This is a genomic window from Nannocystis punicea, from assembly GCF_026965555.1.
Taxonomy (GTDB): domain Bacteria; phylum Myxococcota_A; class Polyangia; order Nannocystales; family Nannocystaceae; genus Nannocystis; species Nannocystis punicea.
In genome coordinates, this window is the sequence record NZ_CP114040.1 from 4,943,667 (window position 1) to 5,059,009 (window position 115,343).

The 115,343-nt window shown below is 71.7% G+C and carries 90 protein-coding genes (2 of these 90 cut by a window edge); 45 read left to right on the top strand and 45 right to left on the bottom strand.

Annotated elements, in window-relative coordinates:
* Positions 1–522 carry the 3' portion of an NAD-dependent epimerase/dehydratase family protein gene (locus tag O0S08_RS19140; protein WP_269040628.1) on the top strand. 504 nt of this gene lie to the left of the window's left edge, so the window shows 522 of its 1,026 coding nt (coding positions 505–1,026); its start codon lies beyond the left edge, outside the window; its stop codon occupies positions 520–522.
* A 327-nt stretch (positions 523–849) separates the two neighbouring features.
* Here O0S08_RS19140 and O0S08_RS19145 read toward each other — a convergent pair whose 3' ends face one another.
* Together O0S08_RS19145 and O0S08_RS19150 are read right to left on the bottom strand one after the other, a co-directional pair.
* Complete coding sequence (locus tag O0S08_RS19145; protein WP_269040629.1) at positions 850–1,137, bottom strand: hypothetical protein; 288 nt, start codon at positions 1,135–1,137, stop codon at positions 850–852.
* A gap of 127 nt (positions 1,138–1,264) precedes the next feature.
* Positions 1,265–2,050: a crotonase/enoyl-CoA hydratase family protein gene (locus O0S08_RS19150; RefSeq protein WP_269040630.1), complete on the bottom strand. Its 786-nt coding sequence runs from the start codon at positions 2,048–2,050 to the stop codon at positions 1,265–1,267.
* 348 nt (positions 2,051–2,398) lie between these two features.
* Between O0S08_RS19150 and O0S08_RS19155 the strand changes: the two genes are divergently transcribed.
* On the top strand, positions 2,399–3,160 hold the full coding sequence (locus O0S08_RS19155) for a methyltransferase domain-containing protein (RefSeq protein WP_269040631.1): 762 nt from the start codon (positions 2,399–2,401) through the stop codon (positions 3,158–3,160).
* 1,011 nt (positions 3,161–4,171) lie between these two features.
* Here O0S08_RS19155 and O0S08_RS19160 read toward each other — a convergent pair.
* Positions 4,172–5,806 carry a CehA/McbA family metallohydrolase gene (locus O0S08_RS19160; protein ID WP_269040632.1) on the bottom strand — a complete coding sequence of 545 codons (1,635 nt, stop codon included), beginning with the start codon at positions 5,804–5,806 and terminating at the stop codon, positions 4,172–4,174.
* Between the two features lie 80 nt (positions 5,807–5,886).
* On the opposite strand from O0S08_RS19160, the gene O0S08_RS19165 reads away from it, so the two are divergent.
* Entirely contained in the window at positions 5,887–6,993 is a 1,107-nt protein-coding gene (locus O0S08_RS19165) for a TFIIB-type zinc ribbon-containing protein (RefSeq protein WP_269040633.1), read from the top strand.
* Positions 6,994–7,078: 85 nt separating this feature from the next.
* Here the strand turns inward: O0S08_RS19165 and O0S08_RS19170 are convergent, their stop codons facing one another.
* Positions 7,079–7,945 carry a 3'(2'),5'-bisphosphate nucleotidase CysQ family protein gene (locus tag O0S08_RS19170; RefSeq protein WP_269040635.1) on the bottom strand — a complete coding sequence of 289 codons (867 nt, stop codon included), beginning with the start codon at positions 7,943–7,945 and terminating at the stop codon, positions 7,079–7,081.
* Between the two features lie 272 nt (positions 7,946–8,217).
* Between O0S08_RS19170 and O0S08_RS19175 the strand changes: the two genes are divergently transcribed.
* Positions 8,218–8,829, top strand: a complete 612-nt coding sequence (locus O0S08_RS19175; RefSeq protein WP_269040636.1) for a TetR/AcrR family transcriptional regulator — start codon at positions 8,218–8,220, stop codon at positions 8,827–8,829.
* Positions 8,830–8,835: 6 nt separating this feature from the next.
* Here O0S08_RS19175 and O0S08_RS19180 read toward each other — a convergent pair whose 3' ends face one another.
* The 8 genes from O0S08_RS19180 to O0S08_RS19215 all read right to left on the bottom strand — a co-directional run bounded on the left by O0S08_RS19180 (position 8,836) and on the right by O0S08_RS19215 (position 17,252).
* Positions 8,836–9,690, bottom strand: coding sequence for a hypothetical protein (locus O0S08_RS19180; protein ID WP_269040637.1), 855 nt, complete (start codon positions 9,688–9,690; stop codon positions 8,836–8,838).
* Between the two features lie 588 nt (positions 9,691–10,278).
* Positions 10,279–10,764, bottom strand: coding sequence for a hypothetical protein (locus O0S08_RS19185; protein ID WP_269040638.1), 486 nt, complete (start codon positions 10,762–10,764; stop codon positions 10,279–10,281).
* A complete protein-coding gene (locus O0S08_RS19190; protein ID WP_269040639.1) occupies positions 10,761–11,363 on the bottom strand; it encodes a hypothetical protein in 603 nt (200 codons plus the stop codon). The genes O0S08_RS19185 and O0S08_RS19190 overlap by 4 nt, the downstream gene beginning before the upstream one ends.
* Positions 11,360–11,848, bottom strand: coding sequence for a transcription elongation factor GreA (gene greA, locus O0S08_RS19195; RefSeq protein WP_269040640.1), 489 nt, complete (start codon positions 11,846–11,848; stop codon positions 11,360–11,362). The genes O0S08_RS19190 and greA overlap by 4 nt, the downstream gene beginning before the upstream one ends.
* Positions 11,845–15,099: a carbamoyl-phosphate synthase large subunit gene (gene carB, locus O0S08_RS19200; protein ID WP_269040641.1), complete on the bottom strand. Its 3,255-nt coding sequence runs from the start codon at positions 15,097–15,099 to the stop codon at positions 11,845–11,847. Before carB ends, greA begins: the two co-directional genes overlap by 4 nt.
* Before the next feature lie 6 nt (positions 15,100–15,105).
* Positions 15,106–15,834, bottom strand: a complete 729-nt coding sequence (locus O0S08_RS19205) for a HEAT repeat domain-containing protein (protein ID WP_269040642.1) — start codon at positions 15,832–15,834, stop codon at positions 15,106–15,108.
* A 275-nt stretch (positions 15,835–16,109) separates the two neighbouring features.
* Entirely contained in the window at positions 16,110–16,484 is a 375-nt protein-coding gene (locus O0S08_RS19210; protein ID WP_269040643.1) for a hypothetical protein, read from the bottom strand.
* Positions 16,485–16,505: 21 nt separating this feature from the next.
* Positions 16,506–17,252 carry a hypothetical protein gene (locus tag O0S08_RS19215; RefSeq protein ID WP_269040644.1) on the bottom strand — a complete coding sequence of 249 codons (747 nt, stop codon included), beginning with the start codon at positions 17,250–17,252 and terminating at the stop codon, positions 16,506–16,508.
* A gap of 146 nt (positions 17,253–17,398) precedes the next feature.
* Between O0S08_RS19215 and O0S08_RS19220 the strand changes: the two genes are divergently transcribed.
* Positions 17,399–17,923: a hypothetical protein gene (locus O0S08_RS19220; protein ID WP_269040645.1), complete on the top strand. Its 525-nt coding sequence runs from the start codon at positions 17,399–17,401 to the stop codon at positions 17,921–17,923.
* Between the two features lie 383 nt (positions 17,924–18,306).
* Here O0S08_RS19220 and O0S08_RS19225 read toward each other — a convergent pair whose 3' ends face one another.
* Positions 18,307–19,515, bottom strand: coding sequence for a DUF7064 domain-containing protein (locus O0S08_RS19225; RefSeq protein WP_269040646.1), 1,209 nt, complete (start codon positions 19,513–19,515; stop codon positions 18,307–18,309).
* Between the two features lie 224 nt (positions 19,516–19,739).
* On the opposite strand from O0S08_RS19225, the gene O0S08_RS19230 reads away from it, so the two are divergent.
* The gene (locus tag O0S08_RS19230) at positions 19,740–20,528 is read left to right on the top strand and encodes a tetratricopeptide repeat protein (protein ID WP_269040647.1); all 789 of its coding nucleotides are present in this window, start codon (positions 19,740–19,742) and stop codon (positions 20,526–20,528) included.
* 150 nt (positions 20,529–20,678) lie between these two features.
* On the opposite strand, the gene O0S08_RS19235 is transcribed toward O0S08_RS19230, so the two are convergent.
* Entirely contained in the window at positions 20,679–21,794 is a 1,116-nt protein-coding gene (locus O0S08_RS19235) for an arginase family protein (RefSeq protein WP_269040648.1), read from the bottom strand.
* A 369-nt stretch (positions 21,795–22,163) separates the two neighbouring features.
* On the opposite strand from O0S08_RS19235, the gene O0S08_RS19240 reads away from it, so the two are divergent.
* Positions 22,164–23,135: a GlxA family transcriptional regulator gene (locus O0S08_RS19240; protein WP_269040649.1), complete on the top strand. Its 972-nt coding sequence runs from the start codon at positions 22,164–22,166 to the stop codon at positions 23,133–23,135.
* A 473-nt stretch (positions 23,136–23,608) separates the two neighbouring features.
* Here the strand turns inward: O0S08_RS19240 and O0S08_RS19245 are convergent, their stop codons facing one another.
* Positions 23,609–25,072: an OmpP1/FadL family transporter gene (locus O0S08_RS19245; RefSeq protein WP_269040650.1), complete on the bottom strand. Its 1,464-nt coding sequence runs from the start codon at positions 25,070–25,072 to the stop codon at positions 23,609–23,611.
* 120 nt (positions 25,073–25,192) lie between these two features.
* On the opposite strand from O0S08_RS19245, the gene O0S08_RS19250 reads away from it, so the two are divergent.
* From O0S08_RS19250 to O0S08_RS19270, 5 genes are all read left to right on the top strand, one after another.
* Positions 25,193–25,846: a hypothetical protein gene (locus O0S08_RS19250; RefSeq protein WP_269040651.1), complete on the top strand. Its 654-nt coding sequence runs from the start codon at positions 25,193–25,195 to the stop codon at positions 25,844–25,846.
* An 87-nt stretch (positions 25,847–25,933) separates the two neighbouring features.
* Positions 25,934–26,914, top strand: coding sequence for an MFS transporter (locus O0S08_RS19255; RefSeq protein ID WP_269040652.1), 981 nt, complete (start codon positions 25,934–25,936; stop codon positions 26,912–26,914).
* On the top strand, positions 26,908–27,261 hold the full coding sequence (locus O0S08_RS19260; protein ID WP_269040653.1) for an MFS transporter: 354 nt from the start codon (positions 26,908–26,910) through the stop codon (positions 27,259–27,261). Before O0S08_RS19255 ends, O0S08_RS19260 begins: the two co-directional genes overlap by 7 nt.
* Positions 27,262–27,277: 16 nt before the next feature.
* A complete protein-coding gene (locus O0S08_RS19265; protein ID WP_269040654.1) occupies positions 27,278–28,324 on the top strand; it encodes a radical SAM protein in 1,047 nt (348 codons plus the stop codon).
* Entirely contained in the window at positions 28,321–29,649 is a 1,329-nt protein-coding gene (locus tag O0S08_RS19270) for a hypothetical protein (RefSeq protein ID WP_269040655.1), read from the top strand. The genes O0S08_RS19265 and O0S08_RS19270 overlap by 4 nt, the downstream gene beginning before the upstream one ends.
* 93 nt (positions 29,650–29,742) lie before the next feature.
* Here O0S08_RS19270 and purT read toward each other — a convergent pair whose 3' ends face one another.
* From purT to O0S08_RS19285, 3 genes are all read right to left on the bottom strand, one after another.
* Positions 29,743–30,939, bottom strand: a complete 1,197-nt coding sequence (gene purT / locus O0S08_RS19275) for a formate-dependent phosphoribosylglycinamide formyltransferase (protein WP_269040656.1) — start codon at positions 30,937–30,939, stop codon at positions 29,743–29,745.
* Between the two features lie 516 nt (positions 30,940–31,455).
* On the bottom strand, positions 31,456–35,142 hold the full coding sequence (locus O0S08_RS19280; RefSeq protein WP_269040657.1) for a serine/threonine-protein kinase: 3,687 nt from the start codon (positions 35,140–35,142) through the stop codon (positions 31,456–31,458).
* A gap of 13 nt (positions 35,143–35,155) precedes the next feature.
* A complete protein-coding gene (locus tag O0S08_RS19285; RefSeq protein WP_269040658.1) occupies positions 35,156–36,310 on the bottom strand; it encodes an enolase C-terminal domain-like protein in 1,155 nt (384 codons plus the stop codon).
* Positions 36,311–36,362: 52 nt separating this feature from the next.
* Here O0S08_RS19285 and O0S08_RS19290 point away from each other — a divergent pair, with 52 nt between their 5' ends.
* On the top strand, positions 36,363–37,877 hold the full coding sequence (locus O0S08_RS19290) for a protein kinase domain-containing protein (RefSeq protein WP_269040659.1): 1,515 nt from the start codon (positions 36,363–36,365) through the stop codon (positions 37,875–37,877).
* 157 nt (positions 37,878–38,034) lie between these two features.
* Here the strand turns inward: O0S08_RS19290 and O0S08_RS19295 are convergent, their stop codons facing one another.
* Genes O0S08_RS19295 through O0S08_RS19320 form a run of 6 tightly spaced genes read right to left on the bottom strand, consistent with a single transcriptional unit; the run spans position 38,035 to position 44,304 of the window.
* Positions 38,035–39,261 (bottom strand): adenylate/guanylate cyclase domain-containing protein, encoded by a 1,227-nt coding sequence (locus O0S08_RS19295; protein WP_269040660.1) that lies wholly within the window; start codon positions 39,259–39,261, stop codon positions 38,035–38,037.
* A gap of 13 nt (positions 39,262–39,274) precedes the next feature.
* Complete coding sequence (locus tag O0S08_RS19300) at positions 39,275–39,649, bottom strand: slr1659 superfamily regulator (RefSeq protein ID WP_269040661.1); 375 nt, start codon at positions 39,647–39,649, stop codon at positions 39,275–39,277.
* Positions 39,646–40,209, bottom strand: coding sequence for a slr1658 superfamily regulator (locus O0S08_RS19305; protein ID WP_269040662.1), 564 nt, complete (start codon positions 40,207–40,209; stop codon positions 39,646–39,648). The genes O0S08_RS19300 and O0S08_RS19305 overlap by 4 nt, the downstream gene beginning before the upstream one ends.
* 23 nt (positions 40,210–40,232) lie before the next feature.
* A complete protein-coding gene (locus O0S08_RS19310) occupies positions 40,233–42,593 on the bottom strand; it encodes a SpoIIE family protein phosphatase (protein ID WP_269040663.1) in 2,361 nt (786 codons plus the stop codon).
* Between the two features lie 19 nt (positions 42,594–42,612).
* Positions 42,613–43,785, bottom strand: a complete 1,173-nt coding sequence (locus O0S08_RS19315) for a methyltransferase domain-containing protein (RefSeq protein ID WP_269040664.1) — start codon at positions 43,783–43,785, stop codon at positions 42,613–42,615.
* 12 nt (positions 43,786–43,797) lie between these two features.
* Entirely contained in the window at positions 43,798–44,304 is a 507-nt protein-coding gene (locus O0S08_RS19320) for a hypothetical protein (RefSeq protein WP_269040665.1), read from the bottom strand.
* Positions 44,305–44,573: 269 nt separating this feature from the next.
* Here O0S08_RS19320 and O0S08_RS19325 point away from each other — a divergent pair, with 269 nt between their 5' ends.
* The 7 genes from O0S08_RS19325 to metG all read left to right on the top strand — a co-directional run bounded on the left by O0S08_RS19325 (position 44,574) and on the right by metG (position 59,925).
* A complete protein-coding gene (locus O0S08_RS19325) occupies positions 44,574–46,679 on the top strand; it encodes an AgmX/PglI C-terminal domain-containing protein (RefSeq protein WP_269040666.1) in 2,106 nt (701 codons plus the stop codon).
* Positions 46,680–47,783: 1,104 nt separating this feature from the next.
* Entirely contained in the window at positions 47,784–49,169 is a 1,386-nt protein-coding gene (locus tag O0S08_RS19330) for an APC family permease (RefSeq protein WP_269040667.1), read from the top strand.
* 427 nt (positions 49,170–49,596) lie between these two features.
* Positions 49,597–51,777 (top strand): M4 family metallopeptidase, encoded by a 2,181-nt coding sequence (locus O0S08_RS19335; RefSeq protein WP_269040668.1) that lies wholly within the window; start codon positions 49,597–49,599, stop codon positions 51,775–51,777.
* Between the two features lie 1,003 nt (positions 51,778–52,780).
* Positions 52,781–55,324, top strand: coding sequence for a lytic transglycosylase domain-containing protein (locus O0S08_RS19340; protein WP_269040669.1), 2,544 nt, complete (start codon positions 52,781–52,783; stop codon positions 55,322–55,324).
* A 10-nt stretch (positions 55,325–55,334) separates the two neighbouring features.
* Positions 55,335–57,095, top strand: a complete 1,761-nt coding sequence (locus O0S08_RS19345; RefSeq protein WP_269040670.1) for a hypothetical protein — start codon at positions 55,335–55,337, stop codon at positions 57,093–57,095.
* A 202-nt stretch (positions 57,096–57,297) separates the two neighbouring features.
* Positions 57,298–57,813, top strand: a complete 516-nt coding sequence (locus O0S08_RS19350; RefSeq protein WP_269040671.1) for a hypothetical protein — start codon at positions 57,298–57,300, stop codon at positions 57,811–57,813.
* A gap of 66 nt (positions 57,814–57,879) precedes the next feature.
* Positions 57,880–59,925: a methionine--tRNA ligase gene (gene metG, locus O0S08_RS19355; RefSeq protein WP_269040672.1), complete on the top strand. Its 2,046-nt coding sequence runs from the start codon at positions 57,880–57,882 to the stop codon at positions 59,923–59,925.
* A gap of 430 nt (positions 59,926–60,355) precedes the next feature.
* Here metG and O0S08_RS19360 read toward each other — a convergent pair whose 3' ends face one another.
* Together O0S08_RS19360 and O0S08_RS19365 are read right to left on the bottom strand one after the other, a co-directional pair.
* Positions 60,356–60,745: a hypothetical protein gene (locus O0S08_RS19360; protein ID WP_269040673.1), complete on the bottom strand. Its 390-nt coding sequence runs from the start codon at positions 60,743–60,745 to the stop codon at positions 60,356–60,358.
* Positions 60,746–60,901: 156 nt separating this feature from the next.
* Positions 60,902–61,708 carry a helix-turn-helix domain-containing protein gene (locus tag O0S08_RS19365; RefSeq protein WP_269040674.1) on the bottom strand — a complete coding sequence of 269 codons (807 nt, stop codon included), beginning with the start codon at positions 61,706–61,708 and terminating at the stop codon, positions 60,902–60,904.
* Between the two features lie 125 nt (positions 61,709–61,833).
* Between O0S08_RS19365 and O0S08_RS19370 the strand changes: the two genes are divergently transcribed.
* Both O0S08_RS19370 and O0S08_RS19375 read left to right on the top strand, forming a co-directional pair.
* A complete protein-coding gene (locus O0S08_RS19370) occupies positions 61,834–62,931 on the top strand; it encodes a helical backbone metal receptor (RefSeq protein WP_269040675.1) in 1,098 nt (365 codons plus the stop codon).
* Positions 62,932–62,985: 54 nt separating this feature from the next.
* A complete protein-coding gene (locus O0S08_RS19375; RefSeq protein ID WP_269040676.1) occupies positions 62,986–63,273 on the top strand; it encodes a hypothetical protein in 288 nt (95 codons plus the stop codon).
* A 1,093-nt stretch (positions 63,274–64,366) separates the two neighbouring features.
* Here the strand turns inward: O0S08_RS19375 and O0S08_RS19380 are convergent.
* Together O0S08_RS19380 and O0S08_RS19385 are read right to left on the bottom strand one after the other, a co-directional pair.
* On the bottom strand, positions 64,367–65,737 hold the full coding sequence (locus O0S08_RS19380) for an MYXO-CTERM sorting domain-containing protein (RefSeq protein WP_269040677.1): 1,371 nt from the start codon (positions 65,735–65,737) through the stop codon (positions 64,367–64,369).
* 81 nt (positions 65,738–65,818) lie between these two features.
* A complete protein-coding gene (locus O0S08_RS19385) occupies positions 65,819–67,738 on the bottom strand; it encodes an ABC-F family ATP-binding cassette domain-containing protein (RefSeq protein ID WP_269040678.1) in 1,920 nt (639 codons plus the stop codon).
* 428 nt (positions 67,739–68,166) lie between these two features.
* Here O0S08_RS19385 and O0S08_RS19390 point away from each other — a divergent pair, with 428 nt between their 5' ends.
* On the top strand, positions 68,167–68,688 hold the full coding sequence (locus tag O0S08_RS19390; protein WP_269040679.1) for an RNA recognition motif domain-containing protein: 522 nt from the start codon (positions 68,167–68,169) through the stop codon (positions 68,686–68,688).
* Positions 68,689–68,986: 298 nt separating this feature from the next.
* Here the strand turns inward: O0S08_RS19390 and O0S08_RS19395 are convergent, their stop codons facing one another.
* Positions 68,987–69,688, bottom strand: a complete 702-nt coding sequence (locus O0S08_RS19395; protein ID WP_269040680.1) for a PepSY-like domain-containing protein — start codon at positions 69,686–69,688, stop codon at positions 68,987–68,989.
* A gap of 35 nt (positions 69,689–69,723) precedes the next feature.
* Between O0S08_RS19395 and O0S08_RS19400 the strand changes: the two genes are divergently transcribed.
* The gene (locus O0S08_RS19400) at positions 69,724–70,191 is read left to right on the top strand and encodes a GNAT family N-acetyltransferase (RefSeq protein WP_269040681.1); all 468 of its coding nucleotides are present in this window, start codon (positions 69,724–69,726) and stop codon (positions 70,189–70,191) included.
* A gap of 831 nt (positions 70,192–71,022) precedes the next feature.
* A complete protein-coding gene (locus O0S08_RS19405; protein WP_269040682.1) occupies positions 71,023–71,577 on the top strand; it encodes a hypothetical protein in 555 nt (184 codons plus the stop codon).
* Positions 71,578–71,680: 103 nt separating this feature from the next.
* Here the strand turns inward: O0S08_RS19405 and O0S08_RS19410 are convergent, their stop codons facing one another.
* From O0S08_RS19410 to O0S08_RS19420, 3 genes are all read right to left on the bottom strand, one after another.
* Positions 71,681–72,496: a hypothetical protein gene (locus tag O0S08_RS19410; protein WP_269040683.1), complete on the bottom strand. Its 816-nt coding sequence runs from the start codon at positions 72,494–72,496 to the stop codon at positions 71,681–71,683.
* 1 nt (position 72,497) lies between these two features.
* Positions 72,498–72,893, bottom strand: coding sequence for a Co2+/Mg2+ efflux facilitator ApaG/CorD (apaG, locus tag O0S08_RS19415; RefSeq protein ID WP_245914005.1), 396 nt, complete (start codon positions 72,891–72,893; stop codon positions 72,498–72,500).
* Positions 72,894–73,003: 110 nt separating this feature from the next.
* The gene (locus O0S08_RS19420; RefSeq protein WP_269040684.1) at positions 73,004–73,522 is read right to left on the bottom strand and encodes a hypothetical protein; all 519 of its coding nucleotides are present in this window, start codon (positions 73,520–73,522) and stop codon (positions 73,004–73,006) included.
* A 108-nt stretch (positions 73,523–73,630) separates the two neighbouring features.
* Here O0S08_RS19420 and grxD point away from each other — a divergent pair, with 108 nt between their 5' ends.
* Complete coding sequence (grxD, locus tag O0S08_RS51080) at positions 73,631–74,551, top strand: Grx4 family monothiol glutaredoxin (protein WP_276082607.1); 921 nt, start codon at positions 73,631–73,633, stop codon at positions 74,549–74,551.
* Between the two features lie 131 nt (positions 74,552–74,682).
* The gene (locus tag O0S08_RS19435) at positions 74,683–75,060 is read left to right on the top strand and encodes a hypothetical protein (RefSeq protein WP_269040685.1); all 378 of its coding nucleotides are present in this window, start codon (positions 74,683–74,685) and stop codon (positions 75,058–75,060) included.
* A 162-nt stretch (positions 75,061–75,222) separates the two neighbouring features.
* On the opposite strand, the gene O0S08_RS19440 is transcribed toward O0S08_RS19435, so the two are convergent.
* Positions 75,223–75,714: a hypothetical protein gene (locus O0S08_RS19440; protein ID WP_269040686.1), complete on the bottom strand. Its 492-nt coding sequence runs from the start codon at positions 75,712–75,714 to the stop codon at positions 75,223–75,225.
* A 67-nt stretch (positions 75,715–75,781) separates the two neighbouring features.
* Between O0S08_RS19440 and O0S08_RS19445 the strand changes: the two genes are divergently transcribed.
* From O0S08_RS19445 to O0S08_RS19460, 4 genes are all read left to right on the top strand, one after another.
* The gene (locus O0S08_RS19445; protein WP_269040687.1) at positions 75,782–77,833 is read left to right on the top strand and encodes an ABC-F family ATP-binding cassette domain-containing protein; all 2,052 of its coding nucleotides are present in this window, start codon (positions 75,782–75,784) and stop codon (positions 77,831–77,833) included.
* A 182-nt stretch (positions 77,834–78,015) separates the two neighbouring features.
* Entirely contained in the window at positions 78,016–79,008 is a 993-nt protein-coding gene (locus tag O0S08_RS19450) for an ADYC domain-containing protein (RefSeq protein WP_269040688.1), read from the top strand.
* Positions 79,009–79,016: 8 nt separating this feature from the next.
* Complete coding sequence (locus O0S08_RS19455) at positions 79,017–81,764, top strand: serine/threonine-protein kinase (RefSeq protein ID WP_269040689.1); 2,748 nt, start codon at positions 79,017–79,019, stop codon at positions 81,762–81,764.
* 36 nt (positions 81,765–81,800) lie between these two features.
* Positions 81,801–84,452, top strand: coding sequence for a serine/threonine-protein kinase (locus tag O0S08_RS19460; protein ID WP_269040690.1), 2,652 nt, complete (start codon positions 81,801–81,803; stop codon positions 84,450–84,452).
* A 160-nt stretch (positions 84,453–84,612) separates the two neighbouring features.
* Here the strand turns inward: O0S08_RS19460 and O0S08_RS19465 are convergent, their stop codons facing one another.
* The gene (locus O0S08_RS19465; RefSeq protein ID WP_269040691.1) at positions 84,613–85,902 is read right to left on the bottom strand and encodes a tetratricopeptide repeat protein; all 1,290 of its coding nucleotides are present in this window, start codon (positions 85,900–85,902) and stop codon (positions 84,613–84,615) included.
* Positions 85,903–86,049: 147 nt separating this feature from the next.
* Here O0S08_RS19465 and O0S08_RS19470 point away from each other — a divergent pair, with 147 nt between their 5' ends.
* The 3 genes from O0S08_RS19470 (at position 86,050) to O0S08_RS19480 (ending at position 90,843) form a co-directional block, all read left to right on the top strand.
* Positions 86,050–87,156 (top strand): pyridoxal-phosphate dependent enzyme, encoded by a 1,107-nt coding sequence (locus O0S08_RS19470; RefSeq protein WP_269040692.1) that lies wholly within the window; start codon positions 86,050–86,052, stop codon positions 87,154–87,156.
* Between the two features lie 199 nt (positions 87,157–87,355).
* Entirely contained in the window at positions 87,356–89,551 is a 2,196-nt protein-coding gene (locus tag O0S08_RS19475; protein WP_269040693.1) for a 3-hydroxyacyl-CoA dehydrogenase NAD-binding domain-containing protein, read from the top strand.
* Positions 89,548–90,843: an acetyl-CoA C-acyltransferase gene (locus O0S08_RS19480; RefSeq protein ID WP_269040694.1), complete on the top strand. Its 1,296-nt coding sequence runs from the start codon at positions 89,548–89,550 to the stop codon at positions 90,841–90,843. Before O0S08_RS19475 ends, O0S08_RS19480 begins: the two co-directional genes overlap by 4 nt.
* 465 nt (positions 90,844–91,308) lie before the next feature.
* Here O0S08_RS19480 and O0S08_RS19485 read toward each other — a convergent pair whose 3' ends face one another.
* Positions 91,309–92,100, bottom strand: coding sequence for a hypothetical protein (locus O0S08_RS19485; RefSeq protein WP_269040695.1), 792 nt, complete (start codon positions 92,098–92,100; stop codon positions 91,309–91,311).
* Positions 92,101–92,118: 18 nt separating this feature from the next.
* Entirely contained in the window at positions 92,119–93,141 is a 1,023-nt protein-coding gene (locus O0S08_RS19490; RefSeq protein WP_269040696.1) for a hypothetical protein, read from the bottom strand.
* A 109-nt stretch (positions 93,142–93,250) separates the two neighbouring features.
* On the opposite strand from O0S08_RS19490, the gene O0S08_RS19495 reads away from it, so the two are divergent.
* Positions 93,251–94,189, top strand: a complete 939-nt coding sequence (locus O0S08_RS19495) for a CapA family protein (RefSeq protein WP_269040697.1) — start codon at positions 93,251–93,253, stop codon at positions 94,187–94,189.
* A gap of 174 nt (positions 94,190–94,363) precedes the next feature.
* On the opposite strand, the gene O0S08_RS19500 is transcribed toward O0S08_RS19495, so the two are convergent.
* The gene (locus O0S08_RS19500) at positions 94,364–94,495 is read right to left on the bottom strand and encodes a hypothetical protein (RefSeq protein ID WP_269040698.1); all 132 of its coding nucleotides are present in this window, start codon (positions 94,493–94,495) and stop codon (positions 94,364–94,366) included.
* A gap of 76 nt (positions 94,496–94,571) precedes the next feature.
* On the opposite strand from O0S08_RS19500, the gene O0S08_RS19505 reads away from it, so the two are divergent.
* Positions 94,572–94,826, top strand: coding sequence for a hypothetical protein (locus O0S08_RS19505; protein WP_269040699.1), 255 nt, complete (start codon positions 94,572–94,574; stop codon positions 94,824–94,826).
* A gap of 128 nt (positions 94,827–94,954) precedes the next feature.
* Here the strand turns inward: O0S08_RS19505 and O0S08_RS19510 are convergent, their stop codons facing one another.
* Positions 94,955–95,929, bottom strand: coding sequence for a YARHG domain-containing protein (locus O0S08_RS19510; protein WP_269040700.1), 975 nt, complete (start codon positions 95,927–95,929; stop codon positions 94,955–94,957).
* Between the two features lie 54 nt (positions 95,930–95,983).
* Here O0S08_RS19510 and O0S08_RS19515 point away from each other — a divergent pair, with 54 nt between their 5' ends.
* Entirely contained in the window at positions 95,984–97,456 is a 1,473-nt protein-coding gene (locus O0S08_RS19515; protein WP_269040701.1) for a lipase family protein, read from the top strand.
* Between the two features lie 83 nt (positions 97,457–97,539).
* On the opposite strand, the gene dacB is transcribed toward O0S08_RS19515, so the two are convergent.
* The gene (gene dacB, locus O0S08_RS19520) at positions 97,540–99,270 is read right to left on the bottom strand and encodes a D-alanyl-D-alanine carboxypeptidase/D-alanyl-D-alanine endopeptidase (RefSeq protein ID WP_269040702.1); all 1,731 of its coding nucleotides are present in this window, start codon (positions 99,268–99,270) and stop codon (positions 97,540–97,542) included.
* A gap of 314 nt (positions 99,271–99,584) precedes the next feature.
* Here dacB and O0S08_RS19525 point away from each other — a divergent pair, with 314 nt between their 5' ends.
* The gene (locus O0S08_RS19525) at positions 99,585–101,324 is read left to right on the top strand and encodes a hypothetical protein (RefSeq protein WP_269040703.1); all 1,740 of its coding nucleotides are present in this window, start codon (positions 99,585–99,587) and stop codon (positions 101,322–101,324) included.
* Between the two features lie 158 nt (positions 101,325–101,482).
* Positions 101,483–102,403 (top strand): hypothetical protein, encoded by a 921-nt coding sequence (locus O0S08_RS19530; RefSeq protein ID WP_269040704.1) that lies wholly within the window; start codon positions 101,483–101,485, stop codon positions 102,401–102,403.
* A 36-nt stretch (positions 102,404–102,439) separates the two neighbouring features.
* Here the strand turns inward: O0S08_RS19530 and O0S08_RS19535 are convergent, their stop codons facing one another.
* Together O0S08_RS19535 and O0S08_RS19540 are read right to left on the bottom strand one after the other, a co-directional pair.
* Positions 102,440–103,390: a hypothetical protein gene (locus O0S08_RS19535; RefSeq protein WP_269040705.1), complete on the bottom strand. Its 951-nt coding sequence runs from the start codon at positions 103,388–103,390 to the stop codon at positions 102,440–102,442.
* The gene (locus O0S08_RS19540) at positions 103,387–104,343 is read right to left on the bottom strand and encodes a Gfo/Idh/MocA family protein (RefSeq protein WP_269040706.1); all 957 of its coding nucleotides are present in this window, start codon (positions 104,341–104,343) and stop codon (positions 103,387–103,389) included. Before O0S08_RS19540 ends, O0S08_RS19535 begins: the two co-directional genes overlap by 4 nt.
* A gap of 284 nt (positions 104,344–104,627) precedes the next feature.
* Between O0S08_RS19540 and O0S08_RS19545 the strand changes: the two genes are divergently transcribed.
* Positions 104,628–106,064: a porin gene (locus O0S08_RS19545; RefSeq protein WP_269040707.1), complete on the top strand. Its 1,437-nt coding sequence runs from the start codon at positions 104,628–104,630 to the stop codon at positions 106,062–106,064.
* A 48-nt stretch (positions 106,065–106,112) separates the two neighbouring features.
* Here O0S08_RS19545 and O0S08_RS19550 read toward each other — a convergent pair whose 3' ends face one another.
* The 3 genes from O0S08_RS19550 to def form a co-directional block, all read right to left on the bottom strand.
* Entirely contained in the window at positions 106,113–106,814 is a 702-nt protein-coding gene (locus O0S08_RS19550) for a hypothetical protein (RefSeq protein ID WP_269040708.1), read from the bottom strand.
* A gap of 487 nt (positions 106,815–107,301) precedes the next feature.
* The gene (locus O0S08_RS19555; protein ID WP_269040709.1) at positions 107,302–107,721 is read right to left on the bottom strand and encodes a thioredoxin family protein; all 420 of its coding nucleotides are present in this window, start codon (positions 107,719–107,721) and stop codon (positions 107,302–107,304) included.
* Positions 107,722–107,815: 94 nt separating this feature from the next.
* Positions 107,816–108,505: a peptide deformylase gene (gene def / locus O0S08_RS19560; RefSeq protein WP_269040710.1), complete on the bottom strand. Its 690-nt coding sequence runs from the start codon at positions 108,503–108,505 to the stop codon at positions 107,816–107,818.
* 267 nt (positions 108,506–108,772) lie between these two features.
* Here def and O0S08_RS19565 point away from each other — a divergent pair, with 267 nt between their 5' ends.
* From O0S08_RS19565 to O0S08_RS19575, 3 genes are all read left to right on the top strand, one after another.
* Positions 108,773–109,312, top strand: coding sequence for a hypothetical protein (locus O0S08_RS19565; RefSeq protein ID WP_269040711.1), 540 nt, complete (start codon positions 108,773–108,775; stop codon positions 109,310–109,312).
* Positions 109,313–109,415: 103 nt separating this feature from the next.
* Complete coding sequence (locus O0S08_RS19570) at positions 109,416–109,928, top strand: hypothetical protein (protein WP_269040712.1); 513 nt, start codon at positions 109,416–109,418, stop codon at positions 109,926–109,928.
* A 49-nt stretch (positions 109,929–109,977) separates the two neighbouring features.
* The gene (locus tag O0S08_RS19575) at positions 109,978–110,706 is read left to right on the top strand and encodes a hypothetical protein (RefSeq protein ID WP_269040713.1); all 729 of its coding nucleotides are present in this window, start codon (positions 109,978–109,980) and stop codon (positions 110,704–110,706) included.
* A gap of 83 nt (positions 110,707–110,789) precedes the next feature.
* Here O0S08_RS19575 and O0S08_RS19580 read toward each other — a convergent pair whose 3' ends face one another.
* Positions 110,790–112,463, bottom strand: a complete 1,674-nt coding sequence (locus O0S08_RS19580) for an FG-GAP repeat domain-containing protein (protein WP_269040714.1) — start codon at positions 112,461–112,463, stop codon at positions 110,790–110,792.
* Positions 112,464–112,542: 79 nt separating this feature from the next.
* Here O0S08_RS19580 and O0S08_RS19585 point away from each other — a divergent pair, with 79 nt between their 5' ends.
* Together O0S08_RS19585 and O0S08_RS19590 are read left to right on the top strand one after the other, a co-directional pair.
* Entirely contained in the window at positions 112,543–113,889 is a 1,347-nt protein-coding gene (locus O0S08_RS19585; protein ID WP_269040715.1) for a hypothetical protein, read from the top strand.
* Between the two features lie 1,185 nt (positions 113,890–115,074).
* Positions 115,075–115,343, top strand: the 5' portion of a protein-coding gene (locus O0S08_RS19590; protein ID WP_269040716.1) for a hypothetical protein. It continues 268 nt past the right edge of the window; only the first 269 of its 537 coding nucleotides appear in the window; its start codon is at positions 115,075–115,077; its stop codon lies off the right edge, out of view.

A 115,343-nucleotide genomic window follows, 5' to 3' on the forward strand; every position in this document is an offset into this window, starting at 1 on the left:
CCGTCGGGCGTGATCGGGCCGTACGACTTCGGGCCGTCGCGGATGGGTCGGATGTTCCTGCAGCTGTACCGGCGATCGCTGCCGAGCCTGATCGACGGGGCGTTCGACTTCGTCGACGTGCGCGACGTGGTGGCCGGGATGCTGGCGGCCCAGGCCCGCGGCGAGAACGGCGAGAACTACCTGCTGACCGGGCACACGGTGCACGTGCGCGACATCGGGACGATCGCGGAGGCGATCACGGGGGTGAAGCCGCCGCGGCTGGTGGCGCCGATCTGGTTCGCCCGCCTCGGGGTGCCGCTGTTCGGGGCGGCCGGCGCCGTGATGCGGCAGGAGCCGCTCTACACCCACGAGTCGCTGTCGGTGCTGGGGACGCGCGCCCGCTTCGATCACGGCAAGGCCGGGCGCGCCCTCGGCTACACGGTCCGGCCGTTCGCCGACAGCGTGCGCGACATCTACGCGTGGTTCGACGCCGCCGGGATGCTCGGCAAGAAGCGCCTGGCGAGCGGCGAGACGCGGGCCTGAGTCGGCTGTCCCGCGGGACATGGTCCCGCGGGCAGGCGGTCGCGCGAGCCGAGGAGTGCCCGCTTCGTACTCCGCAGGCTCGCAGTGCGAGCGCAGCGAGGGAACGGCCTCGACGCGCCTGTCGTCGCCCGGAGCGGAAGCGCCGCTGTGGGCAGCGATGCGCGACGAGGCAGGACGCCCGGCGGCGCGGCTTCGAGGTGGCCGAATGTTCTCGGCGATCTCGAGGGGTTCAGGTTCGACGTGGGCTCCGAGAGGCCGGAGGTCTCTCGGGGCATGTCGTGAAGGGCAGGTCCGAAGGGGCATGTCCCGGGGGACATGCCCGGAAGGTCACCAGGAGGGCTTCTCTTCCTCGGGGCCCGGGTCGGGCTTGGCGGCGCCGGAGGGCTTGTCGCTGACGGGCGCCGGGGGCGGGGTCACCGGCGGGGCAGCCTCGGGCGCGGCGGGCGGGGTGGCGACCGGCGCGGGGGTCGGCTGCGGCTGAGCGGGCGGCGGGGCCGCGGTCTTGGTGTCGGCCTTGGTCTCGACTTTCTTGGCGTCCTTGCTGCCGCAGGCCGGGGTGGTCGCGGTGGCGAGCAGCATGGTGGCCGCGAGGAACTTCTCCAGATCGATCTTCATCGCCGTCTCCTTCGTGGCGCGGTCGCCGCGCCGTGCCGCGCGAGTATAACCCCGTCGGAGCGGGTCGCCATGGAACCGGCGCGGCCGATCGCCCTGCGCGGGCTCGCCGCGGGGGCTGGCCCAAAGGTCATGTGCCGGTGAACCGCGCGGCGCGGCGCTCGATGAACGACTGCATGCCCTCGCGCGCGTCGTCCGAGCCCATGATCGCGCGAACCTCCTCCATCATGGTAGCGAGGGCCGCCTCGGGGCCGCGCTCGACGGTGGTGCGGGCGCTCGAGAGGGTGGCGCGCACGCCGAGCGGGGCCTGGGCGGCGATCGTGGCCGCGATCTCGGCGGCGCGCTCGACCTGCTTGCCGGGCTCGACGACCTCCTGCACGAGGCCGATCCGCAGCGCCTCGGCGGCGTCGAAGGCGTCGCCGGTGAGGAGCCAGCGCATGGCGTTGCCCCACCCGGCGACCTGCGGCAGCCGCAAGGTCGCGCCGCCGAAGGGGAAGATCCCGCGCCGGATCTCGATCTGGCCGAAGCGCGCGTCGCCGGCGGCGATCCGGATGTCGGCGGCGAGCATCAACTCGATGCCGAGCGTCAGGCACCAGCCCTGGACAGCGAGCACGACCGGCTTGCTGCGCACGCGGCCGTGGAGGCCGAGCGGGTCGACGGCGCCGACGGGGAACAGCTGCTCGCCGCGGGCGACGGCCGGGCCGACCTCGGCGAGGTCGAGGCCCGCGGTGAAGTGGTCGCCGTGGGCGAACACGACGGCGCAACGCAGCTGCGGGTCGTCCTCGTAGTCGGTGAAGGCCTCGGCGAGCTGCCGCAGCATGGCGAGGTCGAAGGCGTTGCGCTTGGCGGCGCGATCGAGGCCGATCATCCGCACGTGGCCGTGTGTCTGGGTCGAGATCCGGCGGTCGGTGGACATGCCGGCGAGCATACACCGGACGGTGACGCTACCGCGCGGCGCCGCGGCGCGGGCCGAGGTGCGCGGGACACTGGGGGTCGGACCGTGATGTGGTGAAATAGACATGTTCCAAGGGACATGTGATGCCCTGAGGGGAATCGCCGTCGTTCGTGCTGGTCGGGGAGGAGCGTGGGCCCGGGGAGCGCGAGGCGAGGGGGATGGTTTCGCGGTGAGGCCGCAACTCGGGGTCGTGCGGTTGATCGTGCGGGAGCGCGGGCCCGGAGCGCGCGACGCGAGGACGAGGTTTCTCGGGCTCGGCGAGGCTGCACGGCGGTCGCAACCGGGGGGCGGCGGTAGTATCGTCGGTGCATGACCGTCGAGCCGTCGGAGGACGAGTTGTTGGCTGCGCTCATCGAGCTGCATCGCGGGCTCGAGCGCATGGGACCGGGCGATCCGGCGTTCAGCCGCGAGATTCTGGCGGGCTTGCCGGGGCTGCCCGAGGCGCCGCGAATCGCCGACCTGGGGTGCGGAGCGGGGGCAGGGGCGCTGCTGTTGGCAGAGACCTTCCGGGTGCCCGTCGTCGCGGTCGATCTGTTGCGGTCGTTCCTCGACCAGCTCGAGATCCGGGCGCGCGAGCGCGGGCTCGAGTCGCTGGTGCGCGCGGTGGAGGGCGACATCGGAGCGCTCGATTGGCCGGCGGGGTCCCTCGATCTGCTGTGGTCGGAGGGGGCGGCGTACCACCTGACGTTCGCGGGCGCAGTGCAGCGCTGGCGGCCGTTGCTGGCGGCGGGCGGGCTGGCGGTGATCTCGGAGGCGAGCTGGTTCACGGAGACGCCGGCGGCGGCGGCACGGGCGTTCTGGGCTGCGGCCTATCCGGCGATGGGCACGGAGGCGACGAACGCCGAGCGGGCCCGCGAGGCCGGGTTCGAGGTGCTGGGGGTGCATCGGCTGCCGGCGCGTGCGTGGTGGGACAACTACTACGGGCCGCGGCTGCGCCGGGTGGAGGAGGTGCGCGGGTCGGCGAGCGCGGCGATGCGAGCGGCCATCCGCGAGACGGAGGCGGAGGTGGCGATGTTTCGCGCGCATGCCGAGGACTATGGGTATGCGTTCTACGTATTGCGGGCGGGGTGAGGGGCGGGTCGTTCGGGGGTCGAAGGGACGCGCCCGGTCCTCGTGCATGGGTGGTGGACGGCGGTTCGTGAACTGCCGAGGCCGCCTCGCGGGCGGTCGGGGACGCGGGCCGGCGCCCAGTCCTCGCGGATGCACCCTCCTTCGTCGGGCGCATCTCGCTGCGGATGGGCGCCGGCCCGCGTCCCCGACCGCTGCACGGCCAGCCTCGTGGGTGGCCCGAAGCGCCGGTCGCGGGCTTCGCCGAAGGGGCTTTTCGTGCGCAGGTGTCCTCCGTGCGATGGACGGCCGGGGCCGGCCGCCCATCGCACGGACCTCTCGACGTCCTATCCGGCGCTCGCCTGTGGCGCGGCGATGGGCGGCGCGGCGGGGGCTTCTTGCGGCGTGCGGCGGCGGGCTCCACAGTACTGCGCAACGTCGTCGAGGCGGTGGCGAGTAAAACTGGCCGCGAGGACAGGTCGTGCGAAGGCCGCGGACGGAGTGGCGGGAACAGGCTGTCCGGGAGGACATGTCGTGCGGTTGCGGGCTCCACCGTACTGCGCAACGTCGTCGAGGCGGTGGCGAGTAAACTGGCCGCGAGGACAGGTCGTACGAAGGCCGCGGGCGCAACGTTGACGGAGTGGCGGGAACAGGCTGTCCGGGAGGACATGTCGTGCGGCGGCGGGCTCTACCGTATTGCGCAACGTCGTCGCGGCGGTGGGCGAGTAAAACTGGCCGCGAGGACAGGTCGTGCGAAGGCCGCGAGCGCGCAACGTTGACGGAGTTGCGGGAACAGGCTGTCCGCGAGGACATGTCGTGCGGCGGCGGGCTCCACCGTACTGCGCAACGTTGTCGAGGCGGCGGGCGAGTAAAACTGGCCTTAGGACATGTCGTGCGAAGACAGCGGGCGCCCAACGTTGACGGGGAGCGGCGGGAATAGGCTGTCCGCGAGGACATGTCGTGCGGCGCCGGGCTCCACCGTATTGCGCAACGTCGTCAGGACAGGTCGTACGGGGAGCGATACCCTTCTGTCGCTCATCGGCGGTGGCGGCGACGGCGGAGCGCGAGCAGGCTGGCCGCGAGGACAGGTGAGAACGGGGCGCCGGAGCGGCAGGCGCAGCCGCTGGCCGGCGGGCTTGCGCCGGCGGAGTCGCTGGCCGATCCGGTGTCGGCGCTGCTCGTGCCGGAGCTGGCGGAGGGGTCGGTGGTCGGGTCGCCGGTGGTCGGGGAATCGCTCGGGGCGGGGCCGATCCACAGGTGGTTGGTGACGGTGCGCGGCTTGCCGTCGACGAGGACCTCGGCGCGGACGCGCGAGTGGCCCGCGGCGGGGGGCTCGAGGAGGAAGTCGTGCGTGAACGGGTCGGCGGTGACTGCGACGGGCTCTTGCGGCTTGCGGTCGCGGACCAGGCGGACGCTGGCGCCCGCGGGGGCGCCGGTGACTCGCACGGTGAAGGTGGCGGGGCCGCTGTCGAAGCTGTCTCCGGGGACATGTGTCCCGGAGGACAGCTCGAGCATGGGATCGGCGGGGCCCTGCAGCTTGACGACGGTGCGGCCGGCGCGGAGGCCGGCGAGGATCGCGTCGACGCTCAGGGCGTCGGCGTACACGAGGGTGGTGGGGTCGCCGATCGGGCTGTCGAAGCCGCCGAGGTCGAGGCCCGCCTTGTGATCGTCGCTCCCGCCGATCGGGGCCGGGCGGTGGCCCCGATCGCACAGGTCGTCCCAGAAGCGCATGGCGTCGTCGGTGAAGAACATGCCGGCCTTGTCGAGGCCGCCGGTGGCGATCTCGACGGCGCCGAGGCGGGCCGGGTCGAGCTCCAGCTGCCAGGCGCAGCCGATGCACAGGTCGCCGAGAGCGAGCGCGGGGTGATTGGCGCTCAGGACGGCGCCCTGGAGGTCGTAGGCGTCGGCGGCGGCGGTGATGGTGACGCCGGGCTGGCCGAGCTTGTGGTCGACCCAGGCGGTCGCGCCGATGGCGTTCATGTGGCCGGCGTAGGTGGTGAACTCGCAGCCGGGGACGAACAGGAGGTCGGGGTGGCGAGCCTGAGCGTCGGCGAAGAAGTCGAGGTGCGAGGTGGTGTTGTGGTCGGTGACGACGACGAAGTCGAGGCCGCGGCCGCGCGCGAACTCGGCGATGGCCTCAAGGGTCGGCGAGGCGTCGCCGCTCTCGCGCGAGTGGACGTGAAAGTCGCCGGCGTACCAGCGCGGGCCGCCGCCGAGCGCAGCCGGCTGATAGGGGGCTCGCTCAGGCTGCGCGGGCAAGGTCGGGGTGTCACGCAGGGTGACGGTGATCAGGTATTCGCCGGGTGGCGCGGCCAGCTTGGCCTTGCCGACGACGACGCTCCACGTGCCCGCGGCGATCGGGCCGGGCACGTAGGAGCGCGAGGCGGCAGCTTCGCCGACAACGGCGTTCTCACCGTTGCCGCCGCCCCAGCCGCGGAACACACCCTGCGGGTCGACGAGGCCCCAGTCGAGGATGTTGTCGTCCGAGAGGTCGTCGTGGGCGATCTCGATCTCGCGGGTGCCGGCGGGGACGTCGAAGGCGACGAAGAAGTGGTCCAGGCTGTCCATCGGGACCTGTCCCTTGAGCTCCTGCGTGGTCTCGGCGGCACGCGCCGGGGTGAGCGGGACGAGCAGGGCGAGCGCGACGAGGGCCGGCCTGGGGCGCGACATGGAGGCACGATAGCGCACCGGCGAGCGGCGCGGTCCGGGCCGTCGCAAGCGACCCGGGCGCTCGGGTACACTCCCCGCCGATGGCCGAGCGCGACCCCGAAAACCCCGTGGCCCTCGGCGAGGGCAAGCTGACGTTCCCGTGCGAACAGTGCGGGTCGGCCCTCGAATACTCGCCCGGCTCCGACCAGCTGCGCTGCAACCACTGCGGTCATACGCAGGCGATCCGCGGCGAGAAGGCGATCCTGGAACATGACTTTCAGGACATGTTGCAGCGGCTCGCCCGCGCGCCGGCGTCGACGCTCGGGGGCCACAGCGTCCAGTGCGAGGGCTGCGGCGCCCAGGCGATGCTGGCCGGGCAGGCCGGCCGCTGCGCCTTCTGCGGCGCGCCGGTGGTGATGGACGTGAAGGAGCTCGGCGAGATCGTGCCGCCGGAGTCGCTGCTGCCGTTCGGCATCGACGGACCGAAGGCGCGCGAGGCGTTCCAGCAGTGGGTCCGCAAGCTGTGGTTCGCGCCGAACGACCTCAAGCGGCTGGCCCAGGTCCACGGCATCGACGGCGTGTACCTGCCGTACTGGACCTACGACTCGCAGACGACCACCCGCTACCAGGGGCTGCGCGGCGACCACTACTACGTGACCGAGTCGTACACCGACGCGCAGGGCAACCGGCAGACGCGGCAGGTGCAGAAGACCCGCTGGACCCCCGCGAGCGGGACGGTCAACGTCGGCTTCGACGACGTGCTGGTGTGCGCGTCGGGGTCGCTGCCGCGGCCGCTGATCGAGAAGCTCGAGCCGTGGGACCTCCACAACCTGCGCGGCTTCGAGGCCGGCTACCTCAGCGGCTTCATCGCCGAGCGCTACAAGATCGGGCTCGAGGACGGGTTCCAGATCGCCGACGAGCGCATGCAGCCGGAGATCCGCGCGGTCATCCGCCGCGGCATCGGCGGCGACGTGCAGCAGATCCTGTCGATGTCGGTGCGGCACGAGGACGTGAAGTGCAAGCACGTGCTGCTGCCGCTGTGGATCGCGAGCTTCCGCTACAAGGAGAAGGTCTTCCGCTTCATCGTCAACGCCCGCACCGGCGAGGTCGCGGGCGAGCGGCCGTGGAGCGTGGCCAAGATCGTGCTGACGGTCCTCGCGGTGGCCGCGGTGATCGCGGCGATCGTCATCCTCGCGAAGTCGCGCTGAGGTCAGCGCCTGCGGGCGCGTCCGCATGGACAGGACTCTGGACACATGTCCATTGGAGCATGTTCCAGGACACCTGTCCGCAGGGTCAGCCGTGAGGCGAGCGGTACCAGCGATCGACCAGCGGACGGATGGCCGCGAGGATGTCGGGGTGGTGCGCGCCGTGCGAGGCGACCAGGCCGTTGTCGTGGCCGAGCCGCCGCGGGTCGTAGACCAGCGGGCGTCCCCACAGATCGGTGATGACGCCGCCGACGGCTCGCAGCAGGGCCCACGGGGCGCAGGTGTCCCACAGCTTGGTGCCGCTGCGCGGGTGCACGTAGAGGTCGGCCTCGCCGCGGGCGATGGTGCCCACCTTCACACCGACGGAGCCGAGTTGAAGGTTGCGCTCGGGAGGGATGGCGAGCGCCTGCATGACCTCGAGGGTCTTCGGAGAGGCGTGACTCAGGCTGCTGACGAGGCGTAGCTCGGCGAGCGAGCGAGTGCTCGCGTGCAGCGGCGTGGCCGCGCCGCCGTCATCGAGGACGAACGCCTCGCGACGGTCGTGCGTGCAGACACCCCAGGACAGTCGTCCGGCGCCTGCCTCATACACGACGCCGAGGACGGGCTCGCCGCCGACGCAGAGGCCGATCTGGATCGCCCAGCAGGCAAGGCCGCGCGCGTACTCGGCGGTGCCGTCGATCGGGTCGACGTACCAGCAGCGCGTCACGTCAGCGGCTGCAGCGGCGTCGTCGGCGGACTCCTCGGCGACGACCGCGTCGCCCGGGAAGGCTGCACGCAGCGCAGCGACCAGGAGCGCGTTGATCTCCGTGTCCGCGCGCGTGACCGGACCGGCGTCGTCAGGTTTGTCCTGGGCCTGCATGACGTCGGCGCCACCTGTCTGATAAGCCAGGGCGATGGCGCCGGCCTCGCGAGCGAGCGAGACGACGACGCGGAGCTCAGGATCGAAATCGGCCACGGGCGAACTCTTTCCGGCGCCCCTCGGGCGCTCTCTGAAGGGGCTGGAGAGATCTCACTGATAGCCCGACAAGGACCAGGTTATCGGGTGGTGCCTGATGTGGGGGGCAATTTTGAATAACCTAGCGACAAAACAGCGGAAATCAGCCGTCACCCGAGGCTGGCATTTTTCTCGCTGAACGACATTTTTGGGGGTTACGAACCTTGTTCCAAGTTGCGCCCCCAGCGAAATCCAAGGTTCCGTCAGACAAAAAAACCTGCTAGTCATGAGGAATGTCACGTGTTCAGCGAGCAGGCCTACGACAGGGAATCATCCAAACCAGCCTCGAGATCGGGAGCGAACGCGGTGAAGAAGGGCTGACGATGCGCGGCATCGCGGCACGGCTCGGAGTCAGTGCCACGGCGCTTTATCAGCACTTCGAGAGTAAATCGAAGATCCTCCGCGAGATCCGGATCTACGGGGCCGAACTGCTGCAGAGCGAGGTATTGGAGCCCGCAGCATCGACCGAAGACCCGGCAGAGCGCCTCATCAACGCCGGCCGCAACTATGTGCAGTTCGCAAAGTCGCACAAGTGGCTGTACTCGGTGATGATGGGTAACGAGCAGATCGATTGGTCGCAGCACAACACCGAGGAGGTGGACCTGCTGCTGCGCCCGCTCAAGACGTTCCAGGGCTGGATGGAGGAGGGCGCGGCGCGCGGCTGTTGGCGCGGCGATGTCGACCTCTCGCTCGCCTCCTTCCGCATCTGGATGTCGCTGCACGGGCTCTGCACGATGCTGCTGTCGGGGCGCATCAGCGAGGCGCACCCGGCGTTCCCGCGCAAGGACGAGCAGAGCTTCGTCGACGAGTTCATCGGCTCGATGATCGCCTGTCTCAAGCCCTGAACGGGGCTACGCGGGCACGAAGCAGGCGCCGATGCTCTCGAATCCGGGCGCCGGGCTCGGGAACAGCGGCTCACACAGGGAGGGCGACGCGCACTGCGCGTCGCCCTCGTTGACGTCGCAGGTGGAGGTGCAGCAGCTGCTCGAGGCGCAATTCGGCACCAGCGCGCCGGGCATGCACACGTACGTGGGAGCGCAGCCGCGGCCGTTGAACTCCGAGCAGTTGGTGCCCTCGGTACCCATGTCGACGTCGAGCAGCATCTCGCAGACGAAGCGATCCTTGCCCTGACGACAGCCGAGGCCGGACGGACAGATGGCCACGAGAGGGTCACACGTGTCCGCGCAGTAGGTCGTGCCGCTGTATGGACTGGTGGTGCAGAGGCCCGGCTCGCAGTCGACGTCGTTGCGGCAGATCGGGAAGCAGATGCCGGCGGTCGGATCGTCCTGGTTGAGCGAGAGGCACACGGTGCCGGCGCCGCACCCGTCCTGGCCGCTGTCCGGCGCGGGCACGCACGCGTCGAGCGGCAGGAGCATGCCGTCGTCGGGCACGCACTTGAAGTGGTTCTGCAGGCCGCCCTCGCTGATCGCGGTGCACTTCTGTCCTTCGGGACATGCGGGAGTGCCGGACGGTTCACAGTCGTAGACGGGGTTGAAGTCCGGCGGCGGCTCCGGCGCTCCCGTGGTCGGCTCGGTGGCAGCCTCGCCCTCGCTGTCGGTCTCACCCTCGCTGTCGCCCTGGTGGGCGGCCGTGTCGTCGTCGTCGACAGGGACGCGCTGACATGCCCCCAGGGACATGAACGCAAGGACAGTTGCGAGGCCGGCGGCGGCGACACCGGCGCCGCGGCGAAGGTAAGCGTCGAGCATGGCCTCACAGTAGCAGGTGAGGGCGCGCGCGGCCCGAGGCGCGCAGGGACGGGAGGGTCGCGTCCGATCGCGGACCGATGTCGCCGAGTCGAGGTCGCTGCGTTGCGGACTGTTGTCCGCTCGTGCATGACGCTGCTGAAAGTTCGCAGGGTTCGCGCGTGGTGAGGTGCTCGGATGTCGTGTTGCGGCCGGGGCCGGCGGACTGATGTCCGCTCGTGCATGAGGCCCGCTCGACGTCGGTGCTCGAGCGGCGAGATGCAGAGGACGGCGGCATCGTCCTGCCGACCGCGTGCTGCAGGTCGATGGACTGCAGCCGGATCCAGCGAACGGATGTGCGCTCGGTCGCCGAGCCACACATGGGCTCGTCGGACTTGTGTCCGTGATGGTCTGGGCGAGCGGAGTGACTCGGACGTCGGCGCGGAGCGGCTCATCGAGGCGCGACTGGCAAGGTCATCGGCGCGAGCGCGAGGCAGCGAACGCAGACCACAGACGGTCGCTCGAACGATCGCCGACGATGAGTTCGCGGATCGCTGCGCCGGTCGCGAATCAGAACGCGTCGTCGTCGCAGGACACCGCCGCGCTCGGCTGTCACAGGGCGGCGGTGCGCAGGTCGGCGATGGCGGTCGTGCAGGCGTGGACGACCGCGCGCGCGTGGTCGAGGCCCTGCTGGGCGGCGTGGTTGGGGCCGCGCTGCAGCTGCACGAGGACCTCGGCGCCGGCCGAGCCGGCGGTGATGGCGACGGGGATGGCCATGAGCGCGCGGGCGGCCTCGGCGGCGCGGGCCCCGAGCGGGACCTGATTCTCGGGGCCGCTGTCGCCGAGCAAGCGCAGGTGGTCGATGTAGCTGCGGCCCCAGCGCGTCTCGGCGGCGGCGAGGGCGTCAGGGGTGCCCTGGGCCCGGGCCCACGCGACCAGGACGGCGTTGAGGGCCATCCCGGCGGCGCGGCGGGCGTGGGTGAGGGCGGTGCGGCGGACGGCCACGTGGTCCGCTCCGGCCTCGAGCTCGGTCAGCGCGGAGCGCATCCACGCGTCCGCATCGAGGCGCCACAGCCAGTGGGCCTCGGCCTCCGTCATCCCGACGAGCTCCCGGAGCTGGTCGAGCTGGTCGAGTCGGTGGTCGAGCCCGTGGTGGTCGTGGTCGAGTCGGTCGAGGTGCTCGTGGTGCTCGTGTCGGTGGTCGACGTGCTCGACGTGGTGGTCGTGTCGGTGGTCGACGTGGTGTCGGTGGTCGACGTGGTGTCGGTGGTCGACGTGGTCGACGTGGTGGTCGTCGTGCCGTCGGTGGCGGTGCCGTCGGTGGTGCCGGTCATCGACGAGGCGGTGGCCGAGCCGTCGGTCGGGCCGGTGGCGCTCTCGCTGATGCTGTTGCTGCCGGGGCCGGCGATGTCGCGCTTGGACGGGAGGTCGTCGCGGATCGGCATGTCGGGCAGGCCGGGGCCGGCCGAGTCGCTGTCGACGCTCTCGGACACGACGCAGCTGCCGATGATGCCCGGCTTGAAGCAGGCGTCGCCCGACAGGATCTTCTCGCCCTCGGCGTAGCACTCGAGGCCGGCCCCGCAGTCGCTGGCGCAGCGGCACGGGTCGCCGGCCTTGGGCCGACACCCCGTGAGCGCGAACAGCAGGGCCAGGGCGACGCCGGAGGTGAAGGTCTGGCGCGGGCGGGGCGGCGTCATGAAATCGCCTTGTACTCGACGCGGACGACCTCGTACTCGCGGTCGCCCTTGGGCAGCTTGACCAGGACCTCGTCGCCGACGCGCTTGCCGAGCATCGCGCGGGCGATCGGGGCGCCGAGCGAGATCTTGCCCTTGTCGGCGTCGGACTCGTCCTCGCCGACGATGCGGTAGACGACCTTCTGGTCGTTCTCGACGTCGTGCATCGTCACCGTGGCGCCGAAGGTGACCTTGTCTTCCTTGACGGTCTCGGGGTCGATCACCTGGGCCATGCCGATGCGGGACTCGAGGTACCGCATGCGGGCGTCGAGCTGGGCCTGGCGCTCCTTGGCGGCGTGGTACTCGGCGTTCTCGCGCAGGTCACCGTGGCCGAGCGCAGTCTCGATGTCGCGGACGTTCTCGGGCCGATCGACTTCCTTGATCTGCTTGAGCTCGGCGCGCAGCCTGCTGTACCCGGCGGGGGTCATCGGGATCTTCTGCTCGGTCATGGCGTGTCCTGAGGTGCGGACGGAGGCGCGGTCTCCCGATGATAGTCCTGGAGGGTGCGCGCGACGAGGGTTTTTTCGCCGCTGCGCACCGCCTGGATCGCGCGCGCCGCGGCCATGGCGGCGGAGATCGTCGTAAAGTGCGGGATCTTCTGCATCAGGGAGGTGCGGCGGATGCTGAAGCTGTCGCGGATGGACTGCGCACCGACGGTGGTGTTGATGACCATGGCGATGGTGCCGTTGACCAGCGCGTCGACGATGTGCGGGCGGCCTTCCTTGACCTTGTTGATGAGCTCGCAGTCGAGGCCGGCCGCGCGAATGGCGACGGCGGTGCCGCGGGTGGCGACGATGCCGAAGCCGAGGTCGACGAGGTGGCGGACGACCGGCATGACGAGGTCCTTGTCGTCGTCGCGGACGCTGACGAAGACCCGGCCGGACTGCGGCAGGGCCACGCCGGCCGCCAGGAGGCCCTTGTAGAACGCCGCCCCGAAGTCGGCGGCGACGCCCATGACCTCGCCGGTGCTGCGCATCTCCGGGCCGAGGATGGTGTCGACGCCGGGGAACTTGTGGAAGGGGAACACCGACACCTTGACGCTGACCTGGGCCGGCATGCGCTCCTGCAGGCCCATCGGCGCCAGGGGCTCGCCGGCGGCCACGCGCGCGGCGATCTTGGCGAACGGGACGCCGGTGGCCTTGGCGACGAACGGGACGGTCCGGCTGGCGCGGGGGTTGACCTCGAGCACGTAGACCTCGTCGCCCTGGCGGGCGAACTGGACGTTCATCAGGCCGACCACGCCGAGCTCGCGGGCGAGCGCGACGGTGGTGCGCCGGATCTCCGCGAGCACGCCCGGCGGGGCCAACACCGGCGGCAGCGAGCAGCCGGAGTCGCCCGAGTGCACGCCGGCCTCCTCGATGTGCTCCATCACCCCGGCGATGACGACGTCCTTGCCGTCGGCGACGGCGTCGACGTCGAACTCGGCGGCGTTGTGGAGGAACTCGTCGACCAGCACCGGGTGGTCCGGCGAGGCCAGCACGGCGGTGCGCATGTACTCGTCGAGCTCGGCGCGGTCGTAGACGACGCGCATGGCCCGGCCGCCGAGGACGTAGCTCGGGCGCACCAGCACCGGGAAGCCGATCCGCTCGGCGATCCCGCGCGCCTCGTCGGGCGAGCGGGCGACGCCCCAGCGCGGGCAGCGGACGCCCAGGCGCTGCAGCAGCTCGCCGAAGCGGCCGCGGTCCTCGGCGAGGTCGATCGCCTCGGCCGAGGTGCCGAGCAGCTTGTAGCCGGCCCGCTCGATCTCGGCCGCCAGGCGCAGCGGGGTCTGGCCGCCGAACTGCACCAGCACGCCGACGACCTCGCCGCGGGCTGACTCATGGGCCAGGACCTCGAGGACATGTTCCGCGGTCAATGGCTCGAAGTACAGGCGGTCGCTGGTGTCGTAGTCGGTCGAGACCGTCTCCGGGTTGCAGTTGACCATGATGGTCTCGTAGCCGGCCTCGCGCAGGGCGAAGCTGGCGTGGACGCAGCAGTAGTCGAACTCGATGCCCTGGCCGATGCGGTTGGGGCCGCCGCCGAGGATGACGACCTTCTTGCGGCCGGTGACCTCGGCCTCGTCCTCCTCCTCGTAGCTCGAGTACATGTAGGGCGTGCCGGCGGCGAACTCGGCGGCGCAGGTGTCGATGCGCTTGTAGACCGGGCGCAGGCCGGCGGCCTCGCGCTCGCTCCGGATCTCCCGCTCGGGCACGCCGCGCACCTGGGCCAGGCGACGGTCCGACAGGCCGGAGCGCTTGGCCCGGGCGAGCAGCGCGGCGGGGAGCGGGCCGGGGGCGGCGTCGCGGACCTCGGCCTCGACCCCGAGGATGGCCTCGACCTGGGCGAGGAACCACGGGTCGATGCGCGTCAGCTCGTGCACGCGCTCGAGCGAGACGCCGGCGCGCAGGGCGTTGCCGACGTGCCACAGCCGCTGCGGGTGCGGGCGGCCGAGCGGGGCCTCGGCGGCGGCCAGGCCCTCGCCCTCGAGCGGGAGGTCGAAGCCGTAGGTGCCGGTCTCGAGGCCGCACATGGCCTTGCCGAGCGACTCGCGGAAGGTGCGGCCGATCGCCATGACCTCGCCGACCGACTTCATCTGGATCGTCAGGGTCTCGTCGGTGCCGGCGAACTTCTCGAAGGCGAAGCGCGGGATCTTGGTGACGACGTAGTCGATGCTCGGCTCGAAGCTGGCCGGGGTGGCGCGCGTGATGTCGTTCTGCAGCTCGTCGAGGGTGTAGCCGACGGCCAGCTTGGCGGCGAACTTGGCGATCGGGAAGCCGGTGGCCTTCGACGCCAGCGCCGACGAGCGCGACACGCGGGGGTTCATCTCGATGACGATCTGGCGCCCGGTCTTCGGGTCGACCGCGAACTGGATGTTGCAGCCGCCGGTCGACACGCCGATCTCGGTGACGACCGCGCGCGCCGCGTCGCGCATGCGCTGGTACTCCTTGTCGGTCAGCGTCTGCGCCGGGGCGATCGTGATGCTGTCGCCGGTGTGCACGCCCATCGGGTCGAGGTTCTCGATCGAGCAGATGACGACGAAGTTGTCCTTCGCGTCGCGCATGACCTCGAGCTCGTACTCCTTCCAGCCGAGCACCGACTCCTCGACCAGGATCTCGCCGCGCATGCTCTCGGCCAGCGCGTGCTGGACGTGAGCCTCGAACTCGTCGCGGTTGTAGGAGATGGCGGCCCCGCTGCCGCCGAGGGTGAAGCTGGCGCGGATGATCGTGGGGAAGCCGATCTGCTCGAGCGCCGCCCAGGCCTCCGCCACCGAGTGGCAGTAGTAGCTGCGCGGGACGTCGAGGCCGATCTTCTTCATCGACGCCTTGAACTTGTCACGGTCCTCGGCCCGCTCGATCGCGTCGAGGTCGGCGCCGATCAGCTCGACGCCGTACTTGGCCAGGATCCCGCGCTTGCCGGCCTCGATGGCGAGGTTCAGCGCGGTCTGGCCGCCGACCGTCGGCAGCACCGCCTGCGGCCGCTCGGCCTTGAGCACGCGCTCGAGGAACTCCGGGGTCAGCGGCTCGACGTAGGTCCGATCGGCGAGATCGGGGTCGGTCATGATCGTCGCCGGGTTCGAGTTGATGAGGACGACCTCGTAGCCCTCCTCGCGCAGGGCCTTGGTCGCCTGGGTGCCCGAGTAGTCGAACTCGCAGGCCTGACCGATGACGATCGGGCCCGAGCCGAGGACGACGATCCGACGCAAGTCGTTGCGACGCGGCATGGCTTATCAGCGCTCCTTGATGTGGGTGCCGTCGAAGGTGTGGTCGTTGCCGATGGCCTTGTTGATCACGTCGCGGTGGGCGCTCACGTCCCAGCCGAGGCGCGCGAGGCCGGTGAGGATCCGGGTGCGCAGGCGCAGCGAGTCCTCGGCGGGGTTGCCGAGGCGGGCGACCAGCGGCTCTAGCGACCGCTTCTCGCCGATGTCGAGCAGCGCCTCGACCGCGAAGTAGCGCACGCCCTCGTCCGGATCCTCGACGTAGCCGGCGAGGATGTCGGGCACCCGCGGGTCGTCGATCTCCTGCAAGTGCGTGAGCAGCTGCAGCTTGGCGCTCGGGTCGCGCTCGTAGCCCGGCGGGTGGTGGGCCAGCAGGGCGTTCAGGATGTCCCACTCCTGCTGCTTGCTCGCCAGCTCCTCGACCACCCGCAGGACCCAGGCGATGTTGTCGCTCTGGAGGCAGAACTCCTTGGCCGCCGGCAGCACCGTGTCGAGCGGGAGGCCGAGCAGGCGCTTGTACAGCCAGCCCTTCTCCTCCTCGTCCTCGATGCTCTTGCTGGCGTTCATCGTGAACCGCTTCATCAGGCCGACGATCGCGGGGATCTCGCCCATCTCCAGCAGCTGCTCCATCGCGTAGTAGCGGTCGGCCGACTGCGCGTACTGGTTCTGGACGGTCTTGATGTGCTTGTCGAGCTTGCTCTTGCTGCGACCCGCGCTGCTGAAGAGGTCCTTGAATCCCACGATCGTCCCCGTGTCGCTGCGGGCCGCGAGCCCGCGGTTCTCGGCCCGGTGGGCCGCGTAGCAAGAGCCCCGGGAAGGGGCTCCATGAGATCGGGCCAGAGGAGCCCGCGTGCAAGTGGCCCGGTGGGCCGTGAAGCAAAGTTAAGGGCCCGTGGGCCGTGAGGCAGGTTCGGGCGCGGAGCGCCGTGAGGCTGGTTCGGGCCCTGTGGGCCGTGAGGCAGGTTCAGGTCCTTGAGACCGGACAGGACGGCGGCGGGCGTCGGGGGCCGCGCCGTTCATGAGGTGGTGTCGCCGCTGGAAGTTGGGCCCGTCGAGGCGGTCGCGCCCGCGGCGTCGGTCGCGTCGGTGGCGCCGCCGGTGCTGTCGCCGTCCGTGGTCGTGCCCGTGGTGGTGGGCTCGGGCGGGGGCGGGGGCCCGCCGGCGCTCGCGGCGGGGGCGCCGAGCTTGCACGCGCCGACGGAGTCGTCGTCCGGCGTGTCCTCGCGGTGGCAGCAGCCGTCGATCCGGCACTCGTAGCCGTCCGGACACTCGGCCGCGTCGTCGGGGTCGCAGGAGAACTGCACCGCGTCGCTCGGGGCGTTGAAGCAGGCCAGCAGCGCGGCCGACCCGAACAACAGGCCGCCCAACATGGCGTTCGCGACATGGCGCATGGGTCCTGTTCCTTCGGCCATCTAGAAACGCACCTGCAGGCCGCCGAGGCCGGCTTGCACCCGAGCCGGCCGGCGCTTGACGCGGTCGGCGATGAACAGGCCGATGCCGACGGCCAGCACGACGCCGCCGGCGGCGAGGAAGCTGCGGGCGAGGATCGCGTCGCGGCGGCCGCGGCCGAGGATGTCGTCGTACTCGCCCTTGACGTCGGCGTACTGCAACGAGGCGCCCGTCTCGGGGTCGATCTGGGCGATGAGCCGCGCCGCCTTGTCCTCCTCGGTCTCGGCCAGGCCGGCGAACACGCCGCCGGTCGAGGCGAGGGCGAACGCGCCGAACATGCACCACCAGCCGCCGCGCTGCAGCGGGGGCAGCCGCTCGGGCACGCCCTCGACCGGCTTGTCCCGCAGAGCCGTGCCCTCGAGCTCCGCCTTGGCCCGCTTGGCCTCGGGATCGGTGGTGGCGACGGTGCTGCCGAGACCTGCGCTTTGGGACACGTTGTTCGGCGGAGCGACCAGCTCGGCCGGCGCAGTCGCCGGAGGCGCGGTGACCGGCTGGGTCGGCGGGGCGGGCTCCTTGCTGCCCTCGGCCGCGGGGGGATCTTGCTTACCCGCGTCCTGCGCAGGCGCGGGCGTGGGCTCGGGCGTCGGCCCAGGCGCAGGCGCGGGTGCAGGCGGGGCCTGGGCGCTGACGGGCAGCGAGGCGCCGACGACGGCGACGCCGACGACGAAGCCCAGGGCCCGCGCGGACATCGTGGTGAATCGTGCGGCCATCGCCGGGGGGGATTGTAGTCAGGTCGTCGGCGCGACGCTCGTGCGTTTCCGGCGCCACTGCGCGGCCACAACGTGTGACTTTTGCCACCGGCGCGGCCGCGCCGAACTACGTCGGATCGGGCGGCGTGCTATCCACGATCCTTCCCATGGCTCGCCTCCTTCGCGTCGCGCTCCTGCTCGCGCTCGCCGGTGGTTGCAAGCCCGGCGGGGCGCTGGCGACGGACGTGGTCGACGTGGTGCCGCCGGCGGGCGAGGTCTATCCCGAGGGGGCGAGCGACTTCTCCGGCGAGTGGGTCGGCGAGAGCGCAGGCGTCTTCGGCACGCTGACCATTCAGCGGCTGGCGAGCGATCGCTACTACGGCCGCTTCACCAGCGAGGACGGGCTCGTCCGCTTCGTCTGTAACTTGCGCCAGATCCGGGCCACGCCGCAGGAGGGCGGGGCGATGCTGCCGAGCAACCTGGTGACGTTCAACTGGCAGGACGGTCGCGGCGGCCGCGGCGGCGGCTATGTGCTGATCAACCGCGAGAGCTCGGCGCTGACCGGCGAGATCCGCTACGGCGGGCTCGGTGCTCTGGACTTCGTCCGCACCGACGCGCCCGACGTCGAGACGCCCGCCGACGCCGAGGCGGCCGGGACGTTCACCGACGAGCTCGACGCGCAGGCCAGCTGAGGCCGCTGGAGGCGCCGGCGACGGGGCGGAGGCGGGCCGGGGCGCTCGCCGCGGGGTCAGGGAGTTGGAGGATCTCTGGATATGTCCTCGAGGACGTGTTCTAATAGACATGTCTATTTGGGCATTGGCAAATGGACATGCGCGAGCGGCCAGGCTCGGGAGGACGCGGGGCGGGCGGCGCTGCGGCGGGCGGGTGAGGTCTCGGGCATATCCTGTGAGACATGTTCAAATGGATATGTGCGGGCGGCCAGGCCCACGCGGGGTGGGGCGCGGGAGTGGGCGGCGCTGCGGCGGGCCGGGCGCGGGCCCGCGAGGCTCGGGACATGCTCGAAGCAACATGCCCGCGAGGACATGTGCTCACGGACATGCGCGAACGGCCAGGTTCAGGCGAGGCGCGGGGTGGGGCGCGGGAGCAGGCGGCGCTGGGTGAAGCAGAGGCCCCAGCCGTCCTCGGGCGGGCGCGCGGGGCCGCCGACCAGGCGCGGGCCCTCGACGCCGGCGCGAACGGGCGGGCGCTCGCCGGCGGCGTGGACGCGGACGAGGGCGATGTCGAGGTGGCCGCGGCCGTCCATGTCGAGCGGGAGCTCGGCGACGGTCTCGGCCTCGAGCGCGAGCGGGCCGCCGGGGGCCTCGACGGACAGGCCCGTGCGGGCGGGCGCGCGGCCGGGGCGGCGCTCCTGGGTGACGCCGAGGTCGCGGATCGGGACGACGCCGCCGGGCCGCTGGACGAAGCCGCCGGACAGGCTCACCCACGGGAAGCGGGCGGTGTGCACCCACGTCCGCAGCGGGCCGAGAGTGGCGAAGCACTGCATCGCGGCGTCGCTGGCGCCCCAGTCGCGCACGCCCCAGGTGTGGACGCGCAGGGCGGCGCCGCCGAAAGCCCGCAGGTCGCCGCCGAGGGTGATGGTGCCGTGGAGGTCGCCGGCCTGGACGTAGCCGCGGAGCGGATGGCGCCGCACCGTGCGGAGCAGGCGAGTGTCCCAGGCGGCGGCGCCGAGCTGGCGCGCGAGCAGGTCGGGGTCGTCGTCGGTGCCGGGGACGAACGGCAGGAGACCGGCGAGGAAGGTGAGGTCGAGGCGCGCCTCGATCGACTCGGCGGGGGCGTCGCTGGCGGGGCGCAGGGGACGACCGCGTGGATCGTGCACGTCGAGGGCGCCGCGGTAGCGCAGGGTCCAGGTGCGCAGCGGCTCGACGCAGTCGAAGCCGAGGCCGCCGACCGACCAGCCGCGCTCGCCGTCGCCGCGCAGCAGGGCCTGGCCGCCGGGGAGGCTGTAGATCGCGGTGGGGGTGAAGAGGGTGAGCCAGACGCGGTGGGCGTCGCGACCCGGCAACCACTCGAGCCGCGCGACCACGCCGAGCTCGGACTGCACGCCGACGAACACGAACTCCTCGGCGAAGTGCGGGCGGCCGTCCCAGGCGTGGCGGGCCTCGTCCTGCGGGCGCGGCCACTCGGCGGGCGGCCGGCGCAGCACGGCCCAGCGCGCGATCGCGGCCTTGACCCCGCGGCGCAGGAGGCCCGAGAGGCCGGGATCGGCGACCGCGGCGCCGAGCTCGAGGCCGCTGTCCTGGTCGTGGGCCGGCTCCGCGGGCACGGCGCGCGGGCGCAGCGGCCGTGGACCGCGAGGGCCTTCGGAGTGGGAGTCGCGTCCGGACATCGGCCTCGGAAGGCGGCCAGCGTATCATCCGCGCGCCAAAACGGCCACCGGCGAGAAAGCCCGGCGGCGCGCCGGGGGAGGCCACGGGCGAGCGCCGGCACGCGGGCCGCCCTTGTGCCGGCGGGCCGCCGCGTGATAACGAGGTCGGCGGAGGTCTCTCTGTGGTTCGTTTCGCCGCCTGCGCCCTGACCGTCGTCCTGACCGCTGCTTCGGCCTTCGCGCCCGGGTGCAACTCCACGCCGGCGGTCGACCCCGCCGAGCAGGCGGCCCAGATCAAGAAGGACCTCGCCAACGCGGCCGCGCGCGTCAACGACGAGAAGTGGAAGGAAGCCGAGGCCATGCTGACGCGCGTGCTCGAGGCCGAACCGAGCAACCCGGAGGCGCTGGCGCTGATGGCGAAGGTGCGCCTGTACGGCGACAAGGACGCCGCGAAGGCGCTCGAGCTGATCGACAAGGCGCTGGCCAGCAAGGGCGACGTGGCCGACTACCACGCGACCCGCGCCTCGGCGCTCGAGAAGTCGGGCAAGGACGCCGACGCCGCCGCGTCGTGGGGCAAGGCCTCGCAGCTCGACCCCGACAACGGCAACTGGGGGCTCCACCAGGGCCAGGCGCTGCGCCGCGCCAAGCAGTACGAGCAGGCCGAGGCGGTGTTCCGCGAGGTCATCAAGAACGACGAGGCGGTCAAGTTCGTGTACAGCGAGCTCGGCGACGTGCTCCGCGAGCAGGGCAAGCTCGACGAGGCGCTGACGACCTACGCCAAGGCGATGATCAAGTACCAGGGCGACAAGACCGCCCACGCCGGCGCCGCCCAGGTCTATGAGGCCAAGGGCGAGACGCAGAAGGCGATCGACGAGTGGTCCACCTACATCCGCATGGACTGCTGCTCGGAGTTCAGCAACAACGTCGCCAAGAAGCGGATCGCCGAGCTGCAGCAGGGCCGCGCGGGGTGAGTCTGTCCTGAGGGACAGGCTGTCCTCACGGACAGGTGATAATCGCGAGGTGCTGTCCTCGCGACCATGTCCGCGGGTGCGAAGACAGGAAGCGCCCGCATGTCCTTCCGGACATGCTGCGCGTGGCTGTCCTCGCGGACAGGTGATGCCTCAGGGCGCGAGGCTCGGGCCGGCGATGGCGGCCAGGCTCTCGCGCAGGTAGCGGACCGCGAGCTCGACGGTCTGCTTGCCGCCGTCGCGGGCGAGGGGAGGGGCGACCTCGACGACGTCGGCGGCGCACAGGCCGACCTCGCGGCCGAGGGCGCGGATCAGGTCGACCACGAAGTCGGGCTCGAGGCCGTCGGGTTCGGGCGTGCCGGCGGCGTCGGCCCAGTGCGAGTCGGTGCCGTCGATGTCGTTGGAGAAGTAGACCGAGCCGACGCCGAGGCCCTTGAGGTGGGCGACGATCGCCGCGATCGTGCCGGCCGGGTCGGCCTTGACCTCCTCGGCCCAGAACTGGCGCACGCCGAGGCCCCGCTCCCAGTGGCCGCGGTCGTGCCTCGACGCGCGCACGCCGACCTGGACCAGCCGGCCGTCGCGCCCGAGCAGCTCGTTGGCGTGGTAGGACCAGGTGGCGAAGCAGATCTTGATGCCGAGCCGCTCGGCCAGCAGGTCGGTGTGCGCGTCGGGCTGGACGATCGCCCAGCGATCGCGGCGGTGGCGGGCCAGGTTGGCGGCGACCGGCCAGGCGTTGGAGTGGTCGCCGCCGAGGATGACCGGGACGATGTCGGGGTTGAGCTGGTAGACGAGGTCGAGCGCGCGCTCGGCGATCGACAGCGGCGAGACCGGCAAGGTGGCGGCTGTCTCTTCGGGCAGGTGCCCGTAGAGCGCGCGGCGGCTGGCCGCGAGCTGGCCGGCGCTGAGCATGTCGTCGTGGAGCAGCTGCGGGATGACGAACACGTCGCCGATGTCGAGCACCCCGGCCGCGGCGGCCCGCGCCGGCCAGTCGGGGTCGCTCGCCAGCAGGGCGGTGCGGATCGCCTGCGGGCCGACGTTGGCCCCGCGCAGGAAGCCGGCGCCCACGTCCGAGGGGCAGCCGAGGATGACGACGCGCGCGTCGGCGATCGCCGCGAGGTTGCGGCGAAACCCCGCGTCGACGCCGGCCTCGTCGGTGACGCCGTAGATCCGGCGCTGCATGGCCAGCTGCTCGGCCCGCCCGGTCGACACGAGGAAGAGCCCGCCGCCGGCAGGACGCAGCAGCGCCGCGAGTTCGTCGAGTGGGGTCATGCGCCAAGGCTAGTCCCGCGCGCGGCGAAACGCGAGGGCGACGCGCGCGTGGGCGAAGCGACGAGCGCCCGCTCCGTCCGCTGGAGCCCCGTCGGCGATGTCGAGGTCGGCCGAGGCCGCGGTCGGTGACCTTCGTCTCGCGCGTGTGAAGGGCCTCTCCGGCGAACGGCCGGCCGGAGGGTGCTTGGCGTCGGCGTGCGCGGTCGCCGGCAACTGGCCGAGGTCCGCGCTTACTACATGTCCAAAAGACCATGTTGTCCCGCGCTCGGTCATCGCGGGACGCTGGCGAGAAGTGAGCACTCTTTGGCGTTTTCGCCACTTGTCGCGCTGTGGCGCGGGTGCGATCGTGATGGCATGCAGGGTCGCGGGATGACGACGCGTCCGCACGTGGTCGCGGTGCTCGCGTTGCCGGGGGTGGTCGCGTTCGACCTGACGATGCCGTGCGAGGTGTTCGGGCGCGCGAAGGTGCCGGGGTTGCGGCGGCCGTACGAGGTGCGGGTGTGCGCCGAGACGAGGCGCGTCGACGCCGGATCGTTCGACATGGCGCTGCGCTGGGGGCTGGCCGACGTGGCGCGGGCGCACACGGTCATCGTGCCGGGCGTGAAGGACCCGACGCGAGCGGTCTCGCCGGCGGTGCTCGAGGCGCTGCGGGCCGCTGCGCGCCGACGGGCCCGGATCGCCTCGATCTGCAGCGGCGCGTTCGTGCTGGCGGAGGCCGGGTTGCTCGACGGCTTGCGGGTGACGACGCACTGGATCGCCGCCGGCCTGCTCGCCGAGCGCTTCCCCTCGCTCACCGTCGATCCGAACGTCCTGTTCGTCGACAACGGGCGGATCTTGACCTCGGCGGGCGGGGCGGCCGGCATGGATCTGTGCCTGCACATGCTGCGCAGCGATCACGGCGCCGCGGTCGCTGCTCACGCCTCGCGCATCGCCGTCGTCCCGCTCGAGCGCAGCGGCGGTCAGGCGCAGTACATCGTCCACGAGCCGCCGACCTCGACCAGCAGCCTCGCGCCGCTGCTCGACTGGATGACCCGCCATCTGCGCGACGACCTGACCCTGCCCACGCTCGCACGCCGGGCCCGCATGAGCACGCGGACGCTCAGCCGGCGGTTCCGCGCGCAGACCGGCACGACCCCGCTCAAGTGGGTCCTCACCGCCCGCATCGCCCGCGCGCAGCAGCTGCTCGAGTCGACCTCTCTGTCGCTCGAGGAGATCGCCGGAGACGTCGGCTTCGCCGCCGCGTCGACCCTGCGCAACCGCTTCGCCCAGGTCATGGGCACCTCGCCGATGACGTATCGCAAGCTGTTTCGTCGCGGCGGCGAAGCTTCCGCGCAGCACTGAGCGCCGACCGATGTGTTGAGCGACAGCCTCGATTCGTCGTTTCGCGGGAGAGCTCGTTGCGGAGAGCTCGTCGCAGGAGAGGACACGCCGTGAAAGACGTCAGAAAGCGTCTGTTCGGCGGCCAGCCCTGGCCGTCGAACAGGCGCTCCGTACCTGGTTCAGGGGACAGGCTGCATCGGAGCCCACGACGGCGGGTCGGCCTCTCACGGCTGCAGCCGTGCCAGGGGTTCGGGGAAGGGGCGGCCGCGAATACGAGGCAGGATGGGCCCGAAGAATGAGGGTCCATCCAGACGCTGAACTCGCGGCCGACCCTTCCCCGGACCCCCCGCGAGGCGCAGTCGGCAATTCGCGAAGCGCCACACCCGGCTCGGCGAGGTCTCGACCGTCGCGCTGCCCTCGAAGCCGAGGCGCCTCGACGGGCATGCCCCAAGGGACAGCTCTACAAAACTGTCCGCGGGGACATGTCGCCGGCCTCAGAAGTTCACGTCGAGGTACAGGTTGGTCAGGAAGATGTTCTGCTTGTAGATGCCGTCCGCGCTCGGCTGGCGCGTCGGCGCCTGGAACTTGTTGAGCACGTTCGTCCCCTTGGTATCGACCTTGAAGTAAGCGATGTCGGTGAAGGTCAAGCCGAGGTGGAGCCGCTGGTGGAGGCGGAACCGGCCGCCGATCGAGAACGTCATCTTGTTCGAGTCGAGCAGGGCCGGCTCGATCGTCTTGACCGGCACCGCGCTCGAGTCGAAGCCCACGCCCGCGTACAGCTCGACCGCCTCGATGACCCAGTAGCTCGCGCCGAAGCGGACCCCGCCGGCCGGCTTCCAGAAGCGCGGGATGTGCTGCGTCACGCCCTTCGTGCCCTCGCCCTCGGCGCCGAATGTCTCCGGGTTGTCGAGGGCCGTCTCGCCGCCGGCGAAGTCGCACTTGCGGCCCTCGATGGTGGCGAGCAGGACGCACTGCTTGTCCATCACCTTCCAGTTGGTGAAGTCGCCGAACAGGCGCAGCTCGAGCTTGGGGACCGGGCGGACGCGGAAGCCGAAGCGGACGATGTCGGGCAGGCGCTGGGTAAACTCGATGGGGGTCGTGTCGGGCGCCGACATGGTGAACGCGTTGGTGAGTTCACCCTTGAGGGTCATGTTGCCGGTGATGTTGGGCCGGCTGGTGTACGAGGCGCCGATCCACAGCTTGTCGCGCCAGTTCCAGATCGCGCCGATGCCGAAGCTGCCCTGCCAGCCCGAGGCCGTGATCCAGCTGCGACCTTCCTTGAGGTCACCGTTGGACTGCACCAGGTCGTCGGTGCCGTCGGAGTTGCGGGCGCGGATGGTGTCGATCTCGCTGCGGATGGCGCTGCCGGACAGACCGATCGACAGGCCGATCTTGGCGATGTTGAAGGCGACCGCGCCGGTGATGTACATCGAGCGCAACTTGCCGTCGATGGTGTGCCAGCGCTGCACGCCGTCGACCGCGCCCGGGTAGTCCTGGCTGCCGCGGTACTTCTCGTTGGGCTTCCACGTCGACTGGCCGCCGAACGGGAAGTAGACCGCGGCGCCGGCCGAGAAGAACTTGGTGCCGAAGTCGGAGCTGGCGCCGGCGAACGGGCCGGCGATGAAGTTGGACAGCTTGGCGACGCCCGCGTTGGCGTCGGTGGCCCCCTCGGGCGTGCCGGTCATGCTGCTGATGGCCGACTCCGGTCGGTCGTAGCTGACCCAGCGGGCCGCGAAGCTGCCGTCGACGAAGATCCGCGTGCCCGGTTTGAGCGCGATACCCGCGGGGTTGTAGTAGATCGCGGTGGGGTTGTCGGTGGTCACGTGGCCGTGCTCGCCGCCGAATCGCGCGGTGCTGAGGCCGGATGCCTGGGCCTCGCGTGCGCCGACGAGGGCGGCGGTCAGCAGGCCACAGGCGAAGAGGGTGCGCGAGCGAGACGCATGACGAGCGAGCGACATGAAGTGGACCTCGTACGACGACAAACCGCCGCCACTTTACACCGAGGTCACTGCTTTACGGCGGACAAAATGCACGGCACAGTGCTGCGCAGGATGTCCCGATCGTTTTCTGTCCGCCGCGTGCTCGGCCCTCGGGGCCCCGGCTCGGTGCTCGGTCTGTCGCTGCTGGTCCCGCTGCTCGGGGGGTGCCCCGACTCCGAGGCCAAGTTCAACGAATTCCTCGACAACACCAAGGACGACCGCGATTTCATGCCGCCGCCGCCTCCGGACGTGATGCCGGCCGAGGCCGACATCAGCGGCGATTTCCTGCTGGCAGTTTCGACGGTCATCGCGCCCGACCTGCCGATGCAGTTCGTCGCCACCAATACGCTGACCACCGACGAGATGGGCAACACCTTCCTCGCGGCCTGCCTGCAGCCGCTCAGCCTCATGCAGGGCAAGGTCAACGTGCCGCGCCAGCCGATCGGCGACCCGCTCTGTTACAAGGACATCCCGATCGCCGAGGGCAAGTTCGACATCGACGCCGGGCTCGTGACGGTCACCGGCATGGCCAACCCGGTCACCGGCGGCGACATCGAGGCGACCCTCAAGATGATCGGCACCATCATCGACGAGAACTTCTACTGCGGCGAGATCGAGGGCGACGTGACGACCCCGCTCATGGCCAACCTGAAGGGTTCCACCTTCGCCGCCGTGCGCCTCGAAGATCCCGCGATGTTGCCCCTCGACGTGACAAAGAACTGCAACGGCGACACGATCCGTGACATGGAATGAGCGCGAAGCCGCGCAGAATCACGCTGGGTCACGCGTGAGGGGACTGGTTTTTCGCGCGACCGAAGCCGATCATCGCGGCCCCCCACGATGACGACGACGGTCTCGCCCCCGACGCCCGCCGGGCAGTGGTCCAAGGTCCGCAACGAGCTGCAACAGCTCTGGCACACCGAGCTCCGCGATTCGAACATCCGCACGGCGTACGTGGTGTGCGGGATGACTGGAACGGCGTACGGGATGGTGACCGCGGTCGTCGCGGTCTATCTCAACAACGTTCGCGGCATCGACGAGCTCACGATCGGCGAGCTGGCGATCTTCTTCTCGCTCGGCATCGCGGCGTTCAGCGTGCCGATGGGGCTGCTGATCAAGAAGCTGTCGCCGCGGACGATGTTGTCGGTGGCGCTGCTGGTGTACGCGGCGGCGACGGCGATCTTCCCGTTCTTGCTCAGCTTCGGCGGCCTGGCCGCTGCGCGTGGCGTCGACGGGGCGTTCTCGGTCGGCGTGTGGGTCAGCCTCGAGACGATCCTGCTGATGCGCACGACCACTGCGCACCGCGGGCTCATCACCAGCCTCTACACGATCTCGATGGCGACGGGTTACGGCCTCGGGGCGGTGTTCGGCTGGACGGTGATGCAGCTCTACCCGATGCAGATGGTGTTCGTGGCCGCGGGGCTGTTCGCGTCGCTGGCGGCGCTCATCGCCTACGTGTTCCTCGACCGCGACATCCATCCGATCGCCGGCAGCGATCACGGCGGCGATCACAGCCACGAGTCCGGTGCGCAGCCCGTCAAGCCGGCGGACGACGTCCGGCCGCCGATCCTTTCGCTCTACTGGAAGATCAAGACGGCCTGCATCCCGACGTTCTGTTACGGCTACTTCCAGGCGTCGCTGGTGCTGTTCCTGCCGCTGTTCCTCATCAAGGTTCGAGAGGTGCCGAAGGAGGACACCAGCCTGCTGGTGGCGAGCTTCTCGATCGGCATGGCCGCCAGCGTGGTGTTCGTCGGCCGCCTCGGCGATCGCTACGGCCACCTCAAGACGGTGCGCTCGCTGGTCGCGCTCGGGTGGTGTTGACGGCGTCGCTGGTCTATCTGCCGACGCTCGCGCTGGTGGCGGTGGCGGTGCTGCTCGCGGGCGCCTCGCTGGCGCCGATCTGGCCGATGAGCCTGGCGCTGCAGAGCCTCATCGTCGACCCGCGCGACTTCAGCCGCAGCAACGCGCTGCTGAACGGCTCCTACGGGCTCGGCACGCTCGCGGGGCCGCTGGTGTCGGGCTACCTGTTCAAGCACTACGGCGGCGAGACCATGTTCCTCCACATCGCGGTGCTATGGGCGGTGGCGCTCTTCGCCACGCTGGCGTTCCGCCGCGACGACCCGAGCTTCCGCGCCCTGGCCCACGCACGCGCGCGCGCGGCGGGGTGAGGCTATCCTCGCAGGCATGGGCCTGCTTCACCGCCTGTACGCCCGCGCCGCGCCCGAGGTGTGGGAGACCGAGACGCGCCTCCTGCACGCGCTTCGCCTGGTCCGCCGGCCGGTCGCGGTGCAGTGGATCGCCACGGCGATGTGCGACCTCCGCTGTCCGCACTGCTACTCGGGCGCGGGCAAGCGAGCCGAGGCCGAGCTGACCACCGAGGAGGCGCTCCGCCTGGTGGTCGACGAGCTGGTGGCGCTCGGCAAGCCGACCTTCGTGATCGCCGGCGGCGAGCTGCTGCTGCGCCGCGACATCGCCGAGATCGTCGCGTACGTGCGGGCGCAGGGGCTCGAGTGGGCCATGCACACGCACGGAGGACATGTCCCGAAGTTCAGGGCGCTGTTCGACCGTCACCCGCCGACGCTCGCGGCCATCAGCCTCGACGGCGAGCAGCGCCAGCACGACCTGTTCCGCGGGCGCCAGGGCAGCCACGCGGCGGCGCTGGCGGCCATTCGCACGCTCAAGGAGTGCGGCTGCCCCGAGGTCGTGGCGGGGACGACCGTGACCCGCGAGAACGCCGATCGCCTGGCCGACCTGTTCCCGATCGTGGCGGCGTCGGGCGCCGACTCGTGGGGACTGCACCTGTTCGCGCCCGAGGGCCGCGGAGCCGAGCATGCCGCGCTGTGTCCGACGCCCGAGCAGCTGCGGCGCGTGGCGGCCTTCGCCCGGCGCAAGCGCGGGCTGTTCCACGTCGAGCTGTGCAACGAGTGGGGCAGCGCGGGCGCCGACGATCGCTTCTACCGCGACCAGCCGTTCCTGTGCGGGGCCGGCCGGATCTCCTGCGTCGTCGGGGCCACCGGCGAGGTCCTGCCGTGCACCACCACCGACCTGCGCGAGTCGGAGGGCAACGTGCGCGACCGGCCGCTCCGCGAGATCTGGACCCGCGGCTTCAAGCGCTTCCGCTCAAGCGGCCACCGCGAGTGCTCCGACGGGCACGAGTGCTGGCTGCAGGCCCGCAACGGCAACCCGTGCCGCGAGCAGGCGTTCGGCGCCTGCCGCGAGGAGGCGGTGTGAGGCGCTGGTGGCTCGACCTCGGCTCGTTCGTGGTCGCGCTGGCGCTGGCCGCGGCGGTGGTCGTTCGCTGGCGGAGTGGCCAGGTGGCGCTGCTGTCGAGCACGGCGGCGCCGGCGATCCGGCTGCTCGCGCTGCTGATCGTGTTCGTCCAGGGCTGCGCCGATCGCCTGCGCGGGCGCGAGGAGCCGGACGGGCAGGGGGCGCCGCCGGGGGCAGGGGATTCACATGTCCCTGAGGATATGTCTGAAGGGGCAGGTCCTTCGCAGCAGGGCGATGAGGACATGTCCACCGGGACAGAGCCGGCGGCGAGCCAGGGGCCGGCGCTCGGGCCCGACGTGTTCCCGCTGGCCGACGAGGCCGCGCTCGGCCGGTACGCGCGGCTGGTCGCCGACGACGCGTTCCATCCCGGCCCCGTGAAGCGGTTCGCGCTGGCGCTGGTGCTGGTGCCGGAGGCGACGCCGGTGCAAGATCCGCGGTGGCAGCAGGTCGCGGACGCCCTCGGCGCGCTGGCCGACGCGGCCGGCGGCCCGGAGGCCCAGGCGTTCCGCAGCCGCTGGCAGGCGCACCTCGAGGCGCGCAAGGCGGGCGGCAGCGAGACGGTCGCGGACGTCCAGGCGCTGCTCACGAGCATGGAGGCGCTGCCGCTCTACCACGCGGGGCTCGCGGGGTACGTGTGGCGCCGCGGGGCGCCGCTTGTCGCGGGCGCGCCTGCGCGGGCGGAACTGCTGGCGCGGATCGATCGGCACCTGCGGGCCTGCGAGGCGCTGCTGAAGGCCGAGTCCGAGACCGGGCCGATCGAGTTCACCGCGTGGCGCAGCAAGGCGGCCCCGCCGGTCGGCCACTCGGGGCTGCGCGTGGCGAAGGGCCTGCACGCGGCGGCGAAGGGCCACTACCCGCAGGTCGACGCCGGCACCTGGGCGACGGAGGCGACGCTGGCGCTGACCGCCGTCGATGGCGGCGTGACGCTGCTGCGGGCCGGGCGGGCCGAGCCGTTGCAGCCGGGGCAGCGGTTCGCCCTGCGCCGGCTGGACGTGCTGTCGGCCGCGCGGCCGGCGAAGCTGCGTCATGATGAACTCGGGGACATGTCCCTGGGGGCAGACTCGGCGGTGACCGCGTGGGACGTCGGCTCGCGACTCGCGGCGCCCGGGCGCGAGCTGGTGCGCGCCCGGGTGACCGCGGCCCAGGGCGGCGACGCGCAGGCGCTGAAGCAGCTCGAGGCGCTCCTGCCGGCGGCGCACCTCGAGATCCGCCGCGCCCTGGTCGAGCGGCCGCAGGCGCCCGGGTCGCCGGGGTTGCGCACGCTGCTCGAGCTGTTCGACCTGTGAGGACGAGGTGGCCCTCAGGGAATGTCCAATAGGACATGCAAGAATGGACATGTCTTGCGTGACATGTCCCTTCGTGCAGCGGAACTGCGCGGGTCAACCGGCGTCGACGACCACGCGGATCTCGGCGGCGGCGGCCTCGGCGCGGGCCCGGCACTCGGCGACGTCGTCGCCGTAGGCCAGCACGACGCCCATGCGCCGGTACTTGCGGGTGTCGGGCTTGCTGAACAGGCGGACCTTGGTGCGTGCGTCGGCGAGCGCCTTGCCGACGCCGGTAAAGCGCGGGTTGGTGCCGGGCCGATCGGCCAGGACCACCGCCGAGGCTCCGGGCGCGCGGAGGATGACCTCGCCGATCGGGAGGCCGAGGATCGCGCGCACGTGCAGCTCGAACTCGCTCTGGTCCTGCGTGATCATGGTGACCATGCCGGTGTCGTGCGGGCGCGGGCTGACCTCGCTGAAGATGACGTCGTCGCCGACGATGAACAGCTCGACGCCGAACAGACCGGCGCCGCCGAGCGCCTCGGTGACTGCGGCGGCGATCTCCTGCGCCCGCGCGAGGGCCCTCGGCGCCATCGCGTGCGGCTGCCACGACTCCATGTAGTCGCCGCGCTCCTGCCGGTGGCCGATCGGCGGGCAGAACAGGGTGCCCTCGTGTCGCGTGCGGATCGTGAGCAGGGTGATCTCGTAGTCGAACGGGACGAAGCCCTCGACGATGACGCGGGCCGAGCGGCCGCGGGCGCCTGACAGCGCGTACTCCCACGCGGTCGCGACGTCGGCGGCGGTGCGCACGGTGCTCTGACCCTTGCCCGAGCTCGACATGACGGGCTTGATCACGCACGGCAGACCGAGGCGCTGGACCGCGGCCTCGACCTCCTCGAGGGTGTCGGCGAAGGCGTAGGGGCTGGTCGGCAGGCCGAGCTGCTCGGCGGCGAGGCGACGGATGCCCTCGCGGTCCATGGTCAGCCGGGCCGCGCGCGCGGTCGGGATGACTGTCCAGCCCTCGCTCTCGAGCTCGACGAGGGCGTCGGTGGCGATGGCCTCGATCTCGGGGACGATGTAGTGCGGCTTCTCGCGGGCGACGACGGCCCGCACTGCGTCGCGGTCCTGCATGTCGAACACGTGGCTTCGGTGCGCGACCTGCATCGCCGGCGCGTTGGCGTAGCGATCGCAAGCGATGACCTCGACGCCGAGGCGCATGGCTTCGATCGCGACCTCGCGGCCGAGTTCGCCCGAGCCGAGCAAGAGCAGCCGCGTGGACGAGGGAGACAGAGGAGTGCCGAGCGTGAGATCCATGGCGAGCGCGCGCAGGATAGTGGCGCACTGTCGCGCGCGGCAAGGCGGGCGCCGCGGGCGCGAGGTCACACTTGTCGGCCGGGCCGCGCACCGGCCGATGAGGCGACGATGCGGGGCTCACGCCGGTCGGCCTGCGGTGCTCACGCCGGTCGGCGCGCGGCTGCCGAACGGCCGGCCCTGGAGCACCGACCCGTGGTCGCGGGCAGGCGATCGGCGAAGCGAGGGGCGGAGGCGCCGGTTGGCGGCGAGCGTGGTCCTCAGGCGAGAGTGCTCGCGGGCGAGGAGGTTCGGGGGCGCCGTGCTCTGCGGGCGCGAGTGATTCCCGGGAGAGAGATTCTCGGACGCGAGGAAAGCCGCTGGGCTCTGCGGGCGAGGGTGATTCTCGGACGAGAGTGATTCGCAGCATGGTGAGCTGCGGGCGAGGCTGAATCGTGCGCTGCGATTCGCCGCCGAGAGCGATGGCGCATTCAGTGGTCCGAGGGCACGAAGCGACGGCGCCCGGATCGATCGAGCGCGTCAGGTGGGCGCGCTGCCGTTGAACATCGCGCTCCACTGCGCGGGCCGGAGGATCGCCTGCGAGGCGAGGTACTGGTCGGCCTGGGCGATCAGCGGCGCGCCGGTGGGACCGAGCAGCTCGCCGCGGCGGCGGCGGGCGCAGGCGGCGTGCAATTGCATGTCGGCGGTGTCGAAGCTGGCGGCGGCGGCCTCGAGGCGGAGCAAGGCCTGCGGGATGTCGCCGTTCTGCGTGGCGATGCCGGCCCGGATCAGCGCGGCCATGGCGACCGAGTCGTGGCGCAGGGCCCGATCTTCTTCGAGCTGGGCGGCGTCGCGTTCGGCGGCGGCCAGCAGGACGCCGGCGTTGTGCGGCTGCTCGCGCGCGGCGGCGACGGCGGCGAGGCCCCGCGCGTGGAGGAACAGGTTCCGCTGGCCCTGCCAGCCGAGGATGTACGAGTTCTCGACGGCGACCCAGCTCTCTGCCAGGCGCTGCCAGGCGTTGCCGCCTTGCCCCTGATACAGGTCGCACGAGGTCTCGAGCAGCAGCGCGAGCATGTGCTGGAAGTGGAAGCCGTCCTTCGACCAGCGGCGCATCGCCCCGCGCACGCGGTCGCGGGCGCTGGAGATGTCGTCGGCGCCGAGCAGCGCGTAGGCGCTGTAGAGCGACGACCAGACCTCACCGCACAGGTCGCCGGCGTCCTCGGACTCGCGCAGCCAGGCGTGGGCGCGGTGGCCGAGCTCGGCCAACTCGCCGAGCATGAACAGGCCGCGCATCGTGCTCATGCGGGCGATGTCCAGCTCCCAGCCGATGCCGACGCAGCGGTCGAGCAGGAGCTGGGCGCCCTTCTCGTTGTGCTCGAGCGCGCGGCGCCAGCGGCCGAGGGAGACGTCGGCGATGGCGTCAATGATGTCGCACAGGCCGAGCAGGCGCGGGTCCGACAGCTGCTCGGCCAGCCGGCGCGCCTCCTTGAGCAGGGTGGTGCCGCGGCCGACGGCGTTGGCGGTGCCGCGGCTCATCACCATGGCGCCGACGCCGGCCAGCGAGAGGGCGATCCGCTGCGGCTCACCTGTCTGAAGGGCCAGGAGGAGGCCGCGCTGGAAGAAGCTGTAGCCGCGGATCGGGTCGACGAAGGCGAGGCCCACGGCGGCCGACAGGCACACGTCGAGGCGCAGCAGATCGGCCGGCGGGACCTGGTCCTCGCGCACGCTGACGAAGCCGAGCCCGCGTAGGCTGAGCTGGGTCGAACGTGTGATGATGGACATGTTCGCCCGGCCAGGTGTGGCCGGGTAGCCGAGGTCGACCTCGACCAGCGCGGGGCGCAGCATCTGCACGCCCTGATCGATGTTGCCGCTGATGAGGAACTGCTCGCCGGCGCGGCGGCGCAGCTCGAGCGACTCGGCCGGCGTGGCGCCCTCGGCGGCGCTGGCGTAGACGGGGGCGGCCTCGGCGCTGCGGCCGGCTCGCACCAGCGCGTCGGCGCGGCGGCGCAGCAGGGCGCGGCGCTCGTCGTCGGGCAGGTCCTGCGCCCACGCGAGGGCGCGACCGTACAGCTGAGCGGCGCGGGAGAAGGCGAGGACGTCGCCGGCTCGATCGGCGGCGGCGACGGCGGCGGCGAACGCCTCCTCCAAGGCGCCGGCGGCGTGCAGGTGGTGCGCCAGCAGCTCGGGGTCGTCGGCGGACTGCGCGAGGGCGTCGGCGAGGGTGCGGTGCAGCTGGGCCAGGCGATCGGGGCCGAGCTGCGCGAGCACGGTGTCGCGGATCCGGTCGTGGTAGCACTCGACGGTGTCGCCGCCGCGGGTGGCCAGAGTGCGCAGGAGGTGGTGCGCCTGCAGCTCGCCGAGGACGGTGCGATCGGTGACGCCCGAGGCCGTGAACGCGAGGCTGGCGGGGATCGGCCGCCCGGCGACGGCGACGATCTCGAGCAGGCGCCGACCGGCGGCGCGCAGGCCGGCGAGGCGCGTGCGCACGACTGCGTCGAGCGAGACCTCGGCCGGGGCGGCGCCGCGGTGACCGGCGATGTGACGCGCGAGCTCCTCGACGAACAGCGGGTTGCCGCCCGACTCGGCGGCGATCCGGCGCGCGTCGGCGCGGGCGCTGTCGCTGTCGCGGCCGAGCCGGGCCAGCGCGAGCTCCTCCGCCTGATCCTGCGAGAGCGGCTCGACCAGGAGGTCGCGCACCAGCGCCTTGAGCTCGGGCCGCGCGCCGAGCCGCCGCAGCTCGCGGAGCATCGGCGCGTCGTCCTCGTCGATGCGATACGAGCCGATGAACAACATCGCCGGCGGATCGGGCGGCGACAGCAGCTCGGCCAGAAGGCGCGCGCTGTCTTCGTCGCCCCACTGCAGGTCGGCGATCCGCAGGACCAGCGGGCGGCGATCGGCGATCCGCGCCAGCAGCTCCTTGAGCCCGCGGAAGGCCCGCCGCCGCGCCTCCTGCGGATCGGGGGCGACGAAGTTGCGCTGCGGCAGATCGGCGACCACCGCCGCGCGCGCGAGCACCGGGAACAGCCGCGTGAGCTCGTGGATCTCGCGCGGCAAGAGGGCGGCGGCCTCCTCGTGCGGCAGGTGGCGGAGGTGCTGCGCGAGCGCGTCGAGGACGCTGTCGAAGGCCTTGAAGGGCACGCTCTCGCGCTCGTAGCAGCGGCCCTGGAGGACGAAGGCGCGGTCGCTGCGGCGCAGCTCGGCGATGAAGCGATCGATGAGCGCGGTCTTGCCGATGCCGGAGCGGCCGCGGACGTACACGCACACCGGCGAGCCGGTGAGCGCGAGCTGGAAGGCGTCGCGCATCGCCGACAACAGGTCGTCGCGGCCGACGAAGCGCGCGCCCGAGTCGGTCGGCCCGAGCGGGGCCTCGCCGAGCGCCTCGCGGATGTCGGCCCCGCCGAGCCGCACTGCCGGGTCGCGCTGCAACAGGCCCACGCACAGCTCGGCCAGCACCGGATCGACGTCGGGCACCAGCTGCGGCGGCGGGGTCGGGTCCTCGTGCTGCTTGGCGTGGAGGATGAGGAGCGGCGGGCCGCTGAACGGCAGGCGACCGGTGAGCGCCTCGTAGAGCATGACGCCGACGGCGTACCAGTCGCTCGCGGGCGAGGCGGGGTTGCCCGCGGCCTGCTCCGGCGCCATCGTCGCCGGCGTGCCGAGCAGGCCGTCCTCGCCGCCCTCGGCGACGTCGTCGGCGGCCAGGCCGAAGTCGAGGATGACGACCCGGCCGTCGCCGGTCACCAGCACGTTCGACGACTTGAGGTCGCGGTGCAGCTTGCCGGCGGCGTGCAGGGCGCTGACGCCGGCCGCGAGCTGCAGCAGGGCGGGCCGCAGGCGCTCGGGCGAGGGAGCGACGCCTGGCTTTTCGGACATGCCCTGACGGACATGCTCGACGAAGCTGACGCCGTCGACGAACTCCATGGTGATGAACCACTCGTCGTCGTGCGAGATCAGCTGGTGGAGGCTGACGAGGTTCGGGTGCGACAGGCCGGCGGCGCTGCGGAACTCGTTCTTGAGGCGGAACAGCGCGCCGGGGTCGAGCTGGTGCAGGGTCTTGAGCGCGATGGTGCGGCCGCTGTCGCGGTCGACCGCGGCGTAGACGACGCCCATGCTGCCCGAGCCGACCCGACGCACCAGCTCGTATCGACCGAGCGGGCGCGGTAAGATGTCCTCAGGGACAGGTGGTGTCACCGGCAGCGAGGCGCGGGCCTGGGGCTCGTCGGAATTCAAGGCGGAGTGCGGATTATGCCACGCGCGCGGGCCCGAGGTCGCTGCCCGCGGGCAACGCCCCGGGCGGGACGCCGAGGCCGGGGCCGCAAAGCCGCGGCAGTTCGGGCGCGAGCCGCTCTTGACTCCCCGGCGGCATCGGGTCGTCCCGCGTGAGCATGTGGGCGTCGAGGTCGGCCTCGTCGGCGAGGCGGGCCAGGGCGGCGCCGGCCGCGAGCCCCACGCGGCTCTCGATCATGCAGCCGACCAGCACGCGCAGGCCGCTGTCCCGGGCCGCGGCGATCGTCGCCAGCGCCGGCGAGATCCCGCCGCACTTCATCAGCTTGACGTTGATTCCGGCGATCCGGCCCCGCAGCGCCGCCACGTCGTCAGGCCCCTGCACGTCCTCGTCGGCGTAGATCGGCAACGGCGAGTCGCGCGCGAGCGCCGCGAGGAGATCGGGCCGACCCGCAGGCAGCGGCTGTTCGAGCTGCTCGACCCCGAGATCGACCAACAGCGGAAGTAGAGCGCGCACGTCGTCCGGGGTCCAGCCGCCGTTGGCGTCGACCCGCAGGCGCGCCCGCGGAGCGGCGGCGGCGACCGCTCGCGCCGCCGCGCGGTCGAATTCGCGGCCGCGCCCGAGCTTGATCTTGAGCACCGGCAGGTGCGCGGCCGCGGCCGCGCGAGCCGCCATGGCCGGCAACTCGTCGAGAGCGATCGTGTAAGAGGTGAGGCTCGCCCCCGATGTGGCCGAAAGGACATGGCGATCGAGACCTGCCCGATCGAGCACGTCCGGATCGGCCAGGAGCTCGGCCAGGGGGCGCTCGCGGGCGCGCGCGGCGGCGTCCCACAGGGCGGTGTCGACGGCGCAGCGAGCCGCGGAGTGATCGGGGGCGAGCTCGCGCATGCGCGCGGCGGCGGCTACGATCGCGCGCGGGTCGGCGAGGACTGCGGGCGCGAGCTCGGCCGCGATCGCCATGGCCAGAGGCGCGGCGGCGGCCGCCGACTGACCGAGGTAGCGCACCGGCGAGGCCTCGCCGAGGCCGCGGCGATCGGGGCCCTCCGGCGCCGCGCCGTCCGGGTCGCCCGGGTCGAGGCGCACGAGCAAGCTCGGCAGTTCGCTCACGGTCCCGCGCGACAGGCCGAACGGGTGGCGCAAGCGGAGCGTGACGAGGGCAGTGCGCAGGTCCATGCCGGCCCTCACGGTGTACCACCGCCGAGGCGCCATTGTATCGTGGCGCCCCATGCCCAGTCGCCGCCCCGGAGGCTCGTCCCCCAGCGTCGCGTCCTCACGGCTGTTCGACCGCGAGTCGCCGCTCTCCTATGAGGAACGGCTCGAAGCCCTCATCCGCTCGGCGCTGCCGGACCAGGTGAAGCGGCTGTCGTTCGGCGCCGAGCTGGCCCGCGGAGGGATGGGCGCGGTGAGGCTCGCGTTCGACGAGGTGCTGCAGCGGCGGATGGCCGCCAAGACCATGCACGCGAAGACGTACGATCACCTGATCCTCGTGCACGGGTTCTTGCGCGAGGCCCAGGTGACCGGTCAGCTCGACCACCCCAACATCGTGCCGATCCACGAGCTCGGCCGCGACGAGCAGGGCCAGCTGTACTTCACGATGAAGCTGGTCGAGGGCCAGAGCCTCAAGGCCCTGATCGGCGGCGAGCCGGCGACCGACCACGAGCGCCTGTTCCAGCGCCTCGAGATCTTCGTCAAGGTGTGCGACGCGCTGTCGTTCGCCCATAGCCGCGGGGTGATCCACTGCGACATCAAGGCGGCCAACGTGATGGTCGGCGCCTACGGCCAGGTCTACCTGATGGACTGGGGCGGGGCGCAGCTGCTGCCCCTTCAGCCAGGCGCGGACGAGGCCCAGTGGGTCCACGACGCCCTGCCGCCGCTGCCGCCGTCGGAGACCGACGGGCTGGTGTTCGGCACGCCGTCGTACATGTCGCCCGAGCAGGCCAACAGCCAGCCGCTCGACGAGCGGGCCGACGTGTTCTCGATGGGGGCGCTGCTCTACGAGGCGATGGTCGGGAAGCCGCCGTACCAGGCGCGGACGGCCATGGACGCGCTGATCCTGGCCCGCGAGGCGTGCATCGCCCCGCCCGACAGCCACGTCGCGGTGCCGTTCCCGCGGGAGCTGGTGCGCATCGTGACCCGGGCGCTGCGCCGCGACCCGGACGACCGCTACCCGAGCGTGGCGGCGCTGCAGGCCGACATCGTCCGCCTGCTGCGCGGCAGCGGCAGCTTCCAGACGGTCCGCTTCGCCGCCGGCGATCACGTCATCCGCGAGGGCGAGATCGGCGACGCCGCCTACATCGTCCTGGCCGGCAAGCTCGAGGTCTACAAGCTCGAGGCCGGGCACCACGTGTCGCTGCGCTGGCTCGGGCCGGGCGACGTGTTCGGCGAGACGTCGATCTTCGCCGCCTCGCGCCGGACCGCCAGCGTGCTGGTGGTCGAGGAGGCGACGCTGACCAAGATCACCAGCGATCTCATCGAGGAGGAGCTGACGTCGATGAAGCCGTGGATGGGCGCGTTCGTGCGCACTCTCGCGGCCCGCTTCGCCGGCATCGAGAGCCGCGCGCCGCGGCCGTCCCCCGCGGTCGAGCGCGCGCCCAGCTCGGTCGCGCCGCGCTCCGTCCCGCCGAGCCCGCCGCCGACCGCCTCCGGCGGCGAGAGCGTGATCATCGACATCGACGAGCCGCTCGACGAGAGCCTCGACGGCAGCGACATGCACGCGACCCTGCTGGCCCGCCGCGACTGATCAGGGGCCCCCGTCGGTGCTGGCGGAAGGGACATGCCCTGGGAGGCATGTTCCTTGAGACATGTTGAATTCGACATGTCGATCCGAGCATGTCCCACAGCGAGAGTCGGCCGCGTCCGGAGCGCCGTCTCGCGGTGCCTTTCGGCAGCTCGCCGGCTCACCCTCTCGCGGGCAGGCCGTCGAGCAGCTCCTGCAGCGCGCGGGGCAGGGCGGTGAAGCGGACGACGACCCGGCCGGGTCCGGCGGCGACGACCTTGGCGTAGGCGTCGACGCCGGGCAGGGCGGCGAGCACGAGCTTGAGGTCGGCGCGCAGCGGCAGCGGGGCCGCGACCTGCAGCTCGGCGTTGTGCTGGTCGTCATGGGCGACCAGCAGCGCCGGCACCTCCTGGCCGCCGGTGTCCTTGCCCTCGAGCGCGGTGAACACCAGCGGCTGCGGCTGCGCCAGGATCCGCCGTGTGGCTGTCTCTTCGGCCATCTGGATGGCGAAGGTGCCGTCGACGCCGGTGACGTCGTGGATCGTGATCGGCTCGCGCACCCCCTTGGGCCGGACCTCGAAGCAGCCGCGGGTGTGCAGGCGGTCGCCGAGGGCCCGCGCGGCCGACTCCGAGATCAGCACCTGACCGCCGACGGTGTAGCTCTCGATCCGCGACGTCAGGTTGACGTGGCGGCCGACCACGCCGTACTTGGCGCGCTTGTTGGAGCCGATGTTGCCGACCACGACCTCGCCGGTGTGCACGCCGATGCCCATCTCGAGCGCGGGCAGGCCGTGCTCGGCCAGCTCGGCGTTGACGCGGCCCATGGCTCGCTGCATGGCGATCGCGCAGGCGACCGCGCGCTCGGGGTGGTCGTCCTGCGGCACCGGGGCGCCGAACACCGCGAGGATGGCGTCGCCGATGAACTCGTTGATCGAGCCGCGGTACTCGCCGATCACGTCGGCCATGGCGCCGAGGTAGATGTTGAGGATCGCCACCACCTGCTCGGGGCCCAGGCCCTCGCACAGCGTGGAGAAGCCGCGCAGGTCGGAGATCAGGATCGTCAGCGTGCGTCGCTCGCCGCCGAGCTGGCGGCCCTCGGGCGAGGCGAGCAGGGTGTTGACGACCTCGTCGGTGACGTGACGGCCGAACACCTGGCGGATGAAGGTGTTGCGCAGCTCGAGCTCGACCACGAGCGCCTCGACCTGCTCGATCTTGACGGCCAGCTGCTCCTCGATCTCGTTGGCGTGCTCGAGCGTCGAGTCGTGCAGCAGCACCAGATCGTCGTGCTCGGCCTGCAGCGCGGCGACGGCGGCCACGAATTCGGCGCGCGCGGCCGGGTCGGCCAGGAGCTCGGCCGCGGCCTCGGGGTCGGCGAGCACTTGCCGCCAGCGCGGGTCTTCCGGGAGCATGCGGGCGGCCGGCTCAGTCGACTTGGATCACGATCGTCGGCAGGAACTTCTTGAGGTTGGGCAGCGACTTGCCCTGCCACGGGATGGTCGACGAGCCGTGCACCGTGATCTCGGTGTCGCCCTTCTTCCGCGCCGCGATGGCGAACTTGTACAGCAAGTTGATGCCCGAGCTGTTGAGGAACTGCAGCTCGGTCATGCGCAGGCCGAGCGACGGGCTGGCGAGGAGGACGCGGTCGAGCATGTCCTCGATCGGCTTGTACTCGCTGGTGCTGAGGCGGAGCACGCCCTCGAAGTGGACCGTGCGCGAGGGCGCGTCGAACCACACGCGATAGCCGGGGCCTTTGATGTCGGTGTCCGACCCGGAGGGTCGCGTAGTTGTGTCCGTCATGACGATTTCACCTGTAGCCGGGCGGTGGTCTTGAGGAGCGCGTTGTCAGGATTGCCAGGGGCGGGGTCGAAGCGCCAGCCGAGCCGGGCCTTGTAGTCCGACAGCATGGTGAGAAACCCCAGGCCCGAGGTCGTGAGTTCGGGGTTGGCGGCGTTCTCCTCGACGCGCTGCATCAGGAGCTCCGCGGGATCGCCGTCGAGCAGCTCGGCGAATTTGACCCGCAGGCCGTCGACCGCGGCAGTGGCGATCTGGTTGCTGACGACGACCACGAACTCGCCGGCGTCGACGCCCGCGTCGATGACGACGGTCCCGCCGGCGCAGAACTTGACCGCGTTCTCGATCAGCTCGTTGAGCACGTAGCCGACGCTGCCGACGAAGTCGCGCCGCTCGGCCTCCTCGGTGAGCCCGCCCTCGCCGACGTCGGCGAAGTACTCGGCGAAGAAGTCGGCCGCCACGCTGCATTGGTTCCACTTGACCGGGAACGCCCCGGGGTAGAACACCAGCGTGACGCGCGGTCCAGCGTCGGTGGGCTCTTTGTACTCGCCGATGATGCCGTCCATACTCTCCGTCCGCCTCGGGCGCCTCAGCGCCGCTTGATCACCACCGTCGTGATGTCGTCGAAGACCTTCTGCGCGCCGATGAAGCGCATGACGTCGTCGATGATCGCCTGCTTGATCTCCGTCGCCGGCCGCTCGTGGACGCGGCGCACGACCTCGCACAGGCGGTCGATGCCGTACTGCTCGCCGTGGATGTCCTCCGCCTCGGTTATGCCGTCAGTGTACAGGACGACGACATCGCCCGGCGACAGCCGCAGCTCGGTGCGGGCGATGAACGCGGCGATGTCGACCTCGAGCCCGACCGGCATGCCGAGGTCGACCGTATCGATGCGCTCGATCGAGCCGCCGCTCCGGACCACCACCGCCTCCTCGTGCTGCCCCGTGAGGCGGAGCACCCCCTGCGAGTAGTCGAGCAGGACGAGCGTGGCGGTGCGGTCGAGGCCGACGCGCTGGATGTTCTGGTAGAGGACCTTGTTGACGATGTTGAGGAAGCGCTCCGCGTCGCGCTCCTCGGCGGCCTGGAGCGTGCGCACCGCCGTCTGGATCATCAGCATCAGCACGCCGCTCTCGAGGCCGTGGCCGGTGACGTCGCCGATGCCGATCTTGACGCCGCCGGCGTCGCGCAGGACGTCGTAGTAGTCGCCGCCGACCTCGTCCGCGGGGCGCATGTAGCCGGCGACGTCGAGGCCGTCGAGCTCGGCCAGCTCGCGCTCTTGCGGCAGCACCATCAGCTGCAGCCGGCGGGCGACGTCGAGCTCGGCGCCGAGCCGCACGTTCTCCTGCTTGAGCCGCTCGTTGAGCGCCATGATCTCGCGGGAGGCCCGCTGCAGCTCCGCGGTGCGCTGTTCGACCAGGCTCTCGAGGTTGTGCGTATACGCGCGGATCTCCGCGGCCATCTGGTTGAAGGCGCGGCCGAGCGCCCCGAACTCGTCGTCGCTGCGCACGTCGACGCGGACGTCGTAGTCCTTCTGGGCGATCTTGCCGGCGCCGGCGGCGAGGTCGACGAGGGCGCCGGTCATGCGCCGCGAGACCAGGAAGATCCCGAGCATCACCACCGCGAGCGCCACCAGAGTGATGACGATCTGGCTGGTGAGGATCCCGCGACTGCTGGCGGCGATGGTGTCCTGCGCCTTGAGCAGCGAGGCGTAGATCTCGGCGGCGGGGACGACGAAGCCGAGGGTCCAGCGCTCGGGCACGATGTCGGCCGAGCCCGACCAGGCGTTGAACGGCTCGAGCCGCTTGAGCACGACGACGTAGTCCCGGCCGCCGATCGCGACCGGATCGCGGTAGTCGACCGCGTCGCCGCTCGGCAGCGCGAGCGCGCGGATCGCCGGGTCGCGCGATTGATTCAGGAACTGCTGGAAGATGTCGACGCCGCTGCCCGACGAGCCGCTCACTTGCTGCAGGCCGAGGATGTCCTTGCCGTCGTCGTTGACGGCGAACACGTTGCCGTTCTCCTGGGCGAGGAAGGCGAAGCCCGAGCCGGCGAGCTGCAGATCCTGGACGTAGCGGATCAGCTGACCGAGGGTGACGTCGACGCCGACTGCCCCGGCGAAGCGCGCGCGCGAGGCGTCCCACAGCGGCTGGAACAGGGTCATGATGGCCCCGCTGCCTCCGGCGTCGGTGTACGGCGCGGTGCCGGTGACCTGCGCGGCGGGGTCGCGCGTGCGCGCGGGATCGGCGAGCCAGCGCCGCCAGCCGTCGACGATGCCGGGGAAGTAGAAGCTCCAGAACGGGCTGTTGTTGTGGCCGGGATAGAGCTGATCGGCGTGCCCTGCAGCGTCGGCGTAGGGGGCGATCCGCAGGTACTCGGCACCCTCGGGGCCGATGAAGTACATGGCCTGCTTCTCGGCCCCGTACTGCAGCAGCGCGGGCAGCAGCAGGTCGAGCAGGGCGGTCTGCTCGACGGCGGCGCGGACCTCGGGCTTGATGTCCCGAAGGCCAGGTTTACTCGGGTCGGCCGGCGCGTGCAGGTAGCCCCACACCGCCACCGCCGACGGCTCGTCGGCGGCGGTCTGCGACCAGTCGCCGCGCGGGTTGTAGACGAGGGCGTCGCGCAGCGGCCCGGCGGCGGCGGCGGCGGCCGTCAGCGGCGCGAGCGCGGCCGGCTGATCGATGAGCGCCTGGGTGACTGCCGCGAGCACGCCGAGCTCGGCGCGGGCCCGGCCGCGCAGGAATTCGACGCGCTGCGCGGTGTCCTCGATGTGGTCGGTGAGGTACTCGCGGCTGGCCCGCTCGAGGCCCTTGCGGATCTCCTCCGAGGCGTCGCCGCCGAGCACGCGGATGCCCTGCAGCGAGGCCAGCGCCGCGAGCGTCAGCCCGATCACCAGCCCGACCCCGGCGACGAGGACGAACTTGGTGCGGAACTTGGAGCCCGTGGTGGCCATGCGGTCGAGAGACCCGGTGTCACCGCCCGGGCTTGCGGCCGGAGGCGACGTAGATCGGCCAGGTGGCGAAGCCGCGGCGGCTGCGGATCGCGTACACGTGGTCGCGGAAGCCCATGCGCAGGCGCTCGACGACCTCGGGCGGCTGCTGCGTGGCGGTCGACAGCTCGCCGGTGACGTACTCCTCCCAGCTCTCGATCACCCGCGCGAAGTCGTCGATCGCGGTGTTGTTGTTGGTGATCGGGATCTGTTCCATGCGCACGTCCTCGAGGCCCATGTCGGTGAGCTGCGAGAACATCTTCGGCCCGAAGTTCATGTCCATGCCGAGGCTCTGGGCGATCTTCACGGCCTGCTGGTAGGTCCACGTGACGGACTCGTGGCGCGGGTAGCCATAGTTGTGCGCCGTCATCTCGTTGGTCAGGTAGACCCGGCCGCCGGGTCTACAGATCCGCACCAGCTCCCGCAAGATGCTCGACGGGTCGTTGAAGATCTGCAGCGCCAGGCGCGAGGTGACGAAGTCGAAGCTGTTCGACGGCAAGAACAGGTGGGTCGCGTCGCCGAACTGATACTCGATGTCGGTGATGCCGAACTCGCGGGCGATCTGCTGCGCGTACTGCAAGAACGGCCGCGAGTGGTCGACGCCGACGATGTACTCGGGCTCGAACTCCTTGTAGACGAGCACCGCGAAGTCGCCGATCCCGCAGCAGATGTCGGCGATCCGCATGCGCTTGCCGAGGCCGTGGCGGCGCAGGAGCTCGCGCTCGTGCGACCAGACGATGTTGGTCTGGGTCCGCAGCACGGGGACCAATTGATCGTTCTCGATCACGCCCTGGCCGGGATAGAAGGCCTTGTCGTACTGCTCGACGATGGTGTTGCCGAACTTGGCGCCGAGGAAGCCGAACCGCAGCGGCGCCCACGGGACCACGCTCGAGACGACCAGCTTGAGCTTGAGCGTCGGGTGGCGCTCGGCGCAGGCGGCGATGAAGCGCGCGAGCTCGAGGAAGCCGGTGTGGTTGAGGTAGCGGAGGCGCTTGAAGTTGAGGTAGAGGACGCCGCGCACGGCGTCGGCGGCGTGGTCGAGGTGGGCGCGCACCGGCGCGAAGTCCTGCGGGCCGGCCGGGCGCAGGGCCCCCTCGAGCGCGACCTCCTGGTCGTTCTCGCTGAAGCGGATCGAAAACGGTTGCTCGTTCTCCATACCCAGCTCGGCTCACTCGTGCGGGACAGTAAGGACGATGACGCCGGTGCCGCTGCCCTCGCGCAGCGCGAGCCCGACGCCGTGCAGGGCGACCAGCTCGAGCAGCCCGACCTCGGCCGGCGGCCGCAAGATCATCGACTCGAACTCGGCCTCGTAGCGGGCGCGCGCGTCGGCCGGCGCCGCTCGTCCGAGGTCGTCGCGCAGCCGCTGCGCCAGGGCCTCGTCGGTCGGGATGGTCAGCTCGGCGATCACGTGCTCGTCGGTGCGCCCGACCTCGACCACGATCTCGCCCTCGCTCGGCCGCGCCCGGAACACGTACTCGAGCACCTCGTTGAGATAGGTCGAGAGGCGCGTGGTCAGCTGCTCGGGATCGAAGCGATCGGAGGCGACGAAGCGCGCGATGTAATCGGCCAGCCGCTGGCAATGGGTCCAGCTGTCGTAGAGGCCGCGGACGCTGATCCGCAGGGTGAGGATCGGGCTCGAAGCGGGAGGTGAGGGGGGCGCGGGTTCGGAGGTCATGCCGGGGCGAGGGCGTGAGAGGGTCCGCAGGCGCACGCGCCCGGATCCGGGCACGGATCGGCGCCTCGAGCCACGGTATCACGAAGCCGTCGCGACCGGCCGCGAGCCGCGGACGCGTGGCCGGCCCGCCGGGCTGGCCGAGGTTCGGGTCCGCGCGCGGACGTGCGCCGGCGCAGACCGCCCGCACGGGCGCGAAAAAAGCTCGCGGGCCTCGGGAACAAGCCCCAAGAGCCCGTGTCCGAGCCGCCACACGACCGGGGCAAGGGACGATGACCACGACCAAGACGCTCGCCATCAAAGTGTTTTACGGCGATCAGCTCGTCGATACGCAGACGCTGACGCAAGACGTTATCAAGATTGGAAAACTGAAGAGTAGCCACATCTGTCTGGATGACGAGGCCGTGGCCCGCATGCACGCCGTGATCGAGGTGTCCGGCGAAGAGGTGCGGGTGATCGATCTCGGGAGCGCGGCGGGGACCGTGCTCAACGGCCAGCGGATCGACAAGAACGCGGTGCTGCACGACGGCGACGCCCTGAACTTCGGGCCGTACCGGCTCGAGGTCGGCTTCGCGAAGCAGCAGGTCGCGGCCGCGCCGGCGCCGGCGCAGGTGGCCGCGCCCGTGGCCGTGGCGGCGGCTGCGGTGACGGCGGCGCCGCTCGCTGCGGCGCCGATGGCGACGCGGGCGCCGATCCAGATCGACCTGAGCGAGGTCGAAGTTCAGAGCGGCTCGCGGGTGGCCGAGGTCGTGGCGATGTACGGCTCGACGGTGCTCGACGTGCAGCACGTCGGCCAGCTGAAGAACCGCAAGTCGCAGGCGCCGATCTTCCTCGCCATCGGCGGGGCGATGCTGGTCGCCGGCGCGGCGGTGTTCTTCAGCGACGTGAACCAGGACTGGCCCGGCTACGGCAAGAAGGTCCAGGAGTCGATCGAGCAGGGCACGCCGCGGCCGACCCCGCCCGGAAACGGTCTGGCGGCGATCGGCATGCTGCTGGCGATCGCGGGCCTCGTGCCGTTCAGCATGGGCCTCATCCGCACCGGCGACTACGTCAACAAGAACTTCACGATCGGCGAGGGCCACGGCGCGTCGTTCCACGTGCCGCCCACCGGCCTGCCCGAGCCCAACGGCTTCCCGCTGGTCCGCGGCAGCGACCACGAGTTCGCGCTGAACTTCACGCAGAACATGAGCGGCGAGGTCACCTTCGACGGCCAGACGATCACGCTGCAGCAGCTGGTCGCCACCGGCCGCGCGGGCTCGCAGGGCTCGTCGTTCAGCTTCCCGCTGCCGCCCGGAGCGACGGCGCGGGTCAAGTACCAGGACGTCACCTTCTACGTGAACTCGGTCGCGCCGGGCGCGGTGATCAAGGGCGGCAGCGAGACCGACAAGCCGTTCTGGATGTACAACGGCGCGTCGTTCGTGGTCATCGGCAGCCTGCTGGTGCTCACGCACCTGATCCCCAACGAGGCCGGCAACCTCAGCCTCGACGAGATGATGGAAGAGAACCGCTTCGTCGGTTACCTCAACCAGCCCGACAAGCCGCCGGAGGAGGAGGAGCCGCCGCCGGAGGACATGGAGAACTCCGACGACGAGGCCGGCGGCACCGGTCAGCGCCACAAGGGCGAGGAGGGCAAGATGGGCAAGCCCACCTCGAAGAGCAAGTCGGGCCTCTACGCCATGAAGGGCCCGAAGGACGCCATCCCGCAGATGGCCCGTAACTTCGACCCCGACATGGCCGCGCGCCAGGCCGGCATCCTCGGGGTGATGAGCGCCGAGAGCGGTCACTTCCTCGCCTCGCCGTACGGCGGCGCGTTCGCGGTCGGCAACGACGACGCGGACGTGTGGGGCGGCCTCACCGGCACGGAGATCGGCGAGGCGTACGGCGTCGGCGGCCTCGGCCTGGTCGGCACCGGCCGCGGCGGCGGTGGTACCGGCGAGGGCACGATCGGCCTCGGCAACACGGGCCTCATCGGCAAGGGCGGCGGCGGCGGCACGGGCTCCGGCTACGGCCGTGGCGCAGGCGCCGGCTTCGGTGGCCGCGGCACCCGCGTCCCCACCGTTCGCCAGGCCAAGGCCGAGGTCCAGGGCGCGCTCGACAAGGACATCATCCGCCGCATCGTCCGCGCGCACATCAACGAGGTCCGCTACTGCTACAACCAGGCGCTCGCCCGCGATCCGAACGCCAAGGGCCGCGTCGCCGTCCAGTTCACCATCGGCGGCACCGGCAAGGTGCCCACCGCGGTCGTCCAGGAGAGCACGATGAAGGACCCGGCAGTGGGCTCCTGCATCGCCCAGGCGGTCAAGCGCTGGACCTTCCCCAAGCCCGAAGGCGGCGGCTCGGTCATCGTCTCGTACCCGTTCGTCCTCGAGCCGGGTTGATCGGCGGGCTGTCCCGAGGGACAGCCAGTGGCAAAAGCCAGGAGGCCCGGTGCACGCCGGGCCTTCGGCGTTTAAGGAGCGCAGGCGGGCGAGGGGAGGGCCTTCCCAAGAAGGCGGTCGGTCCTCGTCTCGTACCCGTTCGTCCTCGAGTCGGGTGAATCGAATGTCTGTCCAAAAGGACAGCCAATCTCAAAGGCCAGGAGGACCGGCGTACGTCGGCCGTCGGCGTTTAAGGGCCGCCCATGCGGTGGAGAGCAGGACCTTCCCAAAGAAGGCGGTCGGTCCTCGTCTCGTACCCGTTCGTCCTCGCGTCGGGTGAATCGAATGTCTGCCCAAAAGGATAGCCAGTCTCAAAAGCCAGGAGGGCCGGCGTATGCCGGCCGTCGGCGTTCGAGGGCCGCCCATGCGGTGGAGAGCAGGACCTTCCCAAAGCCTGAAGGCGGTCGGTCCTCGTCTCGTCCTCGAGTCGGGTGAATCGTCAATATGTCCCAGGGGACAGGCAGCCTCAAGAGGAGGCCAGGCGCACGCCGGGCTTCCGGCGTTGCATCGCCCAAGCGGTCGAGGACCACGAACGGCGGTGGCTCGGTCTCGTATCCGTTCGCCCTCGCGTCGGGTTGATAGGAGGCTGTCCCGAGGGACAGCCAGTCTCAAGAGCCGGGAGGCTCGGCCCACGCCGGCCTTCGCGGCGGCGTCCGCAGAGCGGTACGCGAGAGGGCTGCGAGGCGCAGGTCGGCGCGGCTCTCGACCCGGAGGGCATGGGAGAACTCGGTCGCCGACGCAGAGCGGCGCCGAGTCAGGCCGCTCCGCGCAGGCCGACGGCGCCGACTCCGACCCGGAAGCTCCCGGAGAACTCGCTCGGTCCGCAGCGGGAGCATCTGTCGCGAGAGACATGTCCAAATAGTCGGTTGTGTTCGAAGGCGCAATCTCGCGCACAGGTCCCGCCGCGGGTACGACCTCGCGCTTGCATCCGCCGACGCGTCGATCACGGACGACATGTCCCAAAGGACATGTTCTTCCGCGAACGGCCCTGCACGCCCTCTCGGTCCCCGCCGCGGCCCGCGCCAGGAACTTCTGCGCCGCGCCGAACTGCGCTATCTGTCGCCCATGCAGGCCCCTGACCCCTGGGGCGAGCGGCTGCCTCGCAAGCTCGGCCTCGTCAGCACCGTCGCGGTGCTGGTCGGGTCGACGATCGGCAGCGGCATCTTCCGCACCCCGGCGGTGATCGCCGGCCACATCGACGAGCTCGCGCTGTTCGTGGGCGCGTGGGTGGCCGGCGGCGTGGTCGCGCTCGCCGGGGCGCTCACGGTCGCCGAGCTGGCCATCCTTTATCCCCGCAGCGGCGGCATCTACGTCTACGTGCGCGAGGCGTTCGGCAGGCTGCCGGCGTTCCTGTTCGGCTGGGCCGAGCTGCTGATCCTGCGGCCCGCCGCCTACGGCGCGATCGCGGTGACCTCGGCCGAGTACCTGCTGCGCACCTTCGGGGCCGAGGGTGGGGTGCCGCTGGTGGGACCGCTGTCGCGGGCGCAGGCGGTCGCGGTGGTGATGATCGCCACCGTGGCCGCGATCAACCGCCGGGGCATCGAGTTCGGCGCGATCGTGCAGAACGTCAGCACCGCGCTGAAGGTCGCGGCGCTGCTCGGCCTGGTCGCGCTCGGCCTGTTGCTGTCGCCGACTACTCCGGCCGCAGTGCCGGCGGTCACGGCGCCGCCAGAGACCGCCGGCGCCTTCGTCCTGGCGATGGTGGCGATCCTCTGGGCCTACGACGGCTGGTGTGACGTCGGCTTCGTCAGCGGCGAGGTCCGGGATCCGCAACGCGCGCTCCCGCGGGTGTTCATCCTCGGGACCGCCGCGGTGGTGGCGCTCTACCTGGCGGCCAACCTCGTGTACCTGCGCGTCATCCCGCTCGAGCGGATGGCGGGAGCGCCGCTGGTGGCCGCCGAGGTCGCCGCGGCGCTGATCGGCCCGCTCGGGACCACTCTGGTCGCCGCGGCCGTCATGGTCAGCACCTTCGGCACCCTCAACGGGTCGATGATGACCGGCCCGCGGGTGTTCTACGCGATGGCCGAGGACCGGCTGTTCTTCCGCCGGCTGGCCCGGGTCCACCCGCGCCACGGCACGCCCTCGGCCAGCATCGTCCTCAGCGCCGGGCTGGGGATCGTGTTCGTCTCGGTGCGCAGCTTCGCCGAGCTCGCCGAGCACTTCGTGATCGGGATCTGGCCGTTCTACGCGCTCAGCGTCGCCGCAGTGTTCGTCCTGCGCAAGACCCGCCCGGACCTGCCGCGGCCGTACAAGACGTTCGGCTATCCGCTGGTGCCGCTGCTGTTCCTGGCCGCGTCGGTGTTCCTGCTGGCCAACTACGCAGTATCGCAGCCGTGGGTGTTCGTCGCCGACTGCGCATTGGTGCTGTCCGGGGTCCCAGTCTACTGGCTCTGGTCGCGCCGCGCGCCGGGCCGCGAAGACGGCGGCGAAGATACCGCCGCGAGCCGCTAGGCGAGATCTCCTCTGCGGTCAGACCTGTGAGCCAGGTTTGTTGATCATGCATTGCGGTCAGGTGCGCTGTTATCAATAGAGTCAGAATATGTAATTTGATCTACAATTTTCTTGTCGGCGCCGCGGACGCCGATCTTTTGATCGTCGTAGGGGCCGTCAAAACCTGCCTGGAGCGCGAAAAATTTGTAATTTGGCTTTCGTGTTCGTCGGCGTGAAGTGCGTCCGTGCGGCGCCTCTGTGCTCGCAGTCTCACCGCAGAAAGACGTGATCCAGGGGCGCGTGTTTGGTTGCGCTGCGCAGCGCGCGACGATTATGGTGGTGCGGTCTCAGGTGAGCTGACCTGAGGCTGCCTCTCCGGCAATGTCCTTTTCACCATGGTCGTTCGGCCAGGGTCTTTAGATCCTGTCCGATGGCCCAAGGGGGTCTCATGTCCGCGCATCGCGTCATCGTCTCTACCGTCACCGCCTGTCTGCTGTCCGCCTGCTACGAGGGAGGCGGCGCCGCCGAGCCCGAGTCTCGCACCGTCACCGCCGAAGACCTGGCGGCGCTCGGCCCAGGCGAGGTCCTCGAGCTCGACCTGTCCGAAGGGTCAGTGCGCTTCGCGTTGACCGACGGCCCGATCGATTTCAGCCGCGTGTCGGTGCGCCGCGGCGAGGAGCGCCCGGCGCTCGTGCAAGACCTGCTGGTCCGCAACGGCGCCCGCTGGGGCGTCCAGACCGCCGGGGCGACCGCCGACTTCGCGTTCGAGCTCGACCTCGACATGATCGAGGCCGCGACCTCGGCGGGGCCGACGGCGACCTTCGTGTGGTCGCAGAGCCAGGCCCTCGGCCGCATGCCGCGGGTCGACCGGGTCGAGGCCGACGAGGCCGGCGTGCCGCGCTTCATCGCCGGCGACCTCGGGACCCTGACCTGGGCCGGCAACGTGCGGGAGAGCGCCCGCGGCTGGCTGGCCGACATGGCCCCGGCGTTCCGCCTCGGCGACGAGGCCGACCTCGAGGCGGTCCGCCACACCACCGATTCGCTCGGCAAGGTGCACGTCCGCTTCCAGCAGTACCTGCACGACCTGCCGGTGGTCGGCGGCGAGCTGACGGTCCACGCCGACGCGGCCAGCGGGCAGGTGCAGGCCGTCACCGGTCGCGTCGTCCCCGCGGAGTCGCTGCCGCTGGAGCCGACGATCGACCCCGAGGCGGCGGTCGCGGCCGTGGCCGCCGGCCTGGCCGAGGAGTGGAGCAGCACCGAGGCGCCCGAGCTCGTCTACGTGCTCGCGGAGACCGGCCCGCGGCTGGCCTGGCAGGCGGTCGTCGAGTACGCCGACGAGGAGGGGCCGCAGCGCGACATCGTGTTCGCCGACGCGCGCAGCGGCGAGCCGGTGGCCCGCCACCCGCAGATCCATCGCGCCAAGACCCGCAAGGTCTACGACGCCAAGAAGGGCACCAAGCTGCCGGGCAGCCTGGTCGTCAGCGAGGGCGGCGACACCGAGGACCCGGTGGCCAAGGCCGCCTACGAGCTCGCGGGCGTGACCTACGACTTCTATATGGCCAGCTTCGGCCGCGACAGCTTCAACGGCTCCGGCGCGACCATCCACTCGAGCGTCCACTTCTCGAAGAACTACGTCAACGCGTTCTGGAACGGCCAGCAGATGGTCTACGGCGACGGCGACGGCTACTACGCCAGCCCGTTCGCCAAGGACATGGACGTGGTCGTGCACGAGCTGACCCACGCGGTCACGCAGTACGAGGCCAGCCTCGTCTATCAGAACCAGTCGGGCGCGCTCAACGAGGCGATGTCGGACATCATGGCCGCGGCCGCCGACGCCTACAAGAACGGCGTCTCGAACAAGACCTGGCTGCTCGCGGAGACCTGCTGGACCCCGGGTGTGGCCAATGACGCGATGCGCTACATGTCGAATCCGACCCAGGACGGGCAGTCGTACGATTATTACCCCGAGCGCTACACCGGGCAGCAGGACAACGGGGGCGTCCACATCAATTCGGGCATCGCCAACCTGGCGTTCTACCTGCTGTCGCAGGGGGGCAAGCACCCGCGCAACAAGACGAACATCGAGGTGCCGGCGCTCGGCATCGACAAGGCGGCGCAGATCTTCTACCGCGCGCTGACGAACTACCTCAACTCCAACGCGACGTTCCAGGACGCCCGCAACGCGACGGCTCAGGCGGCCACCGAGCTTTACGGCGCCGACGCGGCCACGGCGGCCCACGCGGCCTGGTCGGCGGTCGGCGTGCCGGGTGCCCCCAATGGCGGCGGCGGTGGCGACGGCGGGAACGGGGGCGGCGGCGAGTCCTGCTCGGGGACGCCCTTCACCGGCAGCCTGGATGATACCGGCGCCGAGGAGTTCCAGCCGAACGGCTCGTACTACTCCGCGAAGGGCAGCGGGACGCACACCGGCTGTCTCGTCGGCCCGGACGGCGCCGACTTCGACCTCTACCTCTACAAGTGGAACGGCTCGAAGTGGGCCAAGGTCGCCAAGTCGGAGGGCCCGACCAACAGCGAGTCGGTCAGCTATCAAGGCACCGCCGGCCACTACACGTGGCAGGTCGTGTCGGCCAAGGGCGCGGGCGATTACACCCTGACGCTGAAGGCCCCCTGAGCGAGCCCGCCCGGCGGTCCGCGCCCTGCGGACCGCCGCGGGCTGTCCTGGAGGACAGCGCCGCCTTCGCACGATCGAGCCGACCGGAACCGCGAGTCACGATGTAGGCGCAACTGTTGCGAGGGCAAAAAAAGCGGGCACGGTCCTCATCCGTGCCCGCTCACGCCTCAACAACACACACCTCGAATTCGACCGGGCCTCCTCTCACCGCGGTGACCTTCGGCCATGCAGGGCCGAAGACTGCCGGCTTATCAAGACCGAGATGCTCGGGCTTGAATCGCGGCCGGCAGCCGTGCACCGCGGTGCAGAGAGGAGGACCGACCGACGCTTCCATTCTTGTCCGTGTCGCCGGTGCTTGTCAAACCGAAAAAGCGAGCACAGCAGTCGCAACATTATCGCTCCGTGCATTTTTGGTCCGCACGCGGAGTGCCGACGCGTTCGCCCGAGCCGCGCCGGCGCGGCGAATTCGACCGCAAGCGCGTGGACTACGGCGAATCACAGGCGGGCCGGCCTGATGCGATTTCGTGGGAGCCCTTCGGACATGTCTGGAAGGTCATGTCGCGCGCGTCCACTGTCACTTCTCCGCGCCGGCGCTGCTCGTCCACTTCTCTTCGGCTGTCGTTCCAGGCGCGCTCATGATCGGCCCGAGGCCCGCGATCGCGCCAGTCGGTCGCGCGCCGGCCGTCGCGCGACCGCCTGGCCTGCACGGGGTGGCCGCCGCGACCCGAGATCCACGTCCCCGTGGTCGCGCCGATCCCCGGATCTGTCGGCGTGTGTCATCCGCGCAAACGGGGAGGCCGCCGCGACCGCAGGGGTCATCGTCGCCGTCGCAACGTCACGGCTGCGCGAACGGAGCGGTCGCTGCGACGGCGGCTGCACGCTGCATCGCCGCAGGGCCGCGAGCCGACCGGTCTCTGGGGACAGGCACCTCGTGGCCGCGACGGCGGCCCGGTTTCTCGGCGCACCCCTGCGGCTGTGCTAGTTTGAGAGCGGAGAAGAGACCATGGCGCCGGTGAGCCACCCGAAGCGGATGTCTGCCCTGACGCTGTGCACGGCGACCGCGGCGCTGCTCGCCTGTCGCCCCGCGGCGCTCACCCCCGAGGCCGAACGCGTGCATCGGGGCGTCAACCAGATCCCGCTCAGCGCCCAACCGCCGACCGCCGCGACGCCGACCCCTCCCGTCGCCGCCGCGCCGACGCCCGCCCCCGCGGAGGTCTCCGCCGCCGCCCTGCTGGCCCGCGGCGAGCCCGAGGCCGCACTCGCTCGGTTGGCTCACGAGCCGGCGCCCGCCGGTTCGCTGCAATCCGCTGTGCAACGCCTGACGAAGGCCCGCGCCAGCCGCGAGCTCGGGCGGCCGGCCGACGCGGTCCAGGCGCTGGCCGAGCTGGCGGCGGAGCGACGGCCGGCGAAGACGTTCCCCCAGGAAGTGGTGCTGCACGAGTACGCCCAGGCGCTGGTCGAGGCGGCGGCGTCGGCCACCGGCGCCGAGGCCGACGCGCTGCGCAAGCTGGCGGTGGCGGCGTGGGACCGGGCGATCGACCACGAGCCGGTGCGCAACGCGGCGCCGATGCGGGTCGCGCGGGCGCGGGCGATGGCCGCCCTGGACGGTCAGGCCGCGGCCCGCCGCGCCGTCAAGGCGCTGACCGAGGTGCTGCGCGACTACCCCGAGCACCCCGACGCGGCCCGGCTCGAGCTGCTGCGGGCGCAGGCGATCGCCCGCGAGGGCAAGACCGCGGACGCAGTCAAGGCGCTGCGCGCGGTGGCCATCGACCGCGCCGGCACCGAGCCGGCCGCGGGCGCCGAGGCGACTCTGGCCGAGCTCGGGCGCCCGGTCCGCTACAGCGCCGCCGAACAGCTGGCGCGCGCCGCCGCGGCCCGCCGCTCGCGCGACATGACGTTGTCGCGCGAGGTGCTCACCGACCTGGTCCAAGATTCCAAAACTCCGGGACATGTCCGAGAGGTCGCGTTGCGCTCGCGCGCAGCGACCGCCTCGCGCGCCCACGACTACGGCGCGTGCGCGGATGACCTTTCGGTCCTGTACAAAAAGTCAGCCTCGGCCGACCTCCGCGGCGACCTGCTGCGCTGCCTCGACAAGGCCGGCCGCTACGACGAGGCGCTGGCGATCTGGACCGAGCAGGCCGGGCGCAAGGGCGGGGCGGGGCGCGCGGCGCTGTGGGAGGCGATCCGCCAGGCGGTCCGCGGCGGCCGCTACGAGCGGGCGCGCGACCTGCTCGGGCGCACGCAGCCGAAGGAGCGCCAGCGCGGCGAGGGGCTGTGGCTCGACGCGTGGCTCGACTTCCGCCTGGGCGACTTCGACGCCGCGGCGACCGCGTTCGCCAGCGCGGAGCGCCGCTTGCCCGCCGACCAGGCGCGCGCGGCCCGGTACTTCCGCGCCCGCGCGCTGCTGGCCGCCGGCGCGAACGTGAAGGCGACGGGCGACGGGGCCGAGGAGCAGGCGCCGGAGCGCGGCGAGGCCGAGCGCCTCCTGCGACAGCTCGTGGCCGAGGATCCTTTGGGCTACTACGGCCTGCAGGCGCGCCAGCGGCTGCTCGACGTCGGCGCCGATCCGGGCCCGCTGCCGGCGCTCGCCCCGGTGCCCGCGGAGTCGAACCCGCGGCCCGACTTCGCGGCGACCCGCGCGACCTTCGACGCGCTGGCCGAGGAGTTCGGCTGGGCCTTCCCGGCGCTGGCCCGCGGGGCCGCGCTGCACGCCGCCGGCCTGCTCGACGAGGCGCGCCGCGAGCTGCGGGTCGCGGTCGACGCCTACGAGGGGCTCTACGGGCTCGATCGCGGCGGCTGGGTCCCGCGCCACGAAGACCTGGTGGTGGGCCTCAGCTGGAAGTCGACGTGGAAGCAGCCGCGCCTCGGCCTGCCGAAGGACGCGCGCAAGCTGGTGCGCGAGCGCGGCGCCGGCGAGACGCTGCGCGAGGGGCTGTTCGCGCTGACGTGGGCGCTCGACGAGCCGTACCGCCGCAGCCGCCTGATGCCGGCCACGGCGGGCACGTACAAGGCGCGCTGGCACCCGCGGGCGTTCCGCGAGACGGTCGAGCGCGAGGCCTCGGCCCGCGCCTTCGACCCGACGCACCTGTGGGCGCTGATGTACACCGAGTCGCGGTTCCGCCGGCACGTGGTGTCGTCGTCGGGCGCGCGCGGGGCGATCCAGATCATGCCGTGGACCGGCCAGCAGCTGGCGACGCGCCTCGGCGAGCCGTTCGACGTCGACGCGCTGTTCGACGAGGAGCACAACGTCCGCCTGTCGGCCTATTACTTCGCCGAGCTGCTGCACAAGTTCCACGGCCAGGCCGCGCTGGCCTACGCGAGCTACAACGGCGGCCCGTTCAACGTCGCCCGCTGGCTGGCGGCCAAGGGCGCGACGGCGCCGCTCGAGCTCGACGTCTTCATCGCCGAGATCCCGTTCCGCGAGACGGCCAACTACACCCGCCGCGTGCTCGAGGTCCAGGCCGCGTACGCGCTGATGTACGGCGGGTCGCTGCCGCGCTGGCAGAACACGGTCGACCTGCGCGTCGAGGACAACATCGACTTCTGATCGCGCGGCGATGGTGCGCGGCGCGATCGATCGAACCATCGCCTGGCTGTCCGGGCGACGTCGACTCGCCGCGGGCCTGTTCGCGGCAGCGCTGCTGCTCTACGCGCCGACGCTCGGCGGCGGGCTCGTGCTGGACGACGTCGCGCAGCAGGCGTTCATGCATGCCAAGCTGGCGGGCGGCGAGCGCGACAAGCCGTGGTGGGCGCTGTTCCACCTGGTGACGCCCTCGCGCGAGCAATTGCTCGGCCAGCGCACGGCCGGTCGCGTGCCGTGGTGGACCCACCCCGAGCTGCGGATCGTGTTCTTCCGCCCGCTGGCCAGCGCCGACGCCTACGTCGACGCGCTCGCGTGGCCGCGGACCCCGTGGTTGATGCATCTGCACGGGCTGCTGCTGTACGCGCTGCTGTGCGCGCTGGTGCTGCGGCTCTATCGTCGGCTCGCGTCGCCCGAGGGGCAGGGGATCGCGGCCCTGGCGGCGGCGATCTTCCTCGTCGATCCGACCCACGCGGCGCCGGTCGCCTGGCTCGCCCAGCGCAACGCAGTGATCGCGGCGCTGCTGATGGTCGCGGCCGTGCTCGCGCACCTGCGCTGGCGCGCGCAGGGTCGACGCAGGTGGCTCCTCGTCAGCGTGGTCGGGCTGATCGCGGCGCTGCTCAGCGCCGAGGTCGCGATCACGGCGCTCGCCCTCGTCGTCGCGTACGCGTGGACGCTCGACCCGGGCGGGCGCTGGCGCGGGCTTTTGGCCGCGGCGCCGGCGGTGGCGCTCGCATCGATCTATTTATTCGCCTACGGCGCCATGGGCTTCGGCGCGCGCGCTTCAGGGGCGTACCTCGATCCGCTGCGCGATCCGTCGACCTTCCTCGGGGCGCTGCCGGAGCGCGTGCTCGCCTTGATCGCCGCCGCGCTGGCGCTGCCGATGCCGCTGGTGTGGCGCCTGTTCGGCGGACCGACGCCCGACGCGTGGGTGTTGCGAGCGATCGGGGCGGTGTTCTTATTATGGCTCTTGCGACATGTCCTTTGGGATATGCATGATCCGCGGCTGCGGTTCGCCGCGCTGGCGTTCCTGCTGGCGCTCGTGCCGATCTCCGCGGCGCCGGCCGACGAGCGGCTGCTGCTCCTGGCCAGCGTCCCCGGGGCGCTGTGGCTGGCGCTGGTGATCGTCGGGCTCGGGCGTTCAGCACGTCGGGTGCATCGCGGCGTGGCGCTCGCGCTGGCGGCGGTGCACCTGCTGCTGGCGCCGGCGGCGTTGATGGTGGCGTTCGCGGGCCAGCAGGGCCTGAGCTTCGGCGGCTCGGCGCTGCCGACGGGGCCGACTCTGGCGAACGAGGCGCTCGGCCATCAGACGCTGCTGGTGGTCCAGGCGCCGTCGACCCTGCACGGGTTGATGCTGCCGCTCGCGCGCGGGCACGTCGGCCTGTCGGTGCCGCGCTTCTCGTTCGTGCTCGCCAGCAGCGGGGCGCCGTCGACGTGGACGCGCACCGGACCGCGCTCGTTCGAGCTCGAGCAGCCGCACGGGCTCCTGCGCGACTCGACGGCGGCGTTCTTTCGCAGCCCGTCGGCGCCGTTGCGTCCGGGTGAGGTGGTGTCGACGCTGGCGTTCCGCGCCGAGATCCTCGCGGTCACGCGCGACGGCCATCCGTCGCGCGTGCGCTTCGACTTCGCCGCCGATCCGGAGCACATGAGCGTCTGCTTCGCTACCTGGGACGGGCGCGAGTTCGTGGCGCTGAAGCAGCCCGCGACGGGTGAGAGCGTGACGCTGCCCGGTCGCTGAGCGCGCGGGCGAACGCCGGCGCGCGGCGGCGGCGCAGGCGGGGCGGGGCGGAACCGGCCGACAGCGCAGGCGCGCGCCGACGGCCCCCGCGGAGGCCGGCTTGTCGCCGCGACCGCCGCAGCGGTACCGTCGCGGTGGTGGCGAGAGCCACCCCGGCGGGAGCCGGCGCCTTCGCCCTGACGGGCAGACACGAGGGGACGTGATGAACGAGAGGTTGAACCAGCTCGGGCAGGCCGCGCAGCGGCTCAACGAGGGATCCGATCAGCTCAACGCGCTGATCTCGGCGATCGACAAGGCCCTCGGCCGCTTGATGATCGGGATGGACTACGTCCACCCGCGGCCGCTGCAGGAGTCGATGTCGATCGGCCGCGACGGCAAGCGAGTCATCGAGCTGTGCTTCCTCGGCTACCTCCGCGTGCAGGGCGAGTACCACCTCGTCATCAAGACGGTGAAGATCCTCGAGTCGAAGATCGCGCTGGCCTCGGAGAACCCGGGCAACGTGATGCCGCTGCTGCAGGCGCCGCGAGTGCTGCGGCACGCCGCGGTCGACCTGTTCCCCGAGCTGATCCAGGTGCTGTCGAACCAGGTCGGCGACCTCGTGGCGCAGATGGAGCGCCGCTGCACCACCGCGAAGGGGCTGCTCGAGCAGCTCGAGGGCCTGGAGGCGCAGATCACGGCCGCCCGCGAGGCGCGAGGGCCGGAGCCGGCGGGCTCCTGAGGCCGCTAAGCGCGGCTCGGCGGCCGATGTCGCCGCAAGCGGGCGAAGCGTGCTATAGGCGCCGCGATGCCGCGCCGCGTCCTCGTCACCGCCGCCCTCCCGTACGCCAACGGTTCGCCCCACCTCGGGCACCTGCTCGAGTACATCCAGACCGACGTCCACGTGCGGGCGCGCCGGCTCGCCGGCGAGGACGTGATCTTCATGTGGGCGGTCGACACCCACGGCACGCCGATCGAGCTGCGCGCCCGGCGTGAGGGCGTGGATCCGGCCGAGCTGGTGACGCGCATGCACGCCGAGCACGCGCAGGTCTATCGCGACTTCGGCATCGCCTCCGACATCTTCTACACCACGCACTCGGAGGAGACCCGCCGCCACGCGGAGTTCATCTACGAGAAGATGCGCGAGGCCGGGCAGATCGAGAAGCGGGTCACGCGGCAGCTCTACTGTCCCAAGGACCAGATGTTCCTGCCCGACCGCTTCGTCAAGGGCACGTGCCCGTACTGCGGCTCGACGGACCAGTACGGCGACGTCTGCGAGAAGTGCGGCCACACGTACAACCCGACCGAGCTCAAGGAGCCGCACTGTGCGATCTGCGGGACCACGCCGGAGCTGCGCGACTCGGAGCACCTGTTCGTGTCGCTCGGCCGCTTCGAGGGCTTCCTGCGCGAGTGGCTGAACACGGCGAAGCTGCAGCCGGCGGTCCGCAACTACGTGATGCGGTGGGTCGACGACGGCCTGCGCGACTGGGACATCTCCCGCGACGCGCCTTACTTCGGCTTCCCGATCCCCGGCTACGACGGCAAGAAGTTCTTCTACGTGTGGTTCGACGCGCCGGTCGGCTACATCGGCGCGACCCAGAAGTGGTGCGACGAGCACCCCGACCGGGCCTCGTTCGCGTCGTACTGGCGCGCCGATCAGAGCCAGGACACCGAGATCGTCCACGTCATCGGCAAGGACATCGTCTACTTCCACACGCTGTTCTGGCCGGCGATGCTGCACGCGGCCGGCTACACCAGGCCGACGCGCGTCAACGTGCACGGGTGGCTGACGGTCAACGGCGAGAAGATGTCGAAGGCGCGCGGGACCTTCATCCTCGCCCGCACGTACCTCGACCACCTGCCGGCCGAGTACCTCCGCTACTACTTCGCGGCCAAGCTCGGGCCGGAGCAGGACGACATCAACCTCGACATGGCGGACTTCCGCGCGCGCGTGAACGCCGACCTGGTCGACAAGGCGGCCAACGTGGCGAGCCGCTGTCACAAGTTCCTCACCGGCCGCCTCGAGGGCCGCCTCGGCGCCATCCCCGAGGACGCGCAGCCGCTGATCGAGCGGGCCCGCGAGCGCCTGGCGCAGGCGCCGGAGCTGTTCGCCAGCTTCGAGTCGGCCAAGGCGCTGCGCCTGGCGATCGAGATCGCCGAGGACTTCAACACCTACATCACGGCGCAGGAGCCGTGGAAGGTGGTCACCAAGGACCCCGAGCGCGCGCGGGCGGTCTGCACCGCGGGCATGTGGGCGAGCAAGGTGATCGCGGCGATCCTCAAGCCGGTGCTGCCGAAGTGGGCAGCGACGATCGAGGAGGGCCTGCGCTTGCCGGCGCCGCTCGACTTCGTCAATGCGGGCGATCCGCTGCCCGAGGGCCAGGGGATCGGCGCGTACGTGACGCTGGCCGAGCGCATCGACCCCAAGAACCTCGACGCAATCATCGAGGCCAGCAAGGAGACGATCGGCGGCGCGGCTCCGGCCGCTCCGGAGGCGCCGGCCTACACGGTCGAGCCGCTGGCGGCCGAGTCCAGCATCGAGGCGCTCTCGGCGGTCGACCTCCGCGTCGGCAAGGTCCTCGCGGCCGCGCGCGTGAAGGGCTCCGACAAGCTGCTGCAGCTGACCATCGACCTCGGGCCGCTCGGTCAGCGCAACATCTTCAGCGGGATCGGCCCGTCGTACGCGCCCGAGCAGATGGTCGGCAAGCACGTGGTCGTGTTCGCCAACCTCAAGCCCCGCAAGATGCGGTTCGGCGTCAGCGAGGGCATGGTCCTCGCGGCCGGCGCGAAGGACGACGCGATCACGGTGCTCGAGCTCGACCCGCGCAGCTTGCCGGGCGAGAAGATCAGCTGATCGCTGAAGTCACGACCCGACAGACGCCGGCGCCCGGTCGCGAGGCGAGGGGCTCGTCCGCACTGGCTGGCCTCATGGACATGTCCATGAGGCCAGTGCTCGTTTTCCAACCGCGCATCGTCACCCCGACCGGACTCGGCCGCGGCCGCACTGCCGAACTCGGCAGGCGGGCGAGATTGCGGCTCGTGCGGGACCTGGCGCCGGTCGACGGGCCTCAGGCGCAGTCGCACCGCGATCGCCCGAAAGCCTCGCGGCCACATGACGAGGGGGACGGTGAGGCGAGGTTGGCGCTCTAGGGAGAGCTGTCGGCGTCCCCGGCAGAAGTCGAAGGGGGGCCGAGGACGTGTGCTCAGGCGCGAGCGGGGCTCGCAAGCCGTTCAGCAAGAGTCGAGGGCGGCCGAGGACGTGTCTTGCTCGGCGCGAGGGCGGCTCACGAGTAGCCGCCCCAGCAGAAGTCGAGCACGCGGCCGAGGCCGTTGGCCTCACAGAAGTTGTGGGCGGCGGGGTCGCACTCCTGCTCGCCGAGCTGGCCGAGGTCCCAGCGGCGGACGCCGGAGCTGCTGCACTGGACCAGGCAGACGTCGTCGGGGGCGCTGCGGGCACAGTTGGCGTCGCCGCAGCCGTGGCACTGCGGGGCGGGGAGCAGGGCCGCGTCGCCGAGGGCGGCCAGCTGGCGCGCGGGCAGCTGGGCGGCCGGCTTCGGTTCGGGGGAGCGGATGATCGGTCCGTCCGGATCGGTGGGGCCGGGGCCCGGCGTACAGCCGCCGATCCATGAGACCGCCACGATCCAGAAGATGAGGCGCGGAGGCGGGGTTCGCATGGTGGTTCCTCCGCCGAAGGTGTGATCCGGGTCGAGCGGACGAACAAGTCAAAAGGCCGTATGGCGCGCGCGCCGCCCGCAGCCCTGACTTTTCATGCATGTACGATCGGACATGTCCTGGAGGACCTGCCCGATCGCACCGGCGACGGACGCCGTTCAGTTGACCGTGACGGCCGCGGAGGCGCCGAAGAAGCGCTCCTCGAGGGCGGCGAGGCGGGCGCCCACGCGGCCTTCGCCGGCGATCCCGCGCAGGCGCGAGAACACGCGCGCGGCGGTCCGCTCGGCCAGGCCGCGGACGCGGTAGCGCCAGCTCGAGCGCTCGGTGGCGGTGCCGATCAGGACCTGCAGCGAGCCCAGCAGCTCGTGCTCGACGCGATCGACGAGCGGGGTCAGGTCGGGCTTGTCCTGGGTGACGTTGAAGTGGATGAGGTCGGTCAGGGCGGCGCACACCTGGGTGCGGGCGGCCCGGAACCGCTCGGGCTGGTCGGCGAGGTCGGCGTGGATCCCGTCGGCCAGCGCCTGGATGAAGCCGCGCAGGTTCTGCTCGGCGTCGCGGAGGTGCGGGGCGTCGCGGAGGTCGCGGCGGAGCTCGCCGAGCTCGGCCAGCAGGTCGGCCGCGATGTGGAAGCTGTCGAGGGCGCGCACCGAGGGGGTGCCGGGCGGCAGGGCGCGGTCGAAGCGGAGCCGCGGGCGCTCGGCCGAGATCGAGGCCTCGGCGTCCTCGTGGTCGTGGTCGAAGTTGTCCTCCTGGACGTCGGCCGCCGGGGCCTCGGCCTCGGCGCTCTCGGCCGCGACGTCGTCGTCGCCGTGGCCGCTGTACTTGCCCGACATGAGGTCGTCGCGGTCGATGAGCCAGCGCGAGCCGACGCGGCGGGCGGGCAGGCGCCCGGTCTGGGCCATGTGCCGCACGGTGCGCTCGCTCTTGCCGAGCAAATCGGCGGCGTCCTTGATCGAGATCTCCATAGAGGTCCTCCTGTGTGCCGGCACTCTAACCGAAGTCGGATCGGGCGCTGCAAAATCGGCAAAAACTTTGCCGGTTGCGGCAGCGCCCCTTGCCGTTTCTGGATCCAGCGGCCAGTCTCCCGACCGTGCGAAAGCCCGAGCATCAGTGGGAGACCCGCCGTTTCGTGGCCGTCCGCTCGCCCTCGGTGCCGCCGCCACACGCGGCCGAGGAGGCGGTGCAGGCGTTCGAGCTCCGGCCGCGCGGCGGAGGTGACGCACCCGTCGCGGTGTTCTCGCTGGGTCGGCAGATGCTGCCCCGCGCCGCGGTCGAGGCAGACCCCGACCTGCTCCACGCGGCTCGCGCCTGGCTCGCGGCGAGGGGCTCCCGCGAGCTTCGTGCCGTCGATGAGGAAAATGCCCCGATCTCGTCGGAACGATTCACATTGTCGGACCTCGGCTCGGGTCCGTCTCAGGCTGTCCGAAAGGTCATCACTCTGGCGCCCTCGAACGCCGAGCTGGTGGCCAGCCTGGGTTGCTTCGATCGCGTGATCGCGTGCGAGGACTCGTCGGACTCGCCGCCGGAGACGGCGAAGTGCGAGCGGCTCGGGCCGGACCTCGGGCCCGACCTCGATCGCGTGGCGGAGCTGCGACCTGACCTTGTGTTCAGCTCGCTCTCGGTGCCGGGGATGGAGCGGATCGTCACCGGGCTGCGCGCGCGGGGGGTGCCGCAGCGAGTGCTGGCGCCGCGATCGATCGCCGACGTGATCGCGGAGGTGCGGCTGGCAGGGGCGGACCTCGAGGTGCAGGCCCGCGCCGAAGAAGTGGTGGCGACGATGGAGGCCGAGGCGGCCGCGCTGCGACGGGCCCGGCCGCCGCGCGCGGCGAGGGTGTACCTCGAGTGGTGGCCGCGGCCGATGTTCACGCCCGGGGCGGCGTGCTTCAGCAACAACCTCATCGAGCTGGCCGGCGGGGTCAACGTGTTCGCCGACAGGCCGGGGGCGAGCGTGGAGATCACGGCGGCCGAGCTGGTGGCGGCCGACCCTGACATCTGCTTCGTGTCGTGGTGCGGGGTGGCGGTCGAGAAGCTCGACCCCGAGAACCTGATCCGTCGACCCGGACTCGAGGCGCTGCGAGCGGCCCGCGCCGGCCGCGTGGTGCCGCTCGACGAGCGCTACTCGGGCCGACCAGGTCCCCACATGCTCGAGGCGGCGCGGATCATGGCGCGCGCGATCGCGAGTCCGTGATCGCGGAGCGCCGATTTTTTGCGACGGCGATCGAGGTGTGTAAAGGCTGCACCCATGGTGTCGCTCGAACCGCAGGTCGCCCGTCTCGTCGATGAACTCGCGCAGTACCACGGCCATCGCACGCTCTGGCTCGATCGCCGCGGCTATCTGTGCCACGCAGAGCCGGAGGACGACTTCGAGGACATCGGCTACCAGTACGTGGCGACGCTGCTCAAGCCGACCAGCGACGAGCTGCGCGCCACGATCACGCACTTCACGGCGCGCCGCGCGGCGCGGGTGGGCGCGTGCCCGGTGCCGGGGGCGTTCCACATGCACCCGGTGCCGGTGCTGATGGCAATCTGACCTTCGGGTCAGGTGGGCGCCGTGGCGGCGCCGCGGTGGACTGGTTGGGACGTGGCCTTCGGGTCATGTGAGGCTTGGAGAGCAATGGGCGGGGGTCGGCGAAGATCGGAGCGCTGGCCGTCGCGAATTGACGACTGGACCTCGCGGCGGAGTTCCGGAGCAGGGTCGGCGGTGAGTTCAGCGCCATCCTGCCTGGGATTCGTCGAGCCTCGTCTGGACACGGCGGCACGGCTGCAGCCGTGAGGCCGACACGGCGTGGTCGGCTTCGATGGAGGATGTCCTTTGGGACATGTTGCTCGGCGCCTGTTCGACGGCCAGCCCTGGCCGCCGAACAGGCGCTTTCTTGCTCGTAGGCGGTCTGTTCGCCGCGGTACATGCTTGCGAGCGGGGGAGTGGCCTTCGCGAATTACCGACTGCGACTCGCGGCGGGGTCCGGGGAAGGATCGGCGACGAGTTCAGCGTCTGGATGGACGCTCGTGCCTCGCGCCCATCCTACCTCGTATTCGTCGCCGACCTTCCCCGGACCTCGTGACACGGCTGCAGCCGTGAGAGGCCGACACGGCGCGGCCGGCTTCGATAGAGGATGTCCTGGGGGACAGGTTGCCCGGCGCCTGTTCGACGGCCAGGGCTGGCCGCCGAACAGACGCTTTTTCGCGTCCTTGACGCCGTGCCTCTCGTGCGCGGCGGTCGGCGAGGCGCCGTGAACGAGAGAGCCGCCGCACAACTCGACGGGGGCCGGCGAAGAGCGGAGCTGCCCTCTCGAACGCGGCCCGGTTGGGCCGGGGTTGTCGCGAGGAGAGGGCGGCCGCGCAGGCGAAGTGCTCTCGGGTCGGCGATGTGATGAATGCGACGGCGTCCGATCACGAGCGGCAGCCCATGCTCGCTCGTACGACTGGTACGCGCCGTCTCTTGTGTTCGGTCGCTTCGATCCGGGGAGCGCTCTCGGGGTCGTCGATGTGACGAATGCGACGGCGTCCGATCACGAGCGAGCGGTCAGCGGCTCCGCGCGCAGGCGGGCTCGGGCCCTCGAGAGGACGAGTGAGAGGGCTTCGCGGGAGGCGTGAGTCGTGGCGGGAGTGATCTGGCTTTTAGGTCAGGTTGTCCGGCGGCGGCGACGCAGGACGGCGAGGCCGAGCAGCAGGGCGAGCGCGGAGGCGGGTCGGTCGTGGGAGCGGCAGCCGCAGCCGCTGTCGGTGTTGCTGCCGGCGCTGCTGCTGTCGCTGTCCTCGCCGCTGCTGCTGTTGCCGGCGGAGGTGGTGGGGTCGGTGGTGGCGGGGCCGCCGGTGGTCGGGTCGGTCGGGCCGGTGTCGTCGTTGCCGGACGGATCGCCGCCGGTGTCGTCGCCGCCGGAGCTGGTGCCGGCCTCGCAGAAGACGCCGGGGGTGATGGGGTCGGCGCTGAAGGTGCGGTTGATGATGGTGGCGCGGCCGCGGGTCTGGCCGACCCACATGTCGATCGAGCGGTCGACGATCTCGTCGATGAGGGCGTACTCCTCCTCGCACAGGACCTCGCCCGGGCGCTTGACGAGGACGAAGGAGATGCCGAACTCGTTGGGTGCGTCGGGGTAGGCGGGGACGCGCTCGCCCTCGGCCTGGATCACGTCGTCGACGGTGACTTCCCGGCGCGTGCCGCTGACGGTGAAGCTCTCGGCGTTAAAGAGGAAGGAGTTGGGCTCGGGACAGGTCTGGTCGGGCAGGGCGGAGTCGATGCAGTCGTGGGGGTCCTCGATGACGAACCACGGCTGGACCTCCGCGGCGGGCATGAGGCCCATGAGGTAGAGGTCGAGGTCGCTGAACTCGAACTCGTCGAGCTTGGCGGCGGTGAAGGTGCCGTCGCCGTTGTCGGTCCAGCGGTGGCCCTCGACGGGCGAGCCGCCTGTGTTCATGTAGAAGCTCCAGTGGGCCTGGGAGCGCCCGAGCAGGAGCTTGGTGTCGCCGCCCGCGACGTGCGGGAAGGCCAGCCAGGCGTGGCCCAGCTCCTGGCCGAACACGAGCGAGATCCACCAGTCGTTGATCTCGGTGGTGCCGACGTCGAGGAACTTCCGCCAGTTGTTCATGTGCAACATGCCGATGAACTGGCTGTTCGGGGTGTCGTCGAAGAACTCGGCCGGGATCACGGGATCGAACTCGGCGGCGTGGGAGTAACCGATGCCGCCGACATCGTTGGCGAGCGACTGATAGAAGGCGCCGACGCCGTCGACGAGGTCGAAGGTCGAGTAGACGACGATGAACTGGGCGTCGTCGGAGTGGGCGGCGAGGAAGCCCTCCTCGAGCGGGTAGTAGCCGCCGTAGAAGCCGGTGCGCGAGAACCAGTTGGCGTGCTCGACGGTGCCGTCGTCGTCGAACACCATGAAGTTCTTGCGCTGCTCGACGAACTGGACCGGGCCGGCGTGCGCGGTGTCGACGAGGATGGGGCCTGAGGCGAGGACGAGGGCGAACGGCGCGACCAGAGCGAGGCGGGGCACGAGGGCAGGATAGAAGCAGTTGCGCGCGCGCCCAAGCAGATAACGTCCGCGACGGCGCCCGCGCCGGTCACCGCCGCGACGTCACGCCCCGGCGTCCGCGCTCCGCTGCTCGAGCTCCTCCCAGCGCGCGACGAGGGCGGCGGCGCGCTGACGGGCCGCCTCGAGCTTGCGCACCAGGTCGGCGACCTTGTCGCCGCCGCCGCCGTACACGGATGGATCGCCGAGCTTCGCCTCGAGCTCCTGGACCTCGCCCTCGGCGGCCTCGATCTTGCCGAGGATCCCGTCGAGCTCGCGCTTCTCGGCGTGGCTGAGGCCGCGTCGGGCGACGGGCGCGCCGGCCTTCGCGGGCGCATGCGCGGGCCGTGCGGTGGGCTGTGGTTCGGCGGCCGCTTCGGTCTCGGCCAGGCGCTCGAGGTAGTCGCTGTAGTTGCCGTGGTGGCGCACGACCTTGCCGTCGCCCTCGAAGGCGAGGATCGAGGTGGCGACGCGATCGAGGAACCAGCGATCGTGGGTGACGATGATCGCGGCGCCGGCGAAGTCGAGCAGCATCTCCTCGACGGCGCCGAGGGTGGCGACGTCGAGGTCGTTGGTGGGCTCGTCGAGGAGAACGAGGTTGGAGGCGCCCGAGAGCAGCACCGCGAGGGCGACGCGGGCCCGCTCGCCGCCCGACAGCGAGCCGACCTTCTGGGCGTAGGCCGTGGGGTCGAACAGGAAGCGCTCGAGGTAGCGGGCGATGTCGAGCGGGTGGCCGCCGCCGAGGTCGAGGCCGCGGCGGCGCTCGGCGATGTTGTCGTAGACGCTGCGATCGTCGTCGAGGCCGGAGCGGTTCTGGTCGAGGTAGGCGACCGCGGTGTGCTTGCCGCGGACGACCTCGCCGGCGGTGGGCGGGAGCTGGCCGACGATCGAGCGCAGCAGGGTGGTCTTGCCGCTGCCGTTGGGACCGACGACGCCGATCCGCTCGCCCTGGTTGAGCGCGAGGGTGAAGTCGCGGACGAGGACGCGGCCGAGCTCGAGGGTGACGCCGCGCAGCTCGAGGATGGTCTTGCCGCTGCGAGCTGCCTCGAGGGACAGCTCGACCCGACGGTCGCGCGGCGGGCCCGACTTGGCCAGCTCGGCCTCGGCCCGGTTGACCCGCGCGGTCTGCTTGGTGGTCCGCGCCTTGGGCTGGCGCCGCAACCACTCGAGCTCGCGCCGGAGGAAGTTCTGCCGGTTGGCCTCGGTGCGCTGGGCGTGGGCCATGCGCTCGGCCTTGGCCTCGAGGTAGGCGCCGAAGCCCCCCTCGTAGGCGTAGACGGTGCCGCGGTCGACCTCGAAGGTCCGCGTGCACACGCGGTCGAGGATGTAGCGGTCGTGGGTGATGAGGAGGACGGCGCCGGAGTAGTCCTCGGCGAGGTGGCGCTCGAGCCACTCGATGGCGGCGACGTCGAGGTGGTTGGTCGGCTCGTCGAGCACCGCGAGATCGGGCCGCCGCGCCAGCAAGGCCGCGAGCGCGACGCGACGCCGCTCGCCGCCGCTGAGCCGCTCGGTCGGCGCGGAAGGATCGCGGACGCCGAGGCGCGCGAGGTACGACTCGGCCTCCGCGGCCCGCGACCACCCGCCGCAACGCTCGATCTCCGCCGCCGCGGCCGCTTGCTCGGCCACCAGGGCGTCGACCGCGGCCGATCCCGTGGCCCGCTCGAGGGCCGCGGTGGCGGCGTCGTAGCGGGCGCGGGCGGCAGACCACTGGCCGAGGCCGGTGAGGACCGCTTCGAGGGCGGTGAGGCCGGGTGGGAGGCGTGGCTCCTGTTCGAGGTAGGCGATGGAGGCGTCGCGCCGGAGGACGACTTCACCGGCGTCGGGGGCGTCCAAACCGGCCAGGATCCGCGCCAGGGTGGTTTTTCCCGAGCCGTTGTTGCCGACCAGCCCGACGCGCTCGCCGGTCATCAGCGTGAGGTTGACGCCGGCGAGGACGCGGCGCACGCCGTAGCTCTTTTCGACCTGGCGCAGGCTTGCGATCGGCACGGGGCGGGACTCTACCTCGCCCGGGCCGCCCGCGCGGCAATTGTGGGGGAGGGCACGCCCACCTCGTCGCCCCCGGCGTGCGAGGCGATCCGCGAGTTCATGTAAGGAGGCGGCGTGGCCGCCCGGGCCCGAATTCCAGGGGGGAAGGCGAAATCAAGGCCGGTCCCGCGTGAGGTGAAATCGCCGCCGGAGGGGCTCGCGGAGGTTGACAGCGCCCGGGCCGAGGGCGGATCCTGCTCCTGGTCATGACCTCAATCGACACTCACGGAGCCCGCCGGGTCGCAGCCGGCCTCGCTCTGGTCGCGTCGCGCATGTGCGTCCGGCGTGTCGCTTGTGGAGTGTCGACGCAACGACGCGGTCCCGCTCAGGGCGCCGCGAGCCACGGCCGACGTGGCATGCAGTGAAGAGAGAATAGGAGAGAGACAGAAGTGAAAATTTTCGTCGGTGGACTGGCGTGGGCGACGGGCGACGAGAGCCTGCGCGCGGCCTTTGAACCCTTCGGTAAGGTCGACGAGGCGATCGTCGTCAAGGACAAGGAGACCATGCGCAGCCGTGGTTTCGGGTTCGTGACGTTCGCCGATGAGGCGGCCGGTCGTGCCGCGCTCGAGGCGATGAACGGCGCGGTGCTCGACGGGCGGACCATCCGCTGCGACGCCGCAGTCGAGCGCGCCCGCAGCGATCGGCCCTCGCGGCCCTTCGTCGAGCGCGCCCCGTCGGGCGGCTTCCAGGGCGGTGGCGGTGGTCCCCGCGGTGGTGGCGGCGGCGGCGGCGGCCGTGACTGGGGCGGCGGCGGCGGCGGCGGCGGTGGTCGCGGCGGCGGCGGCGGCGGCGGTTGGGGCGGCGGCGGCGGCGGCGGTGGTGGTCGCGGCGGCGGCGGCGGTGGTCGCGGCGGCGGCGGTCGTGGCGGTCGTGGCGGCCGGCGGCGCGACGACGACTACGGCGACGACTGAGTCCTGCGTCGAAAATTGAGCCAGTGCGCCGCCCCGGGGCTTCCCGCGGCGGCGCGCTCGCTTTGGTCGACCTGACCGAACGGGCAGGTTGCGAGAACCGGTGCGTGGGTCGGGCGATCGGCGGACCGGGCAGGTGGTGCGCCGGTGGGATCGCGAGGCCGGCCTGGTCGAAAAGACAGCTGGCCCGGGCGCGGGGCGGAGGGCGCGCACGGGATGCGAGCGACCCGACCTGTCTATTCGGGCATGTCTGGAAGATCCGGGTGGCCGGAGCCGACAGGCGCGAGGACGCGAAACGCCGCTAGGCCGGGACCTCGATGACGGCCGGCAGGACGAGCTCGTGGCGGATGACCGCGCCGTCGGGCTTGAAGTAAAGCTCGTGCAGGCGCCCGCCGGTCTCGAACTCGATCTCGTACTCGTCACCGGCGCCGGTGAGGGTCTTCTTCTCGACCTCCTTGATCGCGGCGCCGGGGTGGGCCTTGTCGAAAGCGGCCCAAACGGCCTCGGGCAGGGCCTTGGCGTCGATCTGGCACTCGGTGTAGACGACGCCGCCGTCGGCCCTGGCGCTCAGCTCGCACTGTTGCTTGTCGGCCGTCTCGACCTCGATCTCGTGCAGGCGGCCGTGCGGGACCACGGTTTCGGTCTCGTAGCGCAGCATCTTGGCGCCGGGGTAGGTCGCCTCGAGCTGCTTGCGCACCGGCTCGGGCACCGCCGCAGCGTCCTGGTGATAGACGGAGAGGTAGCGGATCGAGCCGTCCTGCTCGACCTCGACCTTGATCTTCTCGACGCCCTGGGCCGTGCCGGCCGCGCGCACGAGGTCGGCGTCGAGCTGGCCCGGTCCGGCGGGCGTGGGGGCGGGCGCGGGGGGCTTGGCCTCGGCTGGAGGAGTCGCGGCGACTGTGGTCGGAGCGGGCGCGGGTTGGGCCTTGCTCGCGGTGTCGGGGCCGCACGCGGCGAGGATCAGTCCGACGACGCCGAGCGTCCCGAGGCGGGGGTGGTGCATACGAATTACTCCTCATCCAAGTGTACACTCACATGGTGCGGGCGCCGTCGATCCGGCTGGCGCGGCCTGCTGACCTCGCCGCGATCGCCACGGTCCATGCAGCCTCGGTGCGACAGCTGTGCGCCGGCCATTACCCGCCGCAAGCGATCGATCAGTGGCTGGCGCCGAGCCCGGGGCTCTATGCCCGCATGCTGCGCTCGTCGACGGTTTACGTGGCCGAACGTGGCGGGCAGGTGGTGGCGTTCGCGGCCGTCCGCCTGGCCACGCGCGAGGTCCGGGCGCTGTACGTGAGCCCCGGCGCGGCCGGCGGCGGCCTCGGCCTGCGCCTCATGCGGCGCCTCGAGCGAGTGGCCCGCGCGTTCGGGATGGTCGAGCTGCGCTTGTGGGCGACGCTCAACGCCGTCGGCTTCTACGAGCGCCTCGGCTGGCGCCGCGACGTCAGGCAGAGCGGCAAGCGGCCGCCGCACCGCTGCGTGCCGATGCGCAAGCGGCTGGGAGGGTGAGGTGTCCCGAGAGACAGGTGCGGGCCGCGGCCGAGCGGGCGGCGGGCCGATGCGCGAGCGGAGAGCGGCGCGCCGAGGTGCGAGCGGTGTGGATGCGAGGTGACCTGAGAGACAGGTCGAACGAGCGGCCGAGCGGACGCAGGTGGCGATCCGAAGCGCTGCCCGAGGCGGCTGTGATGCGAGGTGTCGCGGGGGACAGGTGCGGCCGCGGTCGAGCGGGCGCGGGTGGCGGTGGGGCGCCGATGCACGAGCGATTGGGCTGCGAGGTGTCCTGAGAGACAGGTTGAGCGAGGGGCCGCGGGGACGCAGCTTGTGAGCCGACCGCTGCCGAAGCGCAAGGGGCTGTGATGAGAGGTGTCCCGGGGGACAGATCGTGCGGTCACGAGCTGGCGAGAGCGATGGGTAGAGTCGAGGCCCGCGAGCGGGACATCCGGAGGAGCGGCCGGGAGGAGAGATGTCTCGAAGGACAGCTAGCTGGCGCGAGCGACGGGTCGGGTCGCGGCTGCGAGGGGAGCGGCTGGGAGGCGACGTCGATGTCTCGAAGGACAGGTCGTGAGCTCGCCGCGGTGAACGTGGGTCGAGACACGGCCGGGGTGAGCGTATTCGCGGCGACCTGGATGGCTCGAGAGACAGGTCGCTCGCGCGGGGGCGAGGGACCGCGGGGTGCCTACCGAGACGGCCGGGCCCGGCGCCGGCGGCTCCTGGCGTGGGCTGTGACACGGCCGGGCCCGGGGGCGAATTCGCACGCGGAGAAAACCCGCCATCTCCGAGACGCGCGCTCGGGTCGCACGGGTCGTCAGGGCGGCGGCGGCGGGGTACATTCGCGCGCCCATGACGAGCGCGATGGTCCGCCTGTATCCGCCCCGTACGCCCGCCGCAGTGCTGATCGCGGTGTGGGGCATGCTCGGGGTGGTCGCGCTGCTGGTGAGCGCGATCCTCCGGCTGACGCCGCTGGCGGTGGAGCCGCTGTCGACGGGGATGACGCCGCTGCAGTGGGGGCTGTACGTCGGCTGGTCGCTGTTCAATCTGTACGCCGAGGGCTACAAGGGGTTCCAGAAGGCGTTCGTGCCGCGGGCGGTGGCGCGGTCCTTCTACGTGGCCCGCTATCCCCGGCCGCTGCACGTGGCGCTGGCGCCGCTGTTCTGCATGGGGCTGTTCTTCGCCAACCGCAAGCGGCTCATCCTGTCGTGGGGCCTGGTGATCGGGGTGACTGCGCTGGTCACCCTGGTCCGCGGGCTGGACCAACCGTGGCGCGGGATCGTCGACGCGGGGGTGGTGCTCGGGCTGACCTACGGGACAGCCGCGCTGCTGGTCGCGTTCGTCGGGGTGCTGCGCGGCCGGCCGATCACGGTGTCGCCGCAGGTGCCCGACGGCGCGCCGCAGTAGGTGCGCGAGCGGCTGTCCCGGGGGACCGCCGCCACCGCGTCGGACCCGACGCTCGCGAGTACGAGGCTGTCCTGGGGGACAGGTGACGAAGGCACAGGCCGGGTCAGTTGTGCGCGACCAGGCCGTACTCGACGCACTCGTCCTGGCTCGGCATGTCGAGGCGCACGTAGACCTGGATGTCGTCGGAGCTGCCGGAGCAGTTGAAGTCGGACACCGTGAAGGTGGCGCCGCCGCAGCAGCCGGGCCGCAGGGCCCCCGAGAGGGCGGTCTGCGTGCCCTCGGGGCAGGTGATCTCGGTGCCCACGGCGCCGCCCTGGTCGCACTCGATGAACTGACACACGCGCACGGTCGCTGATGAGGTGACCTTGACCGTCGGCTCGGCGACGTGACCGAAGGTGTCGAGGCCGTGGTAGGTGAACCAGTCGACGTCGCCGGCGCCGCTGAGCACGCCGTCGGCCATGACCGTGTTGTCGTCGTCGTCGTTGATCTCGCCGAGGTCCTGGGCGTTCGGCTCGGTGTCGTCGGGCTCGCCGAGGTCGCCGTCGCAGGCCAGGGCGGGCACGCAGAGGCCGTCCTCGCACACGAGGCCTTCGGCGCAGGCGTCGCCGTCGCACACGCAGCCTGCCTGGCCGGGATCGCAGATCGGGCCGGTCGTGCCGGTGGACTCGTCGGTGGTGCCGCTCGTCGAGGTGGTCGTCGAGGTCGAGGCGGTCGGATCCTCGCCGGTCGTGGTGCCGTCGCTGGTGGTCGGCGTCGGCTCGGTCGAGCTGCCGGTCGGGGTCGAGACGTCGGTGGTCGACGGATCGGTGGCCTGCGTGGCCGTGGTGACGCCGCTGTTGCTGCTGCTGTCGGCCGGGTCGTCGCCGGTGCTGCAGGCGAGGAGCGTGAGCGAGGCGAGGACCAGCGACAGGCGTGTCATTTCAGTTCACCGCGTAGGGGATGTTGAGGGCGAACGGCGCGATCTCGGCGTCGAATTGCTGGCCGTCGTCGGTGACCATCTGGTAGGTGCCGCGCATGGTGCCGTAGGCGGTCTTGAGCGGGCAGCCGGAGGTGTACTCGAACGACTCGCCGGGCGCGAGCACGGGCTGGGCCCCGACGACGCCGGCGCCGCGCACCTCCTCGGTGCGGCCGTTGGCGTCGGTGATGACCCAGTGGCGACTGACGAGCTGCACCGTGTCGATGCCCTCGTTGGAGATCTTCACGGTGTAGGCGAAGAACCACTGCCGCTCGCTCTGGTTGGCGTGCGAGTGTTCGGGGAGGTACTGCGACGCGACGCGCACGCGCACGCCGTTAGTGATCGCCTCGGAGGTCGACACGGGGCGATCTATACGCCGCGCGCACGCCCGCCGACAAGCGGCCTCCGAACGCGCGAGTGCGGGCGCGAAGGCCCAATCTCCGCGATCGCGGCCGGGCTGCGCAAGAATTCTCATTCGCGCGCCGGCGCGGCGCAGGCCTCGGCCTCGGCCTCGCAGCCGGCGGGGTTGTCATCCATGAGGAGGAAGCCGATGCAGGCCAGGCACACCGGATCCATCAAGGTCTCGGTGGTGCAAGCCTCGCTCTCGAAGCAGGACATGCCGACGCACAGCGCCAGCTCGAACGCCTCGCCGGCCTCTTCCGGCGACAGGCCGTCGGCGCACATCTGGGCGCACTCGAGGTCGAAGGAGAGGGCACACGGGAGCACGCAGTCGAGCAGCTCGCCGCAGGTCGGTGGCGGCTCCGGCGCGAGGGTGGTGCTGCTGCCGCCGGTGGTGGTGTCGCCGCCGGTGGTGGTCGTCGTGGTCGTGAGCTCGCCGGTGGTCGGTGGTTCGCCGGTGGTGGTGGTGGTGCCGGTGCTGGTGCTGGTGGTGTCGGGCTGGTCGAGCCCGCCGAGCAGGTCGTCGCTGTTGCAGGCCGAGCTGATGCAGATAGCGACGACCAGGGCGAGGAGCGACGCACGACGCGACATGCTACCGCCACGATAGCAGGTGCAAGCCCGCGCCGGGGGGCAGGTGCCTGAGAAGCCGCACGCGCGCCGGCGCGAGGCGAGTTCGAGGGGCGGTAGTACACTGCCGGGATGTCGCTGACAGAGGCGCTGCGAGACAGGATCCAGGGGCTCATCGCTGCCGACGGGGTGGTGCTGTTCATGAAGGGGACCCGGTTCCGCCCGGCGTGCGGCTTCTCGGCCGGCGTGGTCGAGGTGCTCGACTCGCTGCTGCCGCGCTGGACCAGCGTCGATGTGCTGGCCGACGCGGAGCTGCGCGAGGGGATCAAGGAGTTCTCGGCCTGGCCGACGATCCCGCAGCTGTACGTCCGCGGCGAGTTCGTCGGCGGGGCCGACATCGTCCGCGAGATGCACGCGTCGGGCGAGCTGGCGACGCTGCTCGGGGCGCAGGAGGTGAGGCCGCCGCAGGTCCACGTCAGCCAACGCGCAGCCGCGGTGTTGCGCGAGGTCACCGCCGAGGCGGGCCCGGGCGAGACGATCCGCGTGCGCATCAGCCCGCGCTTCGAGCACGATCTGGCGGTCGAGGGTCGCGAGGCCGGCGACCTCGAGATCACCGTCGAGGGCGTCACGCTCGTGTTCGATCGCATGAGCGCGGCCCGGGCCGACGGCCTCCGCATCGACTTCGTCGAGCGCGACGGCGAGGCGGGCTTCGCCATCGACAACCCCAACGCGCCGGCGCAGGTCCGCCCGATCACGGCGCGCGAGCTGCAGGGCAAGCTCGCGCAAGGGGCGGTGCGGCTGTTCGACGTGCGCACGCCGCAGGAGCAGGCCATCGCGGCGATCGCCGGGGCGCGCCTGCTCGACGAGGCGGCGCGCGCGGAGATCCTGGAGCTCGATCGCGGGACGCCGCTGGTGTTCCACTGCCACCACGGGATGCGCTCGCAGCAGGCGGCCGAGTTCTTCGTCGGCCAGGGCTTCCGCGAGGTCTACAACCTCCGCGGCGGGATCGACGCCTGGTCGCGCGAGGTCGACTCCGGGGTGCCGCGCTACTGAGGTCGGGCGAGGAAGGGCCGCCAGCGTTGCGCTTGACCGGTCCGGATCGGTAAACTAGCGTCCTCGGCATCCGCGCCATGTCCTTCGCTTCTCCTATCGTTCGCTCGTTGTCGCGCCCTGTCCTCGGGGTCATGTCGCTCCTGCTCGCGGTCGGCCTCGGCGGCTGCGCCAGCCCGTGCGAGCGCCTCGCCAAGGGGGTGTGCGCGGGCGGCGACGCCGACTACTGCGCGGCGGTCGATGCCTGGCTCGCCACCCGTTTGATCGACCCCGCGACGAAGGAGCCGCTGGTCGGCGAGGCCCGCGACCAGATGTGCGGGGCCATCTACGACAACGTCGAGATGTTCTACGCCTACCAGTTCAAGGCCAAGCAGAAGATCCTCGGCGAGCCCGACTTCATCCTGGCGTCGCAGAAGAAGGCGCAGGAGGAGGCCGAGGCCTACGAGGAGGCGTCGAAGAAGATCAAGCAGGACGACGAGGAGTCGCCTGGCGGCGCGAACATGTCCGATTGAGCAGGCCCCATCGGGCAGGTGCGAAGGGACAGGTCCGCGAGGACAGGTCGCGGCCGCGGCCGCGGCGGTGAAGGGCGCGGCTGTTCGTGAGGACAGGTTGTCGGGGCCGCGGCGGCGGGCCGCTCGAAGGGGTCGATGCGGCCGGCGGCGCGATCGGACGGGTCACGCGCTCGGCGGGTGCGCGGGCACGGGCAGGCGGCGATCGCCGAGCCGCAGGGCGACGGGGTCGCCGTCGTCGAGCCAGGGGGCGAGGTCGGCGAGGGCGGTGTTGGTGAAGCGGACGCTGAGGGCGCGGCCGCTGTGCTGGGCGGGGACGGTGCAGCGCAGGCCCTGGCCGGGCTCCTCCCACAGGGTGTCGGGGTCGAGCGGGAGGTCGCGGCCGTCGTCGAGGTGGAGCCGCGGGGTGCCGTCGCCGGTGCGGGTGACCCGGAGGACGCGCAGGAGGCAGTCCTCGACCTGGAGGTAGCACCACTGCTCGCCCACCCGCAGGCTGGGCTCGCCGGCGGGGGTGCAGTCGAGGCCGCGGAGGAACAGCGCGCGCACGCCCGGGTGGGTGACGGGGTCGTCCTCGAAGAAGAACTGACCGCGTCGGTCGAGCCGCAGGGGGACCTGGCGCCTGAGCCGCTCGAGGGTTTCCGGGTCGAGGGTGGTCATCGCGTCGTGAGTGTACGCGCACCACGGCCGCGTGCACGCCCCCGGAGTTCGGCGATAACCCGCGGCCGTGAGCATCGTCGTGTTCGAGAACGTGTCGCTGGGCTTCGGCAAGAAGACCATCGTCGAGGCTCTGAACCTGCGGATCGGGCGCGAGGACCGGATCGGCCTGATCGGGCCCAACGGCTCCGGCAAGTCGACGCTGCTGCGGATGCTGGCCAACGAGCAGGGCACCGACCGCGGCCAGATCCGCTACGCGCGCGGGGTGCGGATCGGCTACCTGTCGCAGGACCTCAAGCTCGGCGGCGGGCAGACGCTGACGAGCTTCGTCGTCGGCAGCGTGCCCGGGCGCGCCGAGCTCGAGCGCCGGCTGGTCGAGGCGGAGCGCGAGATGGCGGCGGCGGAGCAGGGCGGCGACGAGGAGACGATGATGACGGCGGCGGAGCGGCTGGCCGACGCGCACACGCGGGCCGCCGACTTCGACACCCAGTACACCGAGCACGAGGCGCTGCGGATCCTCGCCGGCCTCGGCTTCCAGCCGGAGGACGCGACCCGCGACCTCGACGAGTTCAGCGGCGGGTGGAAGATGCGCGCGGTGCTGGCGTCGCTGCTGTTCCAGCAGCCCGACCTGCTGCTGCTCGACGAGCCGACCAACCACCTCGACCTGCCGTCGGTGGCGTGGTTCTCGGCCTATCTCAAGCGCTACCGGCGAGCGTTCGTGCTGGTGTCGCACGACCGCGAGTTCCTCAACGAGCAGATCGATCGCGTGGTCAGCTTCGAGCCGGAGGGGATCCGCCAGTTCAGCGGCGACTACGAGGGCTACAAGCGCCAGCGCGCCGAGGAAGAGGTGGTGCTCGAGAACAAGGCCAAGAACCTGGCCCGCGAGCGCGAGAAGACCGAGCAGTTCATCGAGCGCTTCCGGGCCCAGGCCAACAAGGCGGCGGCGGTGCAGAGCCGGATCAAGATGCTCGAGAAGATGGAGGAGGTGCGGGTGTTCGAGCGCCGCCAGGTGATGCACTTCGGCTTCCCGCCGTGCGACCGCACCGGCAACGAGAGCCTGCGCGTCGACGGCCTGCGCAAGGCCTACGGGCCGCGGGTGGTCCTCGACGGGGTCGACCTCAGCGTCCGCCGCGGCGAGAAGATCGGCATCATCGGGGTCAACGGCGCCGGCAAGACCACGCTGCTGCGCACCATCGCCGGCGAGCTGCAGCCCGACGGCGGCAGCATCACCTTCGGCAACAAGATCAAGGTCGGCTACTACGCGCAGCACCACGCCGACGCGCTCCGCAGCGAGCGCACCGTGTTCGAGGAGGTCGCCGCCGTCGACCCCAGCGCCGGGCAGACGCGCGTGCGCACGATCCTCGGCGCGTTCCTGTTCAGCGGCGACGACGTCGACAAGCCGATCCGCGTGCTGTCCGGCGGCGAGCGGGCCCGCGTGGCCCTGGCCAAGCTGCTGCTGAAGCCCGGCAACCTGCTGCTGATGGACGAGCCGACCAACCACCTCGACCTCGAGTCGAGCGAGAGCCTGGCCGAGTCGCTCAAGACCTACGACGGCACGCTGCTGTTCGTCAGCCACAACCGCAGCTTCGTGCGCGCGCTGGCGACCCGGATCTGGGACGTCGAGGGCGGCAAGGTCGAGACCTACCCGGGCACGCTCGACGAGTACATGGACTCGAGCCGCCGCCGCCGCGAGGGCGAGCCGCCCGCGGCCCCGACCCGGACCGCCGGTCCGACCCGTCCTTCGGAGCAGGTCCAAAAGGGCAGGAACGAACAGCCAGGTCGTAACGACAAGGTCCCGGCGGACAGGTCCGAACCGGCGAAGCCTGGCCGCGAGGCCAGGCGGCGCGAGGCCGAGCGCCGCAGCGAACGCAACCGCGTCCTCGGACCCCTCCGCAAGCGCGTCGCCGCGATGGAAGGGGAGATCGCGGCGCTGGAGGCCGAACAGCGCCGTCGCAGCGCCCTGCTCGCAGATCCGGCGACCTACGCCGACAACGCCCGCCGCAGCGAATTGCTCGACGGCTATCGTCGCGACGCGACCGCGCTTGAGGAGCTCACCGCTCGCTGGGAGGTCGCGCAGGCCGAACTCGAAGGAATGGAAGCGGAAGTGGCGAGCGACGGTTGAGCTCGCACGCGTCGGGGCCTCTCTGACAATGCAATGGCAGGCTCCAGTTCCGCCTACTTCGTTCTGCGAGGAATGCACAGTGGACGCTGTCGCAAGTTGAGCGGACGATCACGATAACGCCGCACATGCGCTCCGGCGCCGCGTTCGCGGCGTAACGCTGAGCACGCTGCTATATTGCGTCGATGCCGAAGCGGGAGGTGTCGATGTCGAAGCGAATGACGTGGCTGACCGGGGTTGCGGCGAGTTGGACGATGGGCGCCGGCTGCGACGTGCCGCAGGCGGGCGAGTGCGGCTGCAGCGACGAGGCGGTGAGCGTGCGCGAGACCCAGCTGAACGGGACGCGGCTGAACGGGACGCGGCTGAACGGGACACGGCTGAACGGGACGCGGCTGAACGGGACGCGGCTCAACGGGCCCGACGGGTCCGCCGACTACATCGAGATCGAGAAGATCAAGCTCCGCAAGGAGTCGTACAACATCGCCTCGAGCTGGCTCGTGGGCAGCAACCTGCACGTCAAGACGACGTCCAACGAGGTGTTCTCGGGGACCCAGCTCGACTCGACGAAGATCAAGTTCGACCTGCTCGAGGACCACTCGTCGCGGAAGAAGACGGTCAAGGTCCTCGACGTCGAGCCGCTGTCGCCGAGCTCCGACGTCCTGCTCTACGATCTTTCGCTCAAGGTCGACGACAACGAGTGGGTGCCGCTGTGCGTCGACAACGCCGGGGAGCCGACGCAGGCGATCCTGTTGGGGGATGTGTGGGACGCGTCCACCGGCGACCGCCTGACTCCCACTGCCGACGGTCTGACGTTCGCCTGCCGCGACGCGGCGCTCGCGAAGTGCGTCGAGTGGGGCTATAAGCCGTGGGATCCGCAGCTGCGCGACCACCATCAGGCGTGCACGCGGCTGGTCCGCGCCGACTATTGCGGCGACGGTGTGTCGCACACGGCGCCCGGGACGTTGGTCCACGTGCTCGATCAGGTCGGCGTTCAGACCGTCGATCCGGAGCGTCAATTCGTGGTCGAGGCCGAGTGGGGCCCCGACGGCGCGGTGTGCCTGAACGGTGCCAACACGCGGCTCGGGGGGCAGCAGATCGGGTGCAGCATCCCCGCGTGCGGCGCCGACTTCGCGTCCGGCGGCCTGATCCAGAGCGGCAAGATCGTGGTAGGTCCCTAGATGGTCGGATGAGCGAGGCGAGCCCAGACCCCGCGTCGATCGGCCCCTTCATCGTGGAGCGCAAGCTCGGTGAAGGGGCCATGGGCGTGGTGTTCGCCGGCTACGACCGCAAGCTCGAGCGCAAGGTGGCGCTCAAGCTGGTCCGCAGGCAGCTGCTCAACAACCCGGCGGTGCGCGAGCGGATGACCCGCGAGGCGCAGGCGATGGCGCGCCTGTCGAACCCCAACGTCGTGCAAGTCTACCAGGTCGGCGAGCACGACGGCGGCATCTACATGGCGATGGAGTACGTCGAGGGCGAGACGCTCTCGGAGTGGCTCAGGAGCGCGCCACGGCCGTGGCAGCTGATCCTCCGCACGGTCTGCGACGCCGGTCGCGGTTTGGCGGCGGCCCACGCGGCGGGGCTGGTCCATCGCGACTTCAAGCCCGACAACGTGCTGGTGGACGCCGGCGGCCGCGCGCGCGTCCTCGACTTCGGCTTGGTGCAGGCGGAAGGCAGCCCCGACGAGCAGGCCGAACGGGCGGCTCGCGGCGCGGCGCTCGACCAGGAGCTGGCGGTCACGGCTCTGGGCGAGCCGTCGCCGAGCCACTCGACTTCGCCGGGGACCGAGCCGCTCGACCGCTCGCATCTGCTGCACTGGTCGATCCGCCTGACGCAGATGGGCAACGTGCTCGGGACGCCGGCGTACATGTCGCCGGAGCAGCACTTCGGGCGCCCGGCCGGGCCGACGTCGGATCAGTTCAGCTTCGCCATCACGCTGTACGAGGCGCTGTACGGGGCGCGCCCGTTCGTCGGCGACTCGTGGGCGGCGATTCGCCTGCAGGTCGAGGACGGCATCGTCCCGCCGCCGCCGCTCGAGTCGCCGGTGCCGCGGCGCCTGTTCAAGGCGATCGCGCGGGCGCTGGCGATCGAGCCGGAGGCGCGCTGGCCGAGCGTGGCGGCGATGATCGCGGCGCTCGAGCACGACCCGTGGAAGGTGCGCGTGCGGGTGGCGGCGATGGCGGGGCTCATCGGCGTGGCGTCGGTGGCGAGCTACGCGGTGGCGGTGTCGCAGGTCGAGGGCGGGCAGCGCTGTCAGTTCGACGCCGACAAGCTCGCGGGGGTGTGGGATCAGCCGCGCGAGGCGGCGATGACCCGCGCGTTCGAGGCGACGCACCTGCCCTTTGCGACAGACACCGCGCGGCGCGTGAAGGGGCGCATCGATGCGTATGCAAAGTCGTGGCTCGGAGCGCGCCAGGCGGCCTGTCAAGATCACGCGGCCGGGGTCCAGACCGATCGCCTGATCGATCTGCGGGTGGCCTGCCTCGAGCGTCGCAAGGCCCACCTGGCGACGCTGGTCGACGTGTTCCTGGCCGCCGACCGGGCGGTGGTCGAGAACGCGGTGCAGGCGACGGCCTCGCTGCCGAGCCTCGGCGCGTGCGCCGACTCGAGCGACCTGGTGGCGACGGTGCCGCCCGACGATCCGGCGGTGGCCGAGCGCGTCGAGGTGGTCGGCCGCGAGCTGGGCCGCGTCGACATCTTCGAGCGCACCGGGCAGTACGAGCAGGGCCTGGCGCTGGCGAAGCAGCTGCGCGCGGAGGCGGCGGGCCTCGGCTACGCGCCGCTCGAGGCCCAGGCGGCGCTGAGCGAGGGCCGGGTGTTGATGGCGTCGGTGCGCGCGGCCGAGGCCGAGGCGGCGCTGCGCCAGGCGCTCAAGCTGGGCATCGCCCACGACCTGCACGCGACCGCGGCCGAGGCGGCGATCATGCGGATCTTCGTGCTCGGCAACGACCTCGAGCGCCCGCGCGAGGCGCTGGCGGCGGCGCCGTTCGCCGAGGCGCTGGTGGAGCGGGCCCGCGGCGCGGGGCTGCTGGCGGCGCTGCTGCACAACAACACCGGGGCGATGCACGATCTGCTCGGCGACGTCGAGCAGGCGCAGGCCAGCTACGAGCAGGCGATCGCGGGGCTGCGCGGGCTGGCCGAGCCCGATCCGCTCGAGGCGATCGTGCACCACAACCTCGGGCAGATGTTCCTCGACCGCCGCCGCCTCGAGCCGGCGCACGACCACTTCGCCCGCGCTCGCGACCGGTTCGTGGCGATCGTCGGCGACGGTCACCCGCTGGTGGCCCACCCGCTGATCGGGCTCGGCGACGTCGACCTCGGACGCGGCCGCCACTTCGAGGCGATGCCGAGCTACCTGCGCGCGCTGGCCCTCCTCGAGGGCGCGCACGGGCCGGAGCACCGCCACCTGATGTACCCGCTGGTCGGCCTCGGCCACGCGCACGTGCAGGCGGGCCGCTTCGACGAGGCGGCGAAGTACTACGCGCGCGCGGTGCAGATCGCGGAGCGGGCGGAGGTTTATGACAAGTTCCTCGCCGAGGCGCTCGAGGGCCTGGCGGACGTCTCCGCGGCGGCCGACGCGGTGCCGCAGGCGCAGCAGCTGTACGAGCGGGCCGCGGCGGCCTACGACGAGGCGCTCGGCCCGGACGACGAGACGGGGGCGCGCGCGGCGCTGCGGGCCGGCGAGCTGGCGCGTCAACGAGGCGACCGCGAGTCGGCGCTCCGGTGGTTCGAGCGGGTGCTGGCGAAGAAGCGCGAGGCCGATGCGCACCACCACGCCCGCGCTGCGGCTCAGCTCGCTTCGCTGCTGGCGGCGCGCGGCGGGGCGGCCGCACGCGTCTGCGAATTGGCTCAGGGAGCCGCCAGTGGCCTCGACGAGGCCGATCCGCTGCGCGCAGAAGCGAGCAAGCTGGCCCGCGAGTCCTGTGCGCCCGGTTGAGCGAGGGCTCGGCGGGGCGGGGTATGATCCACGAACGTGAGCACCGGTGACGTGGAGGACACGGTTCCGGGGGAGAAGGCCCCCGCTTCGCCGCGCCCTTCGCCCGAGCCCGTCGAGGTCCCGCAGAGCATCGGTCGCTATCGCGTGTTGTCGCAGCTCGGCGCCGGCGGTATGGGCGTGGTCTACGCGGCGTACGACAACGACCTCGATCGCAAGGTGGCGATCAAGCTGGTGTTGCCCGACAGCGAGGGCCACGGCCGCGAGGCGGCGCTGCTGCGCGAGGCGCAGGCGCTGGCCAAGGTGGAGCACCCGCACGTGGTGCGCGTGTACGAGGTCGGCAACTTCCGCGGCCAGGTCTACCTGGTGATGGAGTTCCTCAGCGGCGCGACGCTGCGGAGCTGGATGCGCGCCGAGCCGCGGCCGTGGCGGCAGCGGCTGGCGGTGCTGATCCAGGCGGGGAGGGGACTGCAGGCGGCGCACGACGCCGGGGTGGTGCACCACGACTTCAAGCCCGACAACGTGGTGGTCGACGCCTCGGGCCTGGCGCGCGTGGTCGACTTCGGGCTGGCGCAGGCCGACAGCGGCGAGGACGACACCGCGGTGCACGGCACGCCGCGCTACATGCCGCCCGAGCAGTGGCGCGGCGAGCCGGCGGGGCCGCGGGCGGATCAGTTCAGCTTCGCGGTGACGCTCTACGAGGCGCTGTACGGCCGGCGCCCGTTCGCCGGGGCGACCGCGATCCTCCTGCGCGAGGCGATCGAGCTCGGGGTGGTGCCGCCGCCGCCGTCCGACTCGAAGATCCCGCGGCGGTTCTTCCGGATCCTCGAGCGGGCGCTGTCGCCGTCGCCGGAGGCGCGCTGGCCGAGCATGGCCGACATGCTGGCGGCGCTCGAGCACGACCCGTGGGTGGTGCCGCTGCGGGTGCTGGCGGTCAGCGTGGCGCTGGTGGTCGTCGCCGTCGCCAGCTACGCGACGGGGACGTGGCGGGCGATCGCGGGGCCGCGCTGCGAGGTCGCGGGCGAGCGGCTCGACGCGGTGTGGGGCGAGCCGCAGCGCGTCGAGCTGCGCCGGGCCTTCAAGTCCACCGGCCTGGGCTTCGCGCGCGACGTCGGCGACCGCGTGATCGCCCGCCTCGACGACTACGCCGAGGCGTGGCGTGACGAGCGACGCGCGGTCTGCCAGGAGCACGCGTCGGGGCTCCAGACCGATCGGTTGACCGACCTGCGCAACGCGTGCCTGGAGCAGCGCCTCGCTCACCTGTCGGCGCTGGTCCAGGTGTTCTCGGCGCCCGACCCGTCGGTGGTCGAGAACGCGGTGCAAGCGACCGCGGCGCTGCCGGGGCTGGCCGCCTGCGCCGACGCCAACGCGCTGCTCGCAGTGGTCCTACCCGACGATCCGACCGTGGTGCGCGAGATCGAGGGGCTGCGGGCCCGGCTGGCCCGCGCCGACGTGCTCGAGCAGACGGGGCGCTACGAGGACGGGCTGAAGATCGCGGCCGAGGTGCGCGAGGAGGCGGCGCGGCTCGGCTACGCGCCGCTGGCGGCCGAGGCGGCGCTCAGCGACGGGCGGCTGCGGATGGCGGCCACGCCGGGGGCGGAGGCCGAGGCGGCGCTGGCCGAGGCGGTGCGGCTCGGGATCGCCAACGATCAATACGCGGTCGCGGCCGAGGCGGCGGTGATTCACATGTACGTCGTGGGCAGCGACGAGAGCCGGCGCGGCGAGGCGCTGGCGTCGGTGATGTACGCCGAGGCGCTGGTGGTCCGCACGCACGGCGAGGCGCGGCTGGTCGCGCTGCTGCACAACAACATCGGCACGCTGCACGACGACCGCGAGGGCAGCGTCGAGCTGGCGCGATCCCACTACGAGCGGGCGATCGACGCGCTGCGCGTGCGCGGCGCGGCGGACCCGCTGGCGGCGATCGTCCACCACAACCTCGGGATCATGTACGTCAACCACGGGCGGCTCGACGAGGCGCGGGCGCAGTTCGAGCGCGCGCTCGAGCTGTTCGCCACGATCTTCGGCGCCGACCACCCGCTCGGCGCTCACCCGCGGATCGGCTTCGGCGACGTGGCGCTGCGCCGCGGCGCGTACGCCGAGGCCATCCCGCACTACCGCGAGGCCATCGCGTTGCTCGAGCCGTCGCTCGGCGCGGAGCACCAGTACTTGCTCGATCCGCTGGCCGGCCTCGGCGTCGCCTACGTGGGCGTGGGCATGTACGCGGAGGCGCAGCCGTACCTCGCGCGGGCGCTGGCGATCGCCGAGCGCGACGGGCTGCGGCGCGAGCCGGTGGGCGACGCGCTGGTCGGCCTCGCCGACATCGCCGCGGCCGCGAGCCGGACCGCGGAGGCGCGCGACCTCTACGGCCGGGCCGCCGAGCTGTACGAGGGCTCGCTCGAGAGCGACCCGGCCAAGGCCTCGCGGGCGGCGCTCAAGGCCGGCGAGCTGTCGGCGGCGCTCGGCGAGCGCGACCAGGCGATCCAGTGGTTCGAGCGGGTGCGGGTCAACCAGCGCGGGCCCGAGCTCGAGCGGGGACAGGCGTCCCTGTCGCTGGCGACGCTGCTGTCGAGCCGCGCCGCCGAGCGGGCCCGCGTGTGCGCGCTGCTGACGAGCGGGCGCTCGGCGGTGCCCGACGGCGACCTGCGGCGGGTGGACACCGAGGCGCTGTTCAGCGGCTGCGAGCGGCACTGAGCGACGCACGGAGAGCGCATGCGGCCGGCGGCTGCTACGGCGCGCGGACCCCGAGCGCCTGAGTGAACGGACATGTCCTGGAAGACATGCTCGTTCAGGCATGCTCAGGAAAACATGCCCGCAAGGACATGTCCTCACAGACATGCCCGCGCGGACAGCCTCAGCCGGCGCCGCGGCGGAGGCGGGCCAGCTGCGAGTTGGCGTCGCGGGCGTAGCGGCCGCTCGGCGCCAGCTTCAGGTAGGTCTCGTAGGCGACCACCGCGCCGGCGTCGTCCTTGCCGGCCTGGCGCAGCACGCCGAGGGTGAGCCAGCAGTCGGCGAGGTTGGGGTCGATGGCGACGCACTTGTCGGCCGTGGTCCGCGACTCGGACATCTTGCCCTGCTCGAGCTGGACCTGGGCCGTGAGCAGCAGGACCTCGGGGTGCTCGGGCGCCTGCTGGGCCAGCTCCGCGAGGGCGGTCGAGGCGACCTTGAGCTTGCCGTCCTTGTAGGCGTCCTTGGCCTTGTCGAGGCGGTCGAGGAACGCGGGGTCGGTCGGCGCGGGCGGCGGGGGGGCCGGCTTGGGGGCCTCGACGAGCTTGGTCTCCGGCGGCGGCTCGGCCTTGACCTCGGGCGCCTTGGCGTCCGGCAGCGGCTCGGCCGCGGTGTCGGCGGCGAGCGGGTCGGTGCTCGCCTCGTCGCCGCCGAACAGCGGGCCGCGCAACGCGTAGAGCGCGACCGCGACGACCACTGCGGCCACGGCCCCGATCAGCGGCCACGGCGGGGGCGGGGGCGGGGGCGGCGTGGCGAACAGATCGTCGTCGCCGCCGCTGTCGCCGACCGGGTCGGCCGCGCCGAGGAACGCCTGCATGAACTCGTCGGCGGGGCGGGCCTGGAACGACGGCGGCGCGTCGCTCGGGAGCGCGGGGATCGGCGCGGACGCGATCGGCTGCTGCGGCGGCGGCGGCAGCGGCAGCGACTGCGGCTGCGGCGGGGTGGCGAGGATCGGCGTGAGCGCCGGCAGGACGTCGAGGTCGAGGTCGCCGCCGAGCGGAGCGAGCTCGGCCGGACGGGACAGCGATCCGCCGCCGAAGTCATGCCGGTCCGGCTGGGCGGCAGAGGTGCTCCGCGGCTCCGCCGGCAGCGGGGCGATGCCGCCGCGCAGGGTCGTCGAGAACACGCTGTCGCTCGCCAGGCTGGAGCTCGGCGGCGGCTCGCTGACGGGCGCGGCTGTCCCCTGGAACATGTGCGAGAGACCAGACGTGGGCGCGGACTGCGAGGGCTGGCCGAAGTCACCGAGCGGGCGCTCGTCGGCGCCGCGCGAGGAGGACAGGCTGGCGAACGCCGAGGACGCGGGCGCCGCGGCGGGCGCGGCTTCGGGGCGCCGCGACGGATCCAACCACTCGCCGCAGTATCGGCACTTGACGGCGACTTCCTGGATCTGCTCCCCACAGAACGGGCAAGGTTTCATTAGAGTTGGAAGCATACCGGGCCCTGCGGCCGCGACCCAGCATCGGGGTGATTCAGGCCCGAGTCCTCTCATGAGGAAGGTCTCGCCTATCTTTGCTGCGAGGCGTAACGCCTCTCGGGCAAGCTGGCTCGGCTCGTCTCTCGGCCCATGAAGCGCGAACACCATCTCTCGCCGTTCCTGCGCAACCCCCCGGCCCGGCTCGATCTGGCGAGCCTGCCGACCCCGGTCGAGCGCGCGCCGTGGCTCGATGCTCCAGGCGCCGCGGTCTACGTCAAGCGCGACGATCAGACCAGCCGACTCTATGGCGGCGGCAAGGTTCGCAAGCTGGAGTGGCTGCTCGCCAACCCGCCGTACGACGATCGACGTCCGATCGTGTCGGTCGGCGGGATCGGCAGTCACCACCTCGTGGCGCTGGCGCTCCACCTGCAGGCGCAGGGCCGCGAGCTGCACGCCTGGGTGTTCGACCAGGTCCCGACCAGGCACACGCTCGACGATCTGGCGGTGCTGCTGTCGACGGGCGCCAAGCTGTGGGCGGTGCCGACGCGACCGGCGCTGCCGCTGGCGTGGCTGGCGTATCGCACGTGGAACAGGCCGGAGCAGGCAGGCGTGTACATGCCGCCCGGCGGGACCACCGGGCTGGCGTGCCTGGGCTTCGTCGAGGCCGGGCTCGAGCTCGCGCAGCAGGTGAAAGACGGCGTGCTGCCGGCTCCGCAGGCGCTCTACGTCACCGGGGGCACGTGCGGGTCGTGCTGCGGGCTGGCGCTCGGGCTGGCGCTGGCGGGCCTGCCGGTGCGCGTGCGGGTGGTGTCGGCGCTCGAGCGCCTGTACCTCGGGACGACGCTGCTGAAGCGCACGCTCGGCCAGGCCTTCGCCGCGCTGGTGAGGGCCGGGCTGCGGCCCGAGCTGGCCGCGCTCGGCCCGGCCGGGCTGCTGGCGCGCGCCGGCGTGACCTGGTCGATCGACCACTCGCAGGTCGGGTCCGGCTACGCGGTGCCGACCGCGGCCGGGGAGGAGGCCGTCGCCCTGGCCGCGAGCGGCGGGCTGTCGCTCGAGACGACCTACACCGGCAAGTGCCTGGCGGCCCTGCGCCGCGACCTGGCGGCCGGGGCGGTGTCCGGACCGGTGGTGTTCTGGGACACCCACGGCGCCAACGACCTGCGGCAGCACATCGTCCCCGGCTGGGAGGCGCGCGTGCCCATGGCGCTGCGGCGGCGGCTCATCCGCGCCGGCGCGGCCCTGCCGGCCGCGACCTGAGGGGATGAACTTCGGGGCATGTCGTGAGGGACATGTCCCGAAAGTCATGCAAGCAACGAGGCCGCGACCTCGCCGGAGGCGGCGGCCGGGCGGGGGCGAGCTCCGGGTCCGGCCGACCCCGGCGGCCGGCGGCAGTCCGGGCCCGGCAGGACGGATTGTGCTTGCGCCGGGTGGGCCTTCGCGTCAATGTCCGCCCGCCATGTTCACCCTCACGCTCGACCCACCGGAGGTGTCGCCCCGCCTCGCGGTCATCACGATCGACCGCCCGGGCGAGAAGGTCAATACGATCGCTCCGGCGGCGCTCGCCGCGATCGAGGAGCAGTTCGCGGAGCTCGACAGTACGCCCGGCCTGGCCGGCGTCGTGCTGATCTCGGGCAAGCCCGACAACTTCATCGCCGGCGCCGACGTCGAGGTGTTCGCCACCGCGAAGGACCGCAAGGACGTCGAGACGTTCAGCCGCAAGGGCCACGAGGTCCTCAAGCGGATCGCCAATTCGAAGGTGCCGATCGTCGCCGCGATCCACGGGGCCTGCCTCGGCGCCGGCCTCGAGCTCGCGCTGTGCTGCACCTGGCGGATCGCCACCGACTCGCCGAAGACGGTGCTCGGCCTGCCCGAGACGATGCTCGGCCTGTTCCCCGGCGGCGGCGGCGTGACCCGCCTGCCGCGCCTCATCGGCGTGCGCGAGGCGCTCGACGTGATCCTCACCGGCCGCAACATCCGGCCGCGCGCGGCCAAGAAGATGGGCCTCGTCGACCAGGTGGTGAGCGAGGAGTCGCTGCTGGCGGCCGCTCGCCGGGCCGCGGGGCTGCTGGCGGCGCACAAGATCGAGCCGCACCTGCACCCGAAGAGCGACGTGGCGCGGGTGCTGCTCGAGCAGAACCCGGTCGGCCGGCGGGTGCTCTTCAACCAGGCGCGCAAGACGGTCCAGCGCAAGACGCTGGGGCTGTATCCGGCGCCGCTGGTGGCGATCGACCTGATCGAGCGCGGGCTGTCGCTGCCGCTCGACGAGGCGCTGGCCCAGGAGCCGCCGGCGTTCGCCGAGCTGGCGGTCGGCCCGGTGGCGCAGAACCTGGTGTCGCTGTTCCGCCGCAGCAACGCGCTCAAGAAGCAAGAGGTCGAGGACGCCGAGGGTGCGGTCGTCGAGGGCCGGCCGATCTCCCGCCTGGGCATGGTCGGCGGCGGCTTCATGGGCGCCGACATCGCGGTGGTCTCGGCCGAGAAGGGCATCGAGACGCGGATCCGCGACATCGCCCCGGAGCCGCTGGGGAAGGCGCTGGCCCACTGCAAGGCGTACTTCGACCGCCGCGCCAAGAGCCTCGGCGAGCGCCATGTCTTCAAGGCCAGGAGCCGCGTCAGCGGCAGCCTCGAGCTGGCCGGCTTCGGCACGATGGACCTCATCATCGAGGCGGTGCCCGAGAACCTCGGCCTCAAGCAGGACGTGTTCGCCCAGCTCGAGGCGCTCGTCCCGTCGACGACGATCCTGGCCACCAACACCTCGGCGCTGCCGATCGGCAAGATCGGTGCGAAGCTGCAGCACAAGGACCGCCTGATCGGCCTGCACTTCTTCTCGCCGGTGTCGAAGATGCCGCTGCTCGAGATCGTGGTGACGCCGGAGACGTCGCCGCAGACGCTGGCGACCTGCCTGCGCTACGCGGCGCAGATCGGCAAGACGCCGATCGTGGTCAAGGACGGCCCGGGCTTCTACACCACCCGCGTGCTCGGCTTCTACTTGATGGCCGCGCTGCAGATGGTCCAGGACGGCCACACGATCGAGGCGGTCGACCGCGGCGCGCGTCAGGTCGGCTGGCCGGTCGGCCCGATCACGCTGCTCGACGAGGTCGGCATCGACGTCGGCGCGAAGGTGTCGAAGACGCTGGCCGAGGCGTTCCCGGAGCGCATCGTCGTGCCCGACACGGTCGACCAGTTCCTCGCCAGCAAGCGCTACGGCCGCAAGAACGGCCGCGGGTTCTACATCTACCCCGGCGAGCACGAGCGCGGGTTCCTCGGCAAGAAGCCGCGCAAGCGCGTCGACCCCGAGGTCTACGAGTTCTTCGCCGGCCGCACGCCGCTGGCCGAGCCCGGCGACCCGGAGGAGCTGGGCGAGCGCTTGACGCTGATCGCGGCGCTCGAGGCGATCCGCTGCCTCGAAGAGGGCATCATCGCCTCGCCCCGCGACGGGGACATCGGCGCGGTGTTCGGCTTCGGCTACCCGCCGATGCGCGGCGGGCCGTTCCGCCACATCGACGCGCTCGGCCCGGGCGCGGTGGTCAGCCGCCTGGCCCAGCTCCGCGAGCGCTACGGCGACGCGTACACGCCCCCGGCGCTGCTCCTCGAGCTGGCCAGGTCGGGCAAGAATTTCTCGAGCCTCAACAAGGATGAGGGAGGTGCCGCATGAGTTCGCAGGTCCGCAGAGTCGCGGTGGTCGCCGGGGCGCGTACGCCCTTTTGTAAGGCGGGCGGGCAGCTGATCCGCAGCTCGGCCGTGCAGCTCGGCGTGGCGGCAGCCCGCGAGACGCTGATGCGGGCCCAGATCCGGCCCGAACGCGTGCAGCAGCTCATCTTCGGCATCGTCTCGCCGCCGGTCGGGGCGCCCAACATCGCCCGCGAGATCGCGCTGGCCGGGGCGTTCCCCACCGGGGTGCCGGGCTTCACGATCAGCATGGCCTGCATCTCGAGCAACCAGGCGATCACGTCCGCCGCCGAAGCCATCGCGCTCGGCAAGGCCGACGTCATCCTCGCCGGCGGCGCCGAGGTGCTCAGCGACGTGCCGATCCAGTTCGGCCGCCGCTTCCGCGACGCGCTGTTCGCCGCCAGCAAGGCCCGCAGCGCCAGCGATCGCCTGAAGGCGTTCCGCGGGGTCAAGCTCGGCGACCTCGCGCCGGTGGCCCCCGCCATCGCCGAGACGTCGACCGGCCAGACGATGGGCCAGTCGGCCGAGAAGATGGCCAAGGCGTTCGGCATCAAGCGCGAAGACCAGGACAAGTTCGCCGCCCAGAGCCACCACCGCGCCGGCGAGGCGTGGAAGAACAAGCTCATCTCGCCCCGCATCGCGCCGGTGGCCGTGCCGCGCGGCAAGGAGGTGTCGATCGTGACGAGCGACGACCACCCGCGCCCCGACACGACGGTCGAGAAGCTGGCCCAGCTCAAGCCGGTGTTCGACCGCGAGCTCGGCTCGGTCACCGCCGGCAACAGCTCGCCGCTGACCGACGGCGCGTCGGCGGTGCTGCTGGCGTCGGAAGAGGTGGCCCGCGCCGAAGGCTGGCCGATCCTCGGGCTCCTCCGCGGCTACCAGTACACGGCCATCGATCCGTTCGAACACCTGCTCATGGGCCCCGTCAGCGCGGTCGCCAGCGTGCTCGACCAGACCGGCCTGGCGCTGTCCGACATCGGCGTGATCGAGATGCACGAGGCGTTCGCCGCCCAGGTGCTGGCCAACATCCACGGCCTCGGCTCGGCCAAGTACTGCGCCGAGAAGCTCGGCCGTCCGGCCGCGGTCGGGGAGATCGATCCGACGTTCATCAACCAGTGGGGCGGCAGCATCAGCCTCGGCCACCCGTTCGGCGCGACCGGCGGCCGCCTGGTGATGCAGCTGCTCGACCAGATGGCCGAAAAGTCGGCCCAGTTCGGGCTGATCTCGGCCTGCGCGGCCGGCGGCATGGGCTCGGCGCTGATCTTCGAGCGGGCGTAGCTCGCTCGCTTCGACAGACGGGCCTCGAGGTCGCCTCGGGGCCCGTTTGCTTTTCGGGGATCGAGGGATCGTGGACCGCGGCTTCATGCGTCAATGCATGACGATCGTCGCACGGCGGGGCCGGGTCCCGGATGGATACGAGGCGAGGGTCGCGGGGCCGGTGTCCGGGGCGACCTGGCCCCTCAGACAGGTGCTCGAACTTCGTGACGATCGGGGCGCTTCGAGGCGGCAGTTGCCTCGTTCTGCGCAACTCGGTGCCAGGTCGCCCCGGCCCCCGTCCTCGGGAGCTCTCTTTGGGCGGAACGGTCGGCGTTCGCCGAGATCCGGGACCCGGCCCCGCCTGAATGGCGAGCGCCGCCGTGCGCCGGACCTTCCCGGGTCGCCCGACAGGGTTATTCAGGCATGACCGTAAAACAATGTTTCTGTGGACATGCTCTTACGGGCATGTTCATTGGGACATGACATTCAGGCGAGCTGGGTGTCGTCGTCGAGGCGGTCGTCGTCGAGGTCGACGTCTTCGTCTCCGAGGCGATCGAGGACATCGTCTTCGTCGTCGCGGCGGGCGAGGAGCGTCGAGGCGTTGGGCAGGGCGGCGGCGCTGTAGCGGAGGGGGGCGACGCCGACGCGCTTGATCCGGAACAGGTTGAGGCCGATGGCGGCGGTGACGTCGGGGCTGCCGCGGTACTGGAGGCGGCAGTCGCCGGTGGCGGCGATCTGAAGCGAGCCGCTGAGCTTGCCGAACTTCTGGAAGCGCAGGAGGTCGGGCGGGTCGCCGCGCAGGGTGACGCTGGCGTCGCCGGCCTCGGAGCCGTAGAAGAGCAGGTCGCGGCCCTTGAACAGCTCGCCGACCACGAAGTAGCGGAGGAACGGCCAGTCGTCGCGGTCGCGCAGGCCGAGGGCGATCTGGCGCGGGCTCTGGAGGCGATCGACGTCGAGCTCGGCGACGGAGACGAAGAAGGAGGAGCGGCGCGAGAGGCCGATCTGGAGCTCGGCGGCGGCGTCGCCGACGGCGAGCTCGGCGGCGCCGGCGAAGCCGCGGCTGCCCTCGCTGTGGTACTGGAACTTGTCGGCCCGTCGACCGCCCGGTTCGACGACGAGGGGGACGCCGAAGTCGGTGGTGAGGTGGCCGACGCGGACGAACACGCCGCCGCGGAACACGCCGTAGTCGCCGGGTTGCACGTCGAGCAGGGGCGGCCAGACCGCCCGACAACGCAGGTGCTTCCGCAGCGAACGGGTGTACTCGCGGGCGATGCTCATCGACCCACTATGGCACGCCTACTCCCAGTCGAGCAGACTGAGCGAGGCGCGCACGAGTTCGCCCATGGACTCGCAGCGCAAGAAGCGGTCGTCGCGGTGGTGATGCGCGAGCTCCTGTCGCAGCCGCGTGATGTTCTCGACGGGCGCGAGCTCGTCGTCGCTCATGGTGTGCAGGAGATCGCCGAGCGCCTCGTGCTCCGCGCGCGCGCGCAGCCGCAACAGCGCGTGCTCCTCCTCCTGATACTGCTTGACCGACTCGTGCGTCATGCACGACATGGCGAGGAAGATGACCGCGTTGTTCTGCGAGTAGTACTTGGGCATGTACACGTTGCAGCGGCCCTCGTAGCTCTGCTGGTCGAAGTCGATCGCGCGCAGCCGGACCATCACCTCGTCGAGGTCGGGGATGACGTTGACGACGAAGTTGCTCGAGTGCATGTCGCCGAGGAGGCGCACGAAGCAGCGCTCGTTGAACTTGACGAACTCCTTGGCCAGGCGCACCGCCTCGATCCGCGAGTCGCCCAGGTGCTCGCGGATGAACTGATCGCCGGGAATCCCGGCGATGTGCTCCTCGATGAGGGTGACGCCGTCGGTGATGTACTGGATCCGGCTCGGCGACAGCAGATCCTCGAGCTCGAGGCCGTAGAGCCGCGAGGCGTCGGCGTGCTTGACGTAGAAGTAGTCGAAGTTCTCGTTGAGGGTGTTGAGGATCCGGACGCGGAACGGCTGGGTGTTGCCGTAGGTGCAGACGTCGACGCGGTCGGTGATGAGGTGCTGCATCAGCGCCGCGTTGCCCATGACCCGCATCGCCGCGTAGGTGCGCACGAGGTCGCGGTGGATCTCCTTGCGCATGGAGGCCGGGAACAGCACCGACTGCCACAATGTGTCGCGCCCGCGCTTGTCGTAGACCGGGGTGGCGTCGTCGTAGCGCGTGAGATCGGCGTACGAGACCGGCAGCTCGGCGAGGCGGCCGTGACGGCGGAGGTAGCCGCGCAGACCCTCCTGGACGCGGTAGGGGCGCTTCTTCCTCGAGATCATCGCCATGCGGCGGCAGGATGACGGCTCGCCGTCGCCGGCGCAAGCAGGCCCCTGCGACGTCCCTCCGCCGCGGTCGTGTCTGGCGCAGGAGGCCGAACCTCGGCATGCTGCCGGGGTGCGAGCGTGGGTCGCGGTCTGGCTCGGCGCAGCGCTCGCGTGTGGGCGCGAGGCTGGCCCTTCGGACAGGCGAGAGGTCGAGGCGCCGGCGGTCGCCGAGCTGTGGTTCGCGGGCGACGTCCACCTCGGCCCGGGCGGGGCAGGGGCGCTCGCGGAGCTGGCAGCCGCGATGCCGGGCGCGGGCGGGGTCGTCAACCTCGAGGGCCCGATCGACGTCCGCGGCGCCCAGGGGGTGGTGCACGAGGCGGGCGCGTTGCGCCTGTTCAATGGGACAGGTACCCCCGCCGAGCTCGCGCGCGCCGGGATCGTCGCCGTCGACCTCGCCAACAACCACGCCGTCGACGCCGGACCCGCGGGCCCGGCGACCACCGCCGCGGCCCTGCGCTCCGCCGGCCTGGCGCCGTTCGGCGGCCCGGCCGGGGTGGCGGTGATCGAGCAGAACGGCCTGCGCGTGGCCCTCGCCGGCTTCGACCTGGCCGACGAGGTGCCGCCGGAGCTCCCCGCCGCCCTGGCCGAGGCGAGCCGCGCGGGAGATGTCCTCGCGGTCAGCTTTCACACCGCAGGTCCGCCGCTCTACCTCCCCGAGCCCCCGCTGCGCCGCGCAGCCAACCTGGCCTTCGAGGCAGGTGCCGTCGTCGTCGTCGCCCACGGCACGCACTCGCTGGCCGGCGCCGAGCTCCGGGGCCCCGGGGTCGTCGCCTGGGGCCTCGGTAACGCCGCCTTCGCCTGCGACTGCACCGACGAGCGTGAGGCGCTGGTGCTGCGCGTGCGACTCGGCCGTCACGGGGTCGAGTCCGCCGCCCTGATACCGATCGACGCCGGACTCCGCGGCCAGCCCGCGCACCTGGCCGGCGACCCCGCGCCGGTGCTCGATCTGCTGCGAGCGCTCGGCGTGCAAGGCAGTCGGGATCGCGATCGAATCACCCTCACGCAGTGAGCGATCGTCACCGTGGTACAGTGGAGGCGATGGTTTTCGATATGTCGTCGCTGCGACCGTCGCGGTCTTGATCGCCGCCTGTGGGCCGGGCAAGGACCAACCCGAACCCGGTTCGACCGGCGACACCGCAACGACGACGGACCCGACCTCGTCGGTGACCGCGGACTCGCTCTCTCACAGCGCCACCAGCGTGGGATCGCCGACCGAGGACCCGAGCACGGGCGACGCTCCCACGACCTCGGGCCCGGCGCCCACGACGACGACGGACGCGACCACGAGCAGCACCAGCTCGAGCACGACGGACACGACTGGGCCAGGGGGCGGCCTCTATGGCCCTTGCCAGGTCGGCGAGCCGCGCTGCGCGGAAGGGCTCACCTGCATCGTGTTCGAAGACCTCGGTGCCAGTATCCCGGGCGACTACTGCGCGCACACCTGCGACAGCTCGCCGGATTCATGCCCACCGACCGGCACGCCGGGTCTGGCGATGTGCATCGTGGTCCTCGACATGGGCGGCGACCCCACGCACTGCGCTGTCCTCTGCGACCCGCAGCTGCGCGACCCCGGATGTCCGCCGGAGACGAGCTGCAAGGACGTCCCGGACTTGCAGCCGCCAGTCGGCGTCTGCACCGCTCCGTAAACGTCGCGGGGCGGCGTGGATGCTCGCCGCCCGGCGGTACCTGCTGTCTCTTCATCCATGCCCCGAAGGGCATGTCCGATAGGTCACTCTCAACCGATCCTGCGCCCGCCCGGGGCGCTGCCTGCTCATCAGGCGGCGAAGAACCACCCTTCCTCGACCTTGTGCTCGTAGTCCGTCAGCGGCCCGCCGCTCGCCTTCTCCACGCTCTGGACCAGGCGGACGTTCTTGCGGTCGATCGGCGTCAGCTTCGCGTCGGTGTACTCTTCGTCGGGCGTGTACCACTCCATCGCGCCGAAGTACTCCTGCAGCAGCACCGAGCGGAACGGGCGGCCGCGGCGGGCGTAGATCGTGTTGCGGAGCATCCGCAGGTCGCGGAGCGACAGCGTCGCCAGCTGGTTGGCGCTCAGCAGCGCGTCGAGCTGCGTCGGGTCGGCGAGCGGGGACAGGTCCTCTGGCTTGAGCTCGGGGTCGGCAGTCCAGCCGCCGAGGTGGACCGCGAGCAGCTCTAGCTCGACGTCTTCCGCGGGGCTCAGCGGGCCCGCGGCCTTCTTGGCGAGGAGGGCTTTCTGCTGCGACTCGAACATCGCCCGCGGGATCGCGCGCTCGTGGTCGACGATCGCGCGGGCGTTCTCGTAGTCCGTCGGCGTGAGCCTCGTGAGGTCGGGCGTGGGCGCCGGGGCGTACCAGTCGAAGCGGCGGAAGTGCTGGTCGAGCCACGGCTTGCGGAAGCTCTGGCCCACGCGCGCGTAGATCGTGTTGCGCATCAGCGTGAGCTCGCGCAGGGTCCGGCCGGAGAGGTCTGCCGGAGTGAGCGGGCGGTCGTAGTAGAGCGGCCGCTCTGCGACGACCGCGGGCGGGCTCGCGGGGGCCGGCAGCGGATCTGTCTTTTCGGGCATGTCCGTGTTCGCCGGCGCGGGCGCGGCCCCGGGTGCAGGCGCAGGCGGGGTGGGCGAGGCCGGCTGCGCGGGCGCGGCGGCGGGCTCGGTCGCGGCCTTGTCGCACCCGGACGCGGGCCCGACGAGCGCGGCGAGCAGCGCGAGCGCCCGCGGTGGTGCGGCCAGCGAGGTGAAGGCGCGGGGTCCGGGACGTGAAGGTCGGTTCATGGGCCCGCAATTTACCCTGGCGGGCCCGCGCGCGAGTGGGCGATGATGTCACCCATGGTCTACCGAAATGTGACGCCGCTCTTCGTCGCCTGCGCGCTGGCGACCGCCTGTGGCGACGATGCCAACACCACCGACAGTGCCACCGGGACGGACACGGAGGCGGCGAGCACGACGGACTCGACCTCGCCGACGACGACCGACGACACGCCGACGACGACCGCGACGAGCACCGACACGACCACGGGCGACACCTCGACCGGCACCACCGGCGACGACTTCCCGGTCGGCGGTTGCGGAGCGCCGCCGTTCGAGTGGCTCCCGTCCGAGGGCATGGGCGAGGTCATCGACTTCGAGCAGGTCATCGAGCTCGACGCGCCGACGATCACCGACCTGCTCGAGCAGAACGGCTTCGCCGCGCTGGGCCCGGCCGACTTCGGCGCGCGCGTCTACAAGATCCGCTACGTCACCCAGGATCGCGGCGAGAAGCACGAGACCACCGGCTTCGTGTCGTTCCCGCTGACGCCCGCGCAGGAGGAGCGGCCGGTGGTGGTGTGGGCGCACGGGACCAGCGGCTTCACCGACGCGTGCGCGCCGACCAAGGATCCGATGGGCTTCCAGGTGCCGCTGATCCTGGCCGCGAAGGGCTTCGTCTCGGTCGCGCCCGACTACATCGGCATGAACGGCTGGGGCCCGGCGTCGAACCGCCTGCACCCGTACATCGTCCCCGAGCCGACGGCGATCGCCACGCTCGACTCGGTGCGCGCGCTGTACGAGCTGGCGGCCGCCAACATGGAGCTGCCGAGCCTGCCGGGCGACGACGTGGTCCTGTTCGGCGCCTCCGAGGGCGGCTTCGCCACCCTGTGGGCCGACCGCTACGCGCCGCACTACGCGCCCGAGCTCAACATCGTCGCCAACGTCGCTGCGGTCCCGCCGACCGACGCGGTCGGGCTGACCGAGCACGGCGCCACCGTGTTCGGGCCGACCACCGGCGCGCTCGCGGCCGCGGTCGTCGGCGGCTGGGACTGGACCGGGCGCCAGGGCGACCTCAGCGAGGTGCTCAGCGCGGGTCCGCCGATCGACGTCGCCACGGTGCTGCCGATGATGATGGAGAGCGGCTGCAGCTTCGACCTGCCGCCCGACATCACCAGCACGGACCAGGTCTACGCGCAGTCGTTCATCGACGCGGTGGTCGACCGCGACTGGGAGGCGCTCGGCGAATGGGGCTGCTTCCTGCGCCAGGCCACGCTCGGCGAGTCGGAGATCCCGCTGATGAAGATCACGCCGACGCTGATCCAGCAGGGCGAGGTCGACGACCTGGTCTACACGCCGGTGGTCAAGGCCGACCTGCCGCGCCTGTGCGAGCAGGGCTACCAGCTCGAGCACATCGAGTGCTCCGGCGCCGGTCACGGCGACTCGGTGCTGCAGGCGGTGCCCTACATCGTGAAGTGGGTCAACGCCCGCCTGGCCGGCGAGCCGCTGGCCGAGCCGTGCGTGATCCACGAGGCGACCGACTGCACCGAGCTGTGAGCCCGGTGTGAGTCTCTTGGGGCAGGTCTCCGAGGCCAGGTCCGAAAGGACAGGTCCTCGGGGACATGCCCCCTGCGCCAGCCTCAGTCGGCGGGCAACTCGGCGGGAGCGGCGGGCGCGGGAGCGGCGGGCGCGTTCGTCGGCCCCGGGGGCGCGGCGCCGGCCCCGTTGGCGGCCGCCCAGGCGTCGAGGTGGCGCAGCACGGTCATGACGATGCGGTCCTCGGCGCGCTTGCGCTTGGCGGCCACGGCGACGCGGCCGCCGTCGACGTTGATGAGGATCGAGAAGCCGACCTGCGGGGTGCCGTCCTCGGCGGTGATGACCCCGGTGAGGCCGCTGACGCCGTCGAGGGTGCCGGTCTTGGCGCGCACGCGCTTGCCCGACTGGCGCAGGCGCGACACCATCGTGCCGCGCTCGCCGGCGACCGGGAGGGCGGAGACGAGGCCGCCCTCCTCGGCGCGCACGCGGCCGGCGATGGCGATCAGGTCGACGAGCGCGCTGGTGGTGACGCGGCCGAGGTCCGACAGGCCGGAGCCGTTCTCGAACACCAGCGCGTTGGGGTCGAGGCCGAGCGCGCGCCAGTAGCCGAGGACGACCTCGGCGCCGTTGTCCCAGTCGCCGGGGCTCTGGGTCATGCGCCAGCCGAGGCTGCGCAGCAGCTGCTCGGCCATGAAGTTGTTGGAGAAGGCGAGGGCGTCGGCGGCGACGACGGCGAGCGGGGCCGAGTCGCGGCGGGTGACGAGCTCGGCGCCGAGGCCGTAGCTGGGCGCGTTGCCGCGGACGACCGGCAGCGGCGCGTCCTGGCTGCGCTCGGCGAGCATGACCGCGAGGGCTCCGCCGGTGTAGAGGCCGGGGTCGGAGATCCGTCGCCGCACCATCACCGGCTTGGCGCGGCGGCGGACCTTGCCGGTGACCTCGACGACGGTCTCGACGCCGTCGCCCTCGCCGCGCGCGTAGGTGCGGACCGTCGGCGCGCCGCTGCCGATCGTCGCGCGGTTGTCGACGACCACGTGCGTGCTGTCGGGAGAGAGCTTGACGACCGGCCCCTCGGCCGCGGGCGCGACGGTGATCTCGATGGTGTTGAAGTCGAGGCTGAGCGCGCCGCTCGGGGCCTGGTACGACAGGCCGATCTCGGTGTCGGAGAAGCCGGGGGCCAGCCGGCGCGGCGAGAAGGCGGCGTCGTCGACGACGATCCGCTGCAGCGAGGCGAGGTCGGTGCGCGCGGCGATCTCGTCGGCGAGCGCGGCCAGGGCCACGTGGTCGAAGCTCGGGTCGCCCTCGCCGATCACCACGAGGTCGTCGCCGTGCCGCAGCACGCGGGTCTCGAACCGGTAGTCGGCGCCGAGCAGGTCGAGCGCGGCGGCGGTGGTCAGCAGCTTGTTGTTGCTGGCCGGGTTGAGCGGGACGTCGCCCTGGAAGTCGAACAGGACGGTGTCGCTGGCGAGGTCGCGCACGTGCACGCTGACCGAGGCGAGCCGCTCGAGCGGGGCGACGATCTTGCGGATCGCGGCGTCGAGCCCGGCGGTGTCGAGGGCGATCGGCGGGCCCGCGGCGGCGCCGCGAGTGAGCTCCACCGCGCGGCTGAACGCCTCCAGGCGCGCCAGCAGCCGCTCCTCGGCGCTCGGCGGCGGCAGCTCGTCCGGGACCACGACGACCTCGACGTAGGCGTCGCGCCGCGGCTCGCCCTCGCCGGTCTCGAGGGACATGGCGTAAGGGACAGGCGCGACGAGCCGGGTGAGCGCGCCGCCTTGGAAGGCGAGGACGGCCGTGACGACCAGGGTGATCGCGCCGGCCGCCGCGGGCCAGACGTGCATGCGCAGACAATGATCCGAGGCGGAAGAGCGCGTCAAGCCGCGGGCGCGCGGCAATTGTGGCGGAGCGCGCCGCGCGACGTGACAGCGCCGTCAGGTCGCGCGCATGTGCGGAAGATGGGCTGGTCCAAAGGACAGGTGCAAGCCGAAGGTCACGCGCGCGAGCAGGCGCACGTGCGCCCGCGCGAGCGCGGGGAAGCGCCGGGCCGGCGCCGCAGATCCCCGGGTGCGTGCAGGGATGGCGCCCGGGTCCGCCCGCGCTTGCTCACGCCGGCGGGCCTCGTGGATCCGGCCCCGCAAGCCCGGTAGGCTGCGGCATGACCTCGCTTGTTCGCGGATCCTTGGTGTGCGCCCCTCTCTTGCTCGCCGCGTGCGGCGGCGACGACGGCCGCGACAGCGCGACCGCGGGAGCGACGACGTTGACGGGCACGACGGTGCCGTCGACGACGCCGGGGACCTCGACCGATGCCTCGACCTCGATCGCCAGCACCGACGCGCCGACCACCACCGGCATCAGCGACTCGGCGGCGTCGACCACCGAGGCGGTGACGGCGAGCGACGGCACCGGGGGGATCAAGTTCGACCTCGGCGTCGACGACCTCGGCGAGACGAGCGGCGGCCCGCCCGGCAACGTGTGCAAGGTGCAGGACGACATGGACGCGGTCGGCGACTGCGAGATGGAGGCGGCGCCCGACAGCTTCGCGCCGGCGCTGCAGTGGTCGTTCGGCGCCGACCTGCAGTCGATGGTGACGCCGCTGGTCGGCAACTTCACCGACGACAACGCCGACGGCGAGATCGACCTGTGCGACGTCCCGGACGTGCTGTTCGTCGCCGGGCCGACGATCGGCTACGGCATGATCTGCGAGCTGTTCGTGCTCGACGGGGCGACCGGGACCCAGCACTACGCGATCCCGACGTCCGAGAGCCTGTCGTGTTTCGCCACGCCGGCGTTCGCCGACATCGACAACGACGGCTTGCCCGAGATCGTGGCGATCTGGAACAGCGGCGGGGTCTACCGCCTCAAGGCGTTCGAGCACGACGGCACCCCGAAGTGGGCCAACACGACCGACGGGGGCCAGTACGACCAGTTCTTCCGCGAGACCGGGGCGGTGGCGATCCACGACCTCGACGCCGACGGCGACGCCGAGATCATCTTCAACCACGAGGTCTACGACCACAACGGCGTGCTGCTGTGGGCCCAGACCAACCCGCAGCCCGGCGAGCTCGAGGCGAGCGTCGGCGTCGACCTCGACGGTGACGGCAAGATGGAGGTGGTGACCGGCCACTCGGCGTATCACCACGACGGCACGGTGTACTGGGAGAAGTACCCGCAGGTGACGGCGCAGTCGATCCCGCAGATCGCCAACCTCGACGACGACCCGTTCCCGGAGGTGTTCATCACCTCGGGCCAGGGGCTGTGGATGCTCGAGCACGACGGCACGGTGAAGTGGGGCCCGGCGACGCCGACCGGCGTGCAGCCCTCGGGCTACCTGACGTGGATGCGGCCGGGCACGGTGCACGACTTCGACGGCGACAGCCAGCCGGAGTACGCGTCGTCGTCGCGCGAGTTCTACGCGGTCTACGAGGGCAACCCGGCGGCGGTGCTGTGGCAGTCGCAGGTGGTCGACAGCTCGGGCGCGGCGGGCGGCACTGCGTTCGACTTCCTCGGCGACGGCGTGGCCGAGGCGATGTACGCCGACGAGCAGAACTTCCGCATCTACGACGGGGTCACCGGCGCGGTCGTGCTGACCCAGGCGCGCGTCAGCTACACGCTCAGCGAGTACCCGATCGTGGCCGACGTCGACAACGACGGCTCGGCCGAGATCCTGGTGGTGTCGCTGTCCGGCCAGCCGGCCCTTCAGGTGCTGCGCGACGCCGAGGACCGGTGGATCCAGGCGCGCCGGATCTGGAACCAGCACGCCTACTACGTCACCAACGTGCGCGAGGACAGCACGCTGCCGACCACGCCGGTCGACAACTGGAAGATCTTCAACACCTATCAGACCAACGCCCAGATCGAGGGCGGCGGGCTGTGCATGCCCAACCCGCCGGGCTGAGCGCGTGTCTTCATGGACATGTCGGAAAGGGCATGTCCTCGGCGCGGCGATGGACGGTGGGCGCGCGGGAGCGCGCGCCCGGAATTTTTCCGTCACGCTCACAGATTCGGAGTCGGCCGGGAAACCATGAGCAGCGGCCATCACGGCCGGGCTTAACCATGACTTTCCAGACCATCCTTATTCCTCACCTTTCGCTCTCCCTCCTCTTTGCGCTCGGCGCCGCGTGCACGCTCCAGAAGGGCGACCTCGGCGCGTACTCGGGCACCGAATCGACCGGCAGTGACACCAGCGACGGCTCGATCGGCGAGACGACCACGTCGGGCGAGCCGGCCACCTCCGACGGGCCCCCGCAGCAGACGACCTCGACCGAGGCGCTCACCAGCCACGGGCCGGGCGACGAGACCACCACCGGCACGCCCTGGCCGGGCTGCATTCAGCCCGAGGAGGGGACCGAGGTCGCCGTCCAGGTGAGCGCCTCGACGCTGATCGATCCCGACGCGTACCCGATCGCGTTCGACGTCCGCTGCAGCGTGCAGGGCGTGATGGACGGCGAGGTCGCGCTGCAGTGCACCGACGACCTCGAGGTCGTCCACGCGGTGACGTTGACCGTGACGACGGAGACGGCGCACACGGGGCTGCTCGGCGGCGAGACCGACGTGCGCCTCAGCTATCGCAAGGCCGAGGCGCAGGAGTTCGGGCTCGACTGGCGCACCCACGTGGCGCTGCACGCGGTCGACGACGACGCCCTGCTGCTGTTCTACGGCGTCGGCTACGACCTGTTCGCCGCGGACTTCGAGGCGTTCTGGGCGCCGATGCACATCAGCGACGGCGACCTGTTCTTCTGCCCGGCGGTGGAGGTCGAGGAGCTGTGCGGCACGTCGGAGCGGACGATGGTGCTCTTCCACGACGGCACCGACCAGGTCGAGGTGTACGACGGCAACCTCGAGATGTTCGCGGCCTCGAGCATGTGGGTCTACGCCGAGCGGGCGGTCGAGCAGGTGCAGACGAACTTCGAGGACTGCGCCGACGGCCTGTACGGTCGCTGGGTCGAGCTGCTGGCGCTCAAGGCCGACCTTTGACATGTCCGCAGGGACGGGTCGACGCCCGCGCCCGGCTCACGGCTTGAGCCGCGGCTGGGTGCGGGTGTGGCGGTCGGGGTGCGGCTCGCCGCGCTCGTCCTGCCACGGGAACACGCGCAGGGACGGGTCGCTGTCGGGGTCCCAGGCGACCAGGCCGAGGCCCTCGATGTCGCGCGGGACCATCTCCCAGTCGTAGCGGAACATCGGGTTGTGGGCGTTGCCGAGGCGGTCGAAGATCCGCGCCTCGAACGACAGACGGATCCACGTGCGGTGGGTGTCGACCTCGGCCGCGGCGCCGCGGTGCACGGTGTACGCGTCCATCAGCGTCAGCTCCCACGGCGCGGCGTGCCAGGCGTGGGCGCTGCGGGTCCCGGCGACCTGGTTGTTCATCTCGAAGAAGAAGTTGTGACGCGCCTCGTCGAGGCCGGTGAAGTCGAACGGCTGCACGTAGTAGGCGGTCGGCAGGCAGTCGGTCACCGTGTACGTGTGGTTGATGCGGACCTTGGGCCGCCAGCGCGCGCCCTGGAAGCCGTCGACGTGGCACGGCGCCTCGCGCTGCAGCACGCCGGCGCGGACGGGGCCCTGGTCGACGGTGAGGTAGCAGTAGAACTCGTCGTAGTGGCGCGGGTTGATCGCCAGCTCGAGGTCGGCGACGCGCTGGACCAGCCAGCGCAGCTGCGCCAGCTCGGCGGGCAGGCGGAAGTCGGAGCCGGGGAACTTGATCGGCATGTCGAGCGTGCGCGGCATGCCGGGGCGCGCCAGGGCGGCGCGCTCGGCCTCGGGGACCTGGCCGAGCTCGACGGGCCGCCGCGCGACCTTGAAGTTCTCGAGATCCCAGATCGTGCCGATCTTGGCGAGGATCGGCGAGTCGGCCGGCAGCTCGGGGAGGCTGGCCTTCGGGTCAGGTTCGATGCGCACGCCGACGTCGGCGAGGCCCGGGACGGTGTAGTGCTTGCCGCGGTAGCCGAGCTCGTGGACTTCTGTCACGACTCCGTCATCTCGCACAGGCCGCGGACGTTGGCGAGGCCCTCGACGGCGTCGACCTCGGGCGCGCGGCCGTGCGCGACGGCGTCGACGAAGTCCTGGAGCTCGCCGAGGTAGGGGTCGGCTGGCTCATAGGACAGCTCGCGGTCGCCCACGACGATCCGGCCGCCGCCGTGTGGGCCGAGGACCTCGTCGCCGCGGGCCCAGCCGGCGTCGCCGTGGATCTCGAGCGAGCGCGGGGCGCGGAAGACGACGGAGGTGAGGATGTCGGCCGTGGCGCCGCCGGCGAAGCGCAGCGCGACCATGGCGGTCTCGTCGTGGGGGCCGCGGTGGACGGGGCTGGCGGTCAGGGCGTGGGCGCGCTCGATCTCGCCGCAACCGGGCCGGAGGTACCAGCGCACGAGGTCGAGGCAGTGGGTGCCCACGGCGGCGAGCGACCACCAGCGGCCGACGTCCGGCGAGGCGCGCCAGTTGTTGGCGTCGCGCTCGACGAAGGTCCAGCGGACGCACATGTGCAGGACGCGGCCCAGCTCGCCGGCGAGGACGCGCTCGCGCAGGGCCCGGAGGCCGGCGTGAAAGCGCAGGTGATAGCCGACGGCGAGGCGGACCCCGGCGGCCGCGCACGCGCGCACGACGGCCTCGGCGTCGGCGACGTCGGTGGCCATCGGCTTCTCGACGAACACGTGCTTGCCTGCGGCGGCGGCGGCGATCGCCTGGGCGGCGTGGAGACGATCGGGGGTGGCGAGGACGACCGCGTCGAGCTGCGGGTCGGCGAGCATGTCGGCGAGGTCGCGGTGGATCGGGCCGCGGGCGCCGTGACGCGCGGCGAAGGCCCGCGCGCGCTCCGGATCGCGCGAGCACACGCTCCACAGGACGGCGCCGCGGACCTTCTGCAGCGCCGGCGCGAGGCGGCGATCGGCGATCGATCCGGTGCCGACGAGCCCGACGTGCAGCATCGAAGGACGGTACCACGAGGCGCGGCGGCCGAGATCGCGCGGGGAGTGACAGGTCCGAGAGGACATGTTCGTAGAGACATGACCTTGAAGTGCAGACTCGCGGCAAGGGAGGCGGCTCGGGGCGGTTTTTGGCGATCTCCGCGGCCCGCGCCGATGCGACCATTCCCACGCGCGGCCTCAGGAGGGCTTCCACGCCGGTTCCTGCCCGCGGGCGGGGCTCGCGCGACTAGGCACTTCGTGACGCTTCCGTCACCCTTTCGCCACGCATCCGTGATGCGGACCGCATGCCGCTCCACTTCGTGCTCGCGCTCTCCTGGCCGCTGATGCAGACGGCGCCGACCTCCCGGCTGCTCGTGGACGCGCCCGAGGCCGTGCCCACGCCCGAGCGACCGCGGGTCGGAGCCGCGCCGGTCGCGGGCGCGCCCGCGCCGGTCGACGCCGAGCCGGCGCTCGAGGGCTCGGCCGAGGCAGGGGCGGACAAGGGCGAGGGGCCGGCGCCGATCGACTCCGAGCCGGAGACGCCGCCGGCGAAGCTCGACCGCAAGGCGACGGCGAAGGTGCAGAAGTTCAAGTTCAAGCCGGGCCGCGGGTTCGAGATCGCGACGAAGGACGGCAACTACGTGCTGGCGATCCGGGCGCGCCTGCAGGTCCGCTACGACCTCGAGCACCCGAACATGCCGGGCGAGCCGATCGACCACGTGCTGCAGATCCGCCGCGCGCGCGTGGTGTTCGCCGGCAACGTGTTCGGCAAGCACAACCGCTACTACATCCAGTTCGGCTTCTCGCCGCGCGACATGCTCGGCGGGTTGCCCGACAACTCACCGGGCATCCGTTACAACCCGGTCCGCGACGCCCGGCTCGAGTTCACGTACCTGCGCGACGCGACGGTCTGGCTCGGCCAGATGAAGGTGCCGTTCAGCCGCCAGCGCCTGATCTCGTCGGGCAACCAGCAGTTCGTCGACCGCTCGAGCGTGAACGAGGAGTTCAACCTCGATCGCGACCTCGGCCTGCAGCTGCGCTCGGACGACATCGGCGGGATCGGCCGCTTCAAGTACGCGGTCGGCGTGTTCATGGGCGACGGCCGCAACGTCTACGAGCTGACCAACTCCGGCGCGCTGTACGTCGGCCGGGTGACCGTGATGCCGCTCGGCAAGTTCGAGGACGAGTCGGAGGGCGACCTCGAGCGGCTGAAGAAGCCGGGGCTGTCCCTCGCCGGCGCCTACGCGTACCACGACGACGCGCCCGGCGAGCGCGGCGTCCACGGAGCCCGCCCGGCCGACGGCGGGACGACCGACATCCACCACGCGACCGCCGACCTGATGTTCAAGTGGCGCGGGCTGTCGATCGAGTCGGCGTTCCACTACCGCAAGGCCCGCCGGCGCAACCCCGGCGGGGCGGTCGACGAGCTGGGAGCGCCGATCCCGGTGGCCCTGCCGCGCGACGGCGTCGGCTGGTTCGGCCAGATCGGCTATTTGATCCCGCCGGTCGACGTCGAGTTCGTGACCCGCTACAGCTTCGTCCGCAACATCTTCGGCGAGAAGAGCTCGATGATCGACCGCGACGAGCTCGGCGGCGGCGTCAACTACTACGTCGCCGAGCACAACTTCAAGATCTCGTTCGACTACTTCCGGGTGTGGGACGGGCTGCTCGGACCGACCGAGCGCGAGGCGATGGCCCACGGCGTCGACCGGTTCCGCCTGGTGGTCCAGCTGGCGTTCTGAGCCCTCCGGGACATGTCGAAATGGACATGTCCCGAAGGGAAGGCGCTGTCACTTGCAGTAGTCGTCCTGGTGCGTCACGCCCTCGACGACGATCTCGGTGCCGGGGCGGATGACGAACTCGCTGAGGCCGACCTCGGAGCTGTCAGCGGCCCAGTCGTAGGTGTAGCCGAGCTGGGTCCACGGGTAGCCGGGGTCGTCGCCGTAGGAGTTGGCGCGCAGATCCTCGATCCACATCTTGTGCTCCGGAGCGACGTCGGGGCGGAAGTCGAGCTGCGCCACCGAGTCGTCGATCTCGGGGTCGGGGCTCGGGCGGAACATGCCGTCGAGCGGCACCCACATGGTCACGAGCCGGTCCTTGCCGTTGCCGGGCGGGAGACCCATGAGCTCCTCGAGGCGGGTGGACAGCTCGTCGCCCTGCAGGCCGGTGGCGGTGCAGAAGTCCTTGAGCGAGGGGATCGGGGTGACCCACACCTCGACGGCGAGCGGCATGCTGGTGCCCTCCTTGCCGTCGTAGCCGTTGTACGAGGTCCAGGTGACCATCAGGACCCGATCCTCGTCGTCGAACACGAGGTCGGGGTTGTCGAGGGTGATGGCGACGAGGTCGTCGACGATCTCGTCGGCCTCGGGGTCCGAGGCGTCCTCGACGGCGGCCCGATAGAGCTCCTCGGGCGTGGCCTCGGGCTCGGGCTCGGTACAGGCGACGGCCGGGATCGCGAACGTGAACAAAAGGACAGGGCGGAGCAGCGACATGCGCGGAGGTTACACGCGCTGCCGACGACGGTTCAATCGCGGGCCTCGCTGGCAAACTCGCGCCCGGGCGCCCGTGGGCGCACGTGGGCGCCCAGATCGGGCGACGCGGGCGCGTCGACGCGCCGGGCCGCGCGCGTCCGACCGGCGATCGACGAACTCCGCGACGCCGGCGGAGCGAGATGTCCGATGGGACAGATCGGGCGAGGACGATCCGCGGACCGCGGGCGACCTCGAGTCAGTCCGGCGGCCTCGCGCCGCTCGCAGGCGTGGGCGAGGCGACCTCCGGTAGCGACGGCGGAACCGCGTCGCTCGCGGGCGTGCGCAAGGGGGCTGCGAGGCGAGACGTGACGGCGGTCCGTCTCGCTCGCGGGCGCCGCCGAAGAACTACGGGGCGAACCAGTCGCCGCGTCGGTGACCGGGAGACGAACTGGACGAGGCCGGCTGCGGGACCTGCCGCCGGTGCCTTGCGGCCGCGCTCGTGCCTGGCTCAGTGCTCGTGGTCGTGGCCGTGGTCGTGATCGTGGTTGCAACGACCCTCGGCGTGGGCCTTCTCGTGCTCCTCGATCTGGCGGCGGATGTCGTCCATGTCGAGGTTTTGGACCTCGCCGACGAGCTCGTCGAGGGCCTTCGCGGGCAGCATGCCGGCCTGGCGGAACAGCAGGATGCCCTGGCGGAACACCATGACGGTGGGGATGGAGCGGATGTCGAACGCGGCCGCCAGCTCTTGCTGGGCCTCGGTGTCGAGCTTGCCCCACAGGACGTTCTGGTGGCGCTCGGAGGCGGCCTCGTAGACGGGGGCGAAGGCGCGGCAGGGACCGCACCAGCTGGCCCAGCAGTCGAGCACCACCGTCTCGTTGCCCTCGACGATGGTCCGGAAGTTGTCGCTGGTGATCTCGGTGGTGCTCATGTCGTTGCTCCTGGGTGCTTGCATAGCACTCGCCGCCGGAGGTCTGTCATGGTTCGACGTGGCGCGCTCGGCGGAACTCGCGCGTACGTGCGGCTCAGCGGGCGAATTCCGCGAGGATCTCGGCGATCGGCCGGCCGGCGTGGCGCGCCCGGGCCTGGTCTCCCGTGGAGAAGGAGCGGGTGAGCATGCGGTCGACGTAGAGGGTGCCGTCGAGGTGGTCGACCTCGTGTTGGAGGATCCGTGCGGGCCAGCCGCGCACTCGCAAGGTCTGCGGCTGACCGCGGCGGTCGAGGCCGGTGACCTCGACCTCGGCGTGCCGCTCGACCAGGGCGGTGTAGCCGTGCACGCTGAGGCAGCCCTCGAAGAAGGTCCGGGTGTCGTCGCCGATCGGCCGCAGCACGGGGTTGATGAACACGTGCACCGCCAGCTCGACGCGCTCGCGCTCGCGCAGCTCGGCCGGCGTGAGCCGGGCCATGAGATCGGCCCGGTCCTCGAGCACGAGGATCCGCCACGGGACGCCGACCTGCGGCGCCGCCAGACCCACACCCGGGGCGGCCCGCATGGTCGCGATCATCCTGTCGATGAGCTCCTGGACCTCGGCGGTGGCGATCCGCTCGACCGCGAGCTCGCTCGCGCGACCGCGGAGCACCGGGTCGCCGGCCTGGACGATGTCGGGGTGCGGAGCGGACGGAGCGGACGGTGGCATGGGCTTCGAGACGGTCGGCGCGCAGGCGGCGCTGGTGAGCGCGAGGGCGAGGAGCCGCGCGAGCGGAGGCGAGGGCATGGGCGCTCTCCGGCTAGCACGAACCGCTGCGGGCCGGAAGCGGCCGGCCGGGCCCGACGGCGGGTCGGGGCAGGGCGTCACATGGCTGTTGGAGCATGTCTCGGAAGACATGTCATTCCGGACTCCGCGGGTCGGCGGGGCGCGGCGGACCGGCTGACGTCGGCGGACGGCGACGGACGGGGAATGCGCCCGCAAGCGGCGGCGAGGCGCGAGGGCGCCAGCACGATAGGGCATGAACGGGGCGGGGAGATGGGGTAGATCGGAGGCATGTCGAGGGTCTTCACCCGCGAGCGCTGCATGCCGTGGCTGTGCGCCCGCATCCCGCTCGACGACGAGCCGCAGGAGGTGGCGCTGTCGGTCGACGAGCTGTGCGCCCGGCTGCCGCGCCGCGGGACCCGCGGGCTCGGGATCTCGGGGCTGCTCGGTCTGGTCGCCGCCGCGGTGGTGCTGCTGACGGCAGCGCGCCCGGCTCGCGCCGAGAGCACCCGGCCGGGCCCGTCGGTCCGCTCGCTGGCCGGGTACACGCTCGGCGGCCTCGGCTTCGGCGCGCTGGCCGTGAGCCGCCGCCTCCACCGCAACGCGCCGGGCCTGGCGGTGCTGTGCGCCGGGCGCGACGCCGACCTCGACCCGGCCCGGCTGACCGCGCTGGTCAAGACGGCCCGCGCGCGGCTGTCCGAAACGGCATGGCCTGAAGGACATGTCTGGTTGATCTCGGAGCGGCCGCTGTCGGCCGATCACAAGGCCCGCGCGGCGGCGCTGCAGGTGCGCTGCTTCGTGGCGGTGAACGGGCGCATCACCGAAGTGTGACGGCTCGCGGGCGCGGACGCGGGCGGTCGAGCGCACGGGTCTGCATGGAGAGCGCGGAGGCCCCGATTGGAGGCGCGTCGCGGCGGCCGGATACTCGCGGCCGATGAGCGGTGCGAAGGCGGAGTACTCCGGAGCGGCCCTGAGTTCGTTCGTGCTGGCGTTCGGCGAGGCGAACGGGGTGGTGCAGAAGATCCTCGCCGACGCGGGGGTCGCGGCGATCGATCCCGAGGCCTGGTACGACTACGAGTGGGCGAGCGCGATCTTCTACCGGATCGGCGAGAAGGTCGGCCGCGCGGCGGTCATCCACGTCGGCCGCAAGATGATCGAGGCGGCCGTGTTCCCGCCGGGCATCGACAGCGTGGAGAAGGTGCTGATGAGCCTCGGCGCGGCCTTCAAGCTCAACACCCGCGGCGGCGACGTCGGCGACATCTTCTGCACGATCGAGGACGACTACAGCGCGACGATCGTCCGCACGCAGCGCGGCCTGTGCCCGTTCAACGTCGGCATCATCGAGGGCTGCTGCGCCCGCTACGGGGTCAAGCCGCTGATCGAGCACGGGGTCGACGGCTGCCAGGACGAGGGCGCGCCGACCTGCACGTACCACGTGAGCTGGTGACAGACCTCGGCCGCTGGACGCGCGCTCCTGCGTGGCTCAGAGTCGAGAGGTGAAGGCGTTTCACTGCCTCGGGGGGCTGCTCCTCGCGCTCGGCTGCGGCGGGGAGAAGGGCGACGACTCGCAGACCGCGAGCGGCGCCTCGACGACGGCCGACACCAGCGAGGCCGAGAGCACCACGTCGAGCGGCAGCGCGACGACGAGCGATACGACGAGCGCCGCGTCGACGTCGACCGCATCGACGACGACGACCGAGTCGTCCTCCGGCGAGCTGCCGCCGCTGCCCGAGCCCGATCCGGCGTTCTGCCCGCTCGACTGGTCCGGTCCGACGACGATCGCCGGCATGGCCCCGTTCGGGGCGTTCTCCGGCTCGGTCTCCTGGTTCGAGTGGCAGTTCTGCAGCGGCTACTATCCCATGGTGCTGGTCGTCGAGGATCCGGCGGAGGTCCACGACGCAGTCATGAGCGAGGCGCCCATCGCCCGCGCCATCGCGTTCGGCCTGCCCACCTCGGGCTGGGAGGGATCGGCGATGACGGGCGACTTCACGCCGGAGGTCCACGCGATGGTCGACGGGGAATGGACCGACCTCAACCTCTCGCAGGGCGAGGTGACGCTGAGCGTGAGCGTCAGCGTCGCCGACACGGAGTCCCCGACCGACATCCCGCGCCTCGTCGGCGAATTCTCGCTCCAGGGCGGGCAGGGCGCGTGGGACCTGGCCGGGTCGTTCGACGCGGCCTACTGCGGGCCGCTCAACGACTTCAAGGTGTCCAACTGCAACTGAGGGACCCGCGACGCCCAGGTCCGTAGCGTGTTCCCTGAGTCATGCTCTGAAGGACATGTCTCGAAGGACATGTCTCGGAGCGCTCAGCCCGGCGGGTCGGGCATGCAGACGGCGCCGCCCTCGATCTGGGCGTTGGTGCGGAAGGTGTTGAGGGTCTGCCAGGAGGGCACCTGGTGCTGCGGGATGGTGGCGTCCTCGCGGACGTTGGTGACGTGGTAGGCGTGCTGGTTCCAGATCCGCCGGGCCTGGATCCACCGGTCGTCGACGTCGCGCACGACCTGGACGGCGGGCTGGAGGCCGCCGTTCGAGACGACGACGATCTCGGCGGAGCCGTCGTCGTCGACGTCGGCGACGACCGGGTTCTCGGCCTGCGTCCACGACGAGCGGGGGCTCGACAGCAGCACCGCGCCGCCCTCGCCGTAGACGAACAGGAATTGCTCGTCGGCGTACATGGCCTGGGCGTAGCCGGCGCCGAGGAAGTCGAAGGCGGTGCCGGCTGCGAAGCCGCTGTTGTCCTGCACGGAGGCGGTCCACAGCAGGCTGAGGTCGGGGCGGTAGATGTTGTAGTGCTGGTTGGAGCTGACGAGGATCTCGGCCTTCCCGTCGCCGTCGACGTCGTGGATCGCGGCCGGACGCCACCACGACTGGTCGCCGCTCGGGTTCTGGTTGGCATAGACGATGGTTCCGTCGTGCTCGAGCAAGGAGAGGCCGCTGAAGCTGGCGAGCAGGACCTCGGGCTCGGGGTCGTCGTCGAGGTTGGCGACCTGCGGGTGGGCGATCGAGATGGGCGTGGAGTAGTAGACGCTGCCGTCGTGGTGGTAGGCGTTGCCGCCCTGCAGGACCTCGAGGTCGCCGTCGCCGTCGAGGTCGGCGGCGAACGGGATGTCGATCGCGCCGTTGCTGCCGCCGAGGAAGAGCTGGGCGCCGAGGTGATCGAGGACGGCGCGGCCGGCCATGATCTCGACGTCGCCGTCGGCGTCGAGGTCGGCGAGGGCGACCGCGACCTGCCAGGCGTCGAACACGACCGGGCTCTCCCACTTGAAGGTGCCGTCGTGCTCGAAGGCGATCGCGTGGCCGTTGACGACGTCGCCGACCTCGCTGCGGATGGTGACGATCTCGGGCAGGCCGTCGCCGTCGATGTCGCCGATCGCGGGGTTGGCGTAGCCGTCGATGATGTCTGGGATCTTGAGGTTCACGGCGCCGGTGAGGCCGTCGAGGATGTAGATGTGGCCGTCGGACTGGTTGTTGCCGTAGAGCGGGACGACGACGTCGGGGACGTCGCAGAGGTCGATGACGCCGTCGCCGTTGTCGTCGGTCATGTTGGCGACCAGCGGGGTGGCGACCGCGTGGACCTCGCCGTCCTGGCCGGAGAAGGCCCACTGCACCGCGGGCATGAAGCTGTCCGGCGGGGCCTCCATCTCGCAGTCGCCGACGGCGTCGCCGTCGTCGCCCTGGACCTTGCAACGATCGACGGGGGGCGGGTCGCCGGTGGTGCCGAAGCCGACGTCGAGCTTGACGTTGTCGGTGGTGCCGCCGGTGGTGGTCGAGGTGGTGGTCGAGGGATCGGCGCCGGTGGTGGTGGTCGTCGTCGCCGACGCGGCGCCGGTGGTCGGCACGGCGCCTGTGGTGGTGGTCGAGGTGTCCGAAGGGACAGGTCCTCCCGTCTGGCTGTCGCTGGCCGAGGCGGCGGTGCTGTCGCTGCAGCCTGCCAGGAGCGCGAGTGCGGCGAGGGGGCGAAGGACGCGTGAGGACGACACGGTGCGACGATACACCCGCGACCGGACTCTGCGTGGGCGGAAGTCCGTGGCCGGGCGCGGGGGAGGTACCATGCGGCGAATGGCGAAGACACCCGTGAGGCTGGATGTGGAGGGAGGGCGCCGAGGTGCGGAGGGCCGTGGCGAGCGCGGAGGGGCGTGGGGCCGCGGGGCGTGGCTGCTGGTGACTCTGGCGGCCTGCGGAGAGGCAGCGGACGGGGCGACCGCGACGACGGACGCGACGACGACGGAGCCGGGGACGGGCGCGGCGACGGACGCCGTGACGACGAGCACGAGCACGAGCACGAGCACGAGCACGAGCGCGGACGGGCCGACGACGACGGGGATGCACGCAACGACGCAGGCCGAGGTGACGACTGCAGCCTCGACGTCGCCGACGGACGCGAGCACCACAGGTACGCCGGAGTCGGGCTGCGGCGACCTGCCGCTGTGCGAGACCTTCGAGGACGCGGCCGCAGGCGGGCCGCCGTCGCCGGCGCGGTGGACGGTGACCTCGCCGAACTGCAGCGGGGCGGGGACGCTGGCGGTCGACGACGCGACCGCCCACACCGGCGCGCAGTCGCTGCGCGTCGACGGCGGCGGGGGCTACTGCGATCACGTGTTCATCGCCAACACCGAGGCGATCGCGGAGATCGGGCCGCAGGTGTTCGGCCGCCTGTGGGTGCGCTTCGAGGCGGCGCTCGGGCAAGGCCACGTGACGTTCGCGACGCTGCGCGACAGCGCCGACGCGGGCGGCAAGGACCTGCGGATCGGCGGGCAGTCGCAGATCTTGAAGTGGAACCGCGAGTCGGACGACGCGACGCTGCCGTCGCTGAGCCCGGCGGGGATCGCCCTCAGCGTGGCGCCCGTGCCCGGGCAGTGGACCTGCGTGGAGTTCATGATCGACGGGGCGGCGGGGACGCTGACGACGTGGGTCGACGGGGCGGAGGTGGCCGGGCTGGTGATCGACGGCGAGCCGACCCCCGACGTCGATCAGCAGTGGCTGAACAAGCCCGACTGGAAGCCGGCGCTGGTCGACTTCAAGCTGGGGTGGGAGAGCTACGCGGGGCAGACGATGACGCTGTACTTCGACGACGGCGCTGGCAGGGGCGCGGATCGGCTGCGAGTGATAGGGTCGATCGGGAATGTCGCAAGAGACATGCTTCGATGGGCATGTCGCATGGGGCATGTCCCGAGAGGATGCCGATCACTCGGCAGGGTCGGAGGGGCGGCGGACGCCGGTCGGGCCGTGCAGGCGATCGACGCTGACGAGCACCGGTTCGCCGTCCTTCCACCCGTCGTACTCGCTCCTGGGCAGCTCGCGGGCGTAGGTCTCGCCGTCGTCGCCGTAGGCGAACACGACGGTGTAGCGGCTGTCCTGGACGGTGCGCTCCCGGTCGCCGCTGGTGGCGATCTCGGCGAATCGTAGGCCGTCGTGGCCGTCGCCGCTCACGACCTGGCTGCGCGCGGGGACCCAGTCCTGGGTGACGTAGTCGCACCAGGTGGCGTAGATCGGGCGCGAGCAGTACCTGGTGCGCGTCCGCGTGACCGAGCGCGTGCAGGTCCGCGGGACGCTGGTGCAGGTGCGGGAGAACGAGCCGTTGCCGTTGCTGCGGGTGCTGCAAGACTGGGTCGAGCCGCACGAGTAGGACTCGGTGGCCTGGTAGTTCTCGGTGCCGCAGGCGTACGACTCGTCGTGGTGGTGCTTCTCGCGACAGGCGGTGATGGCGACGCCGGCGACCTCGCCGCGGCCGGCCCGCGGGGGGACCTCGGCGCGCTCGTGCACGGACGTCTTCCAGTCGCCGCGGTCGACGTCCTGCCAGCGCTGCAAGGTGGTGGTGTGCGTCCAGTGGAGGCCGACGACCTTGCCCGCGAGCTCGTGATCGAGGGTGCACCAGGTGACGAGGGCGACGAAGGCGAGCAGCAGGCCGAGGAGCCAGCGGCGCCGACGCGTGAGCCACGAGGCCCGCGCGGGCGCAGGGGCCTCGGCGGGCTTCGGCGGCGGCTGACCGTCACGGCCGCCGCCGCAGCTGTCGCAGGTCGGCGACGAGGCGCGGTTGTTGCTGCCGCAGTACCTGCACGACCAGTCGGGGCCGTCGTGCGCGAGCGCCAGCTCGTCGGGGCTGGCGATCGCGGCGCCGTCGAAGTCGTCGGGCGGCCGCATGGCGTCGAGCTCGTGCTGCTCGCGCGGGTCGCCGCACGAGGGACAGCGCTTGTCACGGCCGGTGATGTCCTTCTGCCCGCAGCGCGTGCAGTCCCAGGTGCCCCAGGCGGTGACGGTGGTGTCCACCGCGGCGAACGATAGCGCGAGGCGACGCGCGGGGCGGGACGAAGTGGGGCGCAGGTCCGCGCGACGATGGACGATGCGGAGATGTCGGGCGGTAGGACGGCCGCATCCGCTCGCCGCCGCGGGCACGAGCGTACTGCGTCGGGCGACGACCGGACGCGAGGGGCGAACACGGGGTCGCGCTCGCGGGCGGGCCTTCGGCGACTCCATAGCGATGGCCGAAGATCGGCAGCGGCCGCGGCGGCCTACTTCGTGCACGATGATGGGGTGCGCAGGGCCGAGGGGGCCCGGTTCGCCGGCGTGGGCGAGGTCGGCTAGGATGAGAGGATGAGATGTCCGCTGCTGCTCGCGGCCCTGATGTCGACTGCATGTGCGGCGCACGAGCCGGCGCCGCGGATCCGCATGCCGGACGAGCCGGCGCCGGCTCAGGCGGAATGGGATGCGCGCCAGGTGCCGGACGCCGCGCCGGAGGTCGGCGGGACGGGGGACACGGACGAGCCCGAGCCGTCCGGGGAAGCGCCGGTGGTCGCCGAGGCGCCGGAGGACGGACCGGTGAAGGAGGTCGAGTCGCTCGCGGCGGACGCGTACGAGCGCGG

Excerpts from the sequence above, each read along its gene's own strand:
- O0S08_RS19145 (WP_269040629.1), bottom strand. The coding sequence starts at position 1,137 with ATGAAGATCGATCTGGAGAAGTTCCTCGCGGCCACCATGCTGCTCGCC.
- O0S08_RS19150 (WP_269040630.1), bottom strand. The coding sequence starts at position 2,050 with ATGTCCACCGACCGCCGGATCTCGACCCAGACACACGGCCACGTGCGG.
- O0S08_RS19155 (WP_269040631.1), top strand. The coding sequence starts at position 2,399 with ATGACCGTCGAGCCGTCGGAGGACGAGTTGTTGGCTGCGCTCATCGAG.
- O0S08_RS19160 (WP_269040632.1), bottom strand. The coding sequence starts at position 5,806 with ATGTCGCGCCCCAGGCCGGCCCTCGTCGCGCTCGCCCTGCTCGTCCCG.
- O0S08_RS19165 (WP_269040633.1), top strand. The coding sequence starts at position 5,887 with ATGGCCGAGCGCGACCCCGAAAACCCCGTGGCCCTCGGCGAGGGCAAG.
- O0S08_RS19175 (WP_269040636.1), top strand. The coding sequence starts at position 8,218 with ATGTCACGTGTTCAGCGAGCAGGCCTACGACAGGGAATCATCCAAACC.
- O0S08_RS19180 (WP_269040637.1), bottom strand. The coding sequence starts at position 9,690 with ATGCTCGACGCTTACCTTCGCCGCGGCGCCGGTGTCGCCGCCGCCGGC.
- O0S08_RS19185 (WP_269040638.1), bottom strand. The coding sequence starts at position 10,764 with ATGACGGAGGCCGAGGCCCACTGGCTGTGGCGCCTCGATGCGGACGCG.
- O0S08_RS19190 (WP_269040639.1), bottom strand. The coding sequence starts at position 11,363 with ATGACGCCGCCCCGCCCGCGCCAGACCTTCACCTCCGGCGTCGCCCTG.
- greA (WP_269040640.1), bottom strand. The coding sequence starts at position 11,848 with ATGACCGAGCAGAAGATCCCGATGACCCCCGCCGGGTACAGCAGGCTG.
- carB (WP_269040641.1), bottom strand. The coding sequence starts at position 15,099 with ATGCCGCGTCGCAACGACTTGCGTCGGATCGTCGTCCTCGGCTCGGGC.
- O0S08_RS19210 (WP_269040643.1), bottom strand. The coding sequence starts at position 16,484 with ATGCGCCATGTCGCGAACGCCATGTTGGGCGGCCTGTTGTTCGGGTCG.
- O0S08_RS19215 (WP_269040644.1), bottom strand. The coding sequence starts at position 17,252 with ATGGCCGCACGATTCACCACGATGTCCGCGCGGGCCCTGGGCTTCGTC.
- O0S08_RS19220 (WP_269040645.1), top strand. The coding sequence starts at position 17,399 with ATGGCTCGCCTCCTTCGCGTCGCGCTCCTGCTCGCGCTCGCCGGTGGT.
- O0S08_RS19235 (WP_269040648.1), bottom strand. The coding sequence starts at position 21,794 with ATGACCCCACTCGACGAACTCGCGGCGCTGCTGCGTCCTGCCGGCGGC.
- O0S08_RS19240 (WP_269040649.1), top strand. The coding sequence starts at position 22,164 with ATGACGACGCGTCCGCACGTGGTCGCGGTGCTCGCGTTGCCGGGGGTG.
- O0S08_RS19245 (WP_269040650.1), bottom strand. The coding sequence starts at position 25,072 with ATGTCGCTCGCTCGTCATGCGTCTCGCTCGCGCACCCTCTTCGCCTGT.
- O0S08_RS19255 (WP_269040652.1), top strand. The coding sequence starts at position 25,934 with ATGACGACGACGGTCTCGCCCCCGACGCCCGCCGGGCAGTGGTCCAAG.
- O0S08_RS19265 (WP_269040654.1), top strand. The coding sequence starts at position 27,278 with ATGGGCCTGCTTCACCGCCTGTACGCCCGCGCCGCGCCCGAGGTGTGG.
- purT (WP_269040656.1), bottom strand. The coding sequence starts at position 30,939 with ATGGATCTCACGCTCGGCACTCCTCTGTCTCCCTCGTCCACGCGGCTG.
- O0S08_RS19285 (WP_269040658.1), bottom strand. The coding sequence starts at position 36,310 with ATGGACCTGCGCACTGCCCTCGTCACGCTCCGCTTGCGCCACCCGTTC.
- O0S08_RS19290 (WP_269040659.1), top strand. The coding sequence starts at position 36,363 with ATGCCCAGTCGCCGCCCCGGAGGCTCGTCCCCCAGCGTCGCGTCCTCA.
- O0S08_RS19295 (WP_269040660.1), bottom strand. The coding sequence starts at position 39,261 with ATGCTCCCGGAAGACCCGCGCTGGCGGCAAGTGCTCGCCGACCCCGAG.
- O0S08_RS19300 (WP_269040661.1), bottom strand. The coding sequence starts at position 39,649 with ATGACGGACACAACTACGCGACCCTCCGGGTCGGACACCGACATCAAA.
- O0S08_RS19305 (WP_269040662.1), bottom strand. The coding sequence starts at position 40,209 with ATGGACGGCATCATCGGCGAGTACAAAGAGCCCACCGACGCTGGACCG.
- O0S08_RS19310 (WP_269040663.1), bottom strand. The coding sequence starts at position 42,593 with ATGGCCACCACGGGCTCCAAGTTCCGCACCAAGTTCGTCCTCGTCGCC.
- O0S08_RS19315 (WP_269040664.1), bottom strand. The coding sequence starts at position 43,785 with ATGGAGAACGAGCAACCGTTTTCGATCCGCTTCAGCGAGAACGACCAG.
- O0S08_RS19320 (WP_269040665.1), bottom strand. The coding sequence starts at position 44,304 with ATGACCTCCGAACCCGCGCCCCCCTCACCTCCCGCTTCGAGCCCGATC.
- O0S08_RS19325 (WP_269040666.1), top strand. The coding sequence starts at position 44,574 with ATGACCACGACCAAGACGCTCGCCATCAAAGTGTTTTACGGCGATCAG.
- O0S08_RS19330 (WP_269040667.1), top strand. The coding sequence starts at position 47,784 with ATGCAGGCCCCTGACCCCTGGGGCGAGCGGCTGCCTCGCAAGCTCGGC.
- O0S08_RS19335 (WP_269040668.1), top strand. The coding sequence starts at position 49,597 with ATGTCCGCGCATCGCGTCATCGTCTCTACCGTCACCGCCTGTCTGCTG.
- O0S08_RS19340 (WP_269040669.1), top strand. The coding sequence starts at position 52,781 with ATGGCGCCGGTGAGCCACCCGAAGCGGATGTCTGCCCTGACGCTGTGC.
- O0S08_RS19345 (WP_269040670.1), top strand. The coding sequence starts at position 55,335 with ATGGTGCGCGGCGCGATCGATCGAACCATCGCCTGGCTGTCCGGGCGA.
- O0S08_RS19350 (WP_269040671.1), top strand. The coding sequence starts at position 57,298 with ATGAACGAGAGGTTGAACCAGCTCGGGCAGGCCGCGCAGCGGCTCAAC.
- metG (WP_269040672.1), top strand. The coding sequence starts at position 57,880 with ATGCCGCGCCGCGTCCTCGTCACCGCCGCCCTCCCGTACGCCAACGGT.
- O0S08_RS19360 (WP_269040673.1), bottom strand. The coding sequence starts at position 60,745 with ATGCGAACCCCGCCTCCGCGCCTCATCTTCTGGATCGTGGCGGTCTCA.
- O0S08_RS19365 (WP_269040674.1), bottom strand. The coding sequence starts at position 61,708 with ATGGAGATCTCGATCAAGGACGCCGCCGATTTGCTCGGCAAGAGCGAG.
- O0S08_RS19375 (WP_269040676.1), top strand. The coding sequence starts at position 62,986 with ATGGTGTCGCTCGAACCGCAGGTCGCCCGTCTCGTCGATGAACTCGCG.
- O0S08_RS19395 (WP_269040680.1), bottom strand. The coding sequence starts at position 69,688 with ATGCACCACCCCCGCCTCGGGACGCTCGGCGTCGTCGGACTGATCCTC.
- O0S08_RS19405 (WP_269040682.1), top strand. The coding sequence starts at position 71,023 with ATGACGAGCGCGATGGTCCGCCTGTATCCGCCCCGTACGCCCGCCGCA.
- O0S08_RS19410 (WP_269040683.1), bottom strand. The coding sequence starts at position 72,496 with ATGACACGCCTGTCGCTGGTCCTCGCCTCGCTCACGCTCCTCGCCTGC.
- O0S08_RS19420 (WP_269040684.1), bottom strand. The coding sequence starts at position 73,522 with ATGTCGCGTCGTGCGTCGCTCCTCGCCCTGGTCGTCGCTATCTGCATC.
- grxD (WP_276082607.1), top strand. The coding sequence starts at position 73,631 with ATGTCGCTGACAGAGGCGCTGCGAGACAGGATCCAGGGGCTCATCGCT.
- O0S08_RS19435 (WP_269040685.1), top strand. The coding sequence starts at position 74,683 with ATGTCGCTCCTGCTCGCGGTCGGCCTCGGCGGCTGCGCCAGCCCGTGC.
- O0S08_RS19440 (WP_269040686.1), bottom strand. The coding sequence starts at position 75,714 with ATGACCACCCTCGACCCGGAAACCCTCGAGCGGCTCAGGCGCCAGGTC.
- O0S08_RS19450 (WP_269040688.1), top strand. The coding sequence starts at position 78,016 with ATGCCGAAGCGGGAGGTGTCGATGTCGAAGCGAATGACGTGGCTGACC.
- O0S08_RS19455 (WP_269040689.1), top strand. The coding sequence starts at position 79,017 with ATGAGCGAGGCGAGCCCAGACCCCGCGTCGATCGGCCCCTTCATCGTG.
- O0S08_RS19465 (WP_269040691.1), bottom strand. The coding sequence starts at position 85,902 with ATGAAACCTTGCCCGTTCTGTGGGGAGCAGATCCAGGAAGTCGCCGTC.
- O0S08_RS19470 (WP_269040692.1), top strand. The coding sequence starts at position 86,050 with ATGAAGCGCGAACACCATCTCTCGCCGTTCCTGCGCAACCCCCCGGCC.
- O0S08_RS19475 (WP_269040693.1), top strand. The coding sequence starts at position 87,356 with ATGTTCACCCTCACGCTCGACCCACCGGAGGTGTCGCCCCGCCTCGCG.
- O0S08_RS19480 (WP_269040694.1), top strand. The coding sequence starts at position 89,548 with ATGAGTTCGCAGGTCCGCAGAGTCGCGGTGGTCGCCGGGGCGCGTACG.
- O0S08_RS19485 (WP_269040695.1), bottom strand. The coding sequence starts at position 92,100 with ATGAGCATCGCCCGCGAGTACACCCGTTCGCTGCGGAAGCACCTGCGT.
- O0S08_RS19490 (WP_269040696.1), bottom strand. The coding sequence starts at position 93,141 with ATGGCGATGATCTCGAGGAAGAAGCGCCCCTACCGCGTCCAGGAGGGT.
- O0S08_RS19510 (WP_269040700.1), bottom strand. The coding sequence starts at position 95,929 with ATGAACCGACCTTCACGTCCCGGACCCCGCGCCTTCACCTCGCTGGCC.
- O0S08_RS19515 (WP_269040701.1), top strand. The coding sequence starts at position 95,984 with ATGGTCTACCGAAATGTGACGCCGCTCTTCGTCGCCTGCGCGCTGGCG.
- dacB (WP_269040702.1), bottom strand. The coding sequence starts at position 99,270 with ATGCACGTCTGGCCCGCGGCGGCCGGCGCGATCACCCTGGTCGTCACG.
- O0S08_RS19525 (WP_269040703.1), top strand. The coding sequence starts at position 99,585 with ATGACCTCGCTTGTTCGCGGATCCTTGGTGTGCGCCCCTCTCTTGCTC.
- O0S08_RS19530 (WP_269040704.1), top strand. The coding sequence starts at position 101,483 with ATGACTTTCCAGACCATCCTTATTCCTCACCTTTCGCTCTCCCTCCTC.
- O0S08_RS19540 (WP_269040706.1), bottom strand. The coding sequence starts at position 104,343 with ATGCTGCACGTCGGGCTCGTCGGCACCGGATCGATCGCCGATCGCCGC.
- O0S08_RS19545 (WP_269040707.1), top strand. The coding sequence starts at position 104,628 with ATGCCGCTCCACTTCGTGCTCGCGCTCTCCTGGCCGCTGATGCAGACG.
- O0S08_RS19550 (WP_269040708.1), bottom strand. The coding sequence starts at position 106,814 with ATGTCGCTGCTCCGCCCTGTCCTTTTGTTCACGTTCGCGATCCCGGCC.
- O0S08_RS19555 (WP_269040709.1), bottom strand. The coding sequence starts at position 107,721 with ATGAGCACCACCGAGATCACCAGCGACAACTTCCGGACCATCGTCGAG.
- def (WP_269040710.1), bottom strand. The coding sequence starts at position 108,505 with ATGCCCTCGCCTCCGCTCGCGCGGCTCCTCGCCCTCGCGCTCACCAGC.
- O0S08_RS19565 (WP_269040711.1), top strand. The coding sequence starts at position 108,773 with ATGTCGAGGGTCTTCACCCGCGAGCGCTGCATGCCGTGGCTGTGCGCC.
- O0S08_RS19570 (WP_269040712.1), top strand. The coding sequence starts at position 109,416 with ATGAGCGGTGCGAAGGCGGAGTACTCCGGAGCGGCCCTGAGTTCGTTC.
- O0S08_RS19585 (WP_269040715.1), top strand. The coding sequence starts at position 112,543 with ATGGCGAAGACACCCGTGAGGCTGGATGTGGAGGGAGGGCGCCGAGGT.